Origin of the sequence: Phaeobacter sp. LSS9 (genome assembly GCF_003443595.1) — a bacterium.
Lineage (GTDB): Bacteria > Pseudomonadota > Alphaproteobacteria > Rhodobacterales > Rhodobacteraceae > Phaeobacter > Phaeobacter piscinae.
Window position 1 is genome coordinate 2,899,447 of record NZ_CP031956.1, and the last position, 115,343, is coordinate 3,014,789.

Annotated in this window: 102 protein-coding genes, 3 tRNA genes, 2 pseudogenes and 1 riboswitch (2 of these 108 only partly in view); of the genes and pseudogenes, 78 read left to right on the plus strand and 29 right to left on the minus strand. The window is 59.1% G+C overall.

The annotated features are described in order from the left end of the window. The 6 genes from D1820_RS13855 to D1820_RS13880 form a co-directional block, all read left to right on the plus strand. Positions 1-1,249, plus strand: partial view of a Na/Pi cotransporter family protein gene (locus D1820_RS13855; RefSeq protein ID WP_014881246.1) — the 3' portion only. 428 nt of this gene lie to the left of the window's left edge; the window shows 1,249 of its 1,677 coding nt (coding positions 429-1,677); its start codon lies off the left edge, out of view; the stop codon is at positions 1,247-1,249. A gap of 39 nt (positions 1,250-1,288) precedes the next feature. After that, positions 1,289-2,128 (plus strand): DMT family transporter, encoded by an 840-nt coding sequence (locus D1820_RS13860; protein WP_118069459.1) that lies wholly within the window; start codon positions 1,289-1,291, stop codon positions 2,126-2,128. A 305-nt stretch (positions 2,129-2,433) separates the two neighbouring features. Then, positions 2,434-3,558 carry a PotD/PotF family extracellular solute-binding protein gene (locus tag D1820_RS13865; RefSeq protein ID WP_040171592.1) on the plus strand — a complete coding sequence of 375 codons (1,125 nt, stop codon included), beginning with the start codon at positions 2,434-2,436 and terminating at the stop codon, positions 3,556-3,558. A gap of 153 nt (positions 3,559-3,711) precedes the next feature. Further along, positions 3,712-4,824 carry an ABC transporter ATP-binding protein gene (locus D1820_RS13870; protein ID WP_118069460.1) on the plus strand — a complete coding sequence of 371 codons (1,113 nt, stop codon included), beginning with the start codon at positions 3,712-3,714 and terminating at the stop codon, positions 4,822-4,824. Between the two features lie 13 nt (positions 4,825-4,837). Next, positions 4,838-5,758: an ABC transporter permease gene (locus D1820_RS13875; RefSeq protein WP_118069461.1), complete on the plus strand. Its 921-nt coding sequence runs from the start codon at positions 4,838-4,840 to the stop codon at positions 5,756-5,758. After that, a complete protein-coding gene (locus D1820_RS13880) occupies positions 5,755-7,080 on the plus strand; it encodes an ABC transporter permease (RefSeq protein WP_040171586.1) in 1,326 nt (441 codons plus the stop codon). Before D1820_RS13875 ends, D1820_RS13880 begins: the two co-directional genes overlap by 4 nt. 100 nt (positions 7,081-7,180) lie before the next feature. On the opposite strand, the gene D1820_RS13885 is transcribed toward D1820_RS13880, so the two are convergent. Further along, on the minus strand, positions 7,181-10,591 hold the full coding sequence (locus tag D1820_RS13885; protein WP_254683316.1) for a glycosyltransferase: 3,411 nt from the start codon (positions 10,589-10,591) through the stop codon (positions 7,181-7,183). A gap of 838 nt (positions 10,592-11,429) precedes the next feature. Here D1820_RS13885 and D1820_RS13890 point away from each other — a divergent pair. Continuing rightward, positions 11,430-13,313, plus strand: a complete 1,884-nt coding sequence (locus D1820_RS13890) for a DUF3131 domain-containing protein (protein WP_254683317.1) — start codon at positions 11,430-11,432, stop codon at positions 13,311-13,313. A gap of 7 nt (positions 13,314-13,320) precedes the next feature. On the opposite strand, the gene D1820_RS13895 is transcribed toward D1820_RS13890, so the two are convergent. Both D1820_RS13895 and D1820_RS13900 read right to left on the minus strand, forming a co-directional pair. Then, a complete protein-coding gene (locus D1820_RS13895) occupies positions 13,321-13,941 on the minus strand; it encodes a hypothetical protein (protein ID WP_102897824.1) in 621 nt (206 codons plus the stop codon). A 1,133-nt stretch (positions 13,942-15,074) separates the two neighbouring features. Beyond that, a tRNA-Thr gene (locus D1820_RS13900) sits at positions 15,075-15,149 on the minus strand. Positions 15,150-15,234: 85 nt separating this feature from the next. Here D1820_RS13900 and D1820_RS19210 point away from each other — a divergent pair. The 23 genes from D1820_RS19210 to gmd all read left to right on the plus strand — a co-directional run bounded on the left by D1820_RS19210 (position 15,235) and on the right by gmd (position 33,250). After that, a complete protein-coding gene (locus D1820_RS19210; RefSeq protein WP_096870393.1) occupies positions 15,235-15,414 on the plus strand; it encodes a hypothetical protein in 180 nt (59 codons plus the stop codon). Between the two features lie 6 nt (positions 15,415-15,420). Continuing rightward, complete coding sequence (murA, locus tag D1820_RS13910; protein ID WP_024095676.1) at positions 15,421-16,692, plus strand: UDP-N-acetylglucosamine 1-carboxyvinyltransferase; 1,272 nt, start codon at positions 15,421-15,423, stop codon at positions 16,690-16,692. Next, entirely contained in the window at positions 16,692-17,168 is a 477-nt protein-coding gene (locus tag D1820_RS13915; RefSeq protein WP_118069464.1) for a DUF2948 family protein, read from the plus strand. Before murA ends, D1820_RS13915 begins: the two co-directional genes overlap by 1 nt. Then, the gene (locus D1820_RS13920) at positions 17,165-17,707 is read left to right on the plus strand and encodes a GNAT family N-acetyltransferase (protein ID WP_118069465.1); all 543 of its coding nucleotides are present in this window, start codon (positions 17,165-17,167) and stop codon (positions 17,705-17,707) included. Before D1820_RS13915 ends, D1820_RS13920 begins: the two co-directional genes overlap by 4 nt. 69 nt (positions 17,708-17,776) lie before the next feature. Then, positions 17,777-19,078: a histidinol dehydrogenase gene (hisD, locus tag D1820_RS13925; RefSeq protein WP_118069466.1), complete on the plus strand. Its 1,302-nt coding sequence runs from the start codon at positions 17,777-17,779 to the stop codon at positions 19,076-19,078. Positions 19,079-19,240: 162 nt separating this feature from the next. Then, a complete protein-coding gene (locus tag D1820_RS13930) occupies positions 19,241-19,720 on the plus strand; it encodes a UPF0262 family protein (protein WP_024095680.1) in 480 nt (159 codons plus the stop codon). A gap of 3 nt (positions 19,721-19,723) precedes the next feature. After that, positions 19,724-20,182, plus strand: coding sequence for a low molecular weight phosphatase family protein (locus D1820_RS13935; protein WP_014873302.1), 459 nt, complete (start codon positions 19,724-19,726; stop codon positions 20,180-20,182). Continuing rightward, positions 20,179-20,574, plus strand: coding sequence for a ketosteroid isomerase-related protein (locus tag D1820_RS13940; RefSeq protein WP_118069467.1), 396 nt, complete (start codon positions 20,179-20,181; stop codon positions 20,572-20,574). The genes D1820_RS13935 and D1820_RS13940 overlap by 4 nt, the downstream gene beginning before the upstream one ends. Beyond that, positions 20,574-21,164: a GNAT family N-acetyltransferase gene (locus D1820_RS13945; RefSeq protein WP_118069468.1), complete on the plus strand. Its 591-nt coding sequence runs from the start codon at positions 20,574-20,576 to the stop codon at positions 21,162-21,164. The genes D1820_RS13940 and D1820_RS13945 overlap by 1 nt, the downstream gene beginning before the upstream one ends. 22 nt (positions 21,165-21,186) lie before the next feature. Continuing rightward, positions 21,187-22,065, plus strand: coding sequence for a carbon-nitrogen hydrolase family protein (locus D1820_RS13950; RefSeq protein ID WP_118069469.1), 879 nt, complete (start codon positions 21,187-21,189; stop codon positions 22,063-22,065). A gap of 84 nt (positions 22,066-22,149) precedes the next feature. Continuing rightward, on the plus strand, positions 22,150-22,368 hold the full coding sequence (gene infA / locus D1820_RS13955; protein ID WP_005978431.1) for a translation initiation factor IF-1: 219 nt from the start codon (positions 22,150-22,152) through the stop codon (positions 22,366-22,368). Between the two features lie 200 nt (positions 22,369-22,568). Further along, a complete protein-coding gene (locus tag D1820_RS13960) occupies positions 22,569-23,150 on the plus strand; it encodes a nucleoside triphosphate pyrophosphatase (RefSeq protein WP_040171554.1) in 582 nt (193 codons plus the stop codon). Next, positions 23,147-24,169 (plus strand): ribonuclease E/G, encoded by a 1,023-nt coding sequence (locus D1820_RS13965; protein WP_118069470.1) that lies wholly within the window; start codon positions 23,147-23,149, stop codon positions 24,167-24,169. Before D1820_RS13960 ends, D1820_RS13965 begins: the two co-directional genes overlap by 4 nt. Continuing rightward, complete coding sequence (locus D1820_RS13970) at positions 24,166-24,348, plus strand: DNA gyrase inhibitor YacG (RefSeq protein ID WP_118069471.1); 183 nt, start codon at positions 24,166-24,168, stop codon at positions 24,346-24,348. Before D1820_RS13965 ends, D1820_RS13970 begins: the two co-directional genes overlap by 4 nt. A gap of 81 nt (positions 24,349-24,429) precedes the next feature. After that, positions 24,430-24,504 (plus strand) — tRNA-Phe (locus D1820_RS13975). Between the two features lie 282 nt (positions 24,505-24,786). Next, on the plus strand, positions 24,787-24,987 hold the full coding sequence (locus D1820_RS19130; protein WP_162894100.1) for a hypothetical protein: 201 nt from the start codon (positions 24,787-24,789) through the stop codon (positions 24,985-24,987). 483 nt (positions 24,988-25,470) lie between these two features. Then, a riboswitch (cobalamin riboswitch) is annotated at positions 25,471-25,674 on the plus strand. Positions 25,675-25,755: 81 nt separating this feature from the next. Next, entirely contained in the window at positions 25,756-27,009 is a 1,254-nt protein-coding gene (locus D1820_RS13985; RefSeq protein WP_205521414.1) for an aromatic ring-hydroxylating dioxygenase subunit alpha, read from the plus strand. A gap of 5 nt (positions 27,010-27,014) precedes the next feature. Further along, on the plus strand, positions 27,015-28,097 hold the full coding sequence (locus D1820_RS13990) for a hybrid-cluster NAD(P)-dependent oxidoreductase (RefSeq protein ID WP_118069474.1): 1,083 nt from the start codon (positions 27,015-27,017) through the stop codon (positions 28,095-28,097). Between the two features lie 271 nt (positions 28,098-28,368). Continuing rightward, positions 28,369-29,319, plus strand: coding sequence for a glycosyltransferase family 2 protein (locus D1820_RS13995; RefSeq protein WP_118069475.1), 951 nt, complete (start codon positions 28,369-28,371; stop codon positions 29,317-29,319). Between the two features lie 53 nt (positions 29,320-29,372). After that, positions 29,373-30,119, plus strand: coding sequence for an NAD(P)-dependent oxidoreductase (locus tag D1820_RS14000; protein ID WP_254683318.1), 747 nt, complete (start codon positions 29,373-29,375; stop codon positions 30,117-30,119). Then, a complete protein-coding gene (locus D1820_RS14005; RefSeq protein ID WP_254683319.1) occupies positions 30,100-30,888 on the plus strand; it encodes a glycosyltransferase family 2 protein in 789 nt (262 codons plus the stop codon). The genes D1820_RS14000 and D1820_RS14005 overlap by 20 nt, the downstream gene beginning before the upstream one ends. Next, entirely contained in the window at positions 30,885-32,081 is a 1,197-nt protein-coding gene (locus D1820_RS14010) for a DegT/DnrJ/EryC1/StrS aminotransferase family protein (protein ID WP_118069477.1), read from the plus strand. The genes D1820_RS14005 and D1820_RS14010 overlap by 4 nt, the downstream gene beginning before the upstream one ends. A gap of 50 nt (positions 32,082-32,131) precedes the next feature. Further along, positions 32,132-33,250, plus strand: a complete 1,119-nt coding sequence (gene gmd, locus D1820_RS14015; protein ID WP_118070224.1) for a GDP-mannose 4,6-dehydratase — start codon at positions 32,132-32,134, stop codon at positions 33,248-33,250. A 224-nt stretch (positions 33,251-33,474) separates the two neighbouring features. Here gmd and D1820_RS14020 read toward each other — a convergent pair whose 3' ends face one another. Next, entirely contained in the window at positions 33,475-34,365 is an 891-nt protein-coding gene (locus tag D1820_RS14020) for a mechanosensitive ion channel family protein (RefSeq protein ID WP_118069478.1), read from the minus strand. Positions 34,366-34,476: 111 nt separating this feature from the next. Here D1820_RS14020 and D1820_RS14025 point away from each other — a divergent pair, with 111 nt between their 5' ends. After that, positions 34,477-35,316, plus strand: coding sequence for a formate/nitrite transporter family protein (locus D1820_RS14025; RefSeq protein ID WP_096870411.1), 840 nt, complete (start codon positions 34,477-34,479; stop codon positions 35,314-35,316). Between the two features lie 117 nt (positions 35,317-35,433). Beyond that, positions 35,434-35,595 carry a DUF1328 domain-containing protein gene (locus D1820_RS14030; RefSeq protein ID WP_096870412.1) on the plus strand — a complete coding sequence of 54 codons (162 nt, stop codon included), beginning with the start codon at positions 35,434-35,436 and terminating at the stop codon, positions 35,593-35,595. 107 nt (positions 35,596-35,702) lie between these two features. On the opposite strand, the gene D1820_RS14035 is transcribed toward D1820_RS14030, so the two are convergent. Next, positions 35,703-37,031, minus strand: a complete 1,329-nt coding sequence (locus tag D1820_RS14035; RefSeq protein WP_118069479.1) for an NAD(P)/FAD-dependent oxidoreductase — start codon at positions 37,029-37,031, stop codon at positions 35,703-35,705. Positions 37,032-37,393: 362 nt separating this feature from the next. Here D1820_RS14035 and D1820_RS14040 point away from each other — a divergent pair, with 362 nt between their 5' ends. Beyond that, entirely contained in the window at positions 37,394-38,251 is an 858-nt protein-coding gene (locus D1820_RS14040) for a YihY/virulence factor BrkB family protein (RefSeq protein ID WP_254683320.1), read from the plus strand. A 23-nt stretch (positions 38,252-38,274) separates the two neighbouring features. Here the strand turns inward: D1820_RS14040 and D1820_RS14045 are convergent, their stop codons facing one another. Further along, positions 38,275-39,546, minus strand: a complete 1,272-nt coding sequence (locus D1820_RS14045; protein ID WP_118069481.1) for an MFS transporter — start codon at positions 39,544-39,546, stop codon at positions 38,275-38,277. 89 nt (positions 39,547-39,635) lie between these two features. Further along, on the minus strand, positions 39,636-40,040 hold the full coding sequence (locus tag D1820_RS14050) for a helix-turn-helix domain-containing protein (RefSeq protein ID WP_118069482.1): 405 nt from the start codon (positions 40,038-40,040) through the stop codon (positions 39,636-39,638). Between the two features lie 79 nt (positions 40,041-40,119). On the opposite strand from D1820_RS14050, the gene D1820_RS14055 reads away from it, so the two are divergent. Both D1820_RS14055 and D1820_RS14060 read left to right on the plus strand, forming a co-directional pair. Beyond that, a complete protein-coding gene (locus D1820_RS14055; RefSeq protein ID WP_118069483.1) occupies positions 40,120-41,361 on the plus strand; it encodes an MFS transporter in 1,242 nt (413 codons plus the stop codon). Positions 41,362-41,819: 458 nt separating this feature from the next. After that, positions 41,820-42,533, plus strand: coding sequence for a serine protease (locus D1820_RS14060; RefSeq protein WP_096870418.1), 714 nt, complete (start codon positions 41,820-41,822; stop codon positions 42,531-42,533). A gap of 233 nt (positions 42,534-42,766) precedes the next feature. Here the strand turns inward: D1820_RS14060 and D1820_RS14065 are convergent, their stop codons facing one another. The 4 genes from D1820_RS14065 to D1820_RS14080 all read right to left on the minus strand — a co-directional run bounded on the left by D1820_RS14065 (position 42,767) and on the right by D1820_RS14080 (position 51,379). Then, on the minus strand, positions 42,767-43,936 hold the full coding sequence (locus D1820_RS14065) for an HlyD family type I secretion periplasmic adaptor subunit (protein ID WP_040171470.1): 1,170 nt from the start codon (positions 43,934-43,936) through the stop codon (positions 42,767-42,769). Further along, the gene (locus tag D1820_RS14070) at positions 43,933-46,299 is read right to left on the minus strand and encodes an ATP-binding cassette domain-containing protein (RefSeq protein ID WP_118069484.1); all 2,367 of its coding nucleotides are present in this window, start codon (positions 46,297-46,299) and stop codon (positions 43,933-43,935) included. The genes D1820_RS14065 and D1820_RS14070 overlap by 4 nt, the downstream gene beginning before the upstream one ends. Further along, a complete protein-coding gene (locus tag D1820_RS14075) occupies positions 46,296-47,600 on the minus strand; it encodes a TolC family protein (protein WP_040104192.1) in 1,305 nt (434 codons plus the stop codon). The genes D1820_RS14070 and D1820_RS14075 overlap by 4 nt, the downstream gene beginning before the upstream one ends. Before the next feature lie 101 nt (positions 47,601-47,701). After that, positions 47,702-51,379, minus strand: coding sequence for an Ig-like domain-containing protein (locus D1820_RS14080; RefSeq protein ID WP_118069485.1), 3,678 nt, complete (start codon positions 51,377-51,379; stop codon positions 47,702-47,704). Between the two features lie 704 nt (positions 51,380-52,083). On the opposite strand from D1820_RS14080, the gene D1820_RS14085 reads away from it, so the two are divergent. From D1820_RS14085 to D1820_RS14095, 3 genes are read left to right on the plus strand one after another with little or no spacing between them, the layout of a single operon-like run. Then, complete coding sequence (locus D1820_RS14085) at positions 52,084-54,018, plus strand: PrkA family serine protein kinase (protein WP_118069486.1); 1,935 nt, start codon at positions 52,084-52,086, stop codon at positions 54,016-54,018. A 21-nt stretch (positions 54,019-54,039) separates the two neighbouring features. Beyond that, a complete protein-coding gene (locus D1820_RS14090; protein WP_096870423.1) occupies positions 54,040-55,377 on the plus strand; it encodes a YeaH/YhbH family protein in 1,338 nt (445 codons plus the stop codon). Next, positions 55,364-56,872 carry a SpoVR family protein gene (locus D1820_RS14095; protein ID WP_118069487.1) on the plus strand — a complete coding sequence of 503 codons (1,509 nt, stop codon included), beginning with the start codon at positions 55,364-55,366 and terminating at the stop codon, positions 56,870-56,872. The genes D1820_RS14090 and D1820_RS14095 overlap by 14 nt, the downstream gene beginning before the upstream one ends. 7 nt (positions 56,873-56,879) lie before the next feature. Here D1820_RS14095 and D1820_RS14100 read toward each other — a convergent pair whose 3' ends face one another. Together D1820_RS14100 and D1820_RS14105 are read right to left on the minus strand one after the other, a co-directional pair. Further along, positions 56,880-57,545 carry a GntR family transcriptional regulator gene (locus tag D1820_RS14100; RefSeq protein WP_118070226.1) on the minus strand — a complete coding sequence of 222 codons (666 nt, stop codon included), beginning with the start codon at positions 57,543-57,545 and terminating at the stop codon, positions 56,880-56,882. Between the two features lie 177 nt (positions 57,546-57,722). Beyond that, positions 57,723-58,838, minus strand: a complete 1,116-nt coding sequence (locus D1820_RS14105; RefSeq protein WP_040171450.1) for an S-(hydroxymethyl)glutathione dehydrogenase/class III alcohol dehydrogenase — start codon at positions 58,836-58,838, stop codon at positions 57,723-57,725. A 330-nt stretch (positions 58,839-59,168) separates the two neighbouring features. Here D1820_RS14105 and D1820_RS14110 point away from each other — a divergent pair, with 330 nt between their 5' ends. Then, positions 59,169-61,685, plus strand: coding sequence for a heavy metal translocating P-type ATPase (locus D1820_RS14110; protein WP_118069488.1), 2,517 nt, complete (start codon positions 59,169-59,171; stop codon positions 61,683-61,685). Then, positions 61,682-62,083, plus strand: a complete 402-nt coding sequence (gene cueR, locus D1820_RS14115) for a Cu(I)-responsive transcriptional regulator (RefSeq protein WP_118069489.1) — start codon at positions 61,682-61,684, stop codon at positions 62,081-62,083. The genes D1820_RS14110 and cueR overlap by 4 nt, the downstream gene beginning before the upstream one ends. Positions 62,084-62,376: 293 nt before the next feature. Here the strand turns inward: cueR and D1820_RS14120 are convergent, their stop codons facing one another. From D1820_RS14120 to pcaC, 4 genes are read right to left on the minus strand one after another with little or no spacing between them, the layout of a single operon-like run. Next, entirely contained in the window at positions 62,377-63,213 is an 837-nt protein-coding gene (locus tag D1820_RS14120; RefSeq protein ID WP_118069490.1) for a 3-keto-5-aminohexanoate cleavage protein, read from the minus strand. A gap of 11 nt (positions 63,214-63,224) precedes the next feature. After that, positions 63,225-63,869: a protocatechuate 3,4-dioxygenase subunit alpha gene (gene pcaG / locus D1820_RS14125; protein ID WP_118069491.1), complete on the minus strand. Its 645-nt coding sequence runs from the start codon at positions 63,867-63,869 to the stop codon at positions 63,225-63,227. Further along, entirely contained in the window at positions 63,869-64,594 is a 726-nt protein-coding gene (pcaH, locus tag D1820_RS14130) for a protocatechuate 3,4-dioxygenase subunit beta (RefSeq protein WP_040171437.1), read from the minus strand. The genes pcaG and pcaH overlap by 1 nt, the downstream gene beginning before the upstream one ends. After that, on the minus strand, positions 64,581-65,006 hold the full coding sequence (gene pcaC / locus D1820_RS14135) for a 4-carboxymuconolactone decarboxylase (RefSeq protein WP_102898279.1): 426 nt from the start codon (positions 65,004-65,006) through the stop codon (positions 64,581-64,583). Before pcaC ends, pcaH begins: the two co-directional genes overlap by 14 nt. An 86-nt stretch (positions 65,007-65,092) precedes the next feature. On the opposite strand from pcaC, the gene pcaQ reads away from it, so the two are divergent. The 11 genes and pseudogenes from pcaQ to D1820_RS14190 all read left to right on the plus strand — a co-directional run bounded on the left by pcaQ (position 65,093) and on the right by D1820_RS14190 (position 77,443). After that, on the plus strand, positions 65,093-66,010 hold the full coding sequence (gene pcaQ / locus D1820_RS14140; RefSeq protein WP_040180694.1) for a pca operon transcription factor PcaQ: 918 nt from the start codon (positions 65,093-65,095) through the stop codon (positions 66,008-66,010). A gap of 237 nt (positions 66,011-66,247) precedes the next feature. Then, positions 66,248-67,123, plus strand: a complete 876-nt coding sequence (locus tag D1820_RS14145; protein WP_118069492.1) for a branched-chain amino acid ABC transporter permease — start codon at positions 66,248-66,250, stop codon at positions 67,121-67,123. Positions 67,124-67,127: 4 nt separating this feature from the next. Beyond that, a complete protein-coding gene (locus D1820_RS14150) occupies positions 67,128-68,213 on the plus strand; it encodes a branched-chain amino acid ABC transporter permease (RefSeq protein WP_040171431.1) in 1,086 nt (361 codons plus the stop codon). Then, positions 68,210-68,977 carry an ABC transporter ATP-binding protein gene (locus D1820_RS14155; RefSeq protein ID WP_040171430.1) on the plus strand — a complete coding sequence of 256 codons (768 nt, stop codon included), beginning with the start codon at positions 68,210-68,212 and terminating at the stop codon, positions 68,975-68,977. Before D1820_RS14150 ends, D1820_RS14155 begins: the two co-directional genes overlap by 4 nt. Continuing rightward, positions 68,977-69,750: an ABC transporter ATP-binding protein gene (locus D1820_RS14160; RefSeq protein WP_118069493.1), complete on the plus strand. Its 774-nt coding sequence runs from the start codon at positions 68,977-68,979 to the stop codon at positions 69,748-69,750. Before D1820_RS14155 ends, D1820_RS14160 begins: the two co-directional genes overlap by 1 nt. A 43-nt stretch (positions 69,751-69,793) precedes the next feature. Then, entirely contained in the window at positions 69,794-71,731 is a 1,938-nt protein-coding gene (locus D1820_RS14165; protein ID WP_118069494.1) for a long-chain fatty acid--CoA ligase, read from the plus strand. Positions 71,732-71,777: 46 nt separating this feature from the next. Continuing rightward, positions 71,778-72,938 (plus strand): ABC transporter substrate-binding protein, encoded by a 1,161-nt coding sequence (locus tag D1820_RS14170; protein ID WP_118069495.1) that lies wholly within the window; start codon positions 71,778-71,780, stop codon positions 72,936-72,938. Between the two features lie 154 nt (positions 72,939-73,092). Continuing rightward, positions 73,093-74,010, plus strand: coding sequence for an MBL fold metallo-hydrolase (locus tag D1820_RS14175; RefSeq protein ID WP_118069496.1), 918 nt, complete (start codon positions 73,093-73,095; stop codon positions 74,008-74,010). 412 nt (positions 74,011-74,422) lie between these two features. After that, positions 74,423-76,087 carry a tetratricopeptide repeat protein gene (locus D1820_RS14180; RefSeq protein WP_096870433.1) on the plus strand — a complete coding sequence of 555 codons (1,665 nt, stop codon included), beginning with the start codon at positions 74,423-74,425 and terminating at the stop codon, positions 76,085-76,087. Positions 76,088-76,242: 155 nt separating this feature from the next. Next, positions 76,243-77,231: pseudogene (locus tag D1820_RS14185) on the plus strand (NADPH:quinone reductase). A 137-nt stretch (positions 77,232-77,368) separates the two neighbouring features. After that, a tRNA-Gln gene (locus tag D1820_RS14190) sits at positions 77,369-77,443 on the plus strand. Positions 77,444-77,734: 291 nt separating this feature from the next. On the opposite strand, the gene D1820_RS14195 is transcribed toward D1820_RS14190, so the two are convergent. Further along, positions 77,735-78,748, minus strand: coding sequence for a LacI family DNA-binding transcriptional regulator (locus D1820_RS14195; RefSeq protein ID WP_118069497.1), 1,014 nt, complete (start codon positions 78,746-78,748; stop codon positions 77,735-77,737). Between the two features lie 267 nt (positions 78,749-79,015). Here D1820_RS14195 and D1820_RS14200 point away from each other — a divergent pair, with 267 nt between their 5' ends. The 9 genes from D1820_RS14200 to D1820_RS14240 all read left to right on the plus strand — a co-directional run bounded on the left by D1820_RS14200 (position 79,016) and on the right by D1820_RS14240 (position 89,563). Continuing rightward, positions 79,016-80,317: an extracellular solute-binding protein gene (locus tag D1820_RS14200; protein ID WP_024098572.1), complete on the plus strand. Its 1,302-nt coding sequence runs from the start codon at positions 79,016-79,018 to the stop codon at positions 80,315-80,317. Positions 80,318-80,390: 73 nt separating this feature from the next. Beyond that, complete coding sequence (locus D1820_RS14205; RefSeq protein ID WP_118069498.1) at positions 80,391-81,272, plus strand: ABC transporter permease subunit; 882 nt, start codon at positions 80,391-80,393, stop codon at positions 81,270-81,272. A gap of 10 nt (positions 81,273-81,282) precedes the next feature. Continuing rightward, positions 81,283-82,164 (plus strand): ABC transporter permease subunit, encoded by an 882-nt coding sequence (locus D1820_RS14210; protein ID WP_040171410.1) that lies wholly within the window; start codon positions 81,283-81,285, stop codon positions 82,162-82,164. A gap of 12 nt (positions 82,165-82,176) precedes the next feature. Further along, positions 82,177-83,223 carry an ABC transporter ATP-binding protein gene (locus D1820_RS14215; protein ID WP_118069499.1) on the plus strand — a complete coding sequence of 349 codons (1,047 nt, stop codon included), beginning with the start codon at positions 82,177-82,179 and terminating at the stop codon, positions 83,221-83,223. Beyond that, positions 83,220-84,221, plus strand: a complete 1,002-nt coding sequence (locus tag D1820_RS14220; RefSeq protein WP_118069500.1) for an endonuclease/exonuclease/phosphatase family protein — start codon at positions 83,220-83,222, stop codon at positions 84,219-84,221. Before D1820_RS14215 ends, D1820_RS14220 begins: the two co-directional genes overlap by 4 nt. Before the next feature lie 102 nt (positions 84,222-84,323). Next, on the plus strand, positions 84,324-85,394 hold the full coding sequence (locus tag D1820_RS14225) for a bifunctional transcriptional activator/DNA repair enzyme AdaA (RefSeq protein WP_040171403.1): 1,071 nt from the start codon (positions 84,324-84,326) through the stop codon (positions 85,392-85,394). A gap of 120 nt (positions 85,395-85,514) precedes the next feature. Continuing rightward, positions 85,515-87,035 (plus strand): 2,3-bisphosphoglycerate-independent phosphoglycerate mutase, encoded by a 1,521-nt coding sequence (gene gpmI, locus D1820_RS14230; protein ID WP_118069501.1) that lies wholly within the window; start codon positions 85,515-85,517, stop codon positions 87,033-87,035. Continuing rightward, on the plus strand, positions 87,032-88,216 hold the full coding sequence (locus tag D1820_RS14235; protein ID WP_118069502.1) for a murein hydrolase activator EnvC: 1,185 nt from the start codon (positions 87,032-87,034) through the stop codon (positions 88,214-88,216). Before gpmI ends, D1820_RS14235 begins: the two co-directional genes overlap by 4 nt. Positions 88,217-88,219: 3 nt before the next feature. Continuing rightward, the gene (locus D1820_RS14240) at positions 88,220-89,563 is read left to right on the plus strand and encodes a S41 family peptidase (RefSeq protein ID WP_118069503.1); all 1,344 of its coding nucleotides are present in this window, start codon (positions 88,220-88,222) and stop codon (positions 89,561-89,563) included. Positions 89,564-89,646: 83 nt separating this feature from the next. Here the strand turns inward: D1820_RS14240 and D1820_RS14245 are convergent, their stop codons facing one another. Further along, positions 89,647-90,519: a helix-turn-helix domain-containing protein gene (locus D1820_RS14245; protein WP_118069504.1), complete on the minus strand. Its 873-nt coding sequence runs from the start codon at positions 90,517-90,519 to the stop codon at positions 89,647-89,649. An 88-nt stretch (positions 90,520-90,607) separates the two neighbouring features. Here D1820_RS14245 and pobA point away from each other — a divergent pair, with 88 nt between their 5' ends. Next, positions 90,608-91,789 carry a 4-hydroxybenzoate 3-monooxygenase gene (pobA, locus tag D1820_RS14250; RefSeq protein WP_162894101.1) on the plus strand — a complete coding sequence of 394 codons (1,182 nt, stop codon included), beginning with the start codon at positions 90,608-90,610 and terminating at the stop codon, positions 91,787-91,789. A 9-nt stretch (positions 91,790-91,798) separates the two neighbouring features. Here pobA and D1820_RS14255 read toward each other — a convergent pair whose 3' ends face one another. Then, a complete protein-coding gene (locus D1820_RS14255) occupies positions 91,799-92,455 on the minus strand; it encodes an NAD(P)-dependent oxidoreductase (RefSeq protein ID WP_118069505.1) in 657 nt (218 codons plus the stop codon). Positions 92,456-92,650: 195 nt separating this feature from the next. Between D1820_RS14255 and D1820_RS14260 the strand changes: the two genes are divergently transcribed. From D1820_RS14260 to D1820_RS14305, 9 genes are all read left to right on the plus strand, one after another. Continuing rightward, on the plus strand, positions 92,651-93,580 hold the full coding sequence (locus D1820_RS14260; protein WP_118069506.1) for an ABC transporter ATP-binding protein: 930 nt from the start codon (positions 92,651-92,653) through the stop codon (positions 93,578-93,580). Continuing rightward, positions 93,577-94,338 (plus strand): ABC transporter permease, encoded by a 762-nt coding sequence (locus tag D1820_RS14265; RefSeq protein WP_024098559.1) that lies wholly within the window; start codon positions 93,577-93,579, stop codon positions 94,336-94,338. Before D1820_RS14260 ends, D1820_RS14265 begins: the two co-directional genes overlap by 4 nt. A 236-nt stretch (positions 94,339-94,574) precedes the next feature. Beyond that, positions 94,575-95,372 (plus strand): S49 family peptidase, encoded by a 798-nt coding sequence (locus tag D1820_RS14270; RefSeq protein ID WP_118069507.1) that lies wholly within the window; start codon positions 94,575-94,577, stop codon positions 95,370-95,372. A gap of 174 nt (positions 95,373-95,546) precedes the next feature. Then, positions 95,547-96,491: a calcium/sodium antiporter gene (locus D1820_RS14280; protein WP_118069508.1), complete on the plus strand. Its 945-nt coding sequence runs from the start codon at positions 95,547-95,549 to the stop codon at positions 96,489-96,491. Positions 96,492-96,525: 34 nt separating this feature from the next. Continuing rightward, complete coding sequence (locus tag D1820_RS14285) at positions 96,526-97,302, plus strand: SDR family oxidoreductase (protein ID WP_102897760.1); 777 nt, start codon at positions 96,526-96,528, stop codon at positions 97,300-97,302. A gap of 314 nt (positions 97,303-97,616) precedes the next feature. Further along, entirely contained in the window at positions 97,617-99,506 is a 1,890-nt protein-coding gene (uvrC, locus tag D1820_RS14290) for an excinuclease ABC subunit UvrC (RefSeq protein ID WP_118069509.1), read from the plus strand. Positions 99,507-99,701: 195 nt separating this feature from the next. Beyond that, on the plus strand, positions 99,702-100,373 hold the full coding sequence (gene pgsA / locus D1820_RS14295) for a CDP-diacylglycerol--glycerol-3-phosphate 3-phosphatidyltransferase (protein WP_118069510.1): 672 nt from the start codon (positions 99,702-99,704) through the stop codon (positions 100,371-100,373). Next, positions 100,373-100,618: a molybdopterin converting factor subunit 1 gene (gene moaD / locus D1820_RS14300; RefSeq protein WP_040171373.1), complete on the plus strand. Its 246-nt coding sequence runs from the start codon at positions 100,373-100,375 to the stop codon at positions 100,616-100,618. Before pgsA ends, moaD begins: the two co-directional genes overlap by 1 nt. Positions 100,619-100,621: 3 nt before the next feature. Continuing rightward, positions 100,622-101,083 carry a molybdenum cofactor biosynthesis protein MoaE gene (locus D1820_RS14305; RefSeq protein WP_118069511.1) on the plus strand — a complete coding sequence of 154 codons (462 nt, stop codon included), beginning with the start codon at positions 100,622-100,624 and terminating at the stop codon, positions 101,081-101,083. A 51-nt stretch (positions 101,084-101,134) separates the two neighbouring features. Here D1820_RS14305 and D1820_RS14310 read toward each other — a convergent pair whose 3' ends face one another. The 3 genes from D1820_RS14310 to ubiA form a co-directional block, all read right to left on the minus strand. Then, entirely contained in the window at positions 101,135-101,449 is a 315-nt protein-coding gene (locus D1820_RS14310; RefSeq protein WP_040171367.1) for a hypothetical protein, read from the minus strand. Further along, entirely contained in the window at positions 101,446-103,356 is a 1,911-nt protein-coding gene (locus tag D1820_RS14315; protein ID WP_118069512.1) for an OmpA family protein, read from the minus strand. Before D1820_RS14315 ends, D1820_RS14310 begins: the two co-directional genes overlap by 4 nt. A 77-nt stretch (positions 103,357-103,433) precedes the next feature. Next, positions 103,434-104,396, minus strand: coding sequence for a 4-hydroxybenzoate octaprenyltransferase (gene ubiA / locus D1820_RS14320; protein ID WP_118069513.1), 963 nt, complete (start codon positions 104,394-104,396; stop codon positions 103,434-103,436). 11 nt (positions 104,397-104,407) lie between these two features. Here ubiA and D1820_RS14325 point away from each other — a divergent pair, with 11 nt between their 5' ends. The 5 genes and pseudogenes from D1820_RS14325 to D1820_RS14345 all read left to right on the plus strand — a co-directional run bounded on the left by D1820_RS14325 (position 104,408) and on the right by D1820_RS14345 (position 108,469). Beyond that, positions 104,408-105,136 carry a 16S rRNA (uracil(1498)-N(3))-methyltransferase gene (locus D1820_RS14325; RefSeq protein ID WP_118069514.1) on the plus strand — a complete coding sequence of 243 codons (729 nt, stop codon included), beginning with the start codon at positions 104,408-104,410 and terminating at the stop codon, positions 105,134-105,136. Continuing rightward, positions 105,133-106,041: a GNAT family N-acetyltransferase gene (locus D1820_RS14330; protein ID WP_118069515.1), complete on the plus strand. Its 909-nt coding sequence runs from the start codon at positions 105,133-105,135 to the stop codon at positions 106,039-106,041. The genes D1820_RS14325 and D1820_RS14330 overlap by 4 nt, the downstream gene beginning before the upstream one ends. Next, positions 106,038-106,565 carry a hypothetical protein gene (locus D1820_RS14335; RefSeq protein ID WP_118069516.1) on the plus strand — a complete coding sequence of 176 codons (528 nt, stop codon included), beginning with the start codon at positions 106,038-106,040 and terminating at the stop codon, positions 106,563-106,565. Before D1820_RS14330 ends, D1820_RS14335 begins: the two co-directional genes overlap by 4 nt. A 64-nt stretch (positions 106,566-106,629) precedes the next feature. Beyond that, a pseudogene (locus tag D1820_RS14340) lies at positions 106,630-107,999 on the plus strand (glutamate--cysteine ligase). 215 nt (positions 108,000-108,214) lie between these two features. Then, positions 108,215-108,469, plus strand: a complete 255-nt coding sequence (locus D1820_RS14345; protein WP_096870454.1) for a hypothetical protein — start codon at positions 108,215-108,217, stop codon at positions 108,467-108,469. 98 nt (positions 108,470-108,567) lie between these two features. Here D1820_RS14345 and D1820_RS14350 read toward each other — a convergent pair whose 3' ends face one another. The 6 genes from D1820_RS14350 to D1820_RS14375 form a co-directional block, all read right to left on the minus strand. After that, positions 108,568-109,041: a YHS domain-containing (seleno)protein gene (locus tag D1820_RS14350; protein WP_014873405.1), complete on the minus strand. Its 474-nt coding sequence runs from the start codon at positions 109,039-109,041 to the stop codon at positions 108,568-108,570. 279 nt (positions 109,042-109,320) lie between these two features. Beyond that, the gene (gene plsY, locus D1820_RS14355) at positions 109,321-109,926 is read right to left on the minus strand and encodes a glycerol-3-phosphate 1-O-acyltransferase PlsY (protein WP_118069517.1); all 606 of its coding nucleotides are present in this window, start codon (positions 109,924-109,926) and stop codon (positions 109,321-109,323) included. Continuing rightward, positions 109,926-111,236: a dihydroorotase gene (gene pyrC / locus D1820_RS14360; RefSeq protein WP_118069518.1), complete on the minus strand. Its 1,311-nt coding sequence runs from the start codon at positions 111,234-111,236 to the stop codon at positions 109,926-109,928. Before pyrC ends, plsY begins: the two co-directional genes overlap by 1 nt. Further along, on the minus strand, positions 111,233-111,640 hold the full coding sequence (locus D1820_RS14365; RefSeq protein ID WP_118069519.1) for a hypothetical protein: 408 nt from the start codon (positions 111,638-111,640) through the stop codon (positions 111,233-111,235). The genes pyrC and D1820_RS14365 overlap by 4 nt, the downstream gene beginning before the upstream one ends. A 1-nt stretch (position 111,641) precedes the next feature. Then, positions 111,642-112,199, minus strand: coding sequence for a hypothetical protein (locus tag D1820_RS14370; protein WP_118069520.1), 558 nt, complete (start codon positions 112,197-112,199; stop codon positions 111,642-111,644). Between the two features lie 3 nt (positions 112,200-112,202). Then, a complete protein-coding gene (locus D1820_RS14375; protein WP_118069521.1) occupies positions 112,203-113,198 on the minus strand; it encodes an aspartate carbamoyltransferase catalytic subunit in 996 nt (331 codons plus the stop codon). A 107-nt stretch (positions 113,199-113,305) separates the two neighbouring features. Between D1820_RS14375 and D1820_RS14380 the strand changes: the two genes are divergently transcribed. The 3 genes from D1820_RS14380 to D1820_RS14390 form a co-directional block, all read left to right on the plus strand. Further along, on the plus strand, positions 113,306-114,067 hold the full coding sequence (locus tag D1820_RS14380; protein ID WP_096870459.1) for a uracil-DNA glycosylase family protein: 762 nt from the start codon (positions 113,306-113,308) through the stop codon (positions 114,065-114,067). Between the two features lie 75 nt (positions 114,068-114,142). Further along, entirely contained in the window at positions 114,143-114,685 is a 543-nt protein-coding gene (gene moaB, locus D1820_RS14385; RefSeq protein WP_096870460.1) for a molybdenum cofactor biosynthesis protein B, read from the plus strand. Between the two features lie 137 nt (positions 114,686-114,822). After that, positions 114,823-115,343, plus strand: partial view of an efflux RND transporter periplasmic adaptor subunit gene (locus tag D1820_RS14390; RefSeq protein ID WP_118069522.1) — the start only. 970 nt of this gene lie beyond the right edge of the window; the window shows 521 of its 1,491 coding nt (coding positions 1-521); the start codon lies at positions 114,823-114,825; its stop codon lies off the right edge, out of view.

Genomic DNA, 115,343 nt, shown 5'->3' on the forward strand with positions numbered 1-115,343 from the left:
GATTTCCTTGCGTTTCCTGCGTGAGGCGATGGACCCGATCCGGGAAAGCGCGTTTTTGCCCGCGATTGCAGAATACCTGGCGCGGGACTACATCACCGCGTTCCTTGTCGGGGCTGCACTTGCCTTTGTCATGCACTCCTCGGTGGCGGCCATTTTGATGTGTGTCACCTTGGTGCAGATTGATGCGATCCCCTTTGCGGCTGGCCTGTCTTTGGTGTTGGGTGCGAATTTCGGCTCTGCGTTCATTCCGGTCTGGCTGAGCCGCGGGATGCCAGCGTCGGGACGGCGAATACCGCTGGCCAATCTGGGGCTGCGTGGGACCTGGGCTGTGCTGTGTCTGTTTGGTGTCAATATGGCGTTGCGAGCCGGTGTTCTGGGCGCGCCTGAGGGCGGGCAGACGCTGGTCTATGCGCATTTGCTGTTCAACACATCGCTGCTGATTTTGGCGCTGCCGTTTTGCGGTATGTTGCACGGCGTTCTGACAGGTCTGGTGCCGGACCCGGCAACGCCGCAGGATACTGCGCATGGGATGCCTGTTAGTGTGCTGAATACGGACGATTATCGGCAGCCCAATCAGGCGATCAGCAGCCTCAAGCGGGAGTTGTTGCGAATGTCGGATCTGGTCAGCGCCATGTTCCGACCTGTTCCAGACCTCTACCAGCATGGTGACCGCACTCAGATCCGGGCGGTGCAGGCGTTGGACCGGGAGGTGAACAATTGCCTGTCAGGTATCCGGAGTTATGTGGCGGGCATGCCGAGCGAGGGGTTCGGCAAGGAAAACGCCAAAGTGGCCCGCGACTTGGTGGAATATGCCATTCGGCTCGAGACGGCCGGGGATGTAGTGGACGAACGTCTCGCCACCCTTGCCACGTCAATGCACAAGAAGGGTGTGCGGTTTTCGAAAGAAGGCTGGGCAGAGATCACCCGTATGCACGAGGTCATTGTCGCCAATATGCAGCTGGCCTCAAATGTGCTGATCTCGGACGATCTGGAAAGCGCGCGTCTGCTGAGCCTTGAGAAGACCGAGGTGAAGCGTATGGAACGCGACAGCCGCAAGCGCCATCTGCGCAGACTCCAGAGAGGGGCTGCGGAGAGTTTCGAGAGTTCTGATATCCATCTTGAGACCCTGCGCGCACTGCGGGAATTCAACAGCCATATCGCTGCCATCGCCTATCCAATCCTCTATCGGAACGGGCAGTTGCTGGAAACGCGCTTGATACAAGACATGCCTGCCGAGGAAATGGACTGATGCCTCCCCGCAGCGACCTGCCAGATCTGAAAGCCTGACATGACTCCATTTGTGATCGCCATTATCCTGTCGGCTGCGTTGCTGCATGCGATCTGGAATGCCATTGTCAAAACCGCAACAGATCGGACCACGACATTGGGGTTGGTCGCGCTGGGTCATGTTCTTCCCGGGGCGGTCATGGTGGTGTCGTTGCCATTACCTGCGGTGGCGAGCCTGCCCTATATCGGCCTCTCCACTGTCGTGCATTTCGGGTATTTCTACATGCTGGGGCGTGCCTATCAGCATGGCGACCTGAGCGTGGTCTACCCGATCGCGCGCGGAATTGTGCCTGCATTGGTTTCGCTCTGGGCGATGATTTTCGTGGGGGAAATGTTGCCCTTACAAGCTTGGTTCGGGATTACGCTTATTGCGGTGGGAATCCAACTCAGCAGTTGGAAAGCGCTGCGATCCGGTGTTGGGCGGGGCGCGCTATGGTACGCGCTGGGCACCGGGTTCTGCATTTCGGTATATTCGTTGGTTGATGGTGTCGGGGTGCGACTGTCACAGAATACCGTCAGCTACTGGGCTTGGGGTGCCTTTTTGCACATCTTTGTCGCGGTGTTTGTCATCCTGCGAAAGCGAGAGACCTTGCCGGGATTGCCGCTTAAAGTTTGGGCATTGGGAATTGCGGGCGGTCTGGTGTCGATGTGCGCGTATGGGTTGGTCTTGTTTGCGAAAAACTTTGCACCGCTGGGCGCGGTCTCGGCCTTGCGCGAAACATCTGTCATCTTCGCCGCGCTGATTGGTTTCCTGATCCTGAAAGAGGGCAATTGGAAGCGCCGCCTCGGGGCGGCTGTCCTGATGGCGGTCGGGGTTGCACTTATTGGCATGGCGGTTTGAGCGTCCCGGCGTTTTTGTGAACGCTTCCACAGTGTTGCAGCGTTGACGTGAGGGGCCTTCGAGGCGCAGACTGATCCGTGTGAAACAACATGAGAGTCGGCATCATCATCGAAAAGCGGGTAACCGCTTTGGTCTGATCGTTGACGATGGAGCGCTAAAACTGGCCCCATAAGTGTCTTTGCCCGACATCGTCTGGCCTTATCGAATTCTGAATCTGTCACTGTAGCAACAGGAGTGTGTTCCGCAGAGTTTCACCACCAAAAGCAAAAACAAAAGACCAACAGTTCCATAGGGAGAAAGACAAGATGACTGCAAAGTCCAAAGTAACCCGCCGCTCCATTCTGAAAGGGGCAGGCGCGGCAGCGCTGGCAGCACCGCTCTACTCCAAGAGCGCCCTGGCATCCTCCGGTGAGATCAACATTCTGATGTGGTCCGATTACCTGCCGCCCGAGTTCATCGCCGGGTTTGAGGGCAAGACCGGGATCAAGGTAAATTACACTGGTATCGGGTCGAACGAAGAAATCATCAACAAGATGAAGGCAACGAAGGGTCAGGGGTTCGATATCGTTTCGCCGACCAACAACCGGTCCCTGCAGTGGGGGCCGCTGGAGCTGCTGAAGCCATTCGATCTCAACAAGGTCAATATGGATGCGGTGAACCCGGCAATGGCCAAGATCGGTACCGACGCCTGGAACTTCGACGATGATGGCGCGCATTGGTTGCCGCATATCTGGGGCACTGAGGGCATCGCCTACCGTACGGACAAATGGCTGCCTTCCGGGGATGCACCGTCCTACGGCGATGTCTGGAGCGAAGAAAACGCAGGCAAAACCATGGGCCGCGCGCATTCGATGATGCTGGGCGCAGGTCTCTATATGGAAGCCTCCGGTGAAATGGAGCCGGGCTCAATCTGGGCGGCCTATGACGACGAAGAGACCATGCGCAAGGTCTGGGGCCAGGTCACTGATTGGTGCGTGGCGCGTAAAAACCGCATCAAGCTGATCTGGAACGACGCGGATTCGCAGAAGAATGGTCTGCTGAACGAAGGTGTCGTTGTTGGCCAGACTTGGGATGGTCCGCCGCTGGCGCTGAAATCCGCAGGCGAACCTGTGCACTATCAGGCGCCGGTTGAAGGGGCGATGGCCTGGGTCGACGGGATGTCGATGCCGGTTGGTGCCAAGAACGAAGAGCAGGTCTATGCGTTCATCGATTATGCTTACGAGCAGGAACCTGCGGGCAAGGCCATCGACAGCCACGGCTACAACTCACCGGTGCTGAAGGCCGATGATTACTCCGGCGATGTCTACAAGAAAAACTTCGCGGAAGCCTATCCGGGCAACAGCCTGGCCAATCTGAACCCTTGGCCTGCTGAGGCTCCCTGGTACGCGGATGTGCGTACCGAATTCGTCAACAAGTTCAAGAGCGCCTGATTACCTGATCGCGCGACCCTATCTGGCTCCCGTTTCATGCGGGGGCCAGCCACACGCCTGAGGGCGTAAATTCAACATATTATCAACCGGATGCTATCTGCATCGGCCGGGGGTTCGCCTCCGAACGGACGGTTGCACCGAGGGAGAGGCCACATGAGTGCTGGGGTAGGCGTAGATCTTGAGAAGCTCTGGATCCGCTTTGGAGATTTCGTTGCGGTGCGCGACGCGAATGTCAAAATCAATGGGGGCGATTTCTTTTCGTTCCTGGGCCCGTCTGGCTGTGGCAAGACGACCATCTTGCGCGCGGTGTCCGGGTTTCTGGAGCCAAGCGAAGGCAATGTTCTGATCGGTGGCAACAATATGCGCGGGATTGGTCCGAACAAGCGTCCAACCGCCCTGATCTTCCAGAATCTTGCGTTGTTTCCGCTGATGAAAGTCTGGGAAAACATCACGTTTTCGATGGAGATCAGGGGGGCTTCGGCCAAGGAGCGTCGCAAGCGTGCAGATGAGCTGCTGGATATGATCGCGCTGCCGGGGCAGGGCGACAAACTGCCTTCGGAGCTTTCTGGTGGCCAACGTCAGCGGGTTGCTATCGCGCGCGCGCTATGCGCCGAACCGGATGTTCTGTTGCTGGACGAACCGCTGTCAGCGCTGGATCTGAAACTGCGTCAGCACATGCGGACCGAGCTGCGCGAGATTCAGCAACGTGTCGGCATCACATTCATCTACATCACCCACGACCAGGGTGAGGCGCTGACCATGTCAGACAATATCGCCGTGATGCGCGCCGGGGTGATCGACCAGATTGGCAATGGCAAGGCGGTCTACAACGACCCCGCAACAGCCTTTGCCGCGTCTTTTGTTGGCGAAAACAACGTATTCCGGGGGAAGGTCAAGCGGGTGATGGGCGACGAAGCACTCATCGCGACCAACCGGTCGGGTGATCTGGTTGCACGAATTTCCTCTGCCAATCAGGGCAAGATGAAAGAGGGGGATGACGCGATGATGTTCATTCGCCCGGAGGCCTTTGCCCTGGCACCGCAGGGCGCCACTGGCGACCACGTGGTCAGCGCCAAGGTCAACCACGAGGAATTTGAGGGCAATGCTTTCAATATCTTCATGGAGGGCGACGGGGGTAAGGAGTTGAAGGTTTCAATCCCCAACCTTGGCCAGTCCTTTGAAGATCACACAGGCCAGACAATCACCCTGGAATACGAGACGCAGAACGCTGTCATCGTACCCGCGGGTGAATTGGCCGCAGAATAAGGAGGCCCGGACCATGCCAAGATTCCTGAGGGAATTCTTCAATCGCAACGGCTATGGGCTGGGCTCGCTGATGTTGGGGCTCGTCCTGTTCTGGACCATTGGTCTTATCATCCTGCCGCAGCTGTCGATGCTCGACTTTTCATTCCGGCCAAACCTGCCGCCGCCAGAAATCGGTGGGCCGAAGGACGTCTATACGCTGGAGAACTACAAATATCTGGTTTTCGGTCCTGAGGGCGGCGGTCAGGATTATAATGCGGTGGATCTGCGCGTGTTCTTCCGCACGCTGGTCGCGGCAGTCTGTGTGACACTGTTCAATCTGATCCTGTGCTATCCGATTGCCTATTATCTGGCGCAGACCAAGGGCAATCACATCCGCATCTTCGCGTTGATGCTGATCATTCCCTACTGGATCAACGAAATCCTGCGCGCCTTTGCGCTGCGTATCATCTTTGGCGAAAGCGGGGTCTTGAACACCGCACTGGTCGGGATGGGAGTGTTTGATACCCCGTTTGATTTCATCCGGAACGATATCGCGCTTTATGCAGGGCTTGGGTATGCCTACATCCTGCTGATGATTTTCCCGATCTACAATGTGATCGAAAGTCTGGACCGCAACCAGATTGAGGCTGCCCGCGATATGGGGGCCAGTTGGAGCAAGATCCATCAGCGCGTTGTGATCCCCTATGCCAAGCCCGGTATCAGCTCGGGTTGCACTATGGTCTTCATGTTGTCGGCGGGCGCGTTGGCTGCGCCGCAGATCCTTGGCGGGCCGTCGTCCCTGTGGTTCACACAGCTGATCTATCAGCAGTTCAATGACAACAGCGACTGGCCACAGGGTGCTGCCTATGCAGTTGTTCTTCTGGTGACCTGTATCCTGTTGGTTCTGGCCGTCATGCGCCTGTTCAAGGTGAACATGGGAGATATCGGCAAATGAAAAACCTCTCCTTTCTGCGCCTGAGCGTCTGGTTCTATCTGGCGATTTTCTTCGCCTATTTGCTGGGGCCGCTGGTGATCATGTCGGTCACGGCGTTCAACTCACCTGGATTTCCGCAGGCGACGCCATGGGAATGTCTTACATTCGAATGGTTTTCGGCGCTGTTTCAGGATGAACGCATTCTGAACGGGATCAAGAATTCGATCCTGGTCGGGGCGGGTACCGTCGTGTTGTCGGTTGCGATGGGCCTAGCGGGGGCGCTGATGCTGACCCAGATCTGGCCAAAGCTGCGTGCCACCTATTACACGGTGATCATCGCGCCAATCCTGATCCCCGGTGTGGTGATTGGTATCTCAACACTGGTGTTCTGGGATCGCATCAATCGCATGGTCGGGCTGGGGGCAGATAGTTTCCTGTCGAACGGGTTGTTCCTTACCATCATTGGTCAGTCCACCTTTATTGCCAGCTACTGCATGCTGGTGCTGGTTGCCCGTCTGCAGCGCTATGATATCGCGCTGACCGAGGCGGCACTTGATTTGGGGGCCACCCATGCGCAGGCGTTCCGCAAGGTGCTGCTGCCGTTCATGAAGCCTGCAATTGCATCAGCAGCGGTCCTGGCCTTTCTCGCCAGCTTCGAGAACTACAACACCACCACCTTCACCTTCGGAGAATATCCAACGCTCACCATCGAGCTGGCGCAGAAGGTGCGCTATGGCATCACACCGGCAATCTCTGCCCTGGCATTCATTATTGTTGTGCTGACAGTTTTTGCTGCGCTGTTCAACGAGGCGACAATTCGTCGACGGGAACTGGTCGCGGCTGCGCGTAAGGATGCGACGGTAGAAGAGCTTGAGAGCGGTCGTCTGCGGCTTCCGGGGTTTCTCAGTTCCAACTGGGCAGCTCTCGGGTTGGTTGGGGTTGCCTGTTTCACCATCGTGATTGTCGGCACTGCGACTGTTTATAGCCCGGCCCAATGTATCGCGGAGGTCAAAGAGCAGAAGCGCCTGGAAACCGAGTTGCGTATTCAGGAACTGCGCCAGCGTCGCGCCGATGAAGCGGCCCGCCGGGCTGCGGAAGAGGCCGAAAACGGTGCGTCGGATGCTGGTGGGGCAACAACATCTGAGCCCGCACCCAGCGGTGGGAACAACTCTGGCTTCGGCGGGGTCTTTGATCCCAACGCGCTCGGGGGCGGTGATGCAGCCACATCCGAGGGCGAAGACGAAAGCAGCGCTCCAGCGCCCGCGACAGGCGGCAGCTCCGCCTTCGGAGGGGCCTTCGATCCAAATGCGCTCTCCGGTAGTAGCACGTCAGACGACAACTGATACGTCGTCATTGCCAAAAACAAACCTGCCCAGGCCTCATGCTTGGGCAGGTTTTTCTATGTGCAATGCCTTGGCAGCTTGCTGGAACAACGCGCCAGGGTCAGCCGAGGCGCGCCCGGGCGGCAACCGTGGGTCGGACAGGCGCCTGAACAGACCCAAATCGGCGCAGCTTGTGCCAACCTGTCAGCCGCCCTGTTAGGATCCGCCACAGCGAACGGTAGACATTTATAATCAGAAGCTGGCGGTAAATGAATCTGTTCAGCAACAGCAACAACACCATGGACCGCGGCATGGTCGGCTCTGACCGCACGGCATAGTCGGCCATGATCATTTCCAGCAGCGGCAACGCCAGGAAGATAGAAAGCACGGCGTAATCGCGCACTGTGAAGGCATCAAAGGTGGTTCCATCAAAACTGGAAACAAACCGCACCAGCATGAGCACCAGCAGCAGGTCAATAATCGGGCCAAGCAGGGGCATGATCACCCCAAAGATCACAAGATCGGTGAGCCCGACCAACCCGACGGCATGCCCCTTGCGGATGGTGCTGCGGTGCTTCCAGGCGGATTGCAGAATACCAATGGACCAGCGCATCCGCTGCTTCATCAGCGTGCCAACAGAGGCTGGCGCTTCGGTGTAGGCATAGGCGCGCTCGGCCGCACGGACCTCATAGCCCTGCTCCAGAAGCGATATCGTCAGATCGGTGTCTTCCGCCAAAGTCTGGCTGGAGTAGTAGCCGCATTTGCGCACTGCTTCAGTCCGCCAGGCACCAAAGGCGCCGGGGACCACCATGATCGCATTGATCGTCTCATAGGCGCGACGGTCAATGTTCTGAGCAACCGTGTATTCCAGCTTTTCGAGCTTGGTCAGAAGGTTGTTTGAATTGCCCACCATGATCTTGCCAGCGACAGCGCCGACCTTGGGGTTGCGCAGGGGTTGCATCAGACGGCGGATAGCATCCGGTGCGACGATGGTATCGGCGTCGATCGCGACGACATAATCCGTTGTCACATGAGAGAAGGCAAGATTGGCGGCCTTCCACTTGCCGCCATTGGGTTGGCGCAGGATCTGGACGTTTGGATTGTCTTTATAGGTCTTGCTCACCAGCCCATGTGTGTCGTCGGTTGATCCGTCATCCACCACCAGCACCGACAGATTTGGGTAGTCTGATTGAAGCACACTGTAGATTGTCTTCAGAATGCTCTTCTCTTCGTTGTAAGCGGGGATCACAACCGTGACCGGGGCGGAGAAATCACCCGTGCGATGGCGCAGGTCGGCACGGTCGGCACGGCGGGACCGGATCGCCATTACAAACAAAACAAGAGCACGAATGACCCCGAGCAGCACCGCGAAGGGCACCAGGAAGGCCACCCATGTTGCGCTGTTTCCAAAACCGGTGAAGGCAAGCGCCTCAAACGGTTCGAGACTGGCAGCCTGACGGGTTTCATAGGGGCTGCCGACCCCTGCCATGGCTTGTTTTAATGTCAGAAACTGATAGCCGCGCGCCTTCAGCTCAGGGATCAGCAGACGTAGTGCGCTGATCGTGTTGCTGCGGGCGCCGCCGCCGTCATGCAGTAGCAGAACCTGACCGCTGCCATCCAATGCATCCAGCGTGTAGTCGACCAGTTGCTTGGGGCTGAGGCTGCGCCAATCAGGCGGCACGATATCGGCACCCAGAAGGTGATAGCGCTGGTCAATGATGGTCTTCAGTCGGCGGGCCAGATCGCCCTCAAGCGGTCCGGGACCGCGCATGTAGGGCGCACGAAACACCACAGGTGTGCGGCCTGTCAGCCAGGAGAAGATCCGTGACTGCAACGCCAGTTCCACCTGAACCCGCGCCGGAGATGACCGGTCAAGCCGAGGGTGAGAAAAGGTGTGGAGGCCAAAATCAAACTCAGACCGTGCCAACGCATCAACAACGTTCTTTTGCTCGAACATCTGATTGCCCACCATAAAGAAGGTTGCGGGCACCTTGGCGTCGTTCAGGATATCGAGGATATCCTGCGTGTGATCCTGGGCGGGGCCATCATCGAACGTAAGAAGGATCGATTTGTCCGGAAGGGTCCCGTAGCGGTCAGCAATGACCGGAAGCGGCAATGGATCAGTGACCGCATCGGTCACCATCAGAGTCTCAGCGTCCCGTGTTATATGACGGCGGCCAAGGACCTCTTTTTCAGTGAACCGCAGGAAGGGTCCCGTACCGCGATATGAGACGAAGCTGTTCAGATCAATGTCGCGTAGCGTGTCAAAAGCACTGTCCGAAAGAATGTCTTCTTTGGCGAGCAGGGGCCAGATGGAGGGATCTTCCTGCCCCAAACCCCAAATGGCGAAGCTGTCGATGCCAGCCTCCGCAATGCTCAAAAGCTGGCTGTAGTGGCTGACGGCATCGAGATACCAGATCATGTTCCGCTCGCCGTGGGTATCCATGTAGGAAATCAGCCCATGGCCTTTTTCAGGCGCGTAGCCTGCAAAGGCTCCGTATTGATCCGCCTGAGACATCGCATCTGCATAGCTGATGAATTCAGGCGCGGGCGCGCCAGTCGTCCAATGCACGCCGCCGGCCGCCATGCCGATCACCAGCTTGTCTTTGGGAATGGTGCTGCGCGCGCGTTCCAGCACAGTCTGAAACCAGTCCAGAGGTGCGGGTGACTCTTCATATATTCCAAGTCGATAGCTGTTTTGAACCGCCGGTAGAATGACCCGGTCAGGTAAGGCGACCCCGTAGGAAAGGGCCTCAATCTGATCAGGAGCAATGACGGCACAGGACTCAAGGTTTCTGGCCGCGAAATCATCCTGCACGCCATCCAAATGGGTCAGCGCCTTCTGTAGGTTCTGCACCTCCAACCGGCGCATATCGAAACACAGACCGGACCATCCGTGCCGTGTTGCGAGCTCTGCAGCCTTGGACCAGTGACGGCTGCCGCCATCCTCAAGTGCGGTGGCCTGAACATGCATCAACGGCTGAATGGGACTATTGCCAAATGGATTGGTTCGCACAACGTAAGGCGTGCCAAATTCCTGATTGCCGGATTGCAGCCAGTCGATTCCCTCATCACTGATGATCAGCCACTCCGGTACAAAGACATTGATCGTGTCGCAGGTTCGTTGAACGGAGTTGGACACATCTTCCAGGTCGGCGGTGACAAAGGCATACAGCGTTGAAGGATTGTTGTTGGCGCTGCGGGCTGCGGATGTATGCGTCTGGCAGGCGTTTCTTGTTGCCGTTGCGACGCTCGGGCCATCGCTGTCCAGCGTGTCATAGCCACCATCCCCCTCGAGACTGTCGCTTTGCGGCAGGAACCGGCGCCAGTCCGAGTTGACAACATCTGTCGGCGCATCGTTCTGAAACAAGGGGCGGGCCAGTTTGAATTCGGTGATGACACTTTGCGTGACGGCGATGATCATGGCCGCAGCCAAGGCCAATCCCAACACGAAAAACAACGCGGCGAGAAACGGGCGGGTTGCCGTCCCGGCCTTGAAAATTTGCCTTTGGGCGTCGGTGGAGATGGTCATCTCTGCCGGTAAAATTTCAGTCGGAAATGTCTTGTGCACACGGGCCTTGGGCGCAGACGGTTTTGATCTGCGTTTCCTTGCCACTGGCGCCGTCCGATTTTTCGTCGTCGTATGCATCACTTGCCAACCCGTTCAAATAACGTGTTACTTTTTCATTCACTCGTTTGGGGGGCAGGCGATTTTCGCCAGATTGACTTTCGCGCGAACCATTTCGATTCCGCGTCCGCTCATTAAGTTTTTAACAAAGTCCTAATGATATTTCAAGATGGGCATCGTAGATCCTTCAGGTTATGGTAAACACTGCCGGGACCAGAAAGTTGGACAAGTAATGTCGTGGAAACGCCGTGAGTTTCTGGGTTTGGCCTCAGGTGGCCTGCTAAGCACGACCTGGCCGGCCTTGGCGCAGACCCAGCGGGCCGAGGGGATACGTGCGTTTTCCATATTGCTGACCGGCGTGCATCCATCGCTGCCGGAAAATGCGCTTGGCTCTCTGATTTTTGCGTTTCTGTCACAGGGGGTCGCCTTATCCGTTGAGGTCGCATTCGAAGACTTTGCCAAGCACACACCGGATAGCACCCACCCCCTTCTGGCGATGTTGAGTGACACCGCCTCCCAAAATCGGACATTTGTCGAAATCGTTCCTGCATCGCGGAATCTGATGCGCAAGACGGGATATTTTAAGGCGCGGAGCCTCTGGGGGCTGCGTTCGCAAATCGATCAGCAGCTGCCCGGTGCCATGGCGGCCGCCGCTCAGCCAGCGCATTTTTCGACGGTGTCGACCAATGAGCTTGAGGGCGAGTTGCGGCAGGACGGTTTGCGGACCGGGGGGTGCACGACCGTGATCTATGATGCGGTCGAGGCAGCTGAACGCGAGGCGCTGCTTGGCCCTGCTGCCGTGTTGATGCTGCCATTGAAGGCGCGCCTGGATCTGAGGTCTGCGCAAGAGAGGATGACATCAGGGCTGTTTTCGCAATTGGGGGATGGCACTGTTCTTGCCGTGGATGTTGCCGAGTTGCCGATTGACCCGGCGCGTGCCTATGAGGTTGGTCAGCGCATTGCCGCAAGTGTTAACCGTGCGCGGCTATCAGGATATCTTCTGTCTGTTCTGCCGCGCGAAATTTATAAACGGTGCTGTGCGTTCTTGCCGAACCACTCCAGGCACTATGTTATTTTGCCGGAGTTTCCGAGCGATGCGGAGGGGTACAACGGGGTGCTGGATCAGGCGCGGACGCGGCTGGGCACCGACTGTGTGACCTTGGTGCGTGGCGGGGAACGTCGGGCCGATGGCACATTTCTGGTCGAAACCCGTGACGGAGAGCAGCGTCGGCTTGGGGCTCCAGGGTTGGGACCTGATGGAGAGCCGATCGAAGGTCCTATTTTTCTTGCAGATGATGTCGCCCCGCAACGTGGCGATGTGCGCCATCCGGATGCGGTCTTTGTCCATAAAGCGCAGACGATCAGCCGGCTCTCTGCCAAAGTGCCGGCAGCCAATGGTATCTGCCTCAACTATCCTACAGGAATAGTTGATCCCGCTCATGAGCTTTTGCTTGAAGCACGTGACACGCTACGTGAGAGCAGCCTGGCGCCGGAGGCACCTGTTTTCGATGCGGCTATGATGGCTGATGCCGAGCTAGCCTATAGCTATCTTGAACAGGCAGAAATGAATGCCACCGGATTGGCGTTGACGGTTAGAAAGCAGATCAACGGCAAGTCCTTCAACAACTCCGAAATCACGATGTGGGATGTCGGGAGCCTGATCCTCGGATTGTTGGCAGCAGTTGAGTTGGAGTTGGCGCCAGCTGACAGGATTTATCGCCGGATCAGAAAAATCATGGCGTCGCTGCCGGTTATTCAGGATGGCGACGCAGCATACCCGCCGACGTTGATCAATGTCCGGGATGCCTCGATCGAAAGACGAGGGTTCGACGCCTGTGATTTCGCCCGGCTTACCAGCGCAGTGACACGGGCAGCGCAGCACACCGCCCTTGCGGACGCCTGCTCGCAATTGATTGGTAAATGGCAGATTGCAGGTTTGATGCAGGGGGGTGTCCTTAACAATATCCTTAAGACACGTATTCAATCATCTTATCAGTCACACTGTGCGCACTATCAGACCCGGGTTTTGCCAGCTCTGGGCCAGTCGGAAACCCGCTCTCCCTACCGGGAGGCGTTTGTCGGTGAAACCGTCGCTGATAGAACGGTCAGCCTGCTCTATGCGGTCGACAAAATTGGCATCTTGCCAACTGAGCCGCTGTTGCTCGAATATGTGGAGCTGGGGCCATCTGCGGAATGCGCCGTGCTAACGGATGTCTTTCTGGGTGCGATGAAGTACCACTTTGACCAGACCGGGCAGCTGCTTGCACCATCTGAGACGCCAATCGACACGTCGCCCTGGTTTGTCTACCAAGGCTTCGACCTGGGTCATGAAACGCGTTGGAACGTCAGCTATCGGAAGGGGCGCGAGGTGGTGTTTGAACCGGTTGCCAGCAGCCCCTATGGAATTTTCTCGACCAAGGCAGCTTATCTTTGGTACGCGGTCAGACCCTGTAGGCACACTCGTAAAATGCTGGATATGGCACAAGAGCACGCCCGGATTGATGGTTTTGGCATGAGCAGTGGATTGTTCCTTGATGGGTATACCCAAATGAAAAACCATGCCGATCTTAACACAAATGGGATCGTCTTGCAGGCGCTGGCGCATCTGAAGCGCCGCACCCGCTAGAACGGTGTCAGCTCACCGGGCCAAAAACCTGACATCCGCTGGCTGAAATCTCACCACGTGCCACCGGGTAACCGCGTCGGGGGTTGAGGCGGATCGGCTGCATCCCGGTCAGTCGGTTCATGCATCTTTCGGTGTCGCGGACGGAATTCCGCTTGCCCCCGATATAAATATCAAGCCACGGGCGGCCATTCTTGCCGGTATGACAGGGGCCATTTTGGGGTTGATGACCGTCACCGCAGACGTCTTCCACGATCGCGTATTTGCGCAGGCGTTCTATGTAGAACCGCGTGCCTGCCGGAAAATCCAACGTCTGGCGCCCCCGCCGGATGGCATGGCCCACGGCGATGGTGACCGGGTCATTATATGTCCCGGTTCCCCCGGCCTGACGCCGCAGGACCGGGCGCGCGATGGCAGCACTGCCAGGGGGTGTGTTATCCCAATAACTATAGCCCGTCAGATAGCCCTCAAATCTGACTTCGGTACCACGGCGAACAAACTGGTCCAGTTGGCTCTTGATATTGTTGTTAATGCTTTGTGCAGGAAGCATACCGGCGCACACGCTCATCACGGTCAGAGCAGCAGCGGCCACGGCGGTTTTTCTGAAAATGGAGTTCCATATCGTCGACATGACATGTTCCTTATCGAGGGCGGCCTCGGGTTCTCGCGCTTGCCTGGTTCAGGCTGCGCACTGGTGTCTCTATTGATCGCCAGGCTGGCCGACCGGTTGTCGGCTCATCTTGGTGGCGGTCGGGTTTGGTTGTGCCCTGTCGGCGGTAATTTGCGTCTTTTGGTGGCTTGAAGACCGACCCTGCGGAAGCTCGGACGCGAGGCGTTGATCTGCCCCTTGTGGTGGGGCGGACCTTCAGCGCCTTACGACTGAAGCAAAGCGGATACACCAGATGTGGCATCACGCTCAAAGGGAGCCCGCTGGAGTTGGCGGGATCTTTCCAATGGATAAGCGGATTTCTGGCGGAGCAGCTTCAGGAGGCCACTTGATCTTTCTGTCGCTTGGCAAACACGCTGAAACACCGTCGTCGTTTCCAGCATGATCTGAGGCGAGAGAACCTTGGCGATCTGACCAGATCCACCCCGTCGCCAGGGCCGCAGATCTTCGACAGCCAGACGCCTTTGTCCGTGTCCAAATTAGTGAGTGGCCAGAGCCACTGAGTATGTGCCTGTATGATCTGCCGTGTGGCGTAGTGCTTGGAATACCGTTGCAGCGGCCCCCATTTTTTTGCGTGACTCAAATGACCTAGTTTCTCAGTTTGGCGTTTGGTACCGAGCGAAACTGTCGATATCCGCAGTCTTGGCGCAGGCGGCCAATGTTGTTTTGCATCTGTCATTCAACCCTCCTGCACCAAATACTGTTGCGGTCTCGCACCCGCCCCGACTTGCAAAGGGATGAGCCTGCGGGATCCAGATTGGCGGATGGAAATTAAAATCGGCCTTAACCGGTGTGATTCGAGAGTTGGAAATTACAAACAAATTGATTCAACGGCGGTTAACCGCTGACAGTCATGAGTAAGCTGGGGCGTTGTCTCTGAGCGGACAACAGTCTGCCCGAATCGCGTGTCGCTGCAGCGTCAACTCGATTCGGATCTGGGGGCGGGGGCTGGCTCCGCTTGGTCCGGACGGTCTCATATGTGTCGCATGTCCAAGGCCGAAAAACGCCTGGCGCGAGTAGATGGCCACGCATGGTGAACAGCACTCATAATAGATGCATTATCATCTAAGTATCTGAAATGTCTTTGATTGGGAGACTGGTGCTGCTGGAGAGAATTGAACTCTCGACCTCTCCCTTACCAAGGGAGTGCTCTACCTCTGAGCTACAGCAGCGCCGGTGAGGGGGCTTTTAGGCATAAACGAACTGGGGCGCAAGAGCATTCTGGACGGTTTTTTCACACTCCGGTACAGAAGATCTATGGCAGAGAAGAAAACAGCAAAACATGGCGGGTCAGCGTCAACGCGTGAAGATCGGTTGAAGGCCGCATTGAAGGCGAATATGGGCCGTCGCAAGGCCCAGGCGAAGGCGCGTGCGGTCAAAGATGACGGAACCGGCGGTCCGGCAGACGACCCCACAACAGGCAGTTCTAAGGAGTAAGGGCAGATGGATTCGATTTTGGTGACGGGGAATGGCCCACTGAAAGGGCAGATCCCTATCGCGGGCGCAAAAAACGCCTGCCTGACGCTTATGCCAGCAACAATGCTGAGCGAGGAGCCGCTGACACTGACAAACGCACCGCGGCTTTCTGACATCCGCACCATGACAACGTTGTTGCAGTCACTGGGGGCCGAGGTTTCAACACTGCAGGATGGCCAAGTGCTGGCCATGTCGAGCCATGACATCAACAATCACACCGCCGACTACGATATCGTGCGGAAGATGCGGGCGTCGATCCTTGTGCTGGGGCCGATGCTGGCGCGTGATGGTCACGCTGTTGTCTCGTTGCCCGGCGGCTGCGCCATCGGTGCGCGACCGGTGGATCTGCATCTGAAGGCGCTTGAGGCGCTTGGGGCGCAGCTGGATCTGAAGGACGGCTATGTTCATGCCAAGGCGCCTCTGGGCGGATTGAAAGGCGGGGTCATTGACTTCCCGCTGGTTTCCGTCGGCGCAACTGAGAATGCGCTGATGGCCGCGACATTGGCCAAGGGAACGACTGTCATCAATAACGCGGCGCGTGAGCCGGAGATTGTCGACCTGGCACAGTGCCTGCGTAAGATGGGCGCGCAGATCGAAGGTGAGGGGACATCCACCATTACGATCCAAGGTGTAGATCGCCTGCATGGTGCCACGCATCCGGTTGTCACCGACCGGATCGAATTGGGGACCTATATGCTGGCGCCTGCCATTTGTGGTGGCGAGGTGGAGCTGCTGGGCGGCAAACGATCCCTGATCGAAGCCTTCTGCGACAAGCTGGAGGCGGCTGGGGTCGAAATTACCGAGAATGAGAACAGCCTGACGGTACGCCGCGGTGACAACCGGGTAAAAGCTGTGGATGTCGTGACTGAACCCTTCCCCGGTTTTCCGACCGATTTGCAGGCACAGATGATGGCGCTGATGTGTACTGCTGAAGGGACCAGTGTCCTGGAAGAAAAGATCTTTGAAAACCGGTTTATGCATGCACCGGAACTGATACGTATGGGGGCGCAGATTGACGTGCAAGGTGGTCATGCCACGGTAACGGGCGTCGAAAAACTGAAAGGTGCTCCGGTGATGGCGACCGATCTGCGGGCCTCGGTCTCCTTGATTCTTGCTGGTCTTGCGGCTGAAGGTGAGACAACCGTTAGCCGTGTCTATCATCTGGATCGTGGGTACGAACATGTGGTGCGCAAGCTGTCCTCGGTCGGTGCCAAGATTGAACGGATCCAGGAGCAGTAATGTCAGATGCAACCTTCGACGACGGGCGCGAGGCGCCGCTGAACCTTGGCGCGCTTGGCGCTGAGGATCTGGAGATTATTGCCTCGCTCGCGCAGGATGCGGTGTTTCCGGTGACGGAGATCAGCTGGCGACCTGCGGAGCGGCGCTTTGCGTTGCTGTTGAACCGGTTCCGCTGGGAAGACAAAGATTCTGCCGAAAAGCGTGGTCGCCCTTATGAACGGGTGCAAAGTTTGCTGGTCGTCGATCAGGTGTTGTCGGTGGCCTCGCAGGGCGTTGATCGGAAGGAGCGCGACCTGATCCTGTCATTGCTGTCGCTGAGTTTTGAGCCGGGATCTGATGGCGACGGACATATTGTTCTGACCCTTGCCGGTAATGGGGCCATCCGGCTTGCCGTTGAGGCGGTTGAGGTCACCCTGCGCGATGTGACACGTCCCTATCAGGCGCCGTCAGGGCAGGCTCCTCGGCACGAGACATGATCTTGCGCCAGTTGGTGGGCGCTGATCTTGCTGCTTTTCGTGTCTTGTGGCGTGAAGGTCTGACCGCATTTCCGGCCTCTTTCTTGATGACTGCAGAAGAGGCGGATGGCATCCCGGATGCGAACCTGATCAACGGGTTTGAGAGCGGTGCTTACTGGGGCGCGTTCCTTGACGATCAATTGGTGGGCTTTGCGGTTTTGCGTCAGGGCGGACTGTCGCGCCTGTCGCATACAGCGGATCTTGGCCCCTTCTACATCTCAGCGGCCTATCAGCGTCGGGGGTTGGCCAAAGCCCTTTTGACACGGGTCCTGGATCAGGCCCGCGCGCGGGGGCTGAAGCAGGTGGAGTTATGCGTGGATCAGGAAAACCATGCGGCGCGGAGGCTTTATGAAGACGCAGGGTTCCGTCCGTTTGGCCTGCGCCCGCGCTCTGTTGTCGTGGAGGGCCAGCCGAGAAACGATGTGCTGATGCTATGCCCGTTGGATAATACTCTGGCGGCAGATGCAATCCCGCCGCTTGCGCGGCAAGCGCTTGACTGACTTCAATACGTGCAACCATCTTGAGACTGCGGGCAGGGGGCTATATTGCAGGCTCAAAGGAGAGCCATAATGCCCGTTTTTCTGAACGCGTCCGATGCTGATTTTGATCAGGCGTTTGCAACCCTTCTGGGGGCAAAACGCGAAGACAGCCCCGATGTGGATGCGGTGGTCGCCGACATCATCGCGGATGTGCGTGCCCGTGGTGATGCGGCGCTGATTGAGCTGACCGCGAAATTCGACCGTTTGCCGTTGACTGCGGATCAACTGCGCATTTCGGACGCTGAGATTGATGCCGCGATTGAGGACGTATCGGTTGAGGAACGCGCCGCGCTGGAGCTAGCGGTGGAGCGTATCCGCGCCTATCATGTGCGGCAGATGCCTCAGAACGCCGAATGGCAGGACGACGCCGGGGCTTCACTCGGGTGGCGCTGGTCGGCAGTGTCGGCGGCTGGTCTTTATGTGCCGGGTGGTCTGGCGAGCTATCCGTCATCGGTCCTGATGAATGCAGTTCCGGCGAAAGTGGCGGGTGTCGAACGACTGGCAGTGGTGGTTCCCACGCCGGATGGACAGATAAACCCGCTGGTATTGCTGGCGGCCCGCCTGTCCGGTGTCGATGAAATCTACCGTGTCGGCGGCGCGCAGGCAGTTGCGGCCCTCGCCTATGGAACTGAGACTATCGCTCCAGTCGACAAGATCACCGGCCCCGGCAATGCATTTGTCGCGGCAGCGAAACGGCGGGTTTTTGGCAAGGTCGGCATCGATATGATTGCTGGTCCGTCGGAAATTCTGGTCATTGCGGATAAGGACAACGATCCCGACTGGATTGCGCTCGACCTTCTCAGCCAGGCAGAGCACGATGAAAGTGCGCAATCGATCCTGATTACGGATGACGAGGCATTTGGCCGGTCTGTGGCCGATGCGGTAGAGGCGCGTCTGCAGACACTTGACCGCTCCGCCATCGCCGGACCCAGCTGGCGGGACTACGGTGCGGTGATCGTTGTGCCAGACCTAGATGTGGCAGCACAGCTGTCCAATCGCATCGCCCCGGAACACCTGGAGCTCTGCGTTGCGGACGCTCGTGCGCTCAGTGAGAAAACCATTCACGCCGGCGCGATTTTCCTTGGCCCATACACACCTGAAGCGATCGGGGACTATATCGGCGGGCCGAACCATGTGCTGCCAACGGCACGATCGGCGCGCTTCTCCTCCGGCCTGTCGGTGATGGATTTCCTGAAGCGCACCACGTTGAGCGAAATGACCCCGGAAGCGTTGCGCGCAATCGGCCCGGCAGCCGAAACGCTGGCCAAAAGCGAAAGCTTGGAAGCGCATGGCCTGTCAATCCGGGCGCGCCTGGATCGGCTGAACCGCTGAGCACAGGGAGCAGGAGTGCGGGGAGGCAGGCTGCTGGCTGCCCGTGCGTATGGATGGTGGCGCTGGCACATCGTTACGGCACAACTGTGCCCTGCGGATTGCCGTGGCACCGACCATCGGCTAGTCAGTTATCTACATAATCTGCGCACAGAGACCTGACCCATGAGCCGCATCAGCCAAATCGACCTTGATGACCGCAACCTGCCGCCGCCGACGCCCGAAATTGAGCAGGAGCGTCGGGTCGCGATTTTCGACCTGATCGAGGACAACAGTTTTGCGCTACCGGCGCGCGGTGAGCGGGCAGCGCCTGAGGGGCCCTACCATCTTGGGCTTGCCATCCGCGACAAACGGCTGGTCTTTGATGTTGCATCTGAGGCTGGTGAAAAGGCGGCGGAATTCCACCTGTCCCTGTCGCCGTTCCGTCAGGTGGTCAAAGACTACTACCAGATCTGCGAGAGCTACTTCACGGCTGTCAAAACCCTGCCGCCCAGTCAGATTGAAACCATCGACATGGCCCGCCGGGGTATTCACAACGAAGGCAGCCGTGTCTTGCAGGAGCGGCTGGAGGGCAAGGCGGAAATTGATACCGACACGGCGCGCCGTCTCTTCACCCTGATTTGCGTATTGCATTTTGGAGGCTGAAGCGTGAGCGAGTTGCCGCAGTCGATCCTGTTCTGCTGTGACCACAACGCGGTCAGATCCCCGATGGCAGAGGGGATTATGAAACAGTTTTATGGCTCCGGCACCTATGTGCAGTCAGTCGGCGTCAAGAACGACATGGAGATTGACGGCTTCTGCATCGCGGTCTGTCAGGAGATCGGTGTGGAACTTTCGCGCCATCGGTCACGGTCCTTCGACGAGATGGAACAGTGGGGGGACGACCTGTCCTCCTTCGACCTGGTGGTGGCGTTGTCCCCCGCCAGTCAGCGCCGGGCGCTGGAGCTGACGCGGTTTTTCCACCTTGATGTCGAATATTGGCCAATTATGGACCCAACTGGACTGGGGGAAACCCGGGATGCCAAGCTAGACAGTTACAGGCAAACCCGGTCCCAGATTATCCAGCGCCTGACAGAGCGCTGGGGCAACCCGTTGGAGATAAAATGAACAGCACCGTCACCCGCTATTTTGAGGCCTTCAACGCAAAAGACACCGACGCCATGCTTGAGTGCCTGTCGGACGACGTGGCCCACCATGTGAATGAGGGCAAGATCCGCATCGGCAAGGCGCTGTTTGCGGAGTTCTGCAACCACATGAGCCGCTGCTACGATGAATCCCTCACCGACATGGTGGTGTTCGCCAACGAAGATGGCACACGCGCGGCCGCTGAGTATGTCGTGAACGGCACCTATCTTGAAACAGACGCAGGGCTACCGGGGGCGCATCAGCAAACCTATCGCCTGCCTGCCGGGTCGTTCTTTGATCTGGAAGATGGCAAGATCACGCGTGTAACGACCTACTATAACCTTGCGGATTGGATGGCACAGGTCTCAGCCTGATGGGTTTGCGTCTGCAGAGCTTGCGCGGCGCAGCGCTGGCGCAGGCGATGGACGACGTCGCCCGCCTGCGGATCGCTGTATTCCGGGATTGGCCCTATCTCTACGATGGGGATCTGGCTTATGAACGCAGCTATCTTCAAAGCTATCTGGACAGTGACCAGTCTGTGGTGGTCGGCGCATGGGACGGGGAGCGGCTGATCGGTGCCTCAACCGGCGCGCCTCTCATCGATCATGCCGAGGATTTTGCAGCCGCTTTCGCAGAGACCGGTCTGGCACTGAGGGACGTTTTTTATTGCGCCGAATCTGTTCTTTTGCCGGAGTATCGCGGAATGGGCTTGGGGCATCGGTTCTTTGACCTGCGGGAGGCGCATGCCAAGGAGCTTGGCTATGCGGTTTCGGCATTTTGCAGCGTGCAGCGACCGGCTGACCATCCGGCCAAACCGCTGAACTATCGCGCTCTGGATGATTTTTGGCGCAAGCGCGGTTATGAACCCATGCCCGGCGTGGTCGCCGGCTTCTCCTGGCGGGATGTGGGAGAGGTGGACGAGACCCGAAAACCGCTTCAGTTTTGGTCTCGCCGTTTGACCTGACACCAACGAATAGGACCCTTTGATGAAAATTGCTGCCGCTGCCTATCCCCTTGATTGGTTCGATGACTGGTCCGCTTATGAGGCAAAGATCGTCCGATGGGTGCAGGAGGCCGCAGAGGAGGGCGCAGATCTTCTGGTATTTCCCGAATATGGCGCGATGGAACTGTCAACTTTGGACGGCGCAGCGATGGCGGGCGATCTGGAGCGATCCTTGCATGCGGTCTCCCGGCGCATACCGGATGTTGATGCACTGCACTTGAGTCTCGCGGCTGAATTCAATGTGCATATCCTTGGTGCATCTGCGCCGGTTTTTGATGGCGGCGTACGTCCTGTCAACCGCGCGACCCTTTATGCGCCGAATGGACACAAGGGAGTTCAGGACAAACAGATCATGACCATGTTCGAACGCGACCCCTGGGATGTGACCGGTGGAGATGCGCTCAAGGTGTTTGACACCGAACTGGGAAAGATCGGTATCCTAATTTGCTACGACAGTGAGTTTCCTCTGCTGGGCCGTGCGCTTGCAGATGTGGATCTGTTGCTGGTGCCGTCCTGTACGGAGGCAGTGGCCGGCTACTGGCGGGTGCGCATTGGCGCCATGGCCCGCGCGCTTGAAAACCAGTGTGTTTCAGTCATGTCATCTATCGTCGGCCCCGCTGACTGGTCCGAAGCGGTGGACCAGAACACTGGCATGGGCGGCATATTCGGCCCCCCTGACACAGGATTCCCGGCCACCGGCGTGCTGGCCGAAGGGGTGCTGAACAAACCGGGCTGGACCTATGCTGATGTCGACCTCAAGGCAATCGCCGAGGTGCGCCGCAACGGTGTCGTACGCAACCGAACCCATTGGGATGAAAGGTCCGAACCGGGGAAAACAGTCACAATATGTCCGCTGCGGTGATTGCGCCCTTGAAAATCAGGGAAAAAGCGCTCATTTAAGCGCACGTCCCGCAGACTCGCGGGAAACCATCATTATGGAGATAACATGGCCAAGGAAGATACGCTCGAATTTCCCGGTGTCGTGAAGGAACTCCTGCCCAATGCGACGTTTCGGGTCGAGCTGGAAAACGGCCATGAGATCATCGCACATACGGCAGGCAAGATGCGCAAAAACCGCATCCGCGTTCTGGCTGGCGACAAGGTACAGGTCGAGATGACACCATACGATCTGACCAAAGGACGGATCAACTATCGCTTCAAATAAGCGCTGGTATCCATCAAGTAACACAAGCCCGGCCTTAGCCGGGCTTTTGTTTTGGGGCGCCTGCAATCGACCAAGTGTCATTTGAACGCACCCACTGCGATGACCAGTTGGGGTTTTTCAGCCTTGATGAACCGGATATGACTGGGCCAAAGCCAACATTAAGTGCAGCCCCGCTGCGCCATAGGACAAAAGGGCCAGACATGGCATTCATTCTTGGATCGGGCAGTCCGCGCAGGCTGGAGTTACTGGCCCAATTGGGAATCACCCCGGATGCGGTCTGCCCGCCGGACATCGACGAAACGCCAAAGCCGAGGGAATTGCCGCGTCTTTATTGCGCTCGCATTGCCCGCCAGAAAGCTGAGGCTATTTCTGCCGCTGCAGAGGATGTGATCCTCTGTGCCGACACAACTGTCGCCCTTGGGCGTCGGATCCTCGGAAAGCCGGAAGATGCTGCAGAGGCCGCCCAATTTCTGTTGGCCCTGTCCGGCCGCCGTCATCAGGTGATTACATCTGTCGCCGTACGACGGGGGGATCGGATCTGGTCCCGCGATGTGGTGAGTGCTGTGAAGATGAAGCGGCTCTCGGATGAAGAGCTGAACGGCTACCTCGCGACCGGGGACTGGCAGGGCAAGGCGGGGGCCTATGCCATTCAGGGACCTGCGGGGGCGCTTATCCCTTGGATCAATGGATCTTTTACGGGAATTGTCGGCCTGCCATTGGCCGAAACTGCTGCCCTGTTGCGCGGGGCGGGCTGGACACCAAACAAGGAGGCCGCCGCATGAAGGGCCGTACAATCATTCTCGACCACATCGACGGCCGCGAAGCCGCCGCACTCATGGTGGATGGCCAGCTTGAGGATTTGCTGATCGACAGCGATGCGCCGACCCCCGGGACGATCTACCGTGCCCGGGCTGATCGACCCGTCAAGGGGCAGGGAGGCATGTTCCTGACAACGCCGGATGGTCCTGCCTTTTTACGCCAAGTCAAAGGTTTGGCGCCCGGACAGGAATTGCTGGTCCAGCTGACCGGCTATGCAGAAGCGGGCAAAGCACTGCCGGTCTCTCAAAAGTTGCTGTTCAAAAGCCGCTACGCCATCGTCACACCCGAGGCTCCCGGGCTCAATATCTCCCGCTCGATCCGTGACGAAGAGGAGCGCGATCGCTTGTTAGAAATTGCTCATGACGCGATAGGCGACAGCGGTTATGGCCTGATCCTGCGGTCGGCTTGCGATGGCGCTGATAGCACCGACATCGAAGAAGACATTCTCGCCATGGTGTCGCTGGCGTCCCAAGTGCTTGAGGATGCTGGTAGCGGGCCAGAGGTCCTGGCAGAGGGCGATTCACCGCACCTATTAGCATGGCGCGACTGGACCGATCCGGCAGATATTGAGCGCGAGGCTGGCGGATTTGAACGTCTGGGCGTGCTAGATTCTCTTGAGACAGTGCGGGGTATTCGCGAACCTCTCAGCGGCGGCGCGTTTTTGTTTATCGAACAGACCCGCGCCCTGGTTGCAGTGGATGTGAACACTGGCGCGGACACCTCGCTGGCCGCTGGGGTGAAGGCGAACATGGCCTGCGCCAAATCCCTCGCCCGGGCCCTGCGCCTGCGCGGGCTAGGGGGGCAGATTGTGATCGATCCCGCTCCCATGCCCAAGAAGGATCGCCGCGCCTTTGAAACGGCTCTGCGGGCCAGCTTCCGCAGCGATAGCGAAGACACGGTACTGGTGGGCTGGACCACGCTTGGCCACTTTGAGTTGCAGCGGAAACGTGGCCGCATCCCGCTGAAGGAGGTCTTGGCGTGAGCTGCCCGATTTGCGCTGAGGAAACCCAAAAGGACTACCGCCCGTTCTGTTCGCGTCGCTGTGCTGACATTGATCTCGCGAAGTGGCTGAACGGCACCTACGCAACCCCGAGCACGGACCCGGAAGACATTGAAAACGCTCTGGAAGAAGCTGCAAAATCGAGCGAAACGAAACATTAGCGAATTTCTTTGAAAAAGCCTCTGGACACGGTCATGCACACGTCATAGAAGGCCCACACCCAAGGCGAACAGCCTTCCCGTGCCCGGGTAGCTCAGGGGTAGAGCAGTGGATTGAAAATCCTCGTGTCGGTGGTTCGATTCCGCCCCCGGGCACCATTATACAAGCTGGTATGTTTGTGTTATCGGTCTTGGCTTATCCTCGTTTCGATAAGGTTTGACAATTTCGGCCCGCCTTCGGTTATCTTCTTCCAGTCTCGCCACGGTTTCCCGGTTCTATTTGGCAAGATTTGCGGATCGTTAGTAGTGCCGTGCTGTGGATGGTGCATTCTGTCCTAGAAGGTCTGCGATGCGGTGTTCATCGAGCCCAGTTTCGCGAAGTGTGGTGGTTACTGTGTGGTGTAGACCTTAGAGAGCTAGGCCTGCGGCTTGGATTTGCGCGTGGGTGACCAACTCTGCAGACACGAGCGCATTGATCTGGCCGGGTGTGATGTGGCGGCAAAGCGGATGCTTGCCCGTCACCCAACCGGCAAGGCCTGCGCGCATCAGGGCTTCCTTGGCCTTCGTTTCTTCGCAGTTCTTGCCGATATCCTCGACGTGGGCGCGCCAGTGTCCCGACTGAAACCAGTGGCCGAGAAATAAGCCTTGGACCGGGTGAAGCAAGCGCAGTCCGCAGCGTAGACCTTCACGGGCTGCAACAGATCCTCGACCTCTGTCCCGGCATCCAAAACCTTTTCGTTCGCCACTGCCTCGCGCTTGCGCATAGGTGGTTTTTGGATGGTTTTAGGATAGTTCGATGGCCACAGTGGGCCTTGTCTCAATCTCGGGCTCAAGCGTAGGGGCTAGGCCTCTACCTTGGTCAGATCGATCAGGTATTCGTCGCGACCCATCCCGATGTACACTGAATGATAGTATGAGCAGGTGCTGCCGAAGTCGTAAAGTGAGGATACCCATGCCCATTCTGAGCGATCCCAAGGTGTGCGCGATCAAGCGCGTGACAGCTCACCGCCTCGTGGATGATTCGATATCAGTGAATAAACACATTTCTTATGTCGGTGGGACTGCTCCAATGTCTGTTTTGCGTCTGGGAATGTCGCAAGTATTTCAGTTCCAATGTGGCTCATGAGTATCTTGCAAATACGAGGTGCCGCTGTCTGATTTCAGGCCGTGGAGAATTGGGAAGCCGGTTTAAGTCCGGCACTGCCCCCGCAACGGTAAGGAAGGTCAGGCTCGACGATCAGCCACTGGGATGAGGATCCCGGGAAGGTGTCGAGACCGGGTGAAAGCCCCTTTCAAGTCCGGAAACCAGCCTCTTGTATACGTCAAACCGCGGGTGGCGGTGGGGGCACTGGTTTCGGAAGTGATCCTCGCGAGTATCCGAGCAGCTCCTCTATGCCATCTGCCCAAGCAATGCCGCGGGGCGCGGTAGGAGAGCCAGAAGTGAACAATATTCAAAGCTTATTGATGCGTCGAAACCCAGGCTACGCCTTGGAGCAGGCGTTCTATACTGATCCTGCGGTCTTTCAAGCAGATCTTGAAGTCATCCATTATCAGGACTGGCTTTTTGCCATTCCTGCATGCGAACTGGTGAAGAGCGGTGACTATGTGACCTATAAGGTCGGAGCCTACCGTCTGATAATCGTACGTGGTGCTGACAATCATATCAGAGCGTTCCATAATACATGCCGCCATCGTGGGTCGATTATCTGCAAGGCTGCCAAGGGAAATGCTCCTAAGCTTGTGTGCCCATATCATCAATGGACATATGAACTTGATGGCTCGTTGCTATGGGCACGTGATATGGGGCCAGATTTTGATCCGAAACAGCATGGATTGAAGGCGGTTCATTGTCGGGAACTGGCGGGGTTGGTCTATATTTGTCTTGCTCACAAGGCCCCGGATTTTGAGATGTTCGCTGATATCGCGCGACCCTATCTAGAGCCTCATGATCTGGGTAATGCCAAGGTGGCCTTTGAAAGCACGATCATCGAGAACGGCAACTGGAAGTTGGTTTGGGAAAACAACCGAGAATGTTATCATTGCGCTGGCAATCATCCTGCGCTCTGTCGCACCTTTCCGGACGACCCGGCAGTGACAGGTATAGAGGATGGCAGAGTTCCACCTCATATTCAGGCGCATTTCGACCGTTGCGAGGGCGCGGGAATGCCATCGCAGTTCTACTTGCACGATGGCGGTCAGTACCGGTTGGCGCGCATGCCATTAAAGGCGGCTGCAGAAAGCTATACCCTGGACGGAAAATCTGCGGTACGCCGCCGACTGGGGCAGTTGCCGTTTGTTGATGCCGGAGCACTTCTGAAATTCCACTACCCTACAACATGGAATCACTTTCTAGCAGATCACGCCGTCGTCTTCCGGGTCACGCCCATTAGCGCCACCGAAACTGAGGTTACGACGAAATGGCTGGTCCACAAAGACGCGCTAGAGGGCGTTGACTATGACCTGAACCGGCTGACCGAAGTTTGGATGGCCACCAATTCTGAGGATCGTCAGGTGGTAGAGGATAATCAGCAGGGCATTGATAGTCCGGCCTATGCGCCAGGGCCTTATTCGCCGAGCCAGGAGACGGGTGTACTGCAATTTGTGGAATGGTACTGCAATAGGTTGAGCGCGCGTTTGCCCCAAAATTCGGTAGCGGCGGAGTAGGACGAATGAGAGATCTAGACACAGCCTCTGCCGACGTCTGGCAGGATGCCGAAATGTTGGAATGCGTTTCGGTCGTGCCTGAAGTACCGAATACCGCCAGTTTTTCATTTCGCGCCCCGTCGGGAGCACAATTCAAGTATCATCCTGGTCAGTTCCTGACGCTTGAAATCCCTGCCCCCGGTCAACCGGGAGGCGTGGTGCATCGGACCTATACCATGTCATCTTCCCCGTCGCGGCCTCGGTCGATCACGATCACCGCTAAAGCACAACCCGATAGTATCGGTACGCGTTGGCTACTAGACAACCTGCAGCCCGGTATGCGGATTAAGGCTATAGGACCAGCGGGGGTTTTTACTAACGCGCATAGCTCTGCCCAAAAATACTTGTTTATTTCGGCAGGCTCGGGCGTCACGCCGATGATGTCGATGACAACATGTATGTGGGACGAAGGCCGCGATCTGGACATTGCCTTCATCAACTGTGCCAAACGTCCGTCTGAGATTATCTTTCGCCAACGGTTAGAGCAAATGGCCAGTCGCACCGATGGGTTGGATCTGAAGTTTGTTGTTGAAGAACCGGATCGGTACAGCCCATGGACTGGATATCAGGGGCAATTCAATCAGCTGATGCTCGGTTTGATCGCTCCTGATTATTTAGAGCGGGAGGTTTATTGCTGCGGTCCAGAGCCGTTCATGCAAGCCGTGCGTGATGCTTTGGCTGGTCTCGGCTTTGATATGGACAACTACCGACAAGAGAGCTTCGGTGCACCTGTCGAGACTGAGGCCGATCAGCCTGAACTGGATGACGTCATACTCAACGATGATGGCCGTGCGGAGATCTTGTTTACACATTCGAATGTGACCGCCAGGATCGCAGAGATCGACACGGTTCTAGCAGCTGCTCGGTCGGTTGGTTTGAACATCCCATCGGGTTGTACATTTGGTGTCTGCGGGACCTGCAAAGTCAAGAAAACCTCTGGTGAAGTCCACATGGTACACAACGGCGGTATATCAGATGGTGATATCGAGGCTGGCTACATACTGGCCTGCTGTTCAAACCCCATCGGGAAGGTCGAAGTCGACGTATAAGCACCCCACGACAAAATCGCAGCCGCAGGATCTGCAAAATCAGCTGAGGCTGCGATTCATAAACTATTTGTGGTGCTGTAGCCCAATGATATCGGGTTGCATGGGATAGGGCGTCTTTTGTGCGGCCCGTTTAACTAGATGGCAACCTGGCCCAGATTCTAGCGGGAATTGTCAGATCCAGAGTGACTTAACTCAAATTTATCCCTTCTGAGCGTATCTTCGCGAATGTACGCGCACAAAGCCGTGCGTATTTTGCTGGAGAACCGGTCACATGCAGTTTCGTTCGTTTAATGCTCCTGATTCAAATGCGCCCGATCGCCCGCTGGTGACGGTTTTCTGTGCTGTTTGGCATAAGCAGCCCAACAAACTGGAGTTGTTGCGCTCTCATTGGGAAAACCTGAAGGCGCAGTCGATTCCGGTTGAGCCTTGTTACATTTTCGACAACGGCGATGTTGCTCCGGATTGGCTGGAGGCCCCCTGGCACAGCTTTGACGCGCCTTTGACGATCTACGAAGCTTGGTCAGCAGCAACCGCATTGGCGCAAACTAACTACATCATGAACCTCAATATGGACGATCGCTTGGCCACCAATGCGGTTCAAGCGATGGTGGCGACAGCTGCGGCCACCAAGTCGGCATTGGTGGGTGGCGAATGGCTGGTAAGTTTTGATGAGAGCCATCTGGAACAGGACTTTGTGGTCGAGGACCTTTGGAAGACGAATTTCATCGCCGATTGGCCGCCGAAGGCGCAGGCTGACCTGAGGCTCGGCAGTGGCACAGGGGAGCGGGGGACCTATGGGCCGGCGACACTTTGGAATCTGAAACAGGTGGGGCAGTGGTATCCCAGTTATTTCGGCAACCAAATGCCGATCAAATCGATCGGAGACTCGATCTTTTGGCAAATGCTGGCCAACAAAAAATGCAAAATCACGCGCATTCCTATGATCGTCGGCCGGTATTATTCAGACGAGGACTCGCAAGCCGAATTTCGGCCTCATCAGGACAATGACCATCTGCGCGCTCATGGTGTAAGTCTGGTTTCCTTCGCCAATTTCATTCTTTCAAATGACTTCTCAAAATGGCCAGGCGCGAACCCTGAGCCCATTGTTCCGGACGGCGGACCGCGTAACAAGGTTGAACAGGCCAGTGATAAGCTGGCCGTCCAATTCCGCGCCATGGGGCTTGGGGCACAGCGCACGGCACAATCGGTTGTGGTGCCGTGACCATGTCGAGACGTATTTTCATAACCGGAAGCGGGGGTATCGTAGGACGCCATGTGCTGACGGCACTGAAGACGCTAGCACCTGATGCCGAGGTGTTGCGAAACACCGCCGATCTGACCAGTCCGCATGACGTTGCTCGGGCTATCGAGAGAGCTGGGCCGCTAGATCTGGTTATCCATCTTGCGGCAATGGTGCCTGTTCAGTCGGTTCGCGCAAATCCGGGCGCGGCCTTTGCCATCAATGCCGGTGGGACGATCAACCTTCTTACGGCGCTTGATAGCAGCGCAGCACGGATGCTTTTGTGTTCGTCCAGTCATGTCTACGCAAGCCAGGAGACTCCGCTTCGAGAGACCGACGCAACAGAGCCGGTGTCACTTTATGGTCAAACAAAACTAATGTCAGAGCAGGCTGCGCAGCAGATCTGTGCGGCTACCGGTCGATCGCTGTGCATCGCCCGACTGTTTTCAATCCACGATCCCGAGCAAACCGGAAGCTATCTGCGCCCAACACTTGAGAAGCGATTTGCTACTCATTCACCAGAGGCGCCGTTTGAACTGTATGGAGCTGGCAGTCGGCGCGATTTTCTTCCGGCGTCTGAGGCTGCGCGCCTGATCACTGAACTTGCGCTTTCTGAAGCAGAGGGCCCGGTCAATGTCGCGTCTGGTAACGCGATGACTGTGGCCGACTTTGCACAAGCAATCACTCCCTTTTCGCTGAATATACGGCCCGTGGGCCAAAACGACACGCTCGAGGCTGATGTGACGCGCCTGCGTGCGATCCTTGGAGAACGCCATGACTAAGACAATTTCCATCGTAATCCCGACGTTTAATCGTGCGGATATGTTGCCCAAAGCGATTGACTGCGCTCTTAGTCAAACGGTGCCTTGCGAGGTCATCGTGTCTGACCACGGGTCGACCGATCATACTGCACAGGTCGCTGCAGAATATGGTGACAGAATCACTTATATTCGCCGGGAGAAAGACTTTGGTCCGCATTTTTGCTGGCTGGAAGGCGTGCTGCATGCCTCCGGCGAATTTGTCCATCTGCAGTATGATGATGATTGGATTGCGCCGACTTTCATCGAAAAATGCGCGTCTGTCCTCAAGGATGATGTGGGGTTTGCCTTTAGCGGTGCGGAAGTCATCGACGACAAAACCGGCAAACAGATGATGGTGCAGTTTTTGGAATGGTTGCCGGAGACCGGTATCTTCGACAACCGGTTAGCGGAGGAGAACATTGTCGGCTCGCTCATCTCGCCGGGCGCCGCGCTGTTCCGGCGTCAAGTGCTGATTGATGCGCTTTATCAGGGGCGCCTGCCACTGCAGAGCAGTGAATACCATGGTGTGGGCCCGGACATCTTTGCCTCGCTGTTGTCCATGCTGCGCTATCCAAAGGTAGGGTTTGTTAAGGAACCTCTGGCAAGTTTCCGCGCTCATGATGGATCGATTACGATTGATGCGCTGAAGGACAAGGAGAAAGCCGCCAATATTGCCGCCGCCTACAATGAGGTGCGCCACTACTACGTCGAACTGAAGGCGATGCAAGCTGTGAGGGGGGCGCAGGCATGAAGAATTTCCAACCTCCCCGCCCGATCACACTTGCGCAGGACACGATCTCGCGGCGTGAACTGCAGCAGACGGCGGATTGGATGATGGCTGGTAACCGCCTGACAAAGGCCGAGGAAACCGTTGCATTTGAGGAAGAATTTGCGGCCTGGATGGGGTCCAAACATGCAGTATTCGTTAACTCCGGCTCTTCAGCAAACCTGTTGATGATATATGCTGCCCGTGAGGCAGGGCGGCTGCGGAACAATAAGGTGATTGCGCCTGCGGTTAGCTGGGTGACAACCGTGTCGCCGCTCATTCAGTTCGGGTTCGATGTCAGGCTTTGTGACTGTGATCCGGTAAACCTTGGCCTGGATCTGGAACACTTGGAAGAGCTCTGTAAGGATGAGGCCCCTGCGATGCTGATCCTTGTGCATGTGTTGGGTCATGCCAATCACATGAAAGCGATCCAAGATATCTGTGACCGTTACGATGTGCTGTTGCTGGAAGACAGCTGCGAAGCCCTTGGTTCGGTCAGCGGTGAGCGCAAACTCGGCTGCCATGGCGCTGCGGGCAGTTTTTCATTCTACTATGGCCACCATATCTCAACGATCGAGGGCGGGATGGTAGTCACCGACGACAGTGAGTTGCATCAGGTCATGTTGTCGCTTCGCTCTCACGGCTGGAGCCGAGATCTGAACCCAACGCTGCGAGACCAACTGCAGCAGGATCACAACATCGACGATTTTCGCAATCTCTATACCTTTTATTACGCCGGCTTTAATTTGCGTTCGACCGATCTGCAGGCGTTTATCGGACGGCAGCAGATTTTGAAGCTTGACGATATCTGCCGCGTGCGCGCGCGCAATTTCGACACCTATGCCGAGGAATTGCACGGGTTTTATTCTCAGGATAGCGAGACTGATCTGCTGTCCTCTTTTGCCTATGGCACACTGGTTGAAAATAGAATGGACGTGTTTGAGCATCTGAGAGAACAGCAGATCGAATGTCGGCCGCTCATCTGCGGCAACATCGCTCGCCATCCCTTTTGGATCCGCCACTATGGGCGTCAGGTTTTGCCAAATGCGGATCTGATCCATGACTACGGGATCTATTTGCCAAACCACCACAACCTGTCGACTGCGGATGTTCTCAGCGTGGCCAGTGCGTTCAAAGCGGTGGCACAGCCCAAAACCATGTGTGATCGTGCAGCCTGAGCTGCATCCGACGTCTGATTGCAAGAACTATGGATACAAAAATGCCAACTGTGAAAACAGCCCTCATCACCGGTGTAACGGGTCAGGATGGGTCCTACCTTGCGGAGTTTCTTCTGGAGAAGGGCTATGAGGTGCATGGGCTGAAGCGGCGGGCGTCGTCGTTCAACACCCAGCGGGTGGATCACATTTATCAGGATCCGCATGTGGATCATGCCCGGTTCAAACTGCATTACGGCGATCTGACCGACACGTCGAACCTGACCCGGCTGCTGAGCGAGATTGAGCCGGATGAGGTCTATAACCTCGGCGCGCAGTCCCATGTGGCGGTCAGTTTTGAGGCGCCGGAATATACCGCCGATGTGGATGGTATCGGCACTCTGCGCCTGCTGGAGGCGATCCGCTTTCTGGGGCTGGAGAAGAAAACCCGGTTTTATCAAGCCTCCACGTCTGAGCTCTATGGTCTGGTGCAGGAAACCCCGCAGCGCGAGACCACGCCGTTTTACCCGCGCTCGCCTTATGCGGTGGCCAAGCTGTATTCCTACTGGATCACGGTCAATTACCGCGAGGCCTACGGCATCTATGCCTGCAACGGCATCCTGTTCAACCACGAGAGCCCGCGCCGGGGCGAGACCTTCGTGACCCGCAAGATCACCCGCGGTCTGGCCAATATCGCCCAAGGTCTGGAAGAGTGTCTGTATATGGGCAATATCGACGCGTTGCGCGACTGGGGCCATGCCAAAGATTACGTGCGCATGCAGTGGATGATGCTGCAGCAGGAGGCGCCTGAGGATTTTGTCATTGCCACCGGCAAGCAATATTCGGTGCGCCAGTTCATCACCTGGTCGGCGCAGGAACTGGGGCTGACGCTGGCGTTTTCGGGCGCAGGTGTCGAGGAAATTGCCACGGTGACCGCGATTGCGGGCGATATGGCCCCGGCGCTGAAAGTGGGCGATGTGGTGCTGCGCATTGATCCGCGCTATTTCCGCCCCGCTGAGGTGGAGACGCTGCTGGGTGATCCGTCAAAGGCGAAGGAGCAACTGGGCTGGGAGCCGGAAATCACCACCCAAGAGATGTGCGCCGAAATGGTGCGCGAAGACCTCAAGACCGCCCGCCGCCACGCCCTGCTGAAAGACCACGGCATGGACCTGCCGGTCAGCACAGAGGGCTGAGAGCATGGGCACCAGCGCTGTGAAAATCTATGTGGCCGGCCATTGCCCCAGAAACGAGACAGCGGTCGGCATGGGGTCATGAATTACGATCCCAACTGTTTCGATATATGAATGAGTGATAGTCCCATTACCTTGTCGCTATGCCAAAGCAATCCGGGGCGTGGATGGCATTAGAAACCGTCGCTTGCGGGCACCAGGGGCGGGTAAAACTTGTCGATGCGCTGTTATTCTTGGCCATCATGCTGGCTGTCAATTTGGACTGGGACGGGCTCGTTTACAGTCAAAGTTCGATAGGGAAACGGGATTTCAATCCCGGCATCGTCCAAGGCGCTTTTCACCGCCGCCACGACCTGATCCCGACTGGCGCGGATATCCAAAGGTTCGGACCCGGTCCACCAGGTGATTTCGAAGTCGACGGAGGAGGCGCCAAAGGTTTTTGCAAAAACCTGAACATCGCGGACATCGTCGCGCACCATGTCCACATTTCGCACTGCTTCGGAGATTACGCTGCGCGCGGCGTCAACGTTTTCTCCATACGCGATGCCGCAGATCAATGTGGCTCTGCGCAGTTCTTTGTTGGTGCGCACGGTCACCGCGTTGTGAAAGAGCTGTGCGTTGGGGACAACAACCAGTTGGCCGTCAGTCTGACGAATGTGGGTGTCACGCACGGTGATCGCCTCGATCTTCCCTTCGGCCCCCTCACATTCGATGAAATCACCAATCTGAAACGGCTCGCGTAACAGCAACAGGATACCGGCCAGAAAGTTCTCGAAGGTATCCTTGAACGCAAAGCCGATGGCGACAGACCCGAGACCAAGCGTGGTGAGCGCCTTGCCGGGGGTTACAGTCGGAAAGACCACCGTCACGGCAATCAGGCTGCCGATCAGCCACAGCACCACGCTGGCCAAAAGCTGTAGCACATCGCAGAGATTGCGGCGCAGCTTCAGCCGATGACTGATGCGTCTGATAACAGTCTTGGCCAGCCAGACCAGAAGGGCTGTCAGAAGCAGGATGGCCAGTGCAACGCCGACGCGCGGCGCCGCTATGACAGCACTCGTCACCCAGCCGCTCATCTGCTCCATTAGTGTCAGGCTGAGGTCTTCGGTCACGGGCATCCCCTTTTCGTACGGCTGGTCTCTCAACGCGGATGCGCGAAAAAGGTTCCGTCGGACGGAACATCTAGGGGCGCCGGAGCGTTGTGTAATATTGAAAAACAGGAGCTGCATATGACCGAGGCCAGAACCCCCGGCGAGGATCTCATTCAGGAAGAATGCGAGAATGAGGCGGTCGAGGAGGCGACAGGTCTGTCTCCCAGGTTGATCTTTGAAACCATACGTCGCAATGGCGAAGAGGAGCTGGAACGCCCGGTCCGGGCGCTTTGGTGGTCGGGGATTGCCGCGGGGCTGCTGATTAGTTTTTCGGTGCTGGGCAAGGCGGTGTTCAAGACACATCTGCCCGAGGCCAGTTGGTCCCCCCTGGTTGAAAACCTCGGCTATTCTTTGGGGTTCTTGATGGTGATCCTGGGGCGTATGCAGCTTTTCACCGAGAATACCATCACCACCGTGGTGCCTGTCATGCTGCGCGGGGACAAGGCGAGTTTTCTGCGCACGGCGCGGCTTTGGGCGGTGGTCCTGGCGGCGAATGTCGTCGGTGCCTTCCTGATCGCGTCGTTTTTTGCGCTGACACCGGTTTTGGATGCCGACCTGCGCGCGGCCATGGTGAAAATCAGTGAACACGCAACCGGTATGCCGCCCCTTATCGGCATGATCAGTGGCATTCCATCGGGGATTTTGATCGCTGCAATTGTCTGGATGCTGCCGTCCGCACAGCACAGCGAAATCCCTCTGATTGTCATTTTTACATGGTTGATCGCGGCCGGCGATTTCACCCATATTGTTGCTGGATCAGTTGAAATGGCGTTTTTGATGGTGCAGGGATTGTTGCCTTTGGGGCAAGCGATCTTTGGGTTCTTTATCCCGGTGCTGGTTGGCAATGTCATTGGCGGCACTGCGGTCTTCACCGTGCTGACCTATGCGCAGATCAAACCTGAGATCCCTGAGAAATAGGCCAGGGCCTCAGAGCGAATCCGGACCGGACGTCTCTGCGGCGCGGTCCGGGTGGGAACTTTCCTTTATGAAAAGCGTTTTCTCAACAGATCGATAACGACAGAGTGAGGAAGAGCGATGATAAACTGGCCATTGATTTTCTCTCTGGTTGCTGCGGCCTCGGCGGTGCTGGCATTTGGTGGCGTTGCGACCGGGCTGGCCGTGGTTGCCAATGTGGTCTTTTTGATTTCGATGTTTCTACTTGGACTGGCACTGATCGACAGGACACTCTGCAACTGATCCTGCAACAGTCAGAACATAACGCAAAGAGACCGGGCCGACTGGCTCGGTTTGCCGCAAAAAAGACGCGACCCCAAGGGAGCGCGTCTTTTGTCTTTTAGGCACTCTCAAGGGCCGACAGTCTCTTCCCCGAAACTCGGATGGATGCCAGTGACAGCAGCCAGATCCTCAGCGGTTGCCCCACTTGCCAGGAGAGCGGCAAAGGGGGCGATCATCTCAGGTGCTGCGTGGTTGACCAAGGCGACACCGCTCAGGCAACCGTCACGGACCGCGCGTGCGAAGAAAGAATTCGCTGCGGTGCCGTCGTCCAATACATCGCTGGCTAAATCGGCAATGACCTCGCCGTCATCCTGCCTCTCTGACATGGAGCCGACCTGGGCCACGGGCGGGATCGTGTAGGCCGACTGCGGAACAAGATCCAGATTGATCTGATCGGCGCCCGCCCCAAAATGCTGCGCGGCGAAACACGCGCCATCGCGCGTCGCCACCGGTGTTAGCGGCAGACGGTCTGCGACGTCGCCAATCGCATAAATACCAGGGATCGAGGTCTGGAAACGCTCATCAATGGCCAAAGCCCCGGTTTTCGCATGAGCGATGCCCTGAAGGCCCGGCCCCAAGTTGTCCGTATTGGGCACCCGCCCGACCGCTGCAATGACGCGATCAGCATATTGGATGCTGCCGTCATCAAAGCTGACCTTAAACATGGTTCCGTTGAAATCGACCTGAACAGGCTTGCAGCCAAATCCGATGGTCACGCCCTGTTTTTCGAGGCCAGCCTGCACGCAGTCAACAGCGGGGGCGTGAAACTGTTTCAACAGCCGGTCGCCGTCGGTCATAAGCTGAACTTCACTACCAAGGGCCGCAAAAATGCTGGCGAACTCGCAGCCGATATAGCCGCCGCCGACAATAAGCAGCCGACCGGGCAGATCGGTCCAGTGGAAGACATCATCGCTTGTCGCGGCCAGATCCCCTCCTGGAATGTCCAGCGCGCGCGGGCGAGCACCGGTGGCAAGCAATAGCTTGCCCGGCTGAAAGACATCGCCGCCGGCGTGCACCTGGCCAGCCTCGCCAATCTCGGCGGTTGCCCGCAGCAGGCGAACGCCGACTTGTTGCAGCTCGTCTTCGAAGTGGCGATTGAGCCGGTCGATTTTTGCGTCCGACCGGCGGCGTAGGGCGGCAAAGTCAAGGGGCGGCCTGTCGATCAGGCCGACCTTGGCCATCTCTTTTAGGCTCTGCTGTTGCGCAGCGGCGCTCCACATCAGCTTTTTTGGCGTGCAGCCCCGATTGACGCAGGTTCCACCCAGTTCTGCCCGCTCGATCATGACGACAGATGCGCCCAATCGTGCGGCGGCCTTTGCTGCGGCCAGCCCCCCGGAGCCACCGCCGATCACCACAAGATCATGGGACGCTGCGGGAGGGTGGGTCAAATGGCTCATGGTTATCTCCGATCAGACTGAGTCAGGACACCAACCCGCAACCACCCGGTAAGTTCCAAGAAACAAAAAGCGCCTTTGTTGCGTTGGTCTGTCAACCCAGGAGAGACAATATGCCAAGCCAGCCAGACAATCGAAGGGATGCGCCCAGAGAGGCAGCTTTCACCGTAGGCCATACCGAGGACGGAACTCCGGTTACAGATGATTTTGCGCAAACTACACCTCAGGGTCGGGATGCACTGCGGCCGGACAGCGCAGCGGACAAGCGTTCCCTTGCCACCAACCAACGGCGACCCTCCGGTGCTACGGGCTGGCTAGAAAGGCTTCCGTCGTCCGTGAAGCTGCTTTGGTGTGCATGGACTCGCATGGGCAACGCTCATGGCGGGTTGTTGGCGGCGGGCGTGGCCTTTTACGGGCTTCTATCGGTATTTCCTGGGATCACGGCGTCGGTTGCACTGTTTGGGTTGTTTGCGGATCCGACATTGATCACCGAGCAATCTAGCTGGCTGACCCGCCTATTGCCGTCTTCGGCGGCGGAGTTGGTGAACCAGCAGTTGGTGCAGGTTGCCGGGGCGCGGCCTGATACGCTCGGTTGGGCCGCTGCCGCTTCTGCGGCGCTGGCATTGTGGTCGGCGTCGCGCAGCACCGATAGTGTGATCCAAGGGTTGAACGTCATTTTTGGCACGAAGGAACAGCGCAGTTTTATCGTGTTGAAGGCGGTGATTGTCACCATCACATTTGCCGCAATCTGTGGTGCGCTTCTGCTCTTATTGATCGTTGCGGCAATTCCGGCAGCGGTTGCCCTCTTTGGCGACTCCGCCCTGTTGTCTGAGGTAACTCAGCTGCTGCGTTGGCCATTGATGTTTGTGGTTGGGATCGCCGGAATTTCGCTGCTTTATCGGTTTGGCCCGGATCGGTCAGGTGAGGGCTGGCAGCTGTTCACACCTGGCGCAATTCTCAGCTGCACGCTCTGGGTGGTCGGAAGCATTGGTTTCAGCCTCTATGTGCAGGCGTTTGGCAGCTACAACGAAACGTTCGGCGCGCTGTCGGGGGTGATCCTGCTCCTCACATGGATGTGGCTCTCTGCCTTTGTCATCCTGTTCGGCGCAGGGCTGGACGCTGAAAGACGGGCAAATACTGAATCTGATTGTGCCCCACTCGCCGCAGAGGACGAAGGCGGCGCAGTGCGGCGTGACGACCAGTCGTCGTCCTTTGCAGCCTGAGCTGCGCGGGCGAGGTGCGGCGGTCAGTCATCGGCGCCTGCCTGAACCTCGCTCAACCGCGTGCCAAGAGCCGCGCCAAGCCCGCTGAGCATTGCGAGGATAGCCAGAACAGGGGCGGCCCCAACCGCATCGGCCAGCAGCCCAAAGCCACCACCCAGCAGCAGGAGCACCCCAATCATCGTGTTGGACAGCGCCGTGTAAACTGATGTGTGCCCATGGGTGTCCATGTCCGTCAGATGGATCTTGCGCCCGGCCCGCGCGCCTTGATAGGCGACCTGCGCCACAAAGACAAAACCAGCAACCACGATACCTGCTGGCGCTCCGGCGGCCCAGCCAACAGCGGCGGCCATAGCCAGCGTTACGGCGCTCAATGCACCTGAGATCATCAAGGTCTGGCGGCTGGAGCGATCCGACAGCTTCCCCCAGATATATGACGACACAATCGCGGCAATCGATGACGCCAGAACCAAGAGGCCAAGGTTGCCAAATCCGCCCTCTGCATCTCGGCCACCAAGCATTACCAGAAACGGTGGCGCTAGGGCGGTTGAGATCAGCAGTGCTCTTGTGCCGATATAGCGGCGCAGTTCCTGGTCTTCCTTGAGGGGACGCAGCAGCTGGTTCGGGGCAAAACCTTCAGCCTCCTGGGGGGCGGCCTCGGGCTCATCCAGTCGCGCAAAAATGGCTGCCGAGCCAAGCCAGAACACCCCTGCCAAGGCAACCACCAGCGAGATTGCGACAGTCGTGCGTGGCAGAATGCCGGTGCTGAGAAGAACGGCAAAGAGAAACACGCCACTGGCCGCGAGCGTCCCCGCCGTGCCAGAGACCGAGCCGCGTTTACCTTTGTCCACGGTGCGGGCCAGAATATCCTTGTAACTGGCAGAGCAGGCCGACCGCGCCACCGCGAGCAGCGCCAGACAAATCAAGATAACCCAGCCCGCCCAGAACCCCGGCAGCAGCATGGCCGCTGCTGCCATGCCGAGTGCTGCCAGCCCTTGTAGCGCCGAGCCTGCAGCCCAATAGTATTTGCGCCGGCGACTTTGTTCGATGCGCTGCGCAAGCGCCAGCTGCGGCAGCAGTGAGCCGGATTCACGCACCGGAACCAGCACGCCAATCAGGTAGCCCGGTGCTCCGATGGCGTTAAGCAGCCAAGCCAGCACCAGCTTAGGGTCAATCAACCCGTCGGCCAGCTTGGTTGCAGTCAGTGCGGTAACATGGGTGGCGACCCGGTCGGCTGCCTGCTGATCTGGAGCCTTCGCATCTGTGATCAGCTTGTAAATCGAATGTGCCACACCCATGATGTCTTTGCCTCGCAGCTAGAACCCTTGCTCCCTGCGATATGGATCAGAGCCTGCATAAGTCTATGCATAGCGCGACATATGAGGTGTCATCCGGTGGCACGGGCGCGGTTTGCAACCTTCAGCAGGCGCTGAAATGTTGGACATTCCATATGCGATGGGGCAGGGCAGTCGGCGACATGGCGGATGGCGTCCCGCAGGGTCGTCAAGTTGCGGATCTGCTGATCCAGTTGATCCGCGCGCTGATGCAGATCTGCGCGGGGCAGGTCCGGTTGACCGTCGGACCCAAACATTCCGGAAATTTCCGCCAGCGTGAAATCGGCAGCCTTGCCAAGTGCGATAAGCGAGAGCTGCAAGAGCGTCTCCGGTCCGAACTGCCGCCGCAATCCCTTGCGGCTCAGCGAGGTGATCAGGCCGAGTTCCTCATAATATCTGAGCGTGGCGGGTGTGACACCACAGCGGGCAGCAACCTCTCCGATATCATATAGGCACATCGATTTCCCCTCTTGACCTAAAGTGGACTTGAAGTTGCATGGTGCTTGAGAACGCTGATTTTCACAACAGGAGTTTTGCATGTCCGGGCAGATAGTTTCAGGATCCGACGCCATCTGGAAGGATCCGCGCGCCATAGCCTTGTTACTGGCGGCAACCTTGACGATCATGGCAAATGCCACCATCAGCCCGGCGCTGCCTGGCATCGAGGCAGAATTCGTCGGAAGCCCGAATGCGGCTTTGCTGACGCGGTTCCTGGTGCCCGCACCGTCGCTGTCAGTGTTGATTTGCGCGCCGGTTGCAGGGTGGCTTGCAGATCGATACGGGCGGCGCTGGATGCTGCTGCTGGGCGTGGTGCTCTTTGCGGTCAGCGGTGCGGCGGGCCTGATCTTGCCCGACCTGCCATCCATCATGATCAGCAGGCTGCTGCTGGGGGTGGCGGTCGCTATGATCATGACAGCACAAACCGCGCTGATCGGCGATTATTTCGTCGGTGACGCGCGGCGCAATATGATGGGGTTGCAGACCTCGTCGCGCAACTTTGGTGGGTTGCTGTTCATCACCTCTGCCGGCTGGCTGGCACTGATATCTCCGCGGCTGCCGTTTGCGATCTATGGTGCTGCGATCATCCTGGTGCCCCTGGTCTGGCGACACGTGACAGAGCCGGATCCTCTGCGCCAGAACAAACATGCCGCCGGGCCTGAGGGTGGTGCAGGTCACGCAAGATGGCGGATATTGCTCTCTGGGCTGGCGCTGCTGCAGATGATCACCAGTCTGGTTTTCTTTATGATGCCAACCCAATTGCCGTTTTTCCTTGCTGCACAAGGCGAGGGTCATGCGGCAAAGACCGGGTTGATGCTGGGCATTCTGACGCTGTCTGGAGGCATGATGGGATTCTTCTACCTCCGCATCAACCGGGTTCTTCGCGAGGCCGGTTCTTATGCGCTGGGATACACCCTGATGGCGGGCGGGTTCCTGCTGCTGACGATTGGCGGTGATCTGTGGCACAGCCTTGCGATGGGTGCGATTGGTGGCGGATTGGCAACCGTGATGCCAAATTTCATTGCTCTGGCGCTGGCCTTATCACCGGCCAACCGGCGCGGCATCGTTGCAGGGGCGTTGATGGCTTCGGTGTTTCTGGGGCAGGTCCTGTCCCCGGCTGTGAGCATTCCGGGAATCGCCAAACTTGGGTTTCTCGGGATGTTTCGTGCGGCGGCTGTGCTGTTGGCCTGTCTGGCACTTGGCGCTGCGATGTGGGCCCTGATTCCCCGGCTCAATATGATTCTTAGTCAGCCGTTCAGGGGGCTACGCCGCTCCAGATAGGTCAAATTGGCAGCATCACACCACCGCGCGTTAAGATATTGCAGAGAAAACCTAACAGAGGGTTAAGGCCCAGTTTTGATTTTTTGAAAGTTAATCCGGCTGTCTGCCGCCGGCACCTGTCGCCCAGGAGAGCCGCACCCGCGGCATTGTGGCGACCTTGCCGCCGGAGGGCCGCAATGCTGCAGGGGTGGGCCAGGCATGGGCGGGGCGTGCGCGGAGGGTCGGCGTCATTTGCCAAGCGATTACAGTCACTTATTAAAAAGTTAATAAAATCACTGAGAAATTGTGTGCGCTCTGCGGTTTTTTTGCGATGATGGGGCATCAAAACCCTGGGGGGGGTACTGATTTGTTAATAGAGACTTATTTCGCGCATGGTTTCGACCATGTTCGGCAGGTTCGCGCCTCATTCCGGTCGCAGCCTTACACCAAGGTGTGAGCGTGGGAATTTGGAGAGGGCGATGAAACGCATTTTTGCTGCTTTTGCGGCATGCCTCCTGTTTGGCGTGCCTTACAGTGCTGCTGCGGACGATCCGCAGTCCAGTATCACCTCTGTCGTTGGATGGGAGGCCGTGGGTCGGCTGAACATTTCGGGGCGGAACATGTGTACCGGGGCACTGGTTGCCCCTGATCTGGTCGTGACAGCCGCGCATTGTGTCTATGATCCGACCACCGGCCGTCAGGTCGATCCGACCAGCATCCGCTTTGAGGCGGGGCTAAACGGACGGCGGGCAAAGGCGGCGCGGTCGATCACAAAAACGGTCGTACATCCCAGCTATCAATACGAACAGCCGGGCGATTCACAACTTGGCAATGATATCGCGATCCTGCGTCTGGACCGCCCCATCAGTCGCAAGATGATCCAGCCTTTTGAATTGGCGAACCGCCCGGCGCGCGGCGCATCGGTTGAGGTCCTGTCCTATTCGATGGCGCAGCAGAACCGCCCCAATCTGGAGCAGAATTGCCATGTTCTGGCGCGACAGGCGCAAGTCGTGGTGATGACCTGCCGGGTCGATTTCGGAGCTTCCGGAGCGCCAGTGTTTGATGTGGCGCCGGGCCGGATGCCGCGATTGGTTTCAGTTATTTCGGCCAAGGCGGCGGTGGGCAATCGCCGGGTTTCCATCGGAACCTCATTTGACCGCACAGTGATTGCGATGATGCGCTCTGCCAGCTGATGTGAGGATCTGACGGGGTAAACCGGCATGGAGACCGGGTCGAGCAGCCCCCGTTGGCCCATTTGAACAGGCGCATTTCAGAGGTTATTCCGGCAGCATCTGCCTGACAGCAGAATTTTTTGAACTGCCCTCCCCGACCGACGCAGCCTCAGACCGATCTCAGCGCAGCAATGATGCGTTGCGATGTCGCCTGATCCCGATTGGATCGCGGCGGGCGCGTTGGGACGTGCCCCCTAAGGTTCGCGCAGCGCCTCGCGGGATTTATACAGCGGCTTTAGCATGTAGTTGAGGATCGTCTTGCTACCGGTCTGCAATTCCGCCGTGGCGCGCATACCTGGACGGATTTCAATCGCCTGCTGGCGTTCGGTAAACTCCGACCGGTCCACTTTCACCGTAACACGATAGTAGGGTTCGGCACGCGGATTGCGTTCGTCCTCGAATGTATCAGCGGAAACAAAATCCACCTTGCCACGCAGCGAGCCATAGATGGTGTAGTCATAGGCCGAGAGTTTGATCGTGGCATCCTGCCCGGGTTGCACGCTGGCGATATTCTCGGGCTTCACCCGCGCTTCGACAAACATCTCCTCACCCAGCGGGATGATTTCGACAATCTCCTCGCCCGGGCGGATCACGCCACCGATGGTGGTGACGGCCAGGCTGTTGACAATCCCTGCCATGGGGGAGGTGATCACGGTCCGGTTCAACTGATCCTGCGCCAGCCGCAGTTCCTGCCGGTAGGAGGTCAGCTCACGTAGCGTCTTGGAGTAGTCCTCCGCCAGCTCAAGCTCTGACTGGGTGCCGATTTCATTGTATTTCGCCTGCGCATCACTAACCGATTTTTGCGCGCGGTTGACCTCGATCAGCGCAACGATCTCTTTTTTATAGAGGCGCTGCATGTTGGCCAATTCATCTTTCAGCTGATCAAGGATTTCGCGGGCACTGGCGCGACGGCTGGTAAAATCGGTCTGACGGGCATTCAGAAGCGCGCGTTCAGACGTGTAAATTCCGGGAGAGCGATCCGCCAATTCCTCCGGCACCTTGAAGTCGAAGGCACCTTCCAGTTCGGCCTCAAGCCGGTACTGTTTGATTTCCAGCGCGTCGATCCGGTCCTGCAGATCATCTGCTGCGGCGCGGAATTTGGTGTCTTGCAGCCGGGCAAGGATCTGTCCGGCCTTCACCGCATCGCCCTGATGGACGTGCAGTTCGGCCAGAATGCCGCCCTCAAGGTTCTGCACGATCTGGGAGCGCGAGGAGGATACAACTTCGCCATCCGCGCGCACGATTTCATCAACCCAGGCAAAGCTGGCCCAGAGCAGAAACACCACCAGCGCGCCTGCGACCAGATAGATGATACGGCTGGCCCCGCGCGAGGTTTCGCGAAGATCGTAGCCGGTTGAGGTCATTTGGTTTCCCCTGCCGCGAGATGGGCCAGAACTTGGTCACGCGGGCCATCGACCACCATCCGGCCCGATTGCAGGATCAGCGTCCGGTTGGTCAGCGACAGGATCGGCATCCGGTGCGTCGCAATGACGGTCGTGCGGCCTTCAAGCCAGGTTTCCAGGCGGCTGACCAGGGTGCGTTCCAACGTCTGATCCAGCGCCGCCGTGGGCTCATCCAGCAGCACGATTGACGGGTTCTGCAACCACAGGCGCGCCCAGCCGATGGATTGGCGTTGCCCGATGGAAAGACCGCCGCCCCCGTCGAAGATTTCCAGATCGAGGCCCTTGTGGTGGTTGCGCACATGCGCGCCAAGGCCAGCAAAATCCAGCGCTGTCATCAACCGGTCGTCGTCGCGCTCCAGCTGGTTCAGGTTCAGGTTCTCGCGCAGGGTGCCGGCAAACAGGCGGACATCCTGGCTGAGATAGCCGATGTGGCGGCGCAGGTCGCGTGGGTCGATCTGGGTCATATCGGTGCCGTCGATCATTACCCGGCCGCGGTCCGGCGCATAAAGCCCCGACATCAGTTTGAGCAGCGTGGATTTGCCCGAGCCGTTGACGCCCAGCACGGCAACCCGCTGGCCGGGTGTCACCGCGACACCCGGCACATCCAGCGTCGGTGCGCCGTCTTCGTCATAGCGGAACATCACTTCGCGCAGTTCAAACCGCCCTTGCAGGCTGTCGCGGCGCAGATAGGACCGTTCGTCTTCTTTTTCCTGAGCAGAATTGGCGATGGCATCCAGCCCCTCCAGCGCGCCTTTCACATTGCTCCAACGGGCAAGTGTCGCGGCGAACTGGGTAAGAGGTGCCAGCGTTCGGCTGGTCAGAATGCCGGTCGCAATGATGGTCCCGACGGTGAATTCACCGGCAAACACCATCAACGTACCAACCACGACCGACCCGATGTAGGTCGCCTGCTGCACACCCTGCGACCAATGGGTCAGGGCGCTGGACAGGCGGCGTTGTTCGGTTGCGGCATGGGTAGACAGGGTGTTCAACTCGTCCCAAAGGCGCAGCACACGGTCCTCGCCGCGTTGGCTCTTGAGGGTGTCGAGCTCATTCACCACCTCATGCAGCAGGCGACCAGCCTTGGCATTGGCCCCTTGGGTCTGGCGTGTCAGAGCAATCATGCGCTTCTGCATGAAATAAGCGGGGAGCAGCATCAGGATGCCGCCGGCGATGATGATCCAGACAATCGGTCCGGCAATTGATGCGACCAGCAGCAGGAACACGGCGATGAAGGGGATGTCAGCCAGTGTCGAAATCGTTGTCGAGGTGAAGAACTCGCGCACCGATCCAAAGTCACGCATCGCGGCAAACAAGCCCGATGGGGGCAGCGGTTTCTTGTCCGACCGCATCCCGATCAGGCGGCGCATCAGGTTGTTCTGAACCGAGAGCTCAATCTGGCGTCCGGCGGCATCGGTCAGCCGGGCACGCGCCAGTTTCAGCAGCGCCTCCAGCATGATGGCGAGGAAAGCACCAACCGCCAGCACCCAAAGCGTCGCGTGGGACTGGTGCGGCACGACGCGGTCATAGACCTGCAGGGAGAAGAGCGCGACCGAGACTGCCAGAATATTGGCAACCAGCGAGCCAAGCATGATTTCACCCACCTGACGGCGGTATTTGGGGAATTCCCCCCAAAACCAATGGTCACTTTCCAGCTGCGGCGTATGACGCGCGGCGATCTGTTTCAGCGAATTGCGCGCACCCAGCGTGGTGCCGGTAAAATAGGGGCCGAACTCGCCCACCGGAACATCGGCGCGATTGTCCGTGCAGGTGGTGTCATAGACGCTGAGCATGTCGCGGCTTTGCGACAGCACCAGCACACATTGGCCGTTGTTCATCATTGCCAGCGCGGGCCAGCTCTCGGCGGTGAGAGGCACCTGATGATTGATCTGGGCCTGCATGCCGGTGGTTTGTAGCGCACGCGCAAGCGAGTCCACAGAGACATCGCCGGGATCGTTGCGCCACATGTGTTCAGCAACGTCACTGAGGGCGACATTGGTCCCTTTGAGGGCGGCAAAGGTCGCGATTAATGCGGCGCGGTGCTGAATGCGGGCTGTCGCATCCTCAATCAGCGCGCTGACCTCACCTATGTCACCGTCTTCCAGCAGGCCAGTTAGATCCACCTCAGCCATCGGCGGGGCTGCGGGGCCGGGTGTGGGCGTAGGTGCAGCCGAAGCTGGTGCCAGATGTGGTGCGGTTTGGGTCTCTACAGCACGGAGTACAGGTTTACTGCCGCTGCCGCGTGCAGCATCATCCGGCGCGCGGGGGGCTGGGGGGACGGTCCGCAGTACGGTGTCATCTGTCGGGCGATTAGAGTTACTCAAATCCGGTCCCCATCGGCCAAAAGCCCCATATCGCTTGCCAGTGCCAGCTGGATCAGAACGACTTCGTATTTTGCATCGATATGGGCGTGTTCGCGGCGTACCACTTCTTCGTAGATGGACACCACATCCATGACCGAGCGTTGCCCGGCCTTAAACTGTGCCTGAAACAGGCGATAGGTCTCTCGGCTGGTCTGTGCCAGTGTTGCGGCTTCTGCCTCTTGCCTGCGATAGGAGGCAAGGCGCTGCATCTGTCGGCTGTAGTCGCGGCGCGCGTCTTCTTCGACCTCGGAGACCTGACGTTTGGCAATTTCCTTGGAGGCTTCAATCGCCTTCAGCGCAGCCGGGGTACCAAGACCAAAGGGCTGCGCCAGATCCAGTGTCAGACCCGCGCCGGATCCATCACTGGTGACATTGCCCGCTGCAGAGACCTGCGGCAGCAGACCGGCGCGTTCCATCTTGGCCTGTTCCACACTGCGGGTGGCCTCGGCTTCCGCCTTGAGGACAGTCAAATAGGTTCCGGCTTCCGGTGGGGAGGCCAGTTGCAGGTGGCTCGGGGTCTCGGCAAAGCTTTGACCGGTGATCGCTTTCAACTCGGCGGTGGCCGTCGAGGTTGCGTCCTTTGCCGTCGCCACAGCAGAGCGCATGCCGTTGATTTTGCTCTGCACCACATTGAGATCGGCGCGATCCGAGACGCCGCCTTCAACGCGGCCCAACACGATACGCTCGAATTCATACATCCGTGACAGGGCGCGGGTGCCGACGGCGGCTTTCTCGGAGCCGCGCAGCCCGGACACATATAGGCTGAGCGCGGTTTCGACGCGCTCATTCATATCAATCGACAGGTTGACGGCGGCGACCTCGACGTCGGCGGCGGCAAAGGCGCGCTCTGCCTTGCGGCGGCCGTTGTCGAACAGCACCTGTTCAATCAGGATACCCGCCACCAGGTCGCCGAGATCTGTGAGACTGACAGAAGGCCCCAGCGTGGGTAGCCAGTTCTTCGACTTGGCTTCGGCGCGCAGTTTGGCACTGGTCAGCTCCGCCTCTGCGGCACGGGCAGAGGCGGAGATCGTAGACTGGGCCACGACGTCATAGACGCTGCCGTCTTCCAGCAGTGACTGACGCTGCATCAGCGTGGAGATCACGGCTGAAGGGTTCTTGGCATCCGGCTGGGCAAAGCTGCTGGCGCGACGGCTGACATCGGTATCGGCGCCTTCGCCGGGCTTGGCAAAGGGGAGGGACTGCATGCAGGCCGACAGGCAGCACAACAGTGCCACCGCGCCAATGGGTCGTCCCAATTGCATTCTGCCCCCTCGCATCGCCTGTGTCCTTACCCTTGTGTCCGGGTATTCGTGTCGGGGGCCAATGGCCAGCGCCAAATCGGCCCCCGGTCGATCTCTGTGGATCAGAGAACCACCTGCACGTCCTGATCGACAATCAGCGTCGTGCCATCGTTGCCGATGGTATAGACATTGAAGGTTTCGCCGTCGATCTGACGGGTGCCACCTGCATTGCCACCAGCCAGGGTGATGGTGTCGTTGTTGTCACCACGGATCGTAAGCGTGTCTGAATTGCCGGACAGCGCTTTGATATCCGCCTCGTTCAGGGTCAGGCTGACATCGGATGCGTAATGCAGGTTCAGATCGTCGACGTTGAACTGGCCAAGGGACGCGTGATCCAGAGAGCCTGCATTGGTCGCGTTGTCGTCAAAGACCACAAGCGTGCTGGAGGTGTTGCCGACTGCGTCGTTGCGCGACAGTACAAGATGCGTCCCGTCCGGGATGGCGGTGCCAAAGCGGAATTCTGTCCCGTCGATAGGATCGACTGTTTTGGACGCAGCAGGGGACCCCATGGTGCCATTCGGATTGAGTGTGTTGACCGTATAGTTGTCGGTTGCATCCAGCGTTTCCAGCCGGACGATCCCATCACTCGATTCTGTGACCGTGTTGATCGTCGCGGCGCCCACTTCGGTATCCACCGAGAACTGCTCAACAGTGCTGCGTTCATTTCCAGCGGCGTCTGTCGCACGGATGGTGGCCGTGGCGGTATAGGTTCCGTCGGGCAGATCCGCGTCCGAGAAGGTCACGCTCCAGTTCCCGGAGGCATCAACCGTCGCGTTATTGGTGACCGCGCCGATGGTGACAGCAACCGTAGAGCCAGCCTCAACTGTGCCCGACAGGGTGGTGCCTGCGATCTGCTCCGCTTTGTTCACGATATCGTCCGACGTCTGGTTCGGCTGAACCGTCAAAGGCACCACTTCGGTATCGAGTGCGACTGTGTCAGAGACACTTGCCGTATTCCCCGCGTCATCGATGATAGAGGCGGTAATCGGCAAGGACTGGGTGCCCGTCGGGATTTCAGTCGCCGGGAAGGTGGTGGCCCAGTCGCCGTTGACATCGGCGACCACTTGGCGGCTTGCAGCGCCGAGGCCAACCGTCACGGTCAGGCCTGGCGTCGCGGTGCCGCTGATTTCGACACCGTCGGCACGTTCAACGGCGTTGATCACATCGTCGAGTTCGATCGGGTCGGGAGATAGCGCCACAGTGCCTGCAACGGTGTCTACCCGCAGGGCAGAGGAGGCCGAAGCGGTGTTACCCGCCGCGTCCGTTGCCGACACTGTGACCGAGGTATTGTATTCGCCAGCCGCCAGTGCGCCCGGCTCGAAGAGGGCGCTCCAGGTGCCATTTGCAGCCACGGTCGCAGTACGGGTCACACCCGCGACAGTTACCTCAACGGCAGATCCTGGCTCGGCAGCGCCGGTAAGCGTCACACCGGCCTGTGCCTCGGCGGCGTTGACGATATTGTCACCGCCTGCCTGATTGGCATCGATGCTGACCGCGGTCGAGGTGTCGACGCGCAGGGTGCCTGTCGTGCTCTCACTGTTCCCGGCTGCATCGGTCGCGGTGACGCTGATCGGAGCGTCATATTCGCCGGGGGTGATTTCGCCAGTGGTATAAGGCGCGCTCCAGCGGCCCTGTGCATCCGCTGTCACTGTGCGGGTGATGCCCTGGAAGGTGACAGCAACGGATGCACCGGCCTCAGCGGTGCCGGTCAAGGTGAGGCCGTCTGCGGCTTCCGCACCATTCAGCACGTCATCGCCACCGGCCTGCCCGTTGTCGAGGCCGACGCTGGTCGTGGTGTCGACGTGGATCTGGCTGCTGGTCGAGGCGGTGTTGCCGTAGGCATCGGTCGCCGTCGCCGTCACGGTTGTGTCATACGTCCCATCGGCAATGTCAGACCCGGCAAAGCTCGCAGTCCATTGCCCCTGAGCATTGGCCGTCACGGTGCGGGTTGCATTGCCCAGCTGAACCACAACGCTGGCACCCGCCTCGGCGGTGCCGGTCAGATCCAGGCCATTATTGGCCTCAACCGCATTGATCAGGTTGTCCCCCGCAAGCGGGTTGCTGAGGGCCACTTCGGTTTCGGTGTCCACACGGACGGTACCGGTGGTGGAGGCTGTATTGCCGAGTGCATCGGTTGCCGTGACCGAGACATTGGCGTCATATTCGCCTGTCGGGATCTCGCTGCTGGCGAAATCCGCACTCCAGTTGCCCTGCGCGTCCGCCGTCACGGTGTGCGTGGTGCCCTCAAGTGTCACAGCGACGCTGGCACCGGCCTCGGCCTTGCCCGTCAGGGTTACACCGCTGGTCACTTCCGGTGCGGAGATTACGTTGTCGCCCGCCTGAACCGCGTCGAGAGAAGCCGTGGTTTCGGTGTCCACAGGGATAGTGGTTGAGGTGGAGCTGGTATTGCCGCTGGTATCGGTCGCCACGGCAGAGACGCTTGCGTCATAGGTGCCGGTCGCGATTTCCGAGCTGAGATAGCTGGCCGACCAGTTGCCCTGTGCGTCAGCTGTCACGGTGCGGCTCACCCCTTGGAAGGTCACCACAACACTTGATCCGGCTTCGGCTGTGCCGGTGAGGGTAATACCTGCCGCCTGTTCGGCACCGCTGATCATGTGATCATTGCCCACTTGGGTGTTGATGGTCACACGGGTTTCGGTGTCGACATCAACCGTATGGGTGGTGGTGCTGGTGTTGCCAAAGGAATCGGCGCTGGTGACTTCGATGGTGGAGCTGTAGATGCCCGTCGCCACCTCGTTCACACTGTAGTTCACCGACCATGTGCCGTCGTCGGCGACTGTGGTGGTGCGGGTCACGCCCTGGAATTCCACGCTGACGCTGGCACCAGCTTCACCGGTGCCGTTGATCACAACACCATCGGCCACTTCGATGTAGTTGATGTGGTCATCGCCCTCGACCGTGTTGACGTCGATCGGCGGCGGTGTGGTGTCGATGATGACCGAAGGGCCATCAAGATTGAATTCGGTCCCGTCCGGGTCCTTTACGTAGACTGTGGTCTCGTAAGAGCCGTCTGGCGGCAGGTTGGTGACCGGGAAATTGGCAACCCAGGTGCCATCGTCCTTAACCATGACGGTTTCGGTAATTGTGCCCAGTGTCACCTCGACGGTGGAGCCGGGGGCACCGGTGCCGCTGACGACCACATCTTCGGTGGTGGATCCGGCGACGGGATAGGTTGCATCGGGGTTGTCGACGGTTGGTGTGACTGCGCCGCCGCCACCACCGCCGCCGCCACCACCGCCAACGATGGCAGCTGCACCGACAACACCGGCCGCCGCGCCGGCGGTGCCGAGGCCGCCAAGCAGTGGTGCTACGAGAGGCGCAACAACGGGTTCAATGCGTTCCACGTCAAGGAACACCATATCATCATAGGCGCTCCACTTGCCGCTTAGGTCTAGCGGTTCGTAGCTGGCATAGAGCATCCCATCGGTACGGTCCTCCAGAACCACCTCGACGAAGTTGCCTTCCTCGCTCAGGAACAGGTTTTTATTTCCCGTTGCACCGGTGTTGAAGAAATCATCCAGCACCACCACCTGGCCGTCGATCAGCGTGATATGAAGGTCCTGACCGCGCCGCGCATAGCTCTCGACATCGGACGGGCCGAGGTTCAGCGAAATGTCTTTCGCCGTTGCTGTTGCAATTGTCGCCTGGGGGGTGTCAGCAGATGTACCATGCTGTTTGGTGCCCGCCATGTCGCGGACGATGTATCCAACCGTACTCATTTTTATATACCGCTCGTCAAAGACCAAAGCGCCAGAATCGTAGCGCCAAGGTAGCCTGCATTGTTTTGCCCATCAGCCGTCTCCGCGGCCATATTGACGCCATATTGCTGCCTTCTCAGCGGCCTTGTCTAGGTTTTGATGAGCGGATTTTTACCGAAAAGATCCGGGTGTGGCTAATTTGTATTCAATTTGCATCGAAGTTTATCGGGTGATTTTTGTTAATGTTCCCCTCTGGTTGACGTCAGGGAATTTCTTGCGGTGTGTTTGCGATGGGTTTGCGCTGCGGGCGAGCGTTCATGGGCCTTATCTCTAAGGCGGTTGCCGGAATTTGTGGTGTCTTGAACAGCGTGATGAGGGCGCGTTTTTGACCACTCAGGTCACAGGTATATCGCTGATGTGTGAACAAGTGTTCTATTAAAACGTACTGGCAATTAACCAAAAAGACACCAGTTTCAGATAGGATGAAGGGCATAATTGGTGTAGAGTTGATCCTAAGTACACGACGCCGAAACCCAGGCCACAGCTGGAATGTCACCGCTCAGAGTGACCCGCTGGTCTTGTATCGCCGGATCCGGCGCCGAGCAGAATTCAGACGAATATTTTCACGCGGACATTCCTTGGCCCTCGCGCTGGGTGCCCTCTGTCCGCGTGCGATTTTGGACCCCAGGAGGACCGGCGCGCAGTAACTAGGAGGCTAGAGCCAGATGAAAGACATTGCCGAAATCTTTGCCGAACAATATGGCGAAACGCGCGAGCAGGAGATGTCGCTGCAGGACTATCTGAATGCCTGCCGCGATGATCCCAGCATGTACGCCAATGTCGCTGAGCGTATGCTCAAGGCGATTGGCGAAGAAGAACTGGTCGATACATCAAAAGATGCGCGACTGGGGCCGATCTTTCAGAACCGCACCATCAAACGATATTCTGCCTTCAAAGACTTCTACGGCATGGAGGACACGATTGAGCGGATCGTGGGCTACTTCCGCCACGCCGCGCAGGGGTTGGAAGAGCGCAAACAGATCCTCTACCTGCTGGGCCCAGTTGGCGGCGGCAAATCCTCTCTCGCGGAACGGCTGAAGCGTCTGGTCGAGGATCAGCCGATCTACGTTCTGAAGTCAGGGGACCAGTTGTCCCCCATTTTCGAGAGCCCGCTTGGCCTCTTCGATCCGGTGCGGATGGGCAAACTGCTGAACGATGAATACGGGATCGCGCAGCACCGCCTGCCCGGGCTGATGTCACCCTGGGCGGTGCAGCGGCTTGATGAATTCGGCGGCGATATCAATAAATTTTCGGTGGTGCGACTGTATCCGTCTCGGCTGCGCCGGATCTGCGTGGCCAAGGTTGAGCCGGGGGATGAGAACAATCAGGATATTTCTACCCTGGTGGGCAAAGTCGACATTCGCCAGCTGGAGCATTTCAGCCAGGACAACCCGGATGCCTATAGTTTCTCAGGCGGTTTGAACCGCGCAACACAGGGCATCCTTGAGTTTGTTGAGATGTTCAAGGCTCCGATCAAGATGCTGCACCCGCTGCTGACAGCGACGCAGGAAGGCAACTACATGGGGACCGAAAGCTTCGGCGCGATCCCCTTTACGGGCCTGATCCTTGCTCATTCCAATGAATCTGAATGGCAGCAGTTCAAGAACAACAAGAACAATGAAGCCTTCATCGACCGGGTATCGATTGTGAAGGTGCCGTACTGCCTGCGCGTCACCGAAGAGGCGAAGATCTACGACAAGCTGATTGAGCACAGCGAGCTTGCAGCAGCGCCCTGTGCCCCTGAGACGTTGAAAATCCTCAGCCGGTTCTCGGTTCTCACCCGGCTGAAGCCGCATGAGAATTCTAACCTCTATTCCAAATTGCGCGTCTATGATGGCGAGAGCCTGAAGGACACCGACCCGAAGGCGAAAACCGTGCAGGAATATCAGGATCGCGCCGGTGTTGATGAGGGCATGAACGGGATCTCCACGCGCTTTGCCTTCAAGGTGCTGTCGACCACGTTCAACTTCGACACCGATGAGGTCGCGGCAGATCCGGTTCATCTGATGTATGTGCTGGAACAGATGATCAAGCGCGAGCAGTTCCCGACGGAGACGGAGGCAAAATATCTTGCCTTCATCAAGACAGAACTGGCGCCGCGCTATGAGGAGTTCATCGGCAACGAAATCCAGAAGGCCTATCTGGAGAGCTATACCGAATACGGGCAGAACGTGTTCGACCGGTATATCTCCTACGCTGACGCTTGGATTGAGGAGCAGGATTACAAGGACCCCGATACTGGCCAGCTCTATGACCGCGAGGTTCTGGATGCGGAGCTCAGCAAGATCGAGAAACCCGTCGGTATCGCCAACCCCAAGGATTTCCGCAATGAGGTTGTGAAATTCGCCCTGCGCCACCGCGCCAATACCGGCTCAAACCCGGCGTGGAATTCCTATGAGAAGCTGCGCGATGTGATCGAAAAACACATGTTCAGCCAGGTCGAGGAGCTGCTTCCAGTGATTTCCTTTGGCTCCAAGAAGGACAGCAAAACCGAAGGCAAACATCAGGAGTTCGTCGAACGGATGCGCAGCCACGGCTACACCGACCGGCAGGTCCGCAGATTGGTGGAGTGGTACATGCGCGTGAACAAGGCGGGCTAACAGAAAAAGGGTGGGTGCCAGATGCATCATTTTATCGACAGGCGCGCCAATCCCAAGGGCAAGAGTTTGGGGAACCGGCAACGGTTCCTTGAACGTGCCCGCGAAAGTATCAAGGAACGTGTCGACAGATCGGTCCGAGATAAGTCGATCAAGGATGGTGGTGGCATCCCGGCCGAAGGCGAGAAGGTCACCATTCCTTCCCGTGGGTTGAAGGAACCCCGGTTTCACCATTCCTCCAAGGGGGGGCGACGGCGCCATGTGCTGCCGGGCAACAAGGAATTCGTGGTTGGCGATACGCTGAAACGACCCCAGGGTGGCGCGGGTGAGGGCGGCAAACAGGCCTCCGAGGATGGTGATGGTGCGGATGAATTCTCCTTTACCCTGACGCGGGACGAATATCTTGAAATTCTGTTCGATGGGCTGGAGCTGCCGGATCTGGTCGAAAAGGCCACTGTAGAGACCGAAACCATCGGAACACGCCGCGCCGGTCTGACCACGGCGGGCACGCCGAATAACCTCAACCTTGTGCGGACCATGCGCAATTCCTTGGGGCGCCGGATCGCGTTGCAGCGCCCCTCCGCCAGATCCATTGCCGAGCTACAGGCCGAGATTGAAGAGCTGGAGTCGCTGCCGGAACGTAGCGAAAAACAGCAGATCCATCTCGAGGATTTGCGCCACCGGCTGGAGGTGTTGGAGCGCAAACGTCGGGTGGTTGGTTACATTGATCCGCTGGATCTGCGGTATGATACGCATGTACCAGAGAAAATCCGCAATTCGCGTGCGGTCGTCTTCTGCCTTATGGATGTGTCGGGTTCCATGCAGGAGCGGGAGAAGGATCTGGCGAAACGCTTCTTCCTGCTGCTGCATCTGTTTTTGACGCGCAGCTATGAACACACCGAACTGGTGTTTGTGCGCCATACCCATCACGCGCAGGAGGTCGATGAGGAGACGTTTTTCTATGCGCGCGAAACCGGTGGCACCATTGTCTCGACCGCGCTGGAAAAAATGAAGGAGATCGTCGCTGAGCGGTATCCGCCGGATGAATGGAACATCTATGGCGCGCAGGCGTCTGACGGGGAAAACTTCGGCAATGACTCGGCGCGCTGCAAGGCGCTGCTGCTGGAGGATCTGCTGCCGGTTTGCCAGTACTACGCGTACGTCGAAATCGTCGATGAAAACGCCGAGATGCTGTTGAACAACCCCGAGGCGGGCGAGGATTTGTGGCAGAACTACCGGCAGGTGAAGGCACAGGCTCCACATTTTGAGATGCAGCGCGTGTCGCAGCCATCGCATATCTATCCGATTTTCCGGGAATTCTTCCTTCCCAAGGCAAAAGGGGCGCAGAATGCAGGCGGGTGACACTGTCGCGAAACCGATGTTCACAGGGCCGGAATGGACCTTTGAATTGTTGGAAGTCGCGCGCGATGCGATTGAGGAAATCGCGCTCAATGATCTGGGGCTGGACGTCTATCCAAACCAGATCGAGATCATCTCGGCCGAACAGATGCTGGATGCCTATTCCTGCGTCGGCCTTCCCCTGATGTATCAGCACTGGTCATTTGGGAAGCATTTTGCCCGTGATGAGACGCTTTACCGGACCGGACGGCAGGGGCTCGCCTACGAGATTGTCATCAACTCAAACCCCTGTATCAGCTACAATATGGAAGAGAACACCATGGCCATGCAGACGCTGGTCATGGCGCATGCGGCCTTTGGGCACAATCATTTCTTCAAGAACAATTATCTGTTCCAGCAATGGACCGATGCGGCTGGTATCCATGATTACCTGGCCTTCGCCAAGAATTACATCTCGGCCTGCGAGGAACGCTATGGCCTCAGCGCGGTTGAGGAAATCCTTGATGCGGCCCATGCATTGCAGTCGCAGGGGGTGTTTCGCTACGGGCGCCCGCCCAAACCAACCACCGAAGAATTGGCCGCGATGCAGAAGGTGCGGGAGGGCCATGAGAGCGCGCAGAGCGTATTGGATATCTGGACCGATGCGACGCTGGGCCGGGACAAGCTGGAACAGATCAAGGATGAACCCTACAGTGCCCGCCGCAAGCTGATGAATCTGCCGCAGGAGAACCTGCTGTATTTTCTGGAAAAGCACAGTCCGGTGCTGGAGCCTTGGCAATGCGAGATCCTGCGCATTGTGCGGATGCTGGCACAGTATCTTTATCCGCAGAAGCAGACCAAGGTCATGAATGAGGGCTGCGCGACCTTTGTGCATTATTACATCATCAACAAGCTGTTTGAGCAGGGGCGCCTGACCGAAGGCTCCTATATGGAAATGATGCACAGCCACACCAATGTGGTGCTTCAGCCGGAGTATGACGACCCGCGTTACTCGGGCATCAATCCCTACGCGCTCGGCTTTGCGATGATGCAGGATATCCGGCGGATCTGCGAGGCGCCGACCGACGAGGACCGGGAGTGGTTCCCTGATTTTGCAGGTGATCCGGATTGGCGGCGGGTGATGCGGGACGCTTGGGCCAACTACCGGGATGAAAGCTTCATCCAGCAGTTTCTGTCGCCGCATCTCATTCGCAAGTTCAAGCTGTTCACACTCGCGGATGATGCGGATCAATCACATCTGGTGGTGAGCCAGATTCACAACCGAACCGGCTATCGCTCCGTGCGCCGGGATCTCGCGCACTCTTACGATCTGGCCTATTTAGAGCCTGATATTCAGGTCACGGACGCCGATCTGAAGGGGGACCGCGAGCTGAAACTGACCCATACTGTGCGGGACGGAATCCACCTGTCGGAGGAGGACCGCGACGAGGTGCTGAAGCATCTGCGCAGGCTATGGGGATACGATGTCAGTCTTGCGGCAGTCGATGCAGGGGAATGAGGCTGGATCAGGGGATCTGAGCCCGCAATTGCTCCTCAAGTGAGATTTTGGCCGTCAGTATATGTTCTGCCGTGAGCCGGGCGGCCTGTTCAGCATCGCGCTCCTCGCAGGCGCGGATAATAGCGCGATGTTCCTGGTCGCTGCGGGCCATGCCGTCGCTCATGATCAATTGCGCCCGCAGGTAGCGGTCAATACGATCCATCGCGCCCTCGACGACTTCGACATGGTAGGGCAGGCCGCTGACGCTGTAGAGCGTGCCGTGGAATTGCCGGTTCAGCGGTCCCCATTGCATCGGATCATTGCAGGCCGCAAAGGCATCCAGATGCGCATGGGCCTGATCCGTGATCTCTTGCGTCATATTGGCAACCGCGGCGCGGATAATATCGGCTTCAAGTTTCGCGCGCAGTTTAAAAATCTCGGAGGCATCCTGCATCGACAGGGTCGCGACCACCGCTCCTTTGTAGCGCTGGGAGGTGACCAACCCCTGTTGTTCCAAACGGGCGATGGCTTCGCGTACGGGAAAGCGCGAGGTGCGAAAGGCCTTGGCGATTTCATCCTGTCGCAGGGGCGTGCCGTCAGAGAGCTCGCCGGTGATGATCGCCTTCTGCAGGGCGCGAAAAATGATCGTCGCGGCAGACTCACTCTTGGAGATATCAATAGCGTGCAGTTTCAATCCGGTTCCTCGGCCAAAGCGGAGCATGTGAGGTTGATTATGCCTGTGGTTGAACCTTGCCGCCAGCCCTGTCGGCAGGTCTGATCCGGATTCGGCGGATGCGCAGCCTAAATGAAAACGCAGGCCGGGTGGCCTGCGTCATGGTCTTGTCTGTCGTGTCTTATTTACGATGCAGGATCAGAATTCGACGACGGCGCGGATCGATTTGCCTTCATGCATCAGGTCGAATCCGTGGTTGATTTCATCAAGAGACAGCTTGTGGGTAATCATCGGGTCGATTTCGATCTTGCCGTCCATATACCAGTCCACAATCTTGGGCACATCCGTCCGCCCGGCCGCGCCGCCGAAGGCGGTGCCGCGCCAGCTGCGGCCGGTGACCAGCTGGAACGGACGGGTGGAGATTTCGGCACCTGCCGGTGCAACGCCGATAATGATGCTCTCGCCCCAGCCCTTATGCGCGGCCTCAAGCGCGGTCCGCATCACCTGTACATTGCCTGTGGCATCAAAGGTGTAATCTGCGCCACCTTTGGTCAGCTCCACGAGATGAGCGACCAGATCGCCGTCAACCTCAGCCGGGTTCACAAAATCGGTCATGCCAAACTGCGTGGCCATCTCGACTTTGCCGGGGTTGAGGTCCACACCGACGATCTGATCCGCACCGGCCAGGCGCAGGCCCTGAATCACGTTGAGGCCAATCCCGCCGAGACCAAAGACAATCGCGCGTGAGCCGATTTCTACCTTGGCGGTGTTGATCACCGCGCCGATACCCGTTGTGACACCGCAACCGATGTAGCAGACCTTGTCGAAAGGGGCGTCTTTGCGGATCTTGGCCAGGGCGATTTCGGGCACCACGGTGTGGTTGGCGAAGGTGGAGCACCCCATGTAGTGGTAGATCGGCGTGCCATCCAGCATCGAGAACCGTGTGGAGCCGTCGGGCAGCAGGCCTTGTCCTTGCGTTGAGCGGATCGCCTGACACAGGTTGGTCTTGGGGTTGAGGCAGTATTCGCATTCGCGGCATTCCGGCGTGTAAAGCGGGATCACATGGTCGCCCACTTCCAGGCTGGTCACGCCTTCGCCAACTTCGACCACGACGCCGGCACCCTCATGGCCCAGAATTGCCGGAAAGATCCCCTCGGGATCATCACCGGAGCGGGTGAACTCATCCGTGTGGCAAAGGCCAGTTGCCTTGATTTCGACCAGCACCTCGCCCTTTTTCGGGCCTTCGAGGTTCACCTCCATAATCTCCAGCGGTTTGCCCGGGGCAACGGCCACAGCGGCGCGAGTGCGTATCATGGTGAAATTCCTTTGTTCTGTCTGTGACGGCAGGCGCCAATTGCGCTGAGCCGCATATTGGCAGACCCGTTGGGGGGGCGTAAACCACCCGCCGCCGCGGGATGTGCATTTCTTGCTGTCGCCAGTCTAACGATGCTGATCGACCGCGCCCTGAAAAAATGCGACAGCGGGACATCCGTTCCCGTCATCCCTAAGGCAGTTGGCGCTCAGGGGGGGCTTCGATGTCGAAGGTTTGAATTTCATGCGGATAGGCTCTTGACATTCCTGTGACTGGAAGCCCCATATCAGCAAAGATATGGTCTTAATGACAATGTCTGGAAGGTGTCAGCCATGGAAGAATCACATGTCAGGGAGCGGACTATTGAGGTGACCGGCCTGAGCTGTGCGGGCTGTGTTGGCCGGGCAGAGCGGGCGTTGGCTGCGGTGCCAGGGGTGAAGGACGCGTCCGTCAATCTGGCAACCAGCAAGGCGCGCGTTGTTGGTTCGTCCGAGGTATCGGCGGAGGGTCTGCGCGGAGCCTTGAAAACGGCCGGATACCCGGCGGCAGAAGCGACGATTGAGTTGCAGGTCAGCGGTCTCACCTGCGCAAGCTGCGTTGGTCGCGTCGAACGCGCTCTGCAAAAGGTCGACGGGGTGGTTTCGGCAGACGTGAACCTTGCACAGGAGCAGGCCCATGTGACCTATCTGGCCGGGGTGCTGACTGCGGAGGATCTGCTGAAGGCCAGCAAGCACGCAGGTTATCCCGCGACCCCTATCGGGAACACGCAAAGTGACGCCGATAGCCTGAAGGTTGAAAAGGAAGCGGAAATTCAGCGTCTTGGCTGGGAATTCCTTATCGCCGCGGCCCTGACGCTACCGGTCTTCTTGATTGAGATGGGTGGCCATATGATCCCTGCGCTGCACCATTGGGTTGCGCGCAGCATTGGCACCGGAAACAGCCATATTCTGCAATTTCTGCTGACAACACTGGTGTTGTTTGGTCCCGGTCTGCGGTTCTACCGCCAGGGGGTGCCTGCGCTGCTGCGCGCTGCGCCGGATATGAATGCGCTGGTGGCGATCGGGACCGCGGCTGCTTATGGGTATTCGGTGGTGGCAACCTTTGCCCCGGGCCTGTTGCCTGCGGGAACCGCCAATGTCTACTACGAGGCGGCAGCGGTGATCGTCACCCTGATCCTGCTCGGGCGCTGGCTGGAGGCCCGCGCGAAGGGGCGCACCGGCGCTGCGATCCGTGCTTTGGTCGGGCTGCAGCCCAAGGTCGCGTTGCTTGTTACGGGCACCAAGGCGGAGGAGCGTCCGGTCTCGGAGCTGCGCGTCGGCGATCATCTGCGGGCGCGACCGGGTGAGCGGATTGCCGTGGATGGCACGGTTTTGACCGGACGCTCCTTTGTTGATGAGAGCATGATCACGGGAGAACCGGTTCCCTTGGAGAAAGCGGATGGCGATGTGCTGACGGCGGGCACCATCAATGGGGCTGCGGTTTTGGACTATCGCGCCACCCATGTCGGCGCCGATACGCTGCTGGCGCAGATCGTGCGCATGGTGGAGCAGGCGCAGGGTGCCAAACTGCCGGTGCAGGCGCTGGTGGATCGTGTGACACTGTGGTTTGTCCCGGCGGTGATCGTGATTGCGGCGCTGACGGTCGCTGTCTGGCTGCTGTTCGGCCCGGACCCGGCCCTGCCCTTGGCGCTGGTTGCGGGGGTGTCTGTGCTGATCATCGCCTGCCCCTGTGCAATGGGGCTGGCGACGCCAACGTCAATCATGGTTGGGATTGGACGTGCGGCGCAGATGGGCGTGCTGTTTCGCAAGGGAGATGCTCTGCAACGGCTGCAGGATACGCGCGTGGTTGCTTTGGATAAGACAGGCACCCTGACGGAAGGCCGCCCGACACTGACCATGCTGCGCTGTGCCGACGGGTTTGACAGGGCCGGGCTGCTGCCGCTGCTGGCGGCGGCGGAGGCCCAGTCGGAACATCCGATCGCACGGGCCATAACAGCGGCAGCGGGGGCGGATATCCCGCAGGCGACAGAGGTCGAGGCCATCCCAGGATATGGTTTGCGGGCGACTGTAGCGGGCCAGCTGGTTCTTATCGGGGCTGCGCGACTGATGACGCGTGAGGGGATTTCCTGTGCGCCATTTGAGGTGGAGGCTGAGAGTCTCGCCGCGCGCGGTGCAACCACGCTATATGCGGCAGTTGATGGGCGCCTGGCCGGGTTGGTGGCCGTAACCGATCCCGTCAAAGAGGGCAGCCGTGCCGCTGTGAAAGCCATGGCCGCGCAGGGGCTGAAGGTTGCGATGCTGACCGGCGATGGGGCGGTCACGGCGCAGTCTATCGCTGATGATCTGGGGATTGAGATCGTTGAAGCGAACTGTCTGCCCGGTGACAAGGTGAGCGCACTGGAGGCGCTGCAGAAGCAACACGGGGCCCTTGCCTTCGTTGGTGACGGGATCAATGACGCCCCGGCCCTCGCGGCGGCAGACGTCGGGATTGCAATCGGCACCGGTACCGATGTGGCGATTGAGACAGCTGATATCGTCCTGGTCTCTGGTGACCTGCGCGGGGCGGTCAACGCAATTAAGATCAGCCGGGCGACGTTGCGCAATATCCGGCAGAATTTGGGGTGGGCCTTTGGTTACAATATTCTGCTGGTGCCTGTGGCTGCGGGCGTGCTTGTACCCTTTGGCGGGCCGCTTTTGTCACCAGGGCTGGCAGCCGGTGCGATGGCGCTGTCCAGCGTGTTTGTGCTCAGCAACGCGCTGCGCTTGCGTGGGCTGCGGTCGGACATAGATCAGTCAGAGACACCGGCGGATCCAACACCCGCGCAGCAGATGAAAGAGGTGCGACCATGAACATTGGTGATGTGGCCAGCCGCTCTGGCCTGCCGGCCAAGACCATTCGCTACTACGAAGACATTGGTCTGATCAAACCGCGGCGCAGTGATAATGGCTATCGTTGTTTTGCGGAGACCGACCTGCACAAGCTGGCGTTTCTGGGCCGCGCCCGCGCGCTTGGCTTTACCATCGAAGATTGCCGGACTCTGCTTGCGCTTTATGAGGATGAGAGTCGGGCCAGTGCCGATGTGAAACAATTGGCTCAGGAGCATCTCGATAGGATCAATATCAAGATCGCCGATCTTGAAGCGATGCGGGATACGCTGTCGGAGCTGGTGACCTGTTGCGCAGGTGACAATCGGCCTGACTGCCCCATTCTGCGTGATCTGTCACAGCCGCCTGAAACGGGTGAGTAATCGGGTGGTTCAATCAGATCAGGCGATGTTTGCGATGTGAGGTGACGCGCGGCGCATTCGAGGCCCTATGCAACTCGGGAGGGTCAGGCAGTGGGGCAACAGCAGCCGAGGGAGGAGCGGCTCTTGCTGCGAATGCGTCGCGCGCATCAACGAGATAAGGTGCGCTATCCGCGCAAACAAGAGGGGAGAGCCGCCTGACGCCGCGTCCGCAATCCTCAGCATAAAACAGCCGAAAGAGGGGCGAGCGGAGGGCCTGCGACAACCCCGGCCCAAGAGGTTGTGCACGAAGGGTCTCAGCAGTTGGCAGCGCGCAGACCTAAAATGGCACGGGCTTCGGCGCATGTTGCCACAGGGCGGTTGTAGCGATCACATAGATCTGCGGCGCGGCGCACCAATGCGGCGTTGGAGGGCGCAAGCGTATGGCGGTCCAGCCGCAGATTGTCCTCCAGCCCGGTGCGTGTGTGACCACCCGCTGCGATGGCCCATTCGTTGACGTCCAGCTGACCGGCACCAATCCCAGCGGCGCACCACTGCGCGTCCGGAGCAAGCCGCTGTATGGTCTTCACGTAATAATCGAAGACGTCGCGGTCCACCGGCATCGCGTTTTTGACACCCAGTACGAACTGCACATAAAGCGGGGCCTTCAGTCGACCGTCCCGTGACATCGCCACTGCCTGGTGAATGTGTGAGAGGTCAAAGGCCTCAATCTCCGGTTTGACGTCATACGCCAGCATCTGTGCCGCCAGCCAGTCCACCAGATCCGGTGGGTTCTCATAGACGCGGGTCGGGAAGTTGTTGGAGCCGACAGAGAGCGAGGCCATATCCGGTCGCAGCGACAACATGCCGCCGCGTTCGCGCCCGGCCCCTGACCGCCCGCCAGTCGACAGCTGGATGATCATATCAGGGCAGTGATGACGGATCCCGCCCATGAGCCGGGCGAAGCGGTCGGGATCCGAGGTCGGCGTCTCATCCTCAAGCCGGACATGGCAATGCGCGATGCTGGCACCGGCTTCGTAGGCCTCGTGGGTGCTTTCGATCTGCTCTTCAATGCTGATTGGTACGGCCGGATTATGAGCTTTGCGCGGAACAGAGCCGGTAATGGCGACGCAGATGATGCAAGGATTGTTCATGATCAGCCTCCTCAGATATCAAAGAACACGGTTTCATCCGGTCCCTGTAGATGAATGTCGAAGCGATAGACTAAAGGCGTTTCGGCGGTGCCCGTGTCTGCTTGCATCTGCCTCCGGGCGAGGAGAGTGCTGCGTCGAGCGGTCTGCTCGATCAGCTTCAGCACAGGGTCGTTACCGTTCGCTTCATGCTCTTCCTCGAAGTAGAGCCGGGTATTCAGACCAACGTTGATGCCGCGCGCCACAATCCAGATGTTGATATGGGGCGCCATCATTTGGCCGCCGCGGCCGTGAACCGGACCGGGTTTCACGGTTTCAAACTGCCAGTCGCCGGTATCAAAATCTGAAATCACGCGCCCCCAGCCCCGGAACCCGGCCTCGACCTGTTGCGGCTTCCCTTCCGGTTGGGGCGTCTCCCGGTGCGCATATATCCCCTTGGCGTTGGCCTGCCAGACCTCGAGCAACACATCCTTCAGCGGGGCGCCAGTGCCATCCAGAACCTGGCCTTCGATGCGGATGCGCTGGCCCTTGGCCTCTGGGCCCGCGATATCCTGCCCCAGCTCGGTCTCGTAGATGTCAAACCCGGCAGCGCCGGGAGCCAGACCGATATGGACATAAGGCCCTGCAGTTTGTGAGGGTGTTTCCTTCAGCGACGTCATCAGTTCCCCTCCATTCGGTTCTCGAACATCGTCGACCGACGTCCGCGCAGAACGATGTCGAACCGATAAGCGATCATATCCAGTGGGCGGGTTTCATTCATATCGAGCCGCGCGATCAACTGCTGTACGGCGACTGGATCCGGGATGGTGCTGACAATGGGGCAGCGGGCAATCAGCGGGTCGCCTTCGAAGTAAAGCTGGGTGATCAGGCGCTGGGCAAAGGCGCTGCCGAAGACCGAAACGTGGATATGCGCAGGACGCCAGTCGTTGATACCGTTGCGCCAGGGATAGGCTCCCGGTTTCACCGTGCGAAAGGCATAGGCGCCATTGTCATCTGTCAGCACCCGGCCGCAGCCGCCGAAATTCGGATCTAACGCGCCCAAATAGCCGTCTTTCTTGTGCCGGTACCGGCCGGAGGCATTGGCCTGCCAGATTTCGACCAACGTGTTGGGGACAGGTCGTGCGTTTTCGTCCAAGACCCGGCCATGCAGCAGGATCCGCTCGCCGATCGGACTGCCGCCATCACGCGCGAAATTGGTTAGAAGATCGTTATCGCCTTCTGCGATGTCAGTTGGCGCAAAGGTCGGGCCGGTGATTTCGCTCGCCGTGTTCTCCAGACTGAGCAGGGGCAATCGCGGTGACCGGCTAACCGATGTTTTGTAGTCCGGTGTAAAAGCGGGCGGGTGCCAGCGGCGGTCGCGGGAGAAGTAATCAGGGGGCGTCATGGCTGTCTCCTGCATGGTTGTCTGTGGCCTCTTTTTCGGCGGCCATCTCGGCATAGGTTGTCTTGGCGAGCTTCAACGCATGATTGGCGCGTGGCACCCCGGCATAAATGGCGACATGCTGAAAAACTTCTGCAATATCCTCGGGCGTTGCCCCTGTGTTTGCGGTTGCGCGTATGTGCATCGGGATCTCGTCAAAATTGCCGAGCGCTGCCAAGAGCGCCAGAGTCAGCATAGACCGCTCGCGGCGGCTGATCTGATCTGAAGCCCAGACCGTGCCCCACGCGGCTTCGGTAATCAGCTGCTGAAACGGCGCGTCCAACGGGGTTGTGGCCGCATCTGCGTTGGTGACATGGGCGGCTCCCAAGACCTCTCGGCGAATGTTCTGACCTGCGTCATACTGTGGCTTGCGCATCTGCTTCTCCATTCGCTATGTGTTATCTCATATCGTAATTGGTCTGTATAATCCTGCAATATGGATAGTTTTATGTCGAAAATGATATGCGTCTTTCGTCTCAGTTGAAACTCCGCCATCTGGAGGTCTTCGTTGAGGTTGCGCGAAAGATGAGCGTCACCCAGGCTGCGGAGCGGTTGGGTATGACCCAACCGGCGGTGACGCGCGCTCTGCGTGAGCTGGAAGCGGTCTGTGAGAAGCCGTTGGTGGAGAAGCATGGACGCGGTATTCGTCTGTCTGCCTATGGTGAGATGTTTCGGGACTATGCCGGACGCAGCTTGGCACTGACGCGTGATGGTGTTGATCTGCTGCGCGGGCTGGATGCGGCGGAAGGATCGAAAGTTACCATTGGGGCTTTGCCAACGGTATCGGCCACAGTGGTGCCAGACGCGCTGGCCAGTATCTGGGAGCAAGGCGGGCGCAACCGGTTTTCGGTGATGTCAGGTGACAATCAATATCTCCTCGATCTGTTGCGACGCGGAGAGCTGGACGTCGTGGTGGGGCGTTTGCCTGCGCCTGAAAACATGGTCGGCTTGGATTTCGATCCGCTGTTTCGCGAGCGGGTCACGGTGGTTGTGGCGCCGGACCACCCGCTGACAAGGTTGGATGCTGCACATCTGCCGGATGCCCTGTTCGGCAAATACCCGGTGCTGATGCCGCCGCCTGCGTCGATCATACGTTCCTCAGTTGAGCGGATGTTCCTGGAGCAGGGCATCCCGATGCCCGATGCGCCTATCGAGACGGTGTCGTCGACGTTTGGTCGCCAATTCGCGTTGGCCCATCAGGCCATCTGGGTGATCAGCCACGGCGTTGTGAGGTCCGATCTTGCCAGCGGCGTTCTGGTGGCACTGCCCTTGGATACGGACAGCACCCGTGGGCCAGTGGGGCTGTGCCTGCGTAGTGAACATCGCCTGTCCCCAGCCGCTGCTAGATTCTGCGCTGCACTGAAAAACGTCTGCAGCTGACCGCGACGACACGACCTATTTTGGTGATGCTGTGGCCGGTTGATCCGACGCGAATGTTAGGTGCTTTCTGCGAATCTGATAGCCTGTTTTTCTGGCCCTGACGCAGGGTCGCGTGGATTGACAGGTGAAAATGTATCTCTCTACTCTGGGTTTAATCGCGGTAACGAGCAGGCTTGAGGAGGCCTGCATCGTGCAAAAATACGCGAAAACCGCCCTGAACGGGCAGGGGAGGACATTTTGGACGGAGTGCAGCTGCTGGTCAGCGGGCTTGCGAACGGCTGTGTTTACGGCCTGATTGCGCTTGGCTTTGTGCTGATCTACAAGGCGACCGAAGCGGTCAATTTCGCGCAGGGCGATTTCATGATGCTCGGCGCCTTTGTCACGCTGGGGCTGACCAGCGCCGAATATCTGCATCTGCCGTTTTGGTTGGCCGCGCCCTTGTCGATCGCGATCATGGGCGGGCTCGGGTATCTGCTGGATCTGGTGATCCTGCGCCATCTCTTCGGCCAGAACCAGACGGCGGTGGTCATCCTGACCATCGCGCTCGGCTTTGTCATCCGGTTTTTCGCGGGTGCCATCTGGGGGCATGAACCGCAAACGCTAGAGAGCCCGCTTGCCCTAGGTGATGTGCAACTCGCAGGGGTTGTTCTGGGCTTGGCGGATCTGGCGATCATCATTGTGACCGTGCTGCTGACCTGGTCACTCTATCAGTTCTTTCAGCGCACCAAGCTGGGGCTGGCGATGCAGGCGGCCAGTCAGAACCAGATGGCGGCGTATTTCATGGGCATTCCTGTCAAACGGGTGCAGGGGCTGATCTGGGGGCTCTCGGGGGCAACCGCAGCGGTTGCGGGCATTCTCTTTGCCTCCAAAGGGGCGATTGATCCGAATGCGGGGCTACTTGGGATCAAGGCCTTTGCTGCAGCGGTCATCGGCGGTTTCGGCTCGCTGCCCGGTGCCTTGGCAGGCGGGTTGATCGTGGGTGTCATTGAACCCTTTGCCGCGCGATACCTCGCGGCTGGGTATTCCCAGATTGCCCCCTACGTGCTGTTGCTCGCCGTGCTGGTGTTCCGCCCACATGGCCTGTTCAGCCAAGTCCGCACAAAGAAGGTCTGAAGCCATGCGGATCCAGTTCAAAACCAGCTACGACCACGATATCCGCCTGTTTCCCGACCGTCACAGCCTCATCGTTTATGGCGCATTGATCGCATTGGCACTGGCGCTGCCGCTGCTGATCAATGAGTTCTACATTGGCGAAGTCACAAATGTTCTGATCTGGGCGATCGCCGGACTGGGGCTGATGTTGCTGACCGGTCAGACCGGTCAGGCCAGCCTTGGCCACGCCGCGTTTCTGGCAATTGGCTGCTATGCCAATACAATCCTGATCGAACAAGGGCTGCCATTTGTGGTGGCGTTTCCGCTGGCTGGGGTGATTACCGGGATCGTCGGGGGCATCATCGCCATTCCGGCGCTGCGTCTGCACGGGATCTACCTTGCTATCGCGACGATTGCCCTGTCGATCCTTGCCGATGATATCATCGTTTTGCTGGAACCCTGGACCGGTGGTGTCTCGGGCAAGTTCCCTGATGTGATCCGCCTCTTCGGTATTGAGATCGAGCGTTGGACGATGCCGGTCCGGTTCTACTATCTTGTGCTCGGTGTCACGGTAATCTGCACGTTGTTTTATCGAAACCTGCTGCGCTCACCGCTTGGCCGGGCCTTTGCCGCAGTGCGCGACAGTGAGGTCAGCGCCACCGCGATGGGGGTTCATATCGCCCGCACCAAGGCGACCGCTTTCGGGCTGAGCTGCATGATCACCGGGTGGGCCGGGGCGTTGATGGGCTATTACGCGGGCGCTTTCAACAACGAGACATTTTCCCTGGTGATCTCCATCACCTTGTTGATGATGATCGTCATCGGGGGGCTTGGATCCATCCATGGCGCGTTCTTTGGCGCGGTGGTGGTTGCGTTCCTGCCGCAGGGGCTGTCGATCCTCAAAGACAGCGTTCTGGGCAGTGGTGTTGCCATTCCGGGGCTGGAAACCGGCGTCTTCGGGATGATCCTGATCCTGTTCATCCTGTTTGAACCAATGGGCCTCTATGGGCGCTGGCTGAAGATCCGCATCTGGTTTGAGCTGTTCCCCTTTGCTCGCAAGGACATGTTCCGCCGCCAGAAATCCTATCTCAAGACGGAGCGCCTCAGATGAGCCTGTTGGAGATTGAACATGCAACGCTGAAATTTGGCGGCGTGGTGGCGGTGAACGATCTCAGCTTCTCGGTGGAGGAGGGGGAGGTCTATGCCATTGTCGGCCCCAACGGCGCGGGTAAGTCGACGGTTTTCAACCTGATTTCCCGGTTTTACCAACCGCATTCGGGCCGTCTGAGTTTTGACGGGCAGGACCTGCTGCAGTCCAAAGCCGATGCGGTGGCCGACTTGGGCATTGCGCGCACGTTCCAGAATATCGAGCTGTTCGACCATGCGACCGTGTTGCAGAACCTGCTGGTCGGGCGGCATCGCCACCGGCGTAGCACGCTGATGGAAGAGCTGTTCTTTTCTCCGCGCGTCCGGCGCGAAGAGCGCCGCCACCGGGCCGCGGTGGAGGAGGTGATCGACTTCCTCGACCTGCAGGCCTACCGCGACAAGATGATCGCCGGGTTGCCCTATGGGGTGCGCAAGGTGGTTGAACTGGGCCGCGCGCTGGCGTCCGGCCCACGGCTTTTGCTCTTGGATGAGCCCGCCTCCGGCCTGTCGGTTGAAGAGACACAGGATATGCGCTGGTGGATTGATGATATTCGCAAGCAGATGGGGATCACCGTGCTTATGGTGGAGCACGACATGGGGCTGGTCTCCAGCGTATCGGACCGGGTGCTGGCGCTGGCGGATGGCGCCAAATTGGCGGAAGGAACCCCGGCTGAGGTTCAGGCCAATCCTGCGGTGATTGAGGCCTATCTGGGCGCGGGGGCGGTGTGATGGGTGCAGCCTTGTTGGACATCCGCAATCTGGAGAGTTTCTACGGCCCCATCATGGCCATTCGCGGTGTCTCCCTGTCGGTGGAGGCTGGTCAGATCGTTACTGTTCTGGGAGCAAATGGGGCTGGGAAATCGACGCTGCTAAAGACAATTTCTGGGATCATGGATCCTGAAAAGGGCTGTGTCAGCTTTGATGGTGAAGAGATCCAAGGCGAGGAGCCACACCGCATTGTCCGGCGCGGCATCGTGCATGTGCCGGAGGGACGGGAGGTTTTCCCCCTGTTGACTGTTGAGGAAAACCTGACACTGGGCGCCTACACCCGCCGGGATCAAGCGGAGATCGAGCGTGATCGCCAGATGGTGTTTGACTATTTTCCCATTCTGGCAGAGCGGCGCCACCAGGAGGCCGGGACGTTGTCCGGCGGTCAGCAGCAGATGCTGGCGATTGGTCGCGGCCTTATGCTGCGCCCGCGGATCATGCTTCTGGATGAGCCAAGCCTGGGGCTGTCGCCGCTACTGGTGCAGGAAATTTTTGGCATCCTCAAACGGCTGAACCGTGATGAGGGGGTGACCATGATGTTGGTGGAACAGAACGCGCGTATCGCGCTTGAACTGGCTCATGTCGGTTATGTCATGGAAATCGGGCGCATTGTCATGGACGGCAGCGCCGACCGGCTGATGGAAAGCGAGGATATCAAATCCTTTTATCTGGGCCATCAGGAGGCGGGCCAACGCAGTGAAAAACGCTGGAAGCGCAAGAAGACATGGCGCTGACCAAGAGGCCTGAACAGGCGCAAAAACATGGGTTCAAGCGCGGATGGGGATAACGGTGACACAGACAGTGGTGGCGGCAGATCGCAGAGCAGAGCAGGATGGGGCAACGGCCCCGTTGCCTCAGGTCGTGCTGAACGGTGCCAGCTACAACGCGACGCCCGGACAACGGCCGGTCATGGTGGATCGCTGCGATACAGTGGCGAAGCTCTTTGCACTGCGCTGCCGCACGCTTGGTCCCCGCACCGCGCACCGAGAGAAGGACATGGGCATCTGGAAGGCCTATTCCTGGCAGGACTATTGGGACCACGCTGAGAAGATCGGCCTCGGCCTGATGGCGCTTGGGTTGGAGCGCGGCGAAGTTGTCTCAATCCTCAGCGAAGATCGCAAGGAATGGCTCTACCTCGATATGGGTATTCAGGGCGCCGGGGCAATTGCCTCGGGGGTCTACACCACGGATTCAGCCCAGCAACTGGCCTATCTGGTCAATGACAGCGGCAGCCGGTTTCTGGTGGTGGAGAATGACGAACAGCTGGACAAGTTTCTGGAGATTGAGGCGGAGGTTCCGCACCTGCGCTGGGTGATCATTCTGGACCGCGACGGGCTGCATGATCTCCGGCATGAAAAATGTCTGTTTCTCGATCAGCTCTATGATCAGGGGGCAGCCTATAAAATCGCCAATCCAACCGGGTTTGAGGATGCGGTGGCGCGATCTCGACCGGATGACACTGCGCTGCTGATCTATACCTCCGGCACCACGGGTCTGCCTAAGGGCGCCATGCTGAGCCATGAGAATATTCTGGCCACGATGGAGTCGGGCGCGCGGTCGCTGGAGTGTTATGCCACGGATGAACAGCTGTGTTTCCTGCCGCTGTGCCATATTCTTGAGCGCAACGTCTCGGTCTATCTGCCGATGGCGGCGGGCAGTACGGTCAATTTCGCCGAAAGCCCGGAGACGGTCTTTGACAATATTCAGGAGGTCTCGCCTGCAACCTTCTTTGCGGTGCCGCGTGTCTGGGAGAAAGTCTATTCCCGCGTTCTGGTGCTGGCGCAGGAGGCGACCTGGCTGGGTCGCTGGGCCTTTAACCGGGCTGTGGCGGCGGGCGCGGCGCGGGCCAACTATGTGCTGGCCGCGAAACCTGTCCCGAGCGGCATCGCGCTGCGCTACCGTATCTGGGATCTGCTGGTCCTGCGGAATCTGCGGCGAATGCTGGGGCTGGACCGGTTGCGCCGGGGCGGTACGGGGGCGGCACCGATCTCACCTGAGTTGCTGCGCTGGTACTGGTCGATCGGGGTGCCTCTGATCGAAGGTTACGGGATGACCGAAAACGCGGGGCTGACCGCAGCCAATCGGGTTTTGTCGCATCGTCCGGGCACCGTTGGTCAGGCCGTGCCGGGCGTCGAGATCCGCATCGCGCCGGATGGCGAAATTCAGCTTTGGGGGCTGAACAATTTCCAAGGCTACTGGAACAAGCCTGAAAAAACCGCTGAAACCTATACCGAGGACGGCTGGTTGCGCACAGGCGACGTCGGACAGCTGGATGATGCAGGTTTCTTAACCATCACCGGGCGGATCAAGGACATTATCATCACCGCTGGTGGGAAGAATATCACCCCGGCGGAAATCGAGAGCCGGTTGAAATTCAGCCACTATATTTCCGATGCAGTGGTGATTGGTGATCGGCGTAAATTCCTGACCTGCCTGATTATGATTGATCAGGAGAACGTCGAGAAATTTGCCCAGGATCGAAAAATCCCGTTTAGTGATTTTGCCTCGCTCTGTGCGGCGGAACAGGTGGTTGACCTGATCCGGGGCGAGGTCGATGCGGTGAACAGGGATTTTGCGCGCGTCGAACAGATCAAGGATTTTCGCCTGATCAATGTCCTGCTGACAGCTGAGGATGACGAGCTGACCGCAACGATGAAGCTGAAACGCGGGCTGGTGGAGAAAAAGCACAAGAACCTGATTGACCAGATGTACTGACATAACGGGCGCATCCGCGCCGGGGGACACAAGGGAGTAAGCGCAGATGAAGACATGGACAGCGAAGCTTGTCGGGGTAGCTCTGGCAGCGGGGCTTGCGCCGCAGGCGATGGCGGACACTCAGGGCGTCAGCGACAGCGAAATCGTGCTGGGGTCAGTCAATGACCTAAGCGGGATCTTTGCCGCGGTGGGCGTGCCTGCGGTAAATGGCGCCAATCTGCGTTTCGAGGAAGCCAATGCAAATGGCGGGGTCCATGGCCGTCAGATCCGTTTCGTGGTGGAAGACAATGGCTACCAGATCCCGAGGGCGATGCAGGGCTACAATAAGCTTCTGAACCGCGATCAGGTGTTTGCGATGCTGTTGTCGCTTGGCACACCGATGAATATCGCCGGTTTTAAACTGCTCGACCCGAAGGGCATTCCCAACATCAGCCCGCTGACCGCTGCGCGACAGATGCTGCAGGACCCAGTGGACAATAAATTCATCGGCTTTTCCAGCTACTATGATCAGGTGCAGGCCGGGGTGAGATATCTGGCAGAGGAGTTCGATGCCAAGGAAGTCTGCTCCATGTATATCCCGTCCGACTTTGGCAAGGAGATCAAGGAGGGCAGTGCGGATATCGCTGCCGACCTGGGCCTGCGCTTCGCTGCTGAGACGACGCATAAACCGGATGAGCTGGATTTTGTTGGCTCCCTCACCAAGCTGAAGGCGGAAGGGTGCGATGTCGTCACCATGGCGCTTGGCGTGCGGCAGGGGATCACCGTGGTTGGCACTGCCAAGAAACTGGGCTGGACAGATGTGAAATTCCTCAACACCTCTGCCGGATTTCTTGAGGTGGTGGCCGCCGTACCAGGCGGCGTGACAGACGGGTTATATGCGGCGGCAGGCTGGGCCGATCTGATCGCCCGGGCCGAAGATGAAGTGCCCGCCAAGTTTATGGCGGACTATGAGGCCAAGTTCGGCCAGCCCGCCGGTGGCTTTGCCATGCTTGGATATAGCGCTGCCAATACCGTGGTGAACGCGCTGGAGGCGGCGGGCCCCGAGCTGACGCATGAGAGCTTCATCAAGGGGATGGAAAGCCTCGATTTCTTTGATGCGCTGACTGACACACAAATCACCTATGGTCCTGATGATCATCGCGGTGCCGATGTCATTGTTATTTCGGTTGTCGAAAACGGCGTCTGGAAAGAGTTGAGCCGGAAGTAAGCCGTATTCTCGCAATGAAAACCAAAGAGCCTGCAGACCGTAATCTGCAGGCTCTTTTTTGTTCCGCGAAAACAATCCGAGATATCAGGTCTGACCGGGCTTCATTTCATGCACATATTTGAATATCATGAGAGCGTGTCGAGGGAGGCAGATCATGACAGTGACAAGACGGCGTTTTGTGCAGGGGCTGGGCGGGGGCATGGCTTTGTTGCCAGCGAGTCGCGTTTGGTCTGAGACCAGAGTCTCGCTTGGTGGTGCGGAGATTCTCAGCCTGTCCGATGGTCAGATGCGTCTGCCACCGTCGTTCCTATACGGTGATCTGGATCCCGCCATGCTTGCCCCGGTTCTGGCAGAGCATGGGATGACGCCTGACGATCCGCTGACGCCGCCGATCAATATCACGCTTCTGCGTGACGCGGATCGCATTGTTCTTTTCGATGCGGGGGCCGGGCCAGCCTTTCAGCATGGGACAGGGCAATTGCCGGATGCTCTGGCTGCGGTTGGCATTAGCCCTGAGGATATTACCCATGTTGTCTTTACCCATTGTCACCCGGATCACCTCTGGGGAGTTCTGGACGATTTTGATGATCCGCTTTTTGGCAACGCAAAGCATTTGATGGGACGTCAGGAATGGAACTATTGGTTTGATCCGGCGACGGTCGAGACGATTGGCGAGGAAAGGGCATCCATGGCCGTCGGTGCGCGTCGCCGGATGGAGGTATTGGCAGAGGGGATCACCCTGTTTGACGATGGTGCCGAGATCCTTCCTGGCGTTGCTGCGCGGGCCACTTTTGGCCATTCGCCCGGCCATATGTCGTTTGAGGTCGCCCGTGGTTCCGACAGAGTTATGGTCTTGGGGGATGCGGTTACCAACGCCCATGTCAGTTTTTCTGAACCGGGCTGGGAGCTTGCGTCGGATCAGGATCCCGTTGCCGCAGCGCAGGTGCGGCAGCAGCTGCTACAGCAATTGGCCGCTGAACAGCTGTTGGTTGTGGGCTATCATCTGCCAGAGAATGGCGTTGGGTATGTCGAGGCCTCCGGCGATGGGTATCGATTTGTGCCGGGCGCTTAATTCAAAAACAACCTTTGCGTGCAAATGCTGATTTGTTGAAGCTACATGAAATGGGGGCGGGTCAGATATGACCTGTTCCTTGAACTGTAAGCTCTTTCTGCCTGTTGCCCGTTGTTGGTTTGCATCGGTTGCTGAGACGAACATGGCGCCTGGATTTCGATTCCACCCCTCCGTCCCGATCTACGTCGCACATAGATGGAGTGCTCTGGCATGGGTGCTTGCCAACCAATATCCGGGTAGGTTGGCGTTGCTACAAAAGTTCGTTATTCAAACACTTTGAAACCCTTTAGGTTGTATTATTTATGGTGACTTTTATTGATTCCTGTGAGATGGTTAATTTGTGGGTAATCAATTTGGTCGGGATAAGGGGGTTTAGGTCTCGGTTGAATTGCTAGAGATAATGGGTTGGGATATGGAAAATAAACTTAGAATTCGCCAGTTTGGCGCGTTTGGAGTTTTTCTGCCCGATGGAGAGAGTGTTCTCCTCGGCTCAAAGCACCAAGCATTATTGGCACTTTTGTCTACCGCAGAGGGCGGGGTCCGAACGCGGGCCTTTCTTGAGCGTACACTGTGGAGTTTGGCGCAGCCAGAACAGGCCAAGGCCAGCCTGAGGACAGCGCTGTCGACCCTTCGGCGACATCTTGGAGCGGATTGCGCGCGTTTGCTGTCTGCCAATCGGGAGCGTGTGGTACTGGATCTGTCCCAAATAGAGGTGGATGCAGATCCGGGAAAAGGCGATTTCATGGAGGGGTTCGAGCTTCCACATGAAACGACGTTCGCGGTCTGGCTGGAACAGCAGCGCAATGAGCTGACGCGAGCCGATGCCCGGAACCGGGCTGCGACCGGAATGCTGCGGGACTACAGCCGCGCGGTGCTTGACAGCCTGCTGCCACCAATTGCGGTTCTGCCATTTGTGCATCGTGCGCCGGGAGATGCGAAATCACCACTTGGCGCCTTGCTCTCGGAGGAATTGGTGCGCCATCTGTCGCGCAGCCATGCCTTTTGTGTGACGTCATATTTGGCCTCGCGGCAGTTTGATCCGCACCAAATTCGGCCAAGCGAAGTCTACTCGATGGCGGGCGCCAACTATCTGGTTTCGGGAACGGTGAATGTTACCGGGCAGACGTATCGGCTTCAGGTCGATTTGCATGACGCCGAGCGTGAGCGAGTCATCTGGTCCCGAGATTTCACCGAGTCCCTCGCATCACTGACCAGTGGATGCAGCGCAGCATTGCGGGATGTGACTGCGCAGATCGGATGGACGGTTGTGGGGGAGTCGGTGCGGCTGGTTGGCTTTCGCCCCTTGTCCAAACATGACAGCCACACGCTGCTGATGGCGGCGATTGCACTGATGCAGGACATGCAGCTGCCGCAGTTCAATCAGGCGCAGGAAATTCTTGCTGTATTGCTGGAGCGTGAGGTGCAGCATCCGGTTGCTCTGACGTGGATGGCCATGTGGCACGTGATGCGTGTGCAGAAGGGGTTCTCGACCGACCGGCAATTGGATGCGCATCTGGCCAATCAGCTGATTGCGGCGGCACTGGCGCAAGATCCATCCTTTTCGCTGGCGTTGACCGTGCGCGGATTGATCGCGAGCCACCTGATGTTCCGCTTCGATCTGGCGCAGGATTCCTATGATCTTGCGTTGAAGGACAACCCGAACGAGGCCCTGGCCTTGCTGCTCAAGGGGACAACGCTTGCCTATCAGAATCAGCCGGAAGATGCCGTGCGCCTGACGGATGCCGCACGTCGCCTGTCACCGCTTGGGCCGCAGCGATATTACTTCGATTCGCTTTCGGCTACGGCCAACCTTGGGGCGCAGAACTATGACCGCGCGGTCAGCCTTGCGGATCGGTCGTTGCAGGCCAACCCGACGTTCCCGGCAACGTTGCGGACGAAGGCCATCGCCCTGCAGTCCATGGGTCAGACGGCCAAGGCACGGGATGTGGTGAAATCCTTGCTGGATGTCCAGCCGGGGTTCAATATCGCCCGTTATGAGAAAGACCATGCTGCCCCCAATGCCCCATTTGGCAAGGACTGGAGCAAGGCGCTGAGATCTGCAGGCGTTCCTGCCTGAACAGGATGACAGCCGGGTGATCTTTAAACCGGGCGAAAACAACGCAGACGCGGGGGCTTGCAAGCCTGCCGCGTCTTCGTTCTTTTGCGGGGGTGACTGGTGCCGGGTCTTGCCGACGCAGGCGCTCGGTCGCATAGGGTGAGAGGGGCCACATCATGAAAGCGATCACATATCGGGCATTTGGACCGGCGGAAACTGTGCTGCAATTGGAGGACCTGCCCGATATCGCGCCTGCGCGGGGCGAACTGCGCGTTGAACTGGCCTATTCCGGCGTCACCCATCGGATGTGAAGGCAAGGGCCGGTGCCCGTGCTGGCGTCTCTGAACTGCCCTATCCTGTGATTGTTCCGCATAGCGACGGATCTGGCGTGGTCGCCGAGGTGGGCGAGGGGGTTGATCCGGCCCGGATCGGAGAGCAGGTCTGGATCTGGAATGGTCAGTGGCAACGTTCAAATGGCACCGCAGCCAGCTCGATCACCCTATCCGCGAATCAGGCTGTTCCTCTGCCCGCAGGGCTGACCCTGCAACAGGGTGCAGTCTTGGGTATTCCTGGACTTACAGCGGCCCATACAGTGTTTTCTGGCGGCGATGTCGGTGGCAAAACGGTGCTGATCCAAGGCGGCGCCGGGACGGTTGGTCTGCTGGCGGTGCAACTGGCCAAATGGGGCGGCGCGCGGGTGGTTGCCACCTGCTCGACCGCGGATTTTGAACGGGTTCAGCGTGCCGGAGCTGAGGCAGTGCTGAGTTACGCTGAGGATGATCTGGCTGACCAGATCCTGGCCGCAAACGGAGGCCGTCCCGTGGATCACATTGTTGAGGTTGAATTTGGTGCCAATTGTGCGGTCGACACCGCTGTCATCGCCCCCAACGGACGCATCACCGCATATGGATCGGCACGGGTCATGACCCCAAGCCTGCCGTTCTACCCGTTGATGTTCAAAGCCGTAACGCTGGAGATGGCGCTGGTCTATCTGCTGCCCGCAAAGGCCCGGCGCAATGCCATCGAACGTATCAATGCCGCCGCGGCGCAGGGCGCGCTTCAGCCTCCTATCTCTGCGGTTTTCGATCTGGCGGATACAGCTCAGGCGCATCAGGCCGTGGAGGCCGGAAAACGCGCAGGTGCGATCCTTGTAAAGACTGGGTGAGCCACGAAAAACCAAAGATCGCAGGTGGTGATTTCCAAGGCCAATCCACGCGATCAAAGGGAAGCGCGAAAACTGCATTTTTTTCCAGAAACCCCCTTGCGCCTCCCGATATCTGCCTTTAGACAGCCGCTCACCGATGGGGTGTGGCCAAGTGGTAAGGCAACAGTTTTTGGTACTGAAGATCGTAGGTTCGAATCCTACCACCCCAGCCATTTTTCTCTGAACATCTGATAAATTAGACGATCTACGCCCGGACGTACGCTCGAGCTGTTCAGGGCGTTGACGCGGTGGTCACGTAAACCGTGGTTCTGACTGCTTGGTGAGTGTTCTTCCTCATATTGCTAGGCAGATGCGATCCAAATCGCGTGTTGATCCGCGCTGCCGACCTGTGCCTGAGCCTATGGGGCGGACCAGCCGATTTTCATCGTCTGGGAGCGAAGTCAGAGGGGCCTGTCTTAGACGGGGTAAGATATTGGACTTGTTGTAAGAACAGGATGTGGAGGTCAGTGCGTGTCACGCAGGATGAGTTCCGCATCCAGCAGCACGGTCTCTTCCTGCGCCTGAGGGTGGTCGAGGCGCCGATCCAGGCAGCACAATACCGCTGCGACCATGTCACCAATAGGGTTTCGCAATGTGGTCAGCCGGATGGTTGGCCAGCGGGCCATTTCGATATCGTCAAAACCGATGACCGAGATATCCTGTGATACGGCACGTCCGGCATCCTTCAGAGCCCCGAGTGCGCCGATGGCCATGGCATCATTGGCACAGAATATCCCATCGAAGTTGGCCTGTTCCAACAGTCTTTGGGTGGCGAAATATCCGCTCTCGGTCGTGTAGTTTCCTTTGATTTCTCCAGCAAGGGTGAGCCGATGCTTCGCCAGGCCGTCGAGCAGCCCATTCCGACGCTCAGAGGTCGCGCCGAAGTCGTCGGGCCCGCCCACCAATGCGACGTGCTGCCGCCCTCGTTGCGCAAACAAATCTGCTGCCAGCAGGGCGGCCTGATGATTGCGAAGGCATATGTTATCGACCCGCTCAGCGTCGATAATACGGCCAGAGGCAATGACGGGGATATGCAGTTTGCTGCAAAGATCGACAATCTCGGTGGCGAGGCTGCCGCTGCGCAGAATCATCGCGTCCAGCGGATATCGCAGCACCTGAGTAACGGCATCGCGGGCATGGTCGCCACTACCGGCGATCACCACAGGCCATTTACCCGCAGCGTTTAGGCCTGCAATCAGGGCCGAGGTGGCCTCCTTGTCGTATTCATTCCGCATCTCACCCGCAAAGACTGCAACCAAATTTGAGCGGGCGCCCTGCAACGTGGCCGCCAGTGCGTTTGGCTGATAGCCCAGCTCATGAGCAGCCAACAGGATGCGTTCGCGCTTTTCCTGATCAAGATAGGCGCCCTCGGTGAAGGCCCGCGACACTGCCGAACGCGAAACACCTGCAATTTCAGCGACATCCGCTGCGGTCACGCGCGAAATCCGCCTACCAGCTGCTGGGCCTTGTCGTTTCATCTGTCGTCCCTTTCGGGCGGGATGTTTTTTTCGTTAAACACCGAAACCCTTGACACAACCGTTACATACCGCCCCTATATGAACACGTGTGCAGGTCTGGTGCAACGGACTCGTTCCTGAGACAAAAGCGCTTAAAGCGCTGCTGCAGCAGAGCTCACTGGCCTAAGGGGAGGCCAATTCATAATACCGCGGCGGGCTGAACCGGTCGCCGTGGTTCAATTGGAACCGCTCGCTCTTATAGGGGCGACGGAGGACCGGAGACAGAAGATGAAACGTATTGCGTTCACAACCGCTGCCACGCTGGCATTCGCCGCCAATGCTGCATATGCCGAAACTGAAATCACCTGGTGGCACGCCATGGGTGGTGCGCTGGGTGATACCGTCAACCAGATCGCATCCGACTTCAACGCGAGCCAAGATGAGTATAAGATCACCCCGGTTTTCAAGGGCACCTATGAAGAGACCCTGACCGCCGGCATCGCCGCCTTCCGCGCGGGTGAGCAACCCAATGTGATGCAGGTGTTTGACGCCGGGGCGGCTACCGTGATTGGCGCGAAGGGCGCGACCATTCCGGTGCAGGATCTCTTGGCCGACAATGGCGTTGATTTCGACATCAATGACTATATCGCTGGTGTGCGCTATTTCTACGCCGACAGCGATGGCAAGATGATCGGCATGCCGTTCAACTCCTCTACGCCCATCATGTACTATAACATCCAGGCGCTGGAAAAAGCGGGGGTTACCGCACCCAAAACCTGGGAAGAATTCCAGACCGTGACCGCGCCCGCGCTGAAAGAGGCTGGGTATACCGCCCTTTCGCAATCGCACTTGCCCTGGATCTTCACCGAGAACTTCCATTCCCGCCATAACCTGCCGTTTGCAACCAACAACAATGGTTACGACAGCGTCGACACGCAGATTCTGGTGAACAATGACGCGATCAAGGCGCATTTCACCGCTGTGACCGACTGGCAGGAAAAGGGCCATTTCGAATGGTTCGGCACAGGCTGGGGCGACAACCAGACGCCGTTTGAAGAAGGCAAGGTTGCCATGTGGCTGGGTTCTTCCGGCTCCTTTGGTGGTCTGAGCAAAAAAGACCTGCCGTTTGATTTCTCCGCAACCATGCTGCCCTACTGGGAAGGTGTGACCAAAGAGCCGACGCAGACGTTTATCGGCGGCGCGTCCCTGTTTGCGATGGCTGGTCATGATGCCGAAGAAAACAAGGCAACTGCTGCGTTCTTCGACTTCCTGACCTCTTCTGAGGTGCAGTATTTCTGGCACAAAGAGACCGGATATGTGCCGATCACAGAAGCCGCCTATGAAATGGCAAAAGCGGACGGCCATTATGACCGTGCGCCTGCTGCCGAGGTTGGTATTCAGCAGCTGTCGCTGCCCGGTGGTGACAACACCAAAGGCTATCGCATGGGCTTCTACGTGCAGATCCGCGACGTGATGAACCGTGAATACGGCCGCATCCTGACTGGTGAGACATCGGTTGAAGACGCGTTCAACGCCATCGAAGCCGAAGCCAACAACCTGCTGGCCCGTTTCGCCAAAACCCAAGGCTAATCGCGGGGCTTCCCCTTACTTGTGACGGCCGCAGCCCCTGCGGCCGTCACGCATTCCAACGAAGAGGCACACCGTGAAACGCGCCGGATTCTCGACCAAGTGGATGCCGATCCTGCTGCTTATGCCGCAGCTCGTCATTATCGCTATTTTCTTCTATTGGCCCGCCTGGCATGCAATCCAGTCGTCCTTCTACCTTCAGGATCCGTTTGGGTTTGGCTCAACCTTCGTGGGGCTGGATAACTATACCGATCTTCTGGGCAATCCCGAATATCGCCGCGTCGCGATCTTCACTCTCGTCTTTACAGTGCTGGTAACCTTCTTCTCGCTGGCGATTGCACTGCTGTTGGCGGTGAAGGCGGACAATGTTCTGCGCGGTGCCCGCACCTACCGGACGCTTCTGATGTGGGTCTACGCGGTGGCGCCGCCGGTTGCAGGCTTTATCGGCCTGATCATGTTCGACCAGAGCTGGGGGCCGCTGACGCGCCTTGCTGGCGTCTTTGGCTGGGACTTTGTGCTGGGTGTGAATTTTAATGACACTGCTGCCGCCATGGTTCTGGTGTCGGTCTGGAAACAGATTCCGGTCAACTTCATCTTCTTCCTGTCCGGGCTTCAGTCGATCCCGCGTTCCGTGCGCGAAGCGGCGCTGATCGACAATCGCTCAGCCACAGGCCGGTTCTGGGATGTCACCTTTCCGCTGCTGGCGCCGACCGGTTTCTTCCTGCTGATCATCAATATCACCTATGCGCTGTTCGACACCTTCGGCATCGTCGATACCCTTGTGAAAGGTGAACCGGGGAACAACCCGATGACCCTGGTTTACAAGGTCTACGTGGATGGTTTCCGTGGCAACGATCTGGGTGGTTCGTCGGCGCAGTCGGTTATTCTGATGGTCCTTGTCCTGGCGCTTACGATCTTCCAGTTCCGGCTGATCGACCGCCGCATCCACTATACCTGAGGGGGCTGACATGGCTGACCAAACACCCGTCCAAACGCCACGCCGCTCCATCAACTGGGGGGCTATTGGCGACCACACTGTGCTGATCCTCGGCTCGCTGTTCATGTTGGTGCCGCTGATCATGGTGGTGTTGACCACCACGGTGCCGGATGTGGACATTATCAAATACGGCCCGCAGCTGAAAATCGGCGATCAGTTCGATGAGAATTTCGAGAAGGCGATGTTTGAGGCGTCTGGGTTCTCCGGAGCGAATACCGGGACCCGGATGCTGTTCAACTCCTTCGTGCTGGGCATCGGCTTTGCGCTTGGCAAGATCGTAATCGCGATGATGGCGGCCTATGCCATCGTTTACTTCCGCCTGCGGTTCGCCTCGCTGGCCTTCTGGGTGATCTTCACCACGCTGCTTCTGCCGCTGGAGGTGCGTATTCTGCCTTCTTATGAGGTGGTGCAGCAGCTGGGTATGCTGAACACCTATCAGGGGCTGATCATTCCGCTGATCGCATCGGCCACGGCGACATTCTTCTTCCGGCAGTATTTCCGGTCGATCCCCGAAGAACTTGTTGAGGCTGCCCGCATCGACGGGGCAGGGCCGGTGAAGTTCTTCATCGATATTCTCGTGCCGCTGTCCAAAACCATGATCGCAGCGATGTTCATCATCATGTTTGTCTTTGGCTGGAACCAGTATCTCTGGCCCACGATGATCACGACCGAAGAGGACATGTATACGCTGGTGCGGGGGATCAAACAGATCACTCAGACCTTGGAAGGCACCAATGTGCCGGAATTCGGTCGCGCAAATCTTCTGGCAGTGATTGCCATCCTGCCCCCGGTGGCAGTCGTCATTTTCTTCCAAAGCTGGTTCGTCAAGGGCCTGACGGAATCCGATAAGTAAGGACTTCACACAATGGCTCAGGTTACCCTGAATTCTGTACGCAAGGTCTACCCCAACGGGGTTGAGGCCGTCACCTCCTCCAGCTTCAAGATCGAGGACGGCGAGTTCGTCGTCCTGGTCGGCCCGTCGGGCTGTGGTAAATCCACCCTGCTGCGCATGATCGCCGGTCTGGAGGATATCACCGAAGGTTCGCTGGAGATCGGCGACCGGGTGGTGAACAACGTGGATCCCGCAGATCGCGATATCGCGATGGTGTTCCAGAACTACGCGCTTTACCCGCATATGACCGTGCGCAAGAACATCGCCTACGGTCTGAAAAACCGCAAAACCCCTGCGGATGAGATTGAGCGCAAGGTGGCCGAGGCCGCCAAGATGCTGAACCTCGAAGAGTATTTGGACCGCAAACCGTCTCAGTTGTCCGGTGGACAGCGCCAGCGGGTTGCCATGGGCCGTGCCATCGTGCGTGACCCGGCATTGTTCCTGTTCGACGAACCTCTGTCGAACCTCGATGCCAAGCTGCGCAACCAGATGCGGATTGAGATCAAGGCATTGCAGCGCCGGTTGGGCGTGACCTCTATCTACGTGACCCACGATCAGGTCGAAGCGATGACCATGGCGGATCGCATCATCGTGCTGAACGGTGGCCGTATCGAACAGATCGGCACCCCGTCTGAGATCTACCACAACCCGGCGTCTGTCTTTGTCGCGTCGTTTATGGGCGCCCCGCCGATGAATCTGATCGACGCCACCATCGCCAACGGCCAGATGACATTGCCGGATGATGTCTCCATGGGCGCGCTGGACACCTCGGCCCAGGGCGCGGTCAAGCTGGGTATCCGGCCGGAGGACGTGCAGCTGGTCGCCGAAGGTGGCCTTGCCATCAACGTGGAGCTGATCGAAGAACTCGGCGCCCATCGTCTGTTGCATGGCAAACTGGGGGGGCAACCCTTCACCATTCACGTACTGAAGGACATCCCGGTTGATCCCGGCACCCATCAGATCTCTGTCGATCCAGCTGCGATCTGCCTGTTTGATGCGGAAAGCGGCCAGCGACGATGACACGGGTTCTGGACAGTCTGCCGTCGGTTTCATCCGATCTGCAGGCGCGGATCAAGGCGGCGCCGCGCAATGCGGTGGCGCATCGGGCGCTGATGGCTGAGGTGTCGGCAATGTCGGCCTTGCAATCCGGCGGTCAGGCCTCTCTGGAAGTCTTGACCGCCTCGGTTTCCGTTGTTGCCTGGAATGTCGAGCGCTGCCTGTTCCCGGAGGATACGGCCCGCCATATTCAACCTCTCGCCCCGCAGGTCGTTTTGCTGTCGGAGGTGGATCACGGCATGGCCCGCACCGGTCAGCGCCACACCACCGAGGCCATGGCGAAAGCATTGGACATGGCTTACGTCTTTGGCGTTGAGTTCCATGAACTGGATCTGGGTGGCCCGACCGAGCAGGCATTCTGCACGGATGATTCCAACCTGTTTGGCTGGCACGGGAACGCCATCCTCTCGGCCGTTCCGCCAGAGCGTGTCACCCTGATCCGGCTCGATGACCACGGCCACTGGTTTTCCTCTGATGAGGTGCCCGCCGATCCGGAACAGCCGCGTCTTGGCGGGCGGATGGCTATAGCGGCGGTCCTGCCGACTGAGGCGGGGCCGATTTGCGTTGTCTCCACCCATCTGGAAAGCAATGCTGACGCCGACCATCGCCATGCGCAATTCGACCGTCTGCTGCATGCAATTGAGGCGTTTGCGCCGGATATGCCGGTACTGATCGGCGGGGATCTCAACACTGGCAACCATTTGCCGCCTGATTTCGATTGGCAACGTGAGACGCTGTTCGATCTGGCGCGCGCGCATGGCTATGACTGGTCGGCGACCCCGGATGGTGTCACCACCCGGCCAAGCCTTATCACGCCGCATCCGGACAGGCAGATGAAACTGGATTGGTTCTGTACCCGTGGCATGCGCTCAACGGAAAACCGTCTGGTGTCTTCAGTTGATGAAAATGGCCGTCCGCTGTCCGATCACGATGCGGTCTGGTGTCGCGTCGCGCTGGACTGATACGGGCGCATGCCAGAGGCTGCCAAACCAAAAAACCTGCCGCCGCATAATCCACGCCTGATTATCGGCGGCAGGCTCAGGGCCATATGCTAGACAAGGCATATGTTGTTTGATCTTCCTGACCATGAGGCGCTGTATCAGGCGCTGCTCAATCGCGATGACCGGTATGACGGGCAGGCTTATGTCTGCGTCGCCACGACCGGCATCTTCTGTCGCCTGACCTGCCCGGCACGCAAACCCAAACGCGAGAACTGCCAGTTTTTCGGCAGCGTAGGCGAATGTATCGAAGCGGGGTTTCGCGCCTGCAAACGGTGCCACCCCCTGCGCCCGATGGCAGAGGCGGATCCCGCAGTGGCCACCCTTTTGGCGGCCTTGGACCAACGCCCGGACTACCGCTGGGGGGAGGGGGACATCACCCGCATGGGCTTTGATCTCTCCACGGTGCGGCGCAGTTTCAAGCGGCAGTTCGGCATGACCTTTCTGGAGATGGCCCGACAGCGCCGGCTGCGCGAAGGTTTCACCGTGTTGTCGGACGGCGGCAAGGTGATCGAGGCGCAGCTGGATGCGCAATTTGACTCCCCCAGCGCGTTTCGCGCCGCATTTGCCCGCCTGTTGGGTCGCGCGCCTGGCAGCCTGACCGGCGAAGGCCTGTTGCTGGCGGATTGGATTGCGACACCGCTTGGCGACATGATTGCCGTTGCCAGCAAGACAGAACTGCATTTGCTGGAATTCGTGGAGCGCAAGGCGCTCAAGGGCGAATTGGACAAATTGCAACGCGCGGTGAAAGGCGACCTCGGCATAGGCCCCACACCGCCGAGCGAGCAGATCCGGGCGGAACTGGATGCGTTTTTTGCGGGGCGTTCGGCGCGGTTTGAGACCCCTTTGGCCTATCATGGCACAGCTTTTATGCAGCAGGTCTGGGACGCGCTGCGACAGATCCCACCGGGCATCACCCGCAGCTATTCGGAGATTGCGCGCACCATAGGCCGCCCTGATGCCACCCGTGCTGTTGCCCGCGCCAATGGCGCCAATCAGATCGCTTTGGTGGTGCCCTGCCACCGGGTGATTGGTGCGGATGGGTCGCTGACCGGATACGGTGGGGGGCTGTGGCGCAAACAGCGGCTCTTGGACATTGAGCGCCAGTATCGCACATCGGCGGCGCAGCCGGTCTGAGAACCTCGCCCCAAGAACGGAGGGGCACGCAGGTAGCCCCTCCAGACCGATCGGCGGTTTCCCAATCCCCGGCAAATCTGTAGAAGGCAGTAACGCCACTCAGAGCCGGAGCCTGAAACCATGTCGACGCCCAAACCAGTTGTTCTGTGTATCCTTGATGGTTGGGGCAATGCCGATCCAGGAGCCGCCAATGCACCCTATCTGGCTCAGACACCAACGCTCGACGAAATTGCCAAGAGCTGCCCAATGGCGCGGTTGATCACCCATGGTCCGGATGTCGGCCTGCCAAGCGGGCAAATGGGGAACTCAGAGGTGGGCCACACCAATATCGGCGCCGGCCGGGTGGTGGCAATGGATCTGGGCCAGATTGATCTCGCAATCGAGGATGGGTCGTTTTTCGACAATGAGCCGCTGCAGGGCTTCATCGCCCGGCTGAAGGAAACCGGCGGTGCGGCACATCTCATGGGGTTGGTTTCGGATGGCGGCGTCCATGGCCATGTCACCCATATCCTTGCGGCGGTGAAGGCGATCCGCGATGCGGGTGTGCCTGTCTGGCTGCATGTGATGACCGATGGGCGCGATGTCGCCCCGAAATCTGCTCTGGACTTCGTCACCGCCCTGCAAGGCGATCTCGCGGAGGGCGCGCGTATCGCCACCGTCACCGGGCGCTACTATGCGATGGATCGCGACAATCGCTGGGAACGTGTCAGTCAGGCCTATGACGCCATGATCCATGGCCGCGGGCAATATGAGGCGGAGACCGCCGCGGACGCGATCAAGGCCAGCTACGCCCGCGATGAGCTGGATGAGTTTGTTAAGGCCACGGTGATTGATGGGTATGGCGGCGTGAAGGCCGGGGATGGCATTTTCTGCCTGAATTTCCGCGCCGACCGCGCCCGCGAGATCCTGCGCGCTATGGGGGAGCCGGGTTTTGATGCCTTCGAGACCGGGGCACGCCCGGAGCTGGCTGCATTGCTGGGCATGGTGGAATATTCCGCAGGCCATAACGAATACATGCAAACCGTGTTTCCCAAACGCGCGATCATAAACACTTTGGGTGCCTGGGTGGCGAAACAGGGCAAGCGCCAGTTCCGCCTCGCCGAGACGGAGAAGTATCCGCATGTGACCTTCTTCCTCAACGGTGGCAAAGAAGACCCGGAGGAGGGCGAAGACCGCGCCATGCCGAAATCGCCCAAGGTTGCGACCTATGATCTGCAACCGGAAATGTCAGCGCCTGAGGTAACCGAGCGGTTTGTCGAGGCGATTGAGGCGGGCTATGACCTGATCGTCACCAATTATGCGAACCCGGATATGGTTGGTCATACCGGTGATCTAAGTGCTGCGATCAAGGCCTGCGAAGCGGTCGATCAGGGGCTGGCCAAGGTCGTCGCCGCGTTGAAGGCCGCAGGTGGCGTGATGCTGGTCACAGCTGATCATGGCAATTGTGAAGTGATGGTCGATCCTGACACAGGCGGTCCGCACACCGCCCATACCACCAATCTGGTACCCGTCGCGCTGGTCGGTGGACCGGCTGGGGCGGAGCTGCGTGATGGCCGTCTCGCAGATCTGGCGCCAACGCTTTTGCAGCTGATGAACCTCCCGAAACCGGATGAAATGACCGGAGAGAGCCTGCTGGCATGAGCTCAGCATTTGGCATCTTGGGGCCGGTTGCTGTCAGGCGTGGCTTTCAGATCTGCGCCCTTGCGCTGGCTCTGTCTGCATCGGCATGGGGCGCAAAGGCGGCAGAGGATCCCGCGACCGCTGCGCAGCGGGCGGCCAACCAGCTGGAGGCGGCGACGCTTGCGCTTCAGCAGGCGGAAACTGCACGGGACCGCGTCGCTGCATTGACCGAAACCGTCCGCGCCTATGAGGCCGGGCTGGCGGCCATGCGCGATGGCCTGCGCCGTGTCGCGCAGCGCGAGGGGCAACTGGCGGCTCAACTGAAAGCGCGCGAAGATGACGTGGCGGATTTGCTCGGGGTTTTGCAGACCATTGAGACCGCACCACCACCGGTGCTGATGCTGCACCCCTCGGGGCCGCTTGGGGCCGCGCGCTCTGCCATGACATTGGCCGAGGTGACACCGGCCTTGCAGGCGCGGGCAACCGCGCTGCGCCGTGATCTGGAGGAGGTCCAGACGCTGCGGCTGCTGCAACAAAGCGCCGCCAACACTCTGCAGGAGGGTCTGAACGGTGTACAAGAGGCCCGTGTGCAACTGTCTGCCGCTATCGCCGACCGCACCGACCTTCCGCGTCGCTTTACTCAGGATCCGGTACGCACTGCAATCTTGATATCCTCGACAGAGACGCTCAGCGGCTTTGCCAGTGGCCTGGCTGAAATCGCCGAAGGGGAGATCGCAACAACTGAGGCCGATGTCAGTGCTCTGCGGGGCGAGCTGCCAATCCCCGTCGAAGGGCTGGTCCTGCGCGGCTATGGTGAAAAAGACGCCGCAGGCATCGCCCGTCCCGGCTGGCTGATCGCGGCACGTCCGCGCGCGCTGGTGGTGTCGCCCACCGCCGCCACGATCCGCTATCAGGGGCCGCTGCTGGATCTTGGCAATGTGGTCATCCTCGAACCGCAGCCCGAGACGCTTTTTGTGCTTTCGGGACTGGCCGAAGTTTACGGAACCATGGGGGAGGTCATCCCCGCAGGAACCCCGGTTGGCCTGATGGGGGGTAAAAACCCGGAAATCGGCGCCATTTTGTCACTAAGCGGTGAAGGGGCTGGAACTGACCGCACAGAAACGCTCTATATAGAAGTGAGAATGGACAACAGTCCGGTGGACCCCGAAACCTGGTTCCGCACCGACAAGGATGGAAATTAGTTCATGAGAAAATTCGCGATGGCCGCAGTGGGCGGCACGCTGGCAGGGATCCTTGCCACCACCTATGTAGCTGAGCCGCTTCTGGCCCAGGAAGGCAGCCGGGAGGCCAGCGTTTATGAGCAGCTGGACCTCTTTGGGGACATCTTTGAACGCATCCGCGTGCAATATGTCGAAGACGTCGATGAGACTGAGCTGATTGAAGCCGCCATTGGTGGCATGCTTGCCTCGCTGGACCCGCATTCCAGCTATCTCTCCCCGGATGATGCCGCCAATATGCGGGTGCAGACCCGTGGCGAATTTGGTGGTCTGGGCATTGAGGTCACGCAGGAAGAAGGCTTCGTCAAAGTGGTCTCGCCCATTGATGGCACCCCGGCGGATGAGGCCGGGATGGAATCGGGCGACTTCATCACCCATGTGGATGGCGAAAGTGTTCTGGGGCTGGCTCTGGACGAGGCGGTGGATCTGATGCGCGGGCCGGTTGGCTCCGAGATCGTCATCACCGTTGTGCGCGAAGGTGAGGCGGAGCCCTTTGATGTGTCGATCATTCGCGACACCATCAAGCTGACAGCCGTACGCGCCCGGACCGAAGATGACACGGTTGTTCTGCGCCTGACCACCTTCAACGACCAGACCACGCCAAACCTTGAGGCGGGCCTGAAAAAGCAGCTGGAAGAGGCCGGCGGCATGGACAATGTCAACGGTATCGTACTGGATCTGCGTAACAACCCCGGTGGTCTGCTGACGCAGGCGATTAAGGTGGCGGACAGCTTCCTCGACAGCGGCGAAATTGTTTCAACCCGTGGGCGCAATCCTGAGGACGGCGAACGGTTCAACGCGACGCCGGGCGATCTGGTCGACGGCAAACCCATCGTGGTGCTGATCAATGGCGGGTCGGCTTCGGCATCCGAGATTGTTGCGGGTGCGCTGCAAGATCATCGCCGTGCCATTGTTGTCGGCACCAAATCCTTTGGCAAAGGGTCGGTCCAGACGGTGATGCCGCTTAAGGGGGATGGTGCGATGCGCCTGACCACGGCGCGGTATTACACGCCCTCTGGCCGTTCGATCCAGGCGCTTGGAGTGTCCCCGGATATTGTCGTGGAACAGCCGCGCCGAGATCCAAATGCGGAAGAGGAAGAGGACAATACCTCCGCCGCCCGCCGGACCCGGTCTGAGGCAGATCTGCGGGGGCGTCTGAACAACGACAGCCTTTCCGAGGATGAGATCCGCCAGATCGAGGAAGACCGCGCCAAGGCCGAGGCCGCAGCGGAGCGTCGCGAGGAAGATTATCAGCTGGCCTATGCCATCGATATTCTGAAGGGTCTGTCAAAGCTGGGGCCGGAGCAGTAAGCGCTGGCGCAACCCTTTGCACATGATAAAAAACCGCCTCGGGATATCTCGGGGCGGTTTTGCTTGTCGGAGAGTGTAGTTCCTCACTCAGGGGGCAGCCCGCTCGTAATGATTTGTCGGCGAAAGCGACGTGGTGGCAGCCCGGTGCCGCGGGCAAAGACCCGGCTGAAGTGAGCCGGGTCTGCATAGCCGAGCTCATAGGCGATCTGTGCCGCACTCATGGACGTATAGATCAGCAGGCGTCGCGCCTCGCGGAGCATCCTCTCGTTGATCAGCTGCGAGGCGGACTGTCCGGTTGCCTGATGACTTATCCGATTGAGGTGCGTTGTCGAAACGGCAAGTTCGCGCGCGTAGTCGCTGACCTGACGCCGGGCACGGAAATCCCTGTTCACCAGCGTTTCGAACCGGGCGAACAGTTGATGCGCCTTCGGGTTGGCATCGCGCGACTGCTGCGCGCCGATGCACTGCGCGACGGTGCCGGTGATCGCGCCGACAAGTCCACGCAGGATCGGTGTGCGCGCAAAACCGTCGGCGTCATAGGCGTCGCGGATCGCGGTGAGAAGCTGTAGCAGGTCATCCCGTAGCGGTGTGACCGCCGCGCGACCTAGGGTTGTCAGAATATCGAGACTATCCCCAAGCACCTGATCCATAAGATCGGATGTCAGTGTCAGCACCCATCCTCTGGTATCGCTGCTAAACTGGAACCCATGCACGGCGCCACGGGGAACATTGACCATGCACGGGGGATGAAGATCCTGCTCGTTTCCGTCAAGCGTGGCCAGTCCACCGCCTTGCGTCAGCGTCAACAGCTGATGCAACCGGGCATGGCGATGGGGCGTCAGCGACCAATCATGGAGCGAGGACCGTGCCTCAATGCTCTCGATATGCAGAAGATCCGCCAGTTCTGTATTCTCCCCAAACAGGGAGTAGGTGGTTATCGCCTTTGGATCAGTCATGTGCGAAATATACAAGAATGCGGCGATTGGGTCTATTCGCAAGATGGCGGAGTTTCGGCATGATGGATGGGCGAACAGGAGAGAGCTGATGCAGAGCCAGACAACACAGGTGGTGATTGTTGGAGGTGGTCCCTCCGGGCTGTTGCTGTCGCAGCTGCTGCACCGGGCCGGGATCGACACAATCGTGCTGGAACGTCAGACCCGGGACTACGTGCTGGGACGCATTCGCGCAGGCGTTCTGGAGCACGGGTTTGTGGACTTGCTGCGCCGGGCTGGCGCCAGTGCGCGTATGGACCGCGACGGTATGGTGCACCACGGATTTCACATTGCCCATCAGGGGCGGCTAGACCGTATCGATCTTGCTGGCAGCGCCAAGGGACAGACGGTGATGGTTTATGGCCAGACCGAGGTGACGCGCGATCTCTATGAGGCCCGTGACGCCATGGGAGGGCAGATCATCCACGAAGCCGCGAATGTTACGCTGCATGATCTGACGACGGCGCGGCCTTATGTTACCTATGATCAGCAGGGCGAAACCCGTCGCATTGATACCAAATTCATTGTCGGCGCGGATGGGTTTCACGGGGTCAGCCGCAAGTCGATCCCATCGGATGTCCTGCGTGAATACGAAAAGGTCTACCCGTTTGGCTGGCTCGGCGTGCTTTCGCAGACATCGCCCGCTGCGGATGAGTTGATCTATGCCCGGCACGACCGTGGATTTGCGCTGTGTTCGATGCGCAATCCTCAGTTGAGCCGCTACTACATTCAGGTGTCGCTGACCGACCGGGTCCAGGACTGGAGCGATGCCGCCTTCTGGGAGGAGTTGAAGCGACGTTTGCCCGACGATGTGGCGCGTGGGTTGCAAACCGGGCCCTCAATTGAGAAGTCCATCGCGCCGCTGCGCAGCTTTGTGGCGGAGCCTATGCGCTATGGCGCGCTGTTTCTGGCGGGCGACGCCGCCCATATTGTGCCTCCCACAGGGGCCAAGGGGCTGAACCTCGCGGCCTCGGATATCCATTATCTGTACGAAGGTTTGTCTGATCACTTCCAGCGCGGTGATGATACTGCGCTGGACAGCTATTCCGAGCGCGCGCTGGCGCGGATCTGGAAAGCTGAGCGGTTCAGCTGGTGGATGACCAACCTGCTGCATCGCTTCCCTGACATGTCGCCAGCGGATCTGCGGCTGCAGCAGGCCGATCTCGACTATCTGTTCTCCTCGGACGCGGCGCAGGCATCTTTGGCCGAAAACTACGTCGGTTTGCCTTATTAGGGTCTGAACTCAGGCGTTCCCCCAAGCAACAGTCAACCGCTTTTCGGGGCGATTTTGCTGCTCTGCCAGATCCATCAAGGCACCGCCAAAATCGGCAAAGGAGATCTGCGACAGCCCATCGGCATCGGTCACCAGCGTATCGGTGCCCCATTCGTAGCGGTCCCGGCGCTCTCCCTCCTGCAGCATCGCAGGTGGGCGCAGGCAGGTCCAATCCAGATGTAATGTGCTTTCCAGCAAATGGTCCTGCGCGGCGCAGGCCTCTGCAATCGGACGTACGGCATCCGGCAGAAAGCCCGGTGCGCTCAGCACCGTTTCCCCGCTGCCGTCAGCCAACTTCAAAAGGGCAGCGCCTCCGGTGATCAGAGCGGGGATCTTGCCCGCCTCTGCGGTCCGCAGCACCGCTTGCGTCAACGCCACCAGCAAGGCGTCCTGCCCGGCGATCGGGCGCAATGCGCTGATAATGATCTGATGGCGGCGGGCAAGATCGGCCAGTTGCTCAGCGCTGGTCAACACATCCAGGGCGAGCGGTGTCACCAGCTGGTCGCCCAGTGGTCCGCGCAGGTCTGGATTGCGCGCAATCGCAGTCACACGGTGCCCGCGTTCAATGGCCTGCTGCACCGTGGCGCGGCCGACATCTCCGGTCGCCCCAAAAAGAAGAATATCCATGTTATGCCTCATATCTTGATGTCGAGATAATTGGTGATGCAAAAATAGTTTGACGTCAAGATAAAATTCGATCTGCACCAATGCACAAGATAATGCGCACCTGTAAACGCTGGCGCTGCAATCCCCGCTGGCGGTTGCGCAATGTTGACGCTACCTTGCGCTGAACTGATGAGTTTACTTTTGAAGGAGGCAGCAATGTCAGCCATCCTATCCATTCGTGATTTGGAAAAGACATATGAGGGTGGGTTTCAGGCCCTCAAGGGTGTCTCGCTCGATATTGAGGAGGGCGAAATCCTTGCGTTGCTCGGCCCAAATGGTGCCGGTAAAACCACGTTGATTTCAACCGTCTGCGGCATCACAACACCCACATCAGGCCATGTCTCGGTCGGCGGGCACGACATTATTGAAGACTTCCGCGCCGCGCGCAGCCTGATCGGGCTGGTGCCGCAGGAAATCAATCTTGAGCCCTTTGAAACGGTCTGGAACTCCGTCAGATTTTCCCGCGGGCTGTTTGGCAAACCGCGCAACGATGCCTTGCTTGAGGATATCCTGCGCAAACTGTCGCTCTGGGATAAGCGCAAGAGCAGGATTATGGAACTGTCAGGTGGCATGAAACGGCGCGTCCTGATTGCCAAGGCGCTTAGCCACGATCCCCGCATCCTGTTTCTCGATGAACCGACCGCTGGCGTCGACGTGGAACTGCGCAAAGACATGTGGGATGTGGTGGCAGAGCTGAAGCGCGATGGAGTCACCATCATTCTGACCACCCACTATATCGAGGAAGCCGAGGCCATTGCCGATCGGGTGGGCGTCATCACCAATGGAGAAATCCTGCTGGTCGAGGCGAAGGCCAAGCTGATGGCGCAGCTCGGTAAGAAGCAGCTGGAAGTCCAGTTGACCGACGCGCTGACAGCGGTCCCCGACAGCCTTGCCGCCTATGGGCTGTCCCTGACCGAGGATGGCCGCCGGCTGATTTATTCCTACGACACCAACGCGGAGCGCACTGGCATCACGACGCTGCTGAACGACGTGGCAAAATCCGGCCTTACGCTGGCGGATGTGCAAACCCGGCAATCCAGCCTTGAAGACATATTTGTCGGGCTGGTTTCAGGAGAATCGACATGAACTGGACCGCAATCGCTTCTATCTACCGCTTTGAAATGGCGAGGTTTTTTCGCACGCTGATGCAGAGTTTCCTGTCTCCGGTGCTGTCCACCTCGCTCTACTTCGTTGTGTTCGGAGCCGCCATCGGCAGCCGCATTGATCAGGTCGAAGGGGTGCCATACGGTGCCTTTATCGTGCCGGGTCTGATCATGCTCAGCGTGATGACGCAGGCCACGTCCAACGCGTCCTTCGGGATCTATTTTCCCAAATTTATCGGCACCATCTATGAGTTGCTCTCCGCGCCGGTGAATTTCCTGGAGATCGTGATTGGCTATGTGGGTGCGGCGGCGACGAAGGCGCTGTTCATCGGCGTGGTTATTCTGGTGACGGCGTCGCTCTTTGTTGATCTGACCATCGCGCACCCGCTGGCTATGGTGTTGTTCATGGTGCTGACATGCGTCAGCTTCGCTCTGCTGGGCTTCATCATTGGGGTCTGGGCCAAGAACTTTGAGCAGCTGCAACTGGTGCCTTTGCTGATCGTCACGCCACTGGTGTTCCTGGGCGGGTCGTTTTATTCGATCTCGATGCTGCCGCCAATCTGGCAGAAGATCACCCTCTTCAATCCGGTGGTCTATTTGATCTCCGGTTTCCGCTGGTCGTTCTTCGGCGCCTCAGATGTTCCTGTCGGGCTTAGCCTTCTGGCGATCGGTGGGTTTACAGCACTCTGTCTTGCGGTGATCTGGTGGATCTTCAAAACCGGTTGGCGCATTCGGTCCTGATGGCCAGGCAATTTGGTCAGGCCATCACGCCCCGGCGACGGGTCTTGAGCATCACACACACGATATCGGGGCGGCCCTGATCAGGCTGCCCCAACGGCAGACAATCTGTGCGGACGTCGCACGTATTGAGGGAACGTTGCAATTTTACCCAAGCTGCGCGGCTTTTTTGCCGCTGCGCTTGCTTCGTTCCGGCGCCATCCCTTGTTTCAGGGCAGTCGGCATTCTACATCGGCGCCATGAACCTGAAATTGCCCTTCTTGAACAAGCCACCGCTGGTTGCTCTTGTGCGCCTCAATGGCGCCATTGGCATGGCCGGTCGCGGTGCGCTGAATGATGCCGCGCTTGGCCCGGTGCTGGAACGTGCCTTTCGCAAGGGCAAACCGGCTGCGGTCGCGCTCGAGATCAACTCGCCCGGTGGCTCACCCGTGCAAAGCGCCCTGATCGGCGCGCGCATTCGCCGCCTTTCTGAGGAGCTGAAGGTCCCGACCATCGCCTTTGTTGAAGATGTGGCGGCCTCAGGGGGCTACTGGCTGGCGGCCTCGGCGGATGAGATCTGGGCCGATGAAAGCTCGATCCTTGGCTCCATTGGCGTCATTTCCGCAGGCTTCGGTGCCCATGTGTTCCTGGCGCGTCAAGGCGTCGAGCGGCGGGTCTACACGGCCGGTCGCAGCAAATCGATGTTGGACCCGTTCCGCCCGGAAAATGCAGCGGACGTGAAGCGCCTGAAGCAGCTCTTGGGCGATATCCACGACAATTTCATCGCCCATGTCAAAGACCGCCGTGGCGACAAACTGGACACCAGCGAGGATCTCTATACCGGTGAGATCTGGCTCGGGCGACGCGCCGTCTCCCTTGGTCTGATTGATGGCATCGGCCATTTGCGCCCCAAAATGCAGGCGCGCTTTGGTCCCAAGGTGCGGTTCCGCCGCTACGGCATTAAGAAGCCGCTTCTGGGGCGGATCGGTGTGCAGATTGCGCAAGACGCGCTGAGCGGCATTGAGGAACGCGCCGAATACGCGCGGTTTGGCCTCTGACGTGATTTTTAAGATCGTTTCCCTGTTTCTTGTGGTGATGGCTGTGCTGGCGATGTTCGGCAAGCTGCGGATGCCCGGCCAAAAACATCTGGCCTCGCGGCGCTGTGGCAGCTGCGGCCGCTTCAAGATCGGAAAAGGCCCCTGCGCCTGCAAAAAGAATGGAGGGCCTCGGCAATGATGCCATGGCTGTTGTCTGGACTTGGGCTTGTGATCCTGCTGCTCGCCGGGGACGCTTTGGTGCGCGGGGCTGTGAACCTCAGCCTGCGGCTGGGTGTGCCGGCGTTGATTGTCAGTCTGACGATCGTGGCTTTTGGCACCTCGGCGCCGGAGCTGCTGATCGCCATCCGCGCCGTCGGGGAAAACGCTGACGGGATTGCGCTTGGCAATGTGGTCGGGTCAAACACGGCCAACATCCTGATGGTCCTAGGCATTCCCGCCCTGATGCGATCCTTGCACACCAGCGAGTGCGACACGCGCAAGAACTATGTGTTTATGCTGATCGCCTCGGTCCTGTTTATCGGACTGGCCTTCTGCGGGACTTTCACGGTCTGGTCCGGCCTGATCCTGCTAGCGGCTCTGTCTGTGGTTCTTGGTGTTGCCTTCCGCGAGGCCCGCGCCCATCGCCGCAATGGCAAGAACAGTGAGCTGGATGACATCGAGGAGGCCGATCCCGATATGCCTTACTGGCGCATCGGCATCTACCTTTTCCTGGGGCTGATCGGCTTGCCGCTGGGGGCTGATTTGCTGGTCGACAACGCGTCGATCATCGCCCGCACCTATGGGGTCACGGAAACTGTGATCGGCCTGACGCTGGTGGCGATTGGCACCTCTTTGCCGGAACTCGCGACCACCGTCATGGCCGCGTTGCGCCGTCAGGCGGATGTCGCGCTTGGCAATGTCATCGGCTCCAACATGTTCAATCTGCTGGCGATTGTCGGCATTGCGACCTTTGTTGGTCCGATCAGTGTTGACCCCTCTTTCCTGCGGGCGGATCTCTGGGTGATGCTGGCCTCGTCACTGCTGCTGGTGCCCTTTGTCTTCTTCAAAATGGACATCACCCGCACCTGGGGTGTGATTTTATCTGCCGTTTATGTGGTCTACCTGGTGCAGCTGTTCTAACTCATTGCCAACAGGCAGATGAGGAGAGAGCAAAATGCGGGCATTGGTAACCGGCGCGGGCAAGCGACTTGGCCGCGCGATGGCGTTGGAACTGGCGGCAAACGGCTATGACGTCGCTGTCCACTACGCGAGCTCAGCTGATGCGGCAGAAACCACAGCGGCAGATATTCGCGCGATGGGCCGCGTTGCTGTTCCCCTGCAGGCCGACCTGCTGGAGGAGGCAGCGACTGAGGCTCTGCTGCCTGCCGCTGCGGAGGCTCTGGGAGGGCCGATCACCTGTCTGGTGAACAACGCCTCTATATTTGAGCACGACAGTCTGGAGACGGCGACCCGCAACAGCTGGGATCGCCACATGGACAGCAATTTGCGTGCGCCCTTTATCCTGACGCAGCAGTTGGCCGCACAGGATCTGCCGCAACAGGTTGATGAGCAGGGGCGGGCGCTGGCGTCTGCCTCCGTCATCAATCTTATTGATCAGCGCGTGCGCAAACTGACACCGGATTTCATGACCTATACACTGGCGAAATCCGCGCTGTGGACGCTGACCCGCACCAGTGCGCAGGCGCTTGCGCCCCGCATCCGTGTCAATGGTATCGGCCCGGGACCCACGCTGAGAGGCCCGCGGCAAAGCGAAAGCCAATTCGCCCGCCAATGTGCCAACACCCCGCTGCAGCGCGGTGCCGACCCGGCTGATATCAGAGCGGCGCTGAGCTATCTTTTGCGCGCGCCATCGGTCACCGGGCAGCTGATTTGCATCGATAGCGGTCAGCATCTCAGCTGGGAAACACCGGACGTTGTGGGGCTGGAATAACCCACTTTGCGGAGCGGTTCAAAAGTGGTAGCGCCGAAGTTGTGCACGTAGCGTCAACCCGTCGTAAATCCGTTACAAAAATCCTTTTGAAATCATAAACTTGTCCGCAATACGAAAAATTTTGTTGTGATATCAATAGCTTACATAAGTGCCTATTTTTTAGGCAAACGCTGGAAATCAGCCAAAAATAAGGAAAAATCGCGGATAGCCATAAGATATTACCAGACTTATCCACAGCATCAGTGGATTTGTTCCATGTTGATCCTGATGCGCTAACATTGCAGACCACCTGCGGGAATCATAGATCTCGAAACATGACAGACCATCAGCCCGAAACCTCGCCTGAAACGGCACGCCCGACCCTCCGGACGGGGTACGCCGTTATACAGGATTATCTGAAGACCCTGGACAGCTCTCCGGGCGTCTACAGGATGCTGGATAGTGAGAGCCGTGTCCTCTACGTCGGTAAGGCGCGCAATCTGCGGGCGCGGGTGTCGAACTATTCCCGTCCGGGCCATTCGCCCCGGATTGAGCGGATGATTGCGGCAACCGCATCGATGATGTTCCTGACCACCCGCACGGAGACTGAGGCACTGCTGCTGGAGCAGAACCTGATCAAGCAGCTCAAGCCGAAATACAACGTGCTGCTGCGTGACGACAAAAGTTTCCCCAATATTCTGGTCGCGAAGGATCACGCGTTTCCGCAAATCAAGAAACACCGCGGCACCCGGCGCGAGAAGGGCAGCTACTTTGGTCCCTTCGCGAGTGCAGGCGCGGTGAACCGAACTCTCAATCAGTTGCAGAAGGCCTTCCTGCTGCGCAATTGCAGCAATGCGATGTTTGAAAGCCGCACGCGTCCCTGCCTGCAGTATCAGATCAAGCGCTGCACCGCGCCCTGTACCGGCGAGATATCGGCCGAGGACTATGCGTCTTCTGTGCGGGATGCCGAACGTTTCCTGTCCGGGCGCTCAACCAAGATTCAAGAGGAACTGGCCGAGCAGATGGCCGCAGCCTCCGAAGCGATGGAGTTTGAACGCGCCGCCGCCCTGCGCGACCGGATCAAGGCGCTGACACAGGTGCAGACCTCGCAGGGTATCAACCCACGTGGTGTGGCGGAGGCAGATGTGATCGGTCTGTGTCTCGACAGCGGACAGGCCTGCGTGCAGGTGTTTTTCATTCGGGCCAATCAGAACTGGGGCAACCAGGATTTCTACCCCCGTATCAACGGGGACGTCTCCCCGGCGGAGGTAATGGAGGCCTTCATCGGCCAGTTCTACGACAACAAGGAACCGCCCCGGCAGTTGATCCTGTCTGATGAGATTGAGAATGGCGACCTGATGGAACAGGCTCTCAGCGATAAGGCCGGGCGCCGGGTCGAAATTCTGGTGCCGCAACGGGGGGAGAAGACAGAGCTGGTGGCAGGTGCCGTCCGCAACGCCCGCGAATCTCTCGCCCGCCGCATGGCCGAAAGCGCGACACAGGCGAAACTGCTGCGCGGTGTGGCTGAAGCCTTTGGTCTGGAGGGTCCGCCGCAGCGGATCGAGGTCTACGACAACTCTCATATTCAGGGCAGCCATGCGGTGGGGGGCATGATCGTTGCCGGCCCGGAGGGGTTCATGAAAAACGCCTATCGCAAGTTCAACATCAGGGGAGATGATCTCACTCCCGGTGATGATTTCGGCATGATGAAGGAAGTTCTCAACCGCCGCTTCTCTCGTCTGCTGAAAGAGGACCCTGACCGCGAGAAGGGTCTCTGGCCGGATCTTCTGCTGATTGACGGCGGCGCCGGGCAGGTTAGCGCGGTGGCGGAGATCATGGCTGAGCATGGTGTGCAGGACATCCCTATGATTGGTGTCGCCAAAGGTGTCGACCGGGACCACGGCAAGGAGGAGTTTCACCGCTTGGGTGAACCCGCCTTTGCGCTCCAGCGCAATGATCCGGTGCTTTATTTTGTGCAGCGGATGCGGGATGAGGCGCACCGTTTTGCAATTGGCACCCACCGCGCCAAACGGGCGAAAGCCATGGGCGCCACGCCGCTGGATGAGGTGCCGGGCGTCGGTGCAGCCCGCAAACGTGCGCTGTTGGCGCATTTTGGCAGCGCCAAGGCGGTCAGCCGGGCCAACCTGTCAGACCTGAAGGCGGTAGAGGGGGTCTCGGCGGCGCTGGCGCAACGGATCTATGATTTCTTCCACGCGCAGGGGTAGGCGTCCAACTCCAGTGTCAGCCTGCCTGGCAGCGATCTGGTGTCGGCGTGGCGCGCTTCGTGGGTGGCAGAAGGTATCGCGGCGACAAGGTCCTGACTTGATGGTCAAAAAACAGTCGCGAAGATGTGGCCATTCGCCTCCGAAAATTCATCTGTACCGCTTTCCACCCGTGAAACTGCGGGCTAGTGTGCAGCCATGAAATGGACCGTGCCCAATATCCTCACCCTGATGCGCCTGGTGGCAGCACCGGGGCTCGCGATTATGTTCCTCTATTTTTCGCGCCCCTATGCGGATTGGTTTGCGCTGATCCTCTTTGTCAGCGCGGCGATCACCGACTGGTTTGACGGCTACCTCGCCCGGTCCTGGGGGCAGGAGACGAAGATGGGGGCGATGCTTGATCCCATCGCTGACAAGGCGATGGTTGTGATCGCATTGATGATCCTCGTTGGATACGCCGCTGAACACTGGACTCCCTGGCTGGTGCTGCCCGCCACGGTGATCCTGTTTCGTGAGGTGTTTGTCTCCGGTCTGCGCGAATATCTCGGCGATACGGCTGGCACGCTCAAGGTGACGGCGCTGGCAAAATGGAAGACCACCGCGCAGATGATCGCCATCGCCACGCTGTTTTCCCAAGGGATTTTCGAACACTATCTGGTGATGTCTTCCTTTGGCATGGATCAGGCGCTTGTCGATCAGATTATGCTGGGGGAGGTCAGCGATGAATTTGGCCTGCGCTGGAAATACGAGGGTATGATCTGGACCAGCCGGCTGGGCCTGTTGCTGCTGTGGGTCGCGGCGGCGCTGACGCTGATCACTGGCGCCGACTACATGCGCAAGGCGCTGCCACATCTGAAGGAGACACGCTGATGGATGTTCTCTACTTCGCCTGGGTGCGCGAGCGTATCGGACTGCCCAAGGAGCGTGTGGACAGCACGGCCGCAAATGTGCGCGATCTGGTGGCCGAACTCAGCGCCCGCGATCCGCGCTATGCGGCCGCCTTCGCCGATCTGTCGGCGCTACGTGTGGCGCTGGATCAGGACCTCTCTGATTTTGATGCCTCGCTTGATGGCGTGCGAGAGGTGGCATTTTTCCCACCGATGACCGGAGGCTGAGCGATGCGGATCGCAGTGCAGACGGACGCCTTTGATCTGGGGGAGGAAAGCCAGCGCTTTGCGTCGGATGTTGCGACCTCCGGCGCCAATGCCGGCGCTATTGTAACCTTCACCGGGGTGGTGCGGGGGGCCGACAACGGCGACATGGTGGCGATGGAGATTGAGCATTACCCCGGCATGACCGAGCGCGCGATAGAGGCGATCACGCAGGAGGCACAACAGCGCTGGTTCCTTGCGGATGCGCTGGTCATTCATCGCCATGGGCGGTTGGTTCCGGGCGAGCAGATCATGATGGTCGCCACCGCGGCACGCCATCGCACCGATGCGTTTGAGGCGGCGGAATATCTGATGGATTATCTCAAATCCCGCGCCCCCTTCTGGAAGAAAGAGCTGACACAGGACGGCACCGGCAACTGGGTCGAGGCCAAGGACAGCGACGAAGAGGCGTTGTCCCGCTGGGACTGACCCCGCATCGACTGACCCGCTGGGAAGACTGTATAATCCCCGCAGAGTGCCTCAGGCGTGCAGCTGTCCGCGCAGTTCTTCGGCTTCGCGGCGCGCATCCCGCAGACCGTCCATCGCCGCCCGCAACTCTGCCTCGGTCTGGGCCAGCTGATTGGACAGCTCCGCCTCACGCTGCTGCAGATAGGTGATCGCCTGATCGCGGGTTTCTTCTGCTTCGTGCAATTCCTGGCTCATCCGGTCCAGATCGGCCACGTCGCTTTGCTTCACGCGGGTAAAGCGATGCACCAGCCAATTGGCAAACCACCCCATCGCAAAGGCGACAAACAGGATAATGGCAGTGGTGATGATGAACTCTGTCCTGTTCATTGTCCGGATGTCTCCTGTTCACTGTCGGAAGGGGTCTCTGAGGTGCCTTCAGGGGCGGTGGCGGCCTCATCAAGCGTGGTTTCGCTGGCGGCCTCATTAGCAGGGCGGATCAGGCGGAATTCGATCCGACGATTGGCTTCACGGCCATCTTCGGTGTCATTGCTCGCAATCGGGGTGCTTTCGCCGTACCCCTTGGCGGTGAAGCTGCTGGTGACCAGACGACGGCCCCGCAGCTCATTCAGAACCGATTGTGCCCGTGCTTGGCTGAGGTTCTGGTTCATTTCTTCGCGCCCCTGACTGTCGGTATGGCCCTGGATTTCCAGCCGCACCCCGTTACAGCGCGCCAGGATGCCGGCGATCTGATCCAATGTGTCCCGGCTGTCGGCGGCCACGGTCGCCGACCCCGGTTCAAAGGTGATTTTTGAGACTGTCTGCACCGCCGCCAGCTCCGCCTCGCACAGTTCCGGCGACATCGGCTTATCCGCAGGTTCCGGCGGCTCCTCATAGGTGACGTTCAGCTCATAGCTCTCTGCCTCACCCAATTTGGCGGACAACAGCTTGGCGATCTCAGAGGGCGCATCTTCGCGGTGGCTCATTCCGTTCAGGCTCAGGCTGTCCGGGGTCACAGACACCGCGCCGCGCTGAAGATGAGACAGCGCCTCAAGCCCGGCCAGCACCCGCACCGGCCAATCGGCAGGCAGATCCTCAACCACCCGCGTGGCACTATAGACATTCTGTGAACCGAACCGTGCCTTGGCATAGCTGCTGCTGATCTGGCGCAGCGCCTCATCCGAAATCCGCCCCCGCAGCTGCACTTGGCCTTCCGGGCTCAGGGTTGCGGTAAACTCAGGTGGACCGCTGCCTTCATTGGTTTCCGGCTCGAGCAAGACCGCATGCAGGGCAAAAACCTGGGGCAGCGCGCTCTCCAGCTCGCCGACCACATGATCAAACAGTGTCGGTGCGGTCCCCTCCGTTGCAACCAGCGTCATATCGGCATTGGCCAGCGTCACCGATCCCGCACCCAGTTCGGCCAGGGATGCAATGCCCAGCTCTGCGGCGCGGGCCCAATTGGGCGAGGGCACGCCCATGCCGATCACGCAATCAGCCTTGCCGTCAAACCCGGCCTTGGTCGCCGCCCGCAGAATGCGGTCGCGGCTCAGCTCGCTTTCGGCGGAGCAGGCATCAAAACGGCCGCCGGTGTCATCCAGACTGTAGCGCAGCGTAAACGGGGTGATGACCGGGCGCGGCGCCGCAATATCCAGCGACAGGCGCAGCCCGGCCGGCGCCATGCGCGTCAGGCGTTTCTCGATCTGTTCCTTGGCTTCGGCGCTGTCGGAAATGGCTGTGATGGAGACTTCCTCTGCCTCGACCGAGATCTTCGACCGGGGCAGCAGGCTCAGCGCATCCAATGCGTAGTCCATTGCGGGCATCCAGCCCTTGGGAGCGGTGTAATTTGCGGTTTCCAGCAGATCCGCAACCTGATCCGCACCTGCGATTGTATTCAGCCGGGTGATCACTGTTTCGCGGTCGGTTACGCGCGGGATCAGCCCGATGATTGAAATGCCGCTGTCGTTGCGCAGAATTTCGGCTGAAAACCGGGGCGGGGCAATGCCTTCTGAGGGGGTGATTTGCATCTCGTCGATCACCCGCGCCGCGTCGACCACGCCGCCGACCAGTGATATTACGCCAAACCGTGTGGCCTCATCGGGTGCGGTGCCATTCAGGATCACGCGCAGCCCGTCAGCGGTGACTTCGGCCCATGTGTGACCGGCTTTGTCCAGCGCACGGCGTACGGCGGTTTCGCTGCCTGCTTCGATGCCCGTCACCGCAAAACCGGCCACCACCAGGCTCAACGCGGCAGCGGCGACAAAGGTCAGGCCAGAGATCAAAAGCGAGGACAGGCGCATGGGCAGGCTGGTCTCCGTTGGGGCGTCCGTCTGAGACGGCTTTTGCCTGTCTTACAGGGGCTGCGCGACGGGTTCAATCATGCGAACAGAGCTGCGGCAAAGAAGATCAGCGGAATCAAGCCCGTATCCCGGTTGAGGCGAAACAACTGCAACAAACGATCTGTGTTCTCCGCATCGAACACCCGCAGTTGCCAGGTCATATGCCAGCCCATCGCCCAAGGCGCGACCAGCGCCAGCATCAGTGCCAGAACCGATCCCTGCGGCTGCACAGCCAGAATGATGGCAATCGCCATCAGGCTGACGGTGGCGACAATGAACCGGCGCAGCCACATGGGCGTCTGCGTGCCAAACAGCCGTGCTGTCGATTTGACCCCGATCAGCGCGTCATCCTCAGTATCCTGATGGGCATAGATGGTGTCGTAGAACAGCGTCCAGGCAATTCCCGCCAGATACAGGATCACCGCTGGCCAGTTCAGCGTTCCGGTATGGGCCACCCAGGCCAGCATTGCCCCCCAGTTGAAGGCCAGCCCCAGAAACACCTGTGGCCACCAGGTGAACCGCTTGGCAAAGGGATAGATCGCCACCGGGAACAGGGCCAGAATGCCCATCGCGATCGCGGCCTGATTGAAACTCAGCAGAATACCGAGCGAGATCAGCGCCTGCAGCCCCATCCAGACAACAGCCCCGGTGACCGTGACCTGACCCGATGGAATGGGTCGTGACCGGGTGCGTTCTACCTGCCCGTCAAAATTGCGGTCGGTGATATCGTTCCAGGTGCAGCCCGCGCCGCGCATCAGCCAGGCTCCGGCGGCGCAGGCGACAAAAATCCACAGATCGCCCCAGCGTGGGCTTTGATCCCACAGGATCGCCAGCATCAGCCCCCACCAGCAAGGGATCAGCAGCAGCCAGGTGCCGATGGGGCGATCGGCGCGGCTGAGGCGCAGATAGGGGCGGCTCCATTCAGGAGCGTAGCGATCGACCCAATTGCCTTTGACCGCATCTGCGACCTGTCCATCTGGTGTTGGCGTCCCGCCTTGCATATGTATGCCTCATGAGTGCAAAGATCAGACTGTATGTAGAGCACCCGCTGGGGGCAGGGCAATCGGTTCCTCTGGACCGGGATCAGGCGCATTACCTGTTTGGGGTGATGCGGCAGGCGGTTGGGGCACAGCTGCTGCTGTTCAACGGGCGCGACGGTGAGTGGCGCGTGGAGGTGGCCGAGGCCAGCAAGCGCAGTGGTGTTCTTCTCTGTCAGGAGCAGACCCGTCCGCTGGTGTTGCCGCCGGATCTGTGGCTGCTGTTTGCCCCGATCAAAAAGGCCCGTACCGATTTCATTGTGGAGAAGGCCGCCGAAATGGGGGCGGCGCGGATTCTGCCGATACAGACCGAGTTCACAAATTCCGACCGCATTCGCCAGGACCGCCTTCAGGCCCATGCGGTTGAAGCCGCCGAACAATGTGGCGGCACCTATGTGCCAGAGGTGGCCGATCTACAAAAACTCTCCCGCGTGCTGGACCACTGGCCCGAAGAACGCCAGCTGATGTTTTGCGACGAAGCCGAGGTCGGCAGCGCCTTGGCACTGGCCAGCGAAACAGCGGCACAGGCGCCATGGGCCATCGTGATTGGACCCGAGGGCGGGTTTTCTGAGGCCGAACGCAAGCGTCTGCACGCGCTGCCGCAATCTCATGTCGTAAGCCTCGGCCCGCGCATCCTGCGCGCTGATACCGCTGCGGTCGCGGCACTAACCGTTTGGCAGCAACGCTATGGAGATTGGGGATGAGCTGGCGTCCGGCACAGGACGGCGACCTCGCTGCGATCCATGATCTGCTGCGTCGCAACGTCGCCAGCTCCATGTTTCTACTGATCAATCTGCGCGACCACGGCCTGCACGGGGCAGAGGCCAAGGCCATGCGCCTGTGGGTGCGCGGCAGTGGCAATGGCGGCATGGCGGGTCTGACCAACGATGGCACCCTGTTGTTGCAGTCGGCGGAGGCCAGCGCCACGGACTGGCACGAATTGCAACAGCTGGTCGAGCAGCGACTGGCAGAGACCTCATCGCACCCCCAGGTCGGCGTCTTGGGGGAAACGACGCAAGCGCGTCGCTACCTTGCGGCCACTGGGCTCGACCAGCACCCCAAACGGCTTGATCGGGATGAACCGGGGCTGGCGCTATCGCTGACGGATCTGGATCTGCGCAGCCTAGACCGACCGCAACTAAAGGGCGCGACGCTACACCCGTTGTCGGCCGCGCCCCGTCCGATGCTGGTGCAGTGGCGGGCGGCTTATCATCAGGAAATTCTCGGCACCCCCGCGGCCGAGGCCGTGGCCGTCGCATCACAGGATATCGACAGTTACCTGCTGCGCGACAGTCATCGGGTGCTGAACATCGCAGACCGCTGGGTCGCGATGACAGGATTTAACGCGCAGCTGCCGGAGGTGGTGCAGATCGGCGGGGTCTACACACCGCCGGAACAACGCGGCCACGGCTACGCCCGCTGCGCGCTGGCACTGCACCTGAAGGAGGCCCATGCGGCAGGGGTGGAACAGGCCGTGCTCTTTGCTGCGGGAGAGGCCGCCGTGCGGGCCTATCGGGCCATCGGGTTCCAGCCCATTGGCGGCTATTCGCTGATCCTTTTTGATCACGCACCGCAGCCTGCGATGGCTGGGGGAGCGTCTGCCTCATGACCTTCATTCGACCAGAAGCCCGCGCGGCCCTCTGGCGCTGGCGCGAGATGATTGCGGCGACGGCTCTTGGTGCGCTTGGCCTGTTCTGGGCGCTTGGCAGCTATGGAGGGCAGGCGCTGCTGGGCTGGGCGCTGCTGGGGCTGGGCGTTGTGATCGCGGTCATCGGCATGCAGCGCATGCGGTTTCGCCTCGGCGGCGGCGGCCCCGGTGTGGTTCAGGTGGACGAAGGGCAGATCGCCTATTTCGGCCCCCTCACTGGCGGTGCTGTTGCGCTTTCCGAACTGGAGCGCCTGACGCTGGATCACGCCGCCAAACCACCCCATTGGCTGCTGGATCAACCGGGGCAGTCCGCATTGGCGATCCCGGTCAATGCAACCAACACCGATGCACTCTTTGATGCCTTCGCGACCCTGCCGGGGTTGCGTATGGAGCGGATGCTGGCAGAATTGCACAAATCCGGCGGTCACCAGGTCGTGATCTGGGAGCGCGCGCCAACACGACCAACCGTGCACAGGCTGCATTGACACTGCCGGAAATACCGACCACGACTTGCAGCGCAAGACGGATCAACCTTACGGAGAGCCCCAGATGTCTATCCCTCAATCCGGCGGTGGGCCGATCGAACGGCACGAACAATTGGCGGAATATCTTGCCTCTGGCTGCAAGCCCCGTGACCAATGGCGTATCGGCACCGAGCATGAGAAATTTGGCTATTGCAAGGACTCGCTGAAGCCGCTGCCGTTTGAGGGGACGCGCTCTATTGTGGCCGTTCTTGAGGGCTTGCGCGACCGCCACGGCTGGTCGGAGGTGCGCGAAGGCGGCCATCTGATCGGCCTTGAAAAAGATGGTGCCAATGTCTCGCTGGAACCAGGTGGCGCGCTGGAACTCTCAGGGGCCCCGTTGGAGACGATCCATGAGACCTGCGACGAGGTGAACACTCACCTGCGCGAGGTGAAGGATATCGCCGATGAAATCGGCGTCGGTTTCATCGGTCTTGGGGCGGCTCCGATCTGGTCCCACGAAGAAATGCCATTGATGCCCAAGGGCCGCTACAAGCTGATGGATGCCTACATGGGCAAGGTCGGCACTATGGGCCGCACCATGATGCGCCGGACTTGCACCGTTCAGGTGAACCTCGACTTCGGGTCCGAGGCGGACATGGTGCAGAAAATGCGTGTGGCCATCGCCCTGCAACCCGTCGCAACCGCTCTCTTTGCCAATTCGCCCTTCCTTGAGGGCAAGCCGAACAACCACAAATCCTGGCGCTCGCGCGTTTGGCGCGATCTGGATGCGGACCGGACCGGCATGGTGCCTTTCGTCTTTGACGAGGGGTTCGGGTTCGAGCGCTGGGTCGAATACGCGCTCGATGTGCCGATGTATTTTGTCTACCGCGACGGTGAGTATATCGACGCGCTTGGCATGTCGTTCCGCGATTTCCTGAAGGGGGAGCTGCCTGCACTGCCGGGGCAAACGCCCACCCTGAGCGACTGGGCCGATCATCTGACCACCGCCTTCCCCGAAGCGCGGATCAAGAAATACATGGAAATGCGCGGTGCCGATGGCGGCCCCTGGCGTCGCCTCTGTGCCCTGCCAGCTTTCTGGGTGGGGATGATGTACGATCAATCCAGCCTTGATGCCGCTTGGGATCTGGCAAAGGGCTGGGATGCCGAGACCCGCGAGGCGCTGCGTGTGGCCGCATCGGAACAGGGGCTGCAGGCTCAGGTCGGAAACATCAAAATGCATGATCTGGCCCGCGAAGTTGTGGCGATCTCAGAGGCAGGCCTCAAATCCCGCGCGCGCGCTGGGGCGGGGGGCTGGTGCCGGATGAAACCCACTTCCTGAATGCGCTGAAGGACAGTATCGAAACCGGCAAAGTCCCCGCGGATGAGCTGCTGGATCGCTACCATGGCGACTGGAATGGCGATCTGAGCCGCATCTACTCTGAATACAGCTACTGAGCCCGATAAGGGATCAGGCTGAGATCACGGAAAGGGCGCTGGCAGGCGCCCTTTTTTCTGCCTGGGCGGCGGGCGGTTGTGCGACTGGTTCTGCGGATGTTGGCGGAAGATCTCTCTGGCACTATCCGCTTGATTTTCCCCCTAATTGAGAGCTTGTTCTCTGAATTTCGCCCCCCTAAAAGAGCGCGCAATCTATGGCTCTGAAAGGTATTGATATGGGCAATTTCTTCATTTCTGCATTTGAGAAACTGGTTGGTGTCGTCGTGGTGCTGCTGCTGCTCGCAGTTGTCGGCGGCGCGGTTCTGGCAACCATGCAGCCGGGCAGCGGCGGTATCCTCGCGGCACTCGGTGTGCTGGTTGTGGGCACTCTTTATGTGATCCTGATCGCCGGCTCGCTCTACCTCGCGCTGGGGATTTACAACAACACCAAGCGCACGGCTGAAGCGGTCGAACGGCTGGCCTCGAAGTAATACCCCGCGCGGAGGGAGTGTCCCCTCTGAGACGTGAACCAGAATGGGCGGCAGGATATCCTGCCGCCCATCTGCAATTTGGATCTGCCGTTACAGGCTTACTGCAGCAGCTCCGCCGGTTCGGCGTCAGCGATCTCATCCCAGTTCACATCGGCTTTTTCGATGAAGCCGGGAATGTCTGTGCTCCAACGTTCCTGAATGTCCTTCGACAGGTTCAGGTAGAGGACATCATCCACGATTTTCCACTGATGCGGATCACCGTCGAACTTGAAGCCCATCGCTGCACCAAAGGCGCAGTAGCCGCCATAGGCCGGGATGTAGGCGTCCGGGGTGGCCTCAAACAGGGCTTTGTTCTCTTCAGTGGCGAACCAATATGTGGCGTCGTCGTGGGTTGCGGTCACCTTGTAGGAGCCTTTGGTCGCTTCACCGGCGTTGAAATAGGCGACGGGATCATATCCCTGCATGGCGAGACCAGTAGAGGAGGCGTTGACATCGACGCCAGCGGCCAGCGCGGAGGTTGCGAGAGTAACGGAGAGGGCGATCCCGCCCAGAAGGGATTTTACGGTGTTCATCGGTATGAACCTTTCGATGTAGCGGGTACCTCGGCACCCTGAGTTGGAATGATCAAAGCGTTACGTCATCAAAATTCAGGTCTTCAAAATTGGACCGTTTTGGTCACGACACCGATATGAGGACTCCCTCGATCACGTTCAAAACAACTCCTTTTGTATGTGCGGTGATGCACAAAACCTCTGCACTGGCGCGGTGGCACATTCCTGTGAACATGAAAAAGCCCTCGTCCATGAGGGAGGAGGGCGTCTTTGTAAAACCAAGGTTTAGCAGGTGGCGGGTTACTTTTGCCCGATCTTTGGCTCGGTCCCGAGACGCAGCCGCGCGATGTTTTCCTTGTGCCGCCACAGGATGATCACCGCCAGTAGGGCTGCCAGACCCGTCGTCATTGGTGCGCCCAGAAGCAGGCACCACAGCGGCGCCGCCACTGCAGACACCAAAGCCCCCATCGAGGAAATCTTGCTCAGATAGGCGGCAGCCAGCCACGTCAGACAGCAGGCGATCCCCACCGGCCAGGCCAGCGCCAGCATCAGACCAAGGAAGGTGGCGACGCCTTTGCCGCCCTGAAACTTCAGCCAGATCGGGAAGCAATGGCCGAGAAAGGCTGTCAGACCGGCCAGCTGTGCGGCATCTTCACCGACCAGCGCGCGGGCCAGCAGCACCGCCACGGCCCCCTTGCCGCCATCCAGCAGCAGGGTCAGCGCAGCGGCTTTTTTTGAGCCGGTGCGCAGCACATTGGTGGTGCCGATATTGCCCGATCCGATAGTGCGCAGATTGCCCAACCCCATGATCCGGGTCAGCAGCAGGCCGAAGGGAATAGACCCCAGTGCATAGCCGATCACGGCCCATAGCAGCAGGACAGGGGCGGCAGTTTCAATAGGCGGCATCAATCTCTCCGGTAGACCGGTTCACCGGCCACATAGGTTGCCAGCACCCTACCTTGCATCCGCTGCCCGTCAAAGGGGGTGTTCTGTGATTTCGAGTGCAGCGCAAACCGGTCCATCACAAAGGGTTGGTCCGCATCAAACAGCACCAGATCCGCAGGTGCCCCTTCGGACAGACGACCACAGTTCAGCCCCAAGCGCTTGGCCGGGTTCAGGGACATGGCGCGGAACAATGTCGGCAGATCCAGCTGCTCCGCATGATAGAGCCGCAGCGCGGCAGGCAGCAGCGTTTCCAGCGCCACCGCACCGGCGGCGGCCTCCTCAAACGGCAAGCGCTTGCTTTCCTCGTCCTGCGGGGTGTGCATGGAGGAGATCGTGTCAATCAGCCCCTCGCGCAGCGCCTCGATCAGCGCTAGACGATCTTCTTCAGAGCGCAGCGGTGGTTTCACCTTAAAGAAAGTTCGGTAGTCCGCCACGTCCAGTTCGTTCAGCGTCAGATGATGGATCGACGTGCCTGCTGTGATATCCAGCCCGTTTGCCTTCGCTCGCTGCAGGGCGGGCAGGGCGCGGGCGGTGGTGATCTGGTCGGCGTGGTATCTGGCGCCGGTCATCTCCAAAAGCGCGATATCGCGATCCAGTCCCATCCGCTCGGCCATTGGCGTGACGGCGGGCAGCCCACGCAGGGTGGCGAACTTACCCGAGGTTGCTGCAGCCCCTTTGCTCAATCCCGGTTCTTGCGGATGCGCGATGACCAGCGCGCCGCAGCTGCGCGCATAAGACAGCGCGCGGGAAAAGACCTTGGTGTCGGCGACCACATGATCGCAATCGGAGAAGGCCACCGCGCCCGCATCCATGAGAAAGCCGATCTCGGTCATCTCCCGGCCTGCGCGGCCCTTGGTCAGGGCGGCCATGGGCAGAACATTCACCGGCGCATCGGCCTGCGCGCGCCGGGTCACGAACTCCAGTGTTTCCGGGCTGTCGATGGATGGGGTTGTGTCAGGGCGTGTCACCATGGTGGTGACCCCGCCCGCTGCCGCTGCGAGGCCTGCGGATTTATAACTTTCCTTATGGCGCTCACCCGGCTCGCAGACCTTCACGCCGATATCGACAATGCCGGGGGCCAGACATTTGCTGCGGCAATCAATAAGGGTCACATCCTTTGCCACAATGTTTCGCGTGCGAAACAATTGGTCAGACTCGGTGCCATTTTTATCAACCGCCGCGATGCGCCCGTTCTGCACCAGAACCGCACCGATGCTATCGGTTCCGGCTTCTGGGTCGATCAGGCGGGCATTGGTGAAGAGAAGGGTCATACGCGGGATCTCTCGGACAGGTTGGACAGGGCGTTTTGCAGCGTTGCAATTGTTGCGGCGGCGTCGGGCTGGTATTTGATCAGGTGCTTGTGCCCCTCATGGGTGACGATCTGGACCGTGCTGCCTAGGCGGTTCAGCTCGGCCACATCCGCGAGCGGAATGGTCTGTTGATCGGGGCCTTTGATAACCTTGCCCCCAAGCGACCAGACGCGGGTCATTTCATCGGACAGGAGGTAGCCGCCGCGCAGGCCAATGGCGGCCAGCCCGCCGATGGCACCGGTCCAGACATGCGGGTTTCCCATCACCCAAAGAATGCCCATGGCGCCCAGCATGGCGATCACGGCGAGCCAGGCGTGGCTGCGCCAGTAGGCCATACGATCAGGGGTGAAGACGGTTTCGGACATCTCAGGTCGCCAGCATCAGCACGACAAGCAGGATCAGCGCCATCACGATTACAAAGACCGTCGCCCCGATGCGCCGTGCGCGAGAGCGGGCCTCCCGTGGGGAGGGGCGTGATGAGGAATAGGGTTTGGCGCTTTCCGGTGCGTCGTCAGGATTGCTGGGAAGGCTGGCCCAATCCGCCCCCACCTCACTATAGTCGCCAATGTGTCGAATTTGACTGGCCGGGGTGAGGCGCGTTGCCTCGCCCCGCAGCGCGCGCGACCGCAGCAGCAGCACGTAGCCTTCGATCGCGGCGAGTTTCTGCACGTCGGAGGTCAGCTGCTCACTCGGGATCCCGCAGCCATCGCGCAGATAGCCGACAAGCCCCAGGTCCTCCAGATCGCTCACCGGGAAAATCTCCACGTGATCCAGATCTATCTCTTCAGTGCCCAGAACCTGCGCCAGCGCACCGGGTTCACGCAGGAACCGCACCTGTTCGGGCCGCATATCGAGGTCGAAGACATGGATCATCCGCTGCTCACCTGCGGCGATGATCAGGGGCTGTGCCACCGGGCCAGCCATGGATCAGGCCACGCCCGGTTGCGACGCCGCACGCTCGCGGCTGGCGCGCAGGTTGCGGGCCAGAAGATCCATCGCCGCCATCCGCACGGCGACACCCATTTCGACCTGTTCCTGAATGACAGAGCGGTTGATGTCATCGGCAAGCGTGCCGTCAATTTCAACGCCCCGGTTCATCGGGCCGGGGTGCATGACGATGGCGTCGGGTTTGGCCAGCGCAAGTTTCTCCGCATCAAGCCCGTAGCGATGGTAGTATTCGCGTTCCGACGGGATGAAACCGCCGTCCATACGCTCCTTCTGGAGGCGCAGCATCATGACCACATCCACGTCTTTCAGGCCTTCACGCATATCGTCGTAAATCTCTGCGCCGAAGTCGGCAAAATGGCCGGGCACCAGTGTTGGCGGGCCAATCAGACGAATGCGGTTTTCCATCTTGCCCAGCAGGATCAGGTTCGAGCGCGCCACACGGGAATGGGCCACATCACCGCAGATCGCAATGTTCAGCCGGTGCAGACGGCCCTTTGCGCGGCGGATGGTCAGGGCATCGAGCAGCGCTTGGGTGGGGTGTTCATGCCGTCCGTCGCCGGCATTCAGCACCGCGCAGTTTACCTTCTGCGCCAGAAGGTCCACGGCGCCGGAATGCGGATGGCGCACCACCAGAAGATCGGGATGCATGGCATTCAGCGTCATCGCCGTATCAATCAGGGTCTCACCCTTTTTGATCGAGGAGGCCTGCATCGCCATGTTCATCACATCCGCGCCCAGCCGCTTACCCGCGATTTCAAAGCTGGCCTGCGTGCGGGTGGAGTTCTCAAAGAACATATTAACCTGGGTCAGCCCTGACAGCGCATTGGCGTGTTTGTCGGGACGGCGGTTCAGATCGGCATAGCTGTCCGCGAGATCAAGGAGCGCGGTGATTTCATGCGGTCTCAGCGGTTCGATGCCCAAGAGATGCCGTTGAGAAAAGGCCATCGGATCAGGTGACGAGGTGGCTGTGGGCATGGGCAGGCTCCGCGATGTTTGGCGCTCTTATAGCAGGGCTGTGACCTGCGGCAAGCGGCGCGCACGGCGGGTATTTTGATCCGCCTCTAGGCAGGGTAGCTTGGGGCATGGAATCGGCATTGGATTATCACAGCGCCCATGCGCTCTTGGCGTGGCAGATCGAACTGGGGGCGACCGATGCGATCGGGGACGCGCCGGTCAATCGCTATGAATTGCAGGCGCGGCTGCCCAAACCCGGCGCAGCCGCGGCTGAGGCGGCACCGGCGAAACCTCGGGAGATTGATCCGGTTGAGGTGGCCCGACAGATGGCGGGAACCGCAGGGTCGCTGGAGGGTCTTTATGAGGCGCTGGCCCAGTTTGAGCATTGCGAGCTGAAAAAAGGCGCGCGCAATCTTGTGTTTGCAGATGGCCAGCCCGGTGCCCGCGTTATGGTGGTGGGCGAGGCGCCTGGCCGCGATGAGGATATCGCGGGCAAACCGTTTGTGGGGCGGGCCGGGCAGCTTCTGGACCGGATGCTGGCGGCCATCGGTCTGTCGCGCAAGGACAGCGTCTATATCGCCAATGTTCTGCCCTGGCGGCCGCCGCAGAACCGCGATCCCCTGCCGGCAGAAATCGCCATGATGACTCCGTTTCTGGAGCGTCATATTGCGCTGGCAAAGCCGGATATCCTGATCGCCATGGGCAACATCAGCTGTGATGCGCTGCTCGGCAAACGCGGAATCACCCGGATGCGTGGCACGTGGCAGGAGGCGCAGGGCAAGCCGGTGATGCCGATGTTCCACCCGGCCTATCTGTTGCGACAGCCCGCGCAGAAACGGGCCGCCTGGGCGGATCTGCTGGAGATCAAGGCGCGGCTGACGGCAGGTTGAAACCTGATCAGGCCACGCGATCTTCGGACATCATTCTTAAAGACTGTGACAACATCAGCGATAGGGGCCAGGACCATGGCGCAACTCGACAACAGCAAGGATTTTATTCCGGTCCGCATTGCAGTGCTGACGGTATCGGACAGCCGGTCACTGGCGGAAGATCGCTCCGGTCAGGTGCTGGTTGATCGGCTGGATGCTGCGGGGCACGTGCTGGCAGACCGCAAGATCCTGCCGGATGAACGGGAAGAGATTGCAGGCCAACTGCGGAACTGGATTGCCAACCCGGAGATAGATGTTGTGATCTCAACCGGAGGTACCGGTCTGACCGGGCGCGATGTCACGGTGGAAGCGCACCGCGATGTCTACGAGAAGGAAATCGACGCGTTTGGGACGGTCTTCACCATCGTGTCGATGCAGAAAATCGGCACCTCGGCTGTGCAGTCGCGGGCCACAGGCGGGGTCGCGGGGGGCACTTACCTCTTTGCGCTGCCGGGAAGTCCGGGGGCCTGCAAGGACGCCTGGGATGAAATCCTTGTGAAGCAGCTCGACTACCGGCACCGGCCCTGCAACTTCGTGGAAATCATGCCTCGGCTTGACGAACATTTGCGTCGCAAGTGAGACGGAATTGATCCGCGACTGCGTGTAACCTCGTATAGCTTTGTGCAAACTGGTATTCTTTGGGCCTGACGAGGCCCGTTCATGGGTACTGCGGCAGTTGTCTGTGCCGGTTCGTTTGGCCGATTGAGGGATAGAGAATGCGCTTTTTGCGGCAAACGGTGATTGGGGTTTTCCTGGCGGCGCTGACAGCGGCGCTGCTGCTGTTGGCGGTGCAGATGGTGCTGTCCGCGATCCAGACCCGTATGGGGGAGGAGCGCCGTGCACCGCCGCCCCGCGAACGGGTGTTTGCCGTGAATGTGGTGCAGGCCGAGTTGGGCGCAGTGCAGCCTGTGCTGACCGCCTTTGGCCGGATCGAGAGCCGTCGCAGGCTGGAACTGCGCACGGCAGCGGCTGGTCGGGTGGTTGAGTTGGCGCCCGGGTTCGAGGATGGCGGCGACGTCACGGCGGGCACTCTGCTGGTGCAGATCGATCCGGCTGATGCGCGCGCGGCCCTGCAACGGGCAGAAGCGGACATGAGGGATGCCGAGGCGGAAACCCGCGAGGCCCGGCGCGGATTGGCGCTGGCGCAGGATGAGCTGTCGGCATCCGAGGATCAGGCAGCGCTGCGGGCCCGTGCGCTGGATCGGCAACAAAATCTGGAAACCCGCGGTGTTGGGTC

Bases quoted from the DNA above. Each gene is read 5' to 3' on its own strand.
- D1820_RS13865 (WP_040171592.1), top strand. From the start codon at position 2,434: ATGACTGCAAAGTCCAAAGTAACCCGCCGCTCCATTCTGAAAGGGGCA.
- moaB (WP_096870460.1), top strand. From the start codon at position 114,143: ATGGCGCAACTCGACAACAGCAAGGATTTTATTCCGGTCCGCATTGCA.
- D1820_RS14085 (WP_118069486.1), top strand. From the start codon at position 52,084: ATGAAAGACATTGCCGAAATCTTTGCCGAACAATATGGCGAAACGCGC.
- murA (WP_024095676.1), top strand. From the start codon at position 15,421: ATGGATTCGATTTTGGTGACGGGGAATGGCCCACTGAAAGGGCAGATC.
- D1820_RS14235 (WP_118069502.1), top strand. From the start codon at position 87,032: ATGAGCTCAGCATTTGGCATCTTGGGGCCGGTTGCTGTCAGGCGTGGC.
- pcaQ (WP_040180694.1), top strand. From the start codon at position 65,093: ATGCGTCTTTCGTCTCAGTTGAAACTCCGCCATCTGGAGGTCTTCGTT.
- D1820_RS13870 (WP_118069460.1), top strand. From the start codon at position 3,712: ATGAGTGCTGGGGTAGGCGTAGATCTTGAGAAGCTCTGGATCCGCTTT.
- D1820_RS14055 (WP_118069483.1), top strand. From the start codon at position 40,120: ATGTCCGGGCAGATAGTTTCAGGATCCGACGCCATCTGGAAGGATCCG.
- D1820_RS14175 (WP_118069496.1), top strand. From the start codon at position 73,093: ATGACAGTGACAAGACGGCGTTTTGTGCAGGGGCTGGGCGGGGGCATG.
- gpmI (WP_118069501.1), top strand. From the start codon at position 85,515: ATGTCGACGCCCAAACCAGTTGTTCTGTGTATCCTTGATGGTTGGGGC.
- D1820_RS14090 (WP_096870423.1), top strand. From the start codon at position 54,040: ATGCATCATTTTATCGACAGGCGCGCCAATCCCAAGGGCAAGAGTTTG.
- D1820_RS14260 (WP_118069506.1), top strand. From the start codon at position 92,651: ATGTCAGCCATCCTATCCATTCGTGATTTGGAAAAGACATATGAGGGT.
- D1820_RS14180 (WP_096870433.1), top strand. From the start codon at position 74,423: ATGGAAAATAAACTTAGAATTCGCCAGTTTGGCGCGTTTGGAGTTTTT.
- D1820_RS13995 (WP_118069475.1), top strand. From the start codon at position 28,369: ATGCAGTTTCGTTCGTTTAATGCTCCTGATTCAAATGCGCCCGATCGC.
- D1820_RS13875 (WP_118069461.1), top strand. From the start codon at position 4,838: ATGCCAAGATTCCTGAGGGAATTCTTCAATCGCAACGGCTATGGGCTG.
- D1820_RS14265 (WP_024098559.1), top strand. From the start codon at position 93,577: ATGAACTGGACCGCAATCGCTTCTATCTACCGCTTTGAAATGGCGAGG.
- D1820_RS13920 (WP_118069465.1), top strand. From the start codon at position 17,165: ATGATCTTGCGCCAGTTGGTGGGCGCTGATCTTGCTGCTTTTCGTGTC.
- D1820_RS14075 (WP_040104192.1), bottom strand. From the start codon at position 47,600: ATGCAATTGGGACGACCCATTGGCGCGGTGGCACTGTTGTGCTGCCTG.
- D1820_RS13940 (WP_118069467.1), top strand. From the start codon at position 20,179: ATGAACAGCACCGTCACCCGCTATTTTGAGGCCTTCAACGCAAAAGAC.
- D1820_RS14380 (WP_096870459.1), top strand. From the start codon at position 113,306: ATGGAATCGGCATTGGATTATCACAGCGCCCATGCGCTCTTGGCGTGG.
- pobA (WP_162894101.1), top strand. From the start codon at position 90,608: ATGCAGAGCCAGACAACACAGGTGGTGATTGTTGGAGGTGGTCCCTCC.
- D1820_RS14210 (WP_040171410.1), top strand. From the start codon at position 81,283: ATGGCTGACCAAACACCCGTCCAAACGCCACGCCGCTCCATCAACTGG.
- D1820_RS14080 (WP_118069485.1), bottom strand. From the start codon at position 51,379: ATGAGTACGGTTGGATACATCGTCCGCGACATGGCGGGCACCAAACAG.
- D1820_RS14270 (WP_118069507.1), top strand. From the start codon at position 94,575: ATGAACCTGAAATTGCCCTTCTTGAACAAGCCACCGCTGGTTGCTCTT.
- D1820_RS14110 (WP_118069488.1), top strand. From the start codon at position 59,169: ATGGAAGAATCACATGTCAGGGAGCGGACTATTGAGGTGACCGGCCTG.
- pcaC (WP_102898279.1), bottom strand. From the start codon at position 65,006: ATGCGCAAGCCACAGTATGACGCAGGTCAGAACATTCGCCGAGAGGTC.
- D1820_RS13960 (WP_040171554.1), top strand. From the start codon at position 22,569: ATGGCATTCATTCTTGGATCGGGCAGTCCGCGCAGGCTGGAGTTACTG.
- D1820_RS13945 (WP_118069468.1), top strand. From the start codon at position 20,574: ATGGGTTTGCGTCTGCAGAGCTTGCGCGGCGCAGCGCTGGCGCAGGCG.
- D1820_RS14215 (WP_118069499.1), top strand. From the start codon at position 82,177: ATGGCTCAGGTTACCCTGAATTCTGTACGCAAGGTCTACCCCAACGGG.
- D1820_RS14375 (WP_118069521.1), bottom strand. From the start codon at position 113,198: ATGCCCACAGCCACCTCGTCACCTGATCCGATGGCCTTTTCTCAACGG.
- D1820_RS14160 (WP_118069493.1), top strand. From the start codon at position 68,977: ATGGGTGCAGCCTTGTTGGACATCCGCAATCTGGAGAGTTTCTACGGC.
- D1820_RS14025 (WP_096870411.1), top strand. From the start codon at position 34,477: ATGACCGAGGCCAGAACCCCCGGCGAGGATCTCATTCAGGAAGAATGC.
- D1820_RS14350 (WP_014873405.1), bottom strand. From the start codon at position 109,041: ATGAACACCGTAAAATCCCTTCTGGGCGGGATCGCCCTCTCCGTTACT.
- infA (WP_005978431.1), top strand. From the start codon at position 22,150: ATGGCCAAGGAAGATACGCTCGAATTTCCCGGTGTCGTGAAGGAACTC.
- D1820_RS14105 (WP_040171450.1), bottom strand. From the start codon at position 58,838: ATGATACGCACTCGCGCCGCTGTGGCCGTTGCCCCGGGCAAACCGCTG.
- D1820_RS14050 (WP_118069482.1), bottom strand. From the start codon at position 40,040: ATGTGCCTATATGATATCGGAGAGGTTGCTGCCCGCTGTGGTGTCACA.
- D1820_RS14060 (WP_096870418.1), top strand. From the start codon at position 41,820: ATGAAACGCATTTTTGCTGCTTTTGCGGCATGCCTCCTGTTTGGCGTG.
- pcaH (WP_040171437.1), bottom strand. From the start codon at position 64,594: ATGACGCCCCCTGATTACTTCTCCCGCGACCGCCGCTGGCACCCGCCC.
- D1820_RS14165 (WP_118069494.1), top strand. From the start codon at position 69,794: ATGGGGATAACGGTGACACAGACAGTGGTGGCGGCAGATCGCAGAGCA.
- D1820_RS14245 (WP_118069504.1), bottom strand. From the start codon at position 90,519: ATGACTGATCCAAAGGCGATAACCACCTACTCCCTGTTTGGGGAGAAT.
- D1820_RS13880 (WP_040171586.1), top strand. From the start codon at position 5,755: ATGAAAAACCTCTCCTTTCTGCGCCTGAGCGTCTGGTTCTATCTGGCG.
- D1820_RS13885 (WP_254683316.1), bottom strand. From the start codon at position 10,591: ATGACCATCTCCACCGACGCCCAAAGGCAAATTTTCAAGGCCGGGACG.
- D1820_RS13895 (WP_102897824.1), bottom strand. From the start codon at position 13,941: ATGTCGACGATATGGAACTCCATTTTCAGAAAAACCGCCGTGGCCGCT.
- D1820_RS14045 (WP_118069481.1), bottom strand. From the start codon at position 39,546: ATGGGTGTGGCACATTCGATTTACAAGCTGATCACAGATGCGAAGGCT.
- D1820_RS14345 (WP_096870454.1), top strand. From the start codon at position 108,215: ATGGGCAATTTCTTCATTTCTGCATTTGAGAAACTGGTTGGTGTCGTC.
- D1820_RS14195 (WP_118069497.1), bottom strand. From the start codon at position 78,748: ATGAAACGACAAGGCCCAGCAGCTGGTAGGCGGATTTCGCGCGTGACC.
- D1820_RS13860 (WP_118069459.1), top strand. From the start codon at position 1,289: ATGACTCCATTTGTGATCGCCATTATCCTGTCGGCTGCGTTGCTGCAT.
- D1820_RS13930 (WP_024095680.1), top strand. From the start codon at position 19,241: ATGAGCCGCATCAGCCAAATCGACCTTGATGACCGCAACCTGCCGCCG.
- D1820_RS14285 (WP_102897760.1), top strand. From the start codon at position 96,526: ATGCGGGCATTGGTAACCGGCGCGGGCAAGCGACTTGGCCGCGCGATG.
- D1820_RS14315 (WP_118069512.1), bottom strand. From the start codon at position 103,356: ATGCGCCTGTCCTCGCTTTTGATCTCTGGCCTGACCTTTGTCGCCGCT.
- D1820_RS14225 (WP_040171403.1), top strand. From the start codon at position 84,324: ATGTTGTTTGATCTTCCTGACCATGAGGCGCTGTATCAGGCGCTGCTC.
- D1820_RS14010 (WP_118069477.1), top strand. From the start codon at position 30,885: ATGAAGAATTTCCAACCTCCCCGCCCGATCACACTTGCGCAGGACACG.
- D1820_RS14255 (WP_118069505.1), bottom strand. From the start codon at position 92,455: ATGGATATTCTTCTTTTTGGGGCGACCGGAGATGTCGGCCGCGCCACG.
- D1820_RS14120 (WP_118069490.1), bottom strand. From the start codon at position 63,213: ATGAACAATCCTTGCATCATCTGCGTCGCCATTACCGGCTCTGTTCCG.
- moaD (WP_040171373.1), top strand. From the start codon at position 100,373: ATGGATGTTCTCTACTTCGCCTGGGTGCGCGAGCGTATCGGACTGCCC.
- pyrC (WP_118069518.1), bottom strand. From the start codon at position 111,236: ATGACCCTTCTCTTCACCAATGCCCGCCTGATCGACCCAGAAGCCGGA.
- D1820_RS14305 (WP_118069511.1), top strand. From the start codon at position 100,622: ATGCGGATCGCAGTGCAGACGGACGCCTTTGATCTGGGGGAGGAAAGC.
- hisD (WP_118069466.1), top strand. From the start codon at position 17,777: ATGCCCGTTTTTCTGAACGCGTCCGATGCTGATTTTGATCAGGCGTTT.
- D1820_RS13965 (WP_118069470.1), top strand. From the start codon at position 23,147: ATGAAGGGCCGTACAATCATTCTCGACCACATCGACGGCCGCGAAGCC.
- pgsA (WP_118069510.1), top strand. From the start codon at position 99,702: ATGAAATGGACCGTGCCCAATATCCTCACCCTGATGCGCCTGGTGGCA.
- D1820_RS14330 (WP_118069515.1), top strand. From the start codon at position 105,133: ATGAGCTGGCGTCCGGCACAGGACGGCGACCTCGCTGCGATCCATGAT.
- D1820_RS14035 (WP_118069479.1), bottom strand. From the start codon at position 37,031: ATGAGCCATTTGACCCACCCTCCCGCAGCGTCCCATGATCTTGTGGTG.
- D1820_RS14325 (WP_118069514.1), top strand. From the start codon at position 104,408: ATGAGTGCAAAGATCAGACTGTATGTAGAGCACCCGCTGGGGGCAGGG.
- D1820_RS13990 (WP_118069474.1), top strand. From the start codon at position 27,015: ATGAGAGATCTAGACACAGCCTCTGCCGACGTCTGGCAGGATGCCGAA.
- D1820_RS14240 (WP_118069503.1), top strand. From the start codon at position 88,220: ATGAGAAAATTCGCGATGGCCGCAGTGGGCGGCACGCTGGCAGGGATC.
- D1820_RS13915 (WP_118069464.1), top strand. From the start codon at position 16,692: ATGTCAGATGCAACCTTCGACGACGGGCGCGAGGCGCCGCTGAACCTT.
- D1820_RS14280 (WP_118069508.1), top strand. From the start codon at position 95,547: ATGATGCCATGGCTGTTGTCTGGACTTGGGCTTGTGATCCTGCTGCTC.
- D1820_RS14150 (WP_040171431.1), top strand. From the start codon at position 67,128: ATGCGGATCCAGTTCAAAACCAGCTACGACCACGATATCCGCCTGTTT.
- D1820_RS14040 (WP_254683320.1), top strand. From the start codon at position 37,394: ATGGGCAACGCTCATGGCGGGTTGTTGGCGGCGGGCGTGGCCTTTTAC.
- D1820_RS14155 (WP_040171430.1), top strand. From the start codon at position 68,210: ATGAGCCTGTTGGAGATTGAACATGCAACGCTGAAATTTGGCGGCGTG.
- D1820_RS14065 (WP_040171470.1), bottom strand. From the start codon at position 43,936: ATGACCTCAACCGGCTACGATCTTCGCGAAACCTCGCGCGGGGCCAGC.
- uvrC (WP_118069509.1), top strand. From the start codon at position 97,617: ATGACAGACCATCAGCCCGAAACCTCGCCTGAAACGGCACGCCCGACC.
- D1820_RS14200 (WP_024098572.1), top strand. From the start codon at position 79,016: ATGAAACGTATTGCGTTCACAACCGCTGCCACGCTGGCATTCGCCGCC.
- D1820_RS14030 (WP_096870412.1), top strand. From the start codon at position 35,434: ATGATAAACTGGCCATTGATTTTCTCTCTGGTTGCTGCGGCCTCGGCG.
- pcaG (WP_118069491.1), bottom strand. From the start codon at position 63,869: ATGACGTCGCTGAAGGAAACACCCTCACAAACTGCAGGGCCTTATGTC.
- D1820_RS14170 (WP_118069495.1), top strand. From the start codon at position 71,778: ATGAAGACATGGACAGCGAAGCTTGTCGGGGTAGCTCTGGCAGCGGGG.
- D1820_RS14095 (WP_118069487.1), top strand. From the start codon at position 55,364: ATGCAGGCGGGTGACACTGTCGCGAAACCGATGTTCACAGGGCCGGAA.
- cueR (WP_118069489.1), top strand. From the start codon at position 61,682: ATGAACATTGGTGATGTGGCCAGCCGCTCTGGCCTGCCGGCCAAGACC.
- D1820_RS14365 (WP_118069519.1), bottom strand. From the start codon at position 111,640: ATGTCCGAAACCGTCTTCACCCCTGATCGTATGGCCTACTGGCGCAGC.
- D1820_RS14220 (WP_118069500.1), top strand. From the start codon at position 83,220: ATGACACGGGTTCTGGACAGTCTGCCGTCGGTTTCATCCGATCTGCAG.
- D1820_RS14020 (WP_118069478.1), bottom strand. From the start codon at position 34,365: ATGCCCGTGACCGAAGACCTCAGCCTGACACTAATGGAGCAGATGAGC.
- D1820_RS19210 (WP_096870393.1), top strand. From the start codon at position 15,235: ATGGCAGAGAAGAAAACAGCAAAACATGGCGGGTCAGCGTCAACGCGT.
- D1820_RS14370 (WP_118069520.1), bottom strand. From the start codon at position 112,199: ATGGCTGGCCCGGTGGCACAGCCCCTGATCATCGCCGCAGGTGAGCAG.
- plsY (WP_118069517.1), bottom strand. From the start codon at position 109,926: ATGCCGCCTATTGAAACTGCCGCCCCTGTCCTGCTGCTATGGGCCGTG.
- ubiA (WP_118069513.1), bottom strand. From the start codon at position 104,396: ATGCAAGGCGGGACGCCAACACCAGATGGACAGGTCGCAGATGCGGTC.
- D1820_RS13985 (WP_205521414.1), top strand. From the start codon at position 25,756: ATGCCGCGGGGCGCGGTAGGAGAGCCAGAAGTGAACAATATTCAAAGC.
- D1820_RS14310 (WP_040171367.1), bottom strand. From the start codon at position 101,449: ATGAACAGGACAGAGTTCATCATCACCACTGCCATTATCCTGTTTGTC.
- D1820_RS13950 (WP_118069469.1), top strand. From the start codon at position 21,187: ATGAAAATTGCTGCCGCTGCCTATCCCCTTGATTGGTTCGATGACTGG.
- D1820_RS14335 (WP_118069516.1), top strand. From the start codon at position 106,038: ATGACCTTCATTCGACCAGAAGCCCGCGCGGCCCTCTGGCGCTGGCGC.